The organism is Marinobacter caseinilyticus, from assembly GCF_011074955.1.
Taxonomy (GTDB): Bacteria; Pseudomonadota; Gammaproteobacteria; order Pseudomonadales; family Oleiphilaceae; genus Marinobacter; species Marinobacter caseinilyticus.
Genome location: NZ_WUQJ01000018.1, coordinates 1 through 115,343 on the forward strand (window position 1 = coordinate 1; position 115,343 = coordinate 115,343).

Here is a 115,343-nt window from a genome sequence, read left to right on the forward strand (position 1 = left end):
TTTGCGTTTTGTCAGATAGTGGAACGATCACTGAGGAATCCTCGTTATTAAACATTCCTGCGATCACTTTGCGTAATGCTCATGAGCGTCCTGAAGGTATGGATGAGGGGACCTTGATTATGAGCGGCCTGAAGAAAGAGTCAGTTTTGTCGTCTGTTAAGGTGGTTACCAGCCAGTATGACCCTGAGCGGCGTGTTATTTCCGTTGTGCCAGATTATTTAGGGGGAAAGGTGTCGTTACAGGTGGTTCGAATTGTGCTCAGTTACACAGATTACGTAAACCGTACCGTCTGGAGAAAAGAGTGACGGGCATAAAGGTTCTGGTCACCGGGGCGAGCGGATTTGTCGGGCAGGCAATTCTTTGTCGTCTCTTTACGGATAAGAAATACGGAGTCAAAGGCGCATACCGGTCGATGCCCGGTGGAGAAATACCGTGGGCGGTGTGCCAGGCTCCGGAGTTGGGTAGTTTGGGTAGTTTGGGGAGCTGGGGTGAGGCTTTGGCAGGCAGCGACTTGGTTATCCACGCGGCTGCAAAAGTTCACGTCATGTCCGACAAGGCACTTGATCCGTTGGCCGAGTACCGAGAGGTTAATGTCGAGGGGACGTTGAGCTTGGCAACACAGGCGGCAAATCTCGGGGTAAAGCGATTTATCTTTATTAGCTCAATTAAAGTAAATGGTGAGACAACAAATCCCGGTCAACCGTTTACAGCGGACGATACGCCCGCGCCCCTGGACCCTTACGGTATTTCGAAACTCGAAGCTGAAGAGAGGCTGATGGCTCTGTCGAAGAGCACGGGCATGCAAGTTGTCATAATTCGGCCTGTCCTGGTGTATGGGAAACGAGTAAAGGGCAATTTTGCCAGCCTGACTCGCATGGTAGCGAAAGGACTTCCGCTTCCTTTTGGGGCCATTCACAATAAGCGCTCGTTGGTTGCGCTGGATAATCTGGTGGATCTGATTGTTACCTGCATGGATCATCCTTCAGCGGCTAACCGGGTATTTTTGGCAGCGGACGGTGAGAGCCTGTCGACGTCGGATTTGTTGCGGCGCGTTGCCGCTGCCATGGGCAAGCCTTCACGACTGTTACCGGTGCCGGCTGGGCTACTGCAGTTAGGGGCAGCAATACTGGGTAAGAAATCCATGGCGCAGCGGTTATTGGGGTCTTTAGAGGTGGATATTGCCAAAAGCCGAGAGGTGTTGGGCTGGGTGCCTCCGGTACCAGTGGACGAGGGGCTGAGACGCTGTTTTGAAATCGATCGGGATGATTAATGTGATTCGTTTGTTAGATGTGGTGTTTGCATTGATCGGGCTGATCGCCGGGTTTCCGGTACTGGTAGTTCTTTATTTGCTGGGACTATTTGATACCGGCTCCCCACTGTTTATGCAAGAGCGTGTTGGGCGGGGAAAAAAGCCGTTTACTCTGGTGAAGTTTCGCACTATGAAAGTCAATACAGCTTCAGTAGCCAGTCACTTAGCGAATACAGCATCCATCACCAAATTTGGCCACTTCCTGCGCCGCACCAAACTCGACGAACTTCCGCAGTTATGGAATGTATTAAAAGGTGAAATGAGCCTGGTGGGCCCTAGGCCCTGTCTTTTTAACCAACAAGAGTTAATTTCAGAGCGGGAAAAGCGACAGGTACTAAAGGCCCGACCGGGTATTACCGGGTTGGCGCAGGTAAATAATATTGATATGTCTACCCCGGGCTTGCTGGCTGAAACCGATCAGAAAATGTTGAAAAACCTCTCTGTAGGCGCTTATTTCAAGTACATTTTTATGACCGTTGCTGGCAAAGGTTCGGGAGACAGAGTGCCTGGGCGCGATTAAGTGGTATTTCGGCAATATAAGCGAGGTTTTTGCCTAGACTTTTCGGGTACGAAATTATTGCCGGTTACCGCCGAAGCCATTCTCAAAGTGCTGCACTTTACCGCTGAAATCGACTGTCATTGAAACAAACCTTAACGAAACCTAATGTGTTATTTGAGCGTCTCTACATTAGTCTGAAAATAATTTATACATTACTGAAGTGTGCGTCAGTGTTCGCTCTCTAGCGTGAAAGGATATCATGTTCCAAAAATTTCTCGGGTTTCCAAGAATTTATAAGCGTCTGATTTCTCTGGCTTCAGACAGTTTTTTCCTGTTTTTTGCATTTTGGGCAGCGTTTGCGCTTCGCCTGGAGCAGCAGTTTTGGGTGCCCAGTTATCAGCAACTGTTGGTGTCGGCGCTAACGGTTGTTTTTACGCTCGCCATTTTTATGCGACTGGGGTTGTATAGGGCGGTTATTCGATTTTTAAGCGATAAAGCCTTCCTCACAATCATTTATGGCGTTGCCGCTTCCAGTGCCATATTCATCGTGCTCGGTTATCTTTTGCAGGTGCCGGTACCCCGGTCAGTACCTATCATCTACGCGGCATTGGCGTTTATCTTCGTGGGTGGTACCCGGTTGAGTGTTCGCATGCTGGTGAATCATCCTCGCCATCGTGCGAAAGAGGCTGTGGCCATCATCGGTGCGGGTCCAACGGGTCGGCAACTCGCGACCGCCCTGAACCAGGGCACGGAATACGATCCGGTGATGTTCGTCACTTTTGACAGGAGCAATCACAAGTCTCTGATTAATGGTGTGTCGGTCTTCAGCATTGAGCACATAGAAAAGAATGCGCTGAAGTTTCGTGTGCGTCGGCTGTTGCTGGCCCTGGAACCAGATTCTAGAGTCGATCGCCGTGATCTGTTAAAGCGGCTCGAGCCGCTGTCCATTCCGGTGCAAACTGTGCCATCGATTTCTGAGCTGGTCGCGGGTCAGGCGCGCATTAATGATATTCGTGACCTGGAACTGGAGGACTTGTTGGGCCGGGATCCGGTGCGACCAGATAACGCCATGGTGGCGGCCAGTCTTCACGGCAAGGTGGTGATGGTCTCCGGCGCGGGTGGCTCTATTGGTTCCGAGCTATGTCGGCAGATAATTCGGCATCATCCCAAGGCCCTGGTGCTGTTCGAGCAGTCGGAGTTCTCACTCTACGCCATCGAGCGTGAGCTGATTTCGATCAATCGGGCCGAGGGGTTGGCTGTTGAACTGCACCCCTTGTTGGGCAGTGTTACCCATCGCCGCCGTTGTGAGACGGTTATCCGTTCGTTTGGCGTTCAAATGGTATATCACGCGGCGGCCTACAAGCATGTGCCGCTGGTAGAGCAGAACATTATCGAGGGCGTGCAAAATAACGTGTTTGGTACCTGGCACATGGCGGAGGCGGCCATTGCGGCGGGCGTGGAGCGGTTTGTGCTGATATCCACCGATAAAGCGGTACGTCCTACCAATGTGATGGGCGCCAGTAAACGCTTGGCCGAACTGGTGCTGCAAGGGCTCGCCCAGCGCCAGGATGGGACACGGTTCTCCATGGTGCGGTTTGGTAATGTGCTGGGCTCGTCCGGCTCCGTGGTGCCGCTGTTCCGCGATCAGATTCGGGATGGCGGACCTATTACGGTGACGCACCCGGACATCATCCGCTACTTCATGACCATACCGGAGGCCAGCCAGCTGGTTCTGCAGGCTGGCAGCATGGGTGAGGGTGGTGATGTGTTTGTACTGAACATGGGGGAGCCAGTTAAAATTGCGGAGCTGGCTCGCAAGATGATTCACCTAATGGGCCTGACAGAAAAAAACGATGAACGGCCCGGTGGTGATATTGAACTGATTTTCTCAGGGCTACGTCCGGGTGAAAAGTTGTATGAAGAGCTTTTGATTGGAGACAATCCACAGGGTACCGCACACCCACGAATCATGATGGCACGAGAGGTGTCCATGGTTTGGCCGGAAATCGAGTTGCTGTTGGAAAAACTGATGCTCGCCAGCCATAACTTTGATTGCCTTGAAGTCGTTGATCTGTTGCGCAATGCGCCTACAGGTTACACGCCCAGCAGTGACATGGCCGATTTGGTGTGGAATCGCAGCGCAGAGGAAAGCTGGCAACTGGTGAAGGATGGCACTGAGAAGGCGAAAATCCGTCGCTTGAATTCTTAGAACTGATGAGTCTTTTCAGGCATTCATTGTCAGTGGAACACCTCGCTTCGCGTATTCAATTAGTTATCATGGTGTTTAGTTCTTTACATTAATCCTTCCTATTTTCGTCCTGGAAACTGCGTGTTCAGTGTGGCCAGATGGGAATATATGTTTCCTAATGTGATATAAGTGCATGATAAATTATTATTTTTTAATAGCATTGTCAGGGAATAAAATATGAAAAAAATCGCCATTATCGGCCTTGGTTATGTCGGCTTGCCTTTAGCGGCGGCTTTTGGTGAGAAACGCGAAGTTATCGGCTTCGATATCAGTACAAAGCGTATCAACGAACTGAAGCAAGGCCGGGATCTAACGCGGGAAGTCTCGGGTGAAGAGTTGGCAATGTCCAAGGGGCTTTCGTTTGCCGATTCGCTTGAGGGTATTCGCGACTGCCAGATTTTTATCGTCACCGTTCCCACGCCGATTGATGAGTTTAAAACTCCGGATCTGACGCCGTTGGTCAAAGCCAGTGAAAGTATCGGGACGGTTTTGAAGGCCGGTGATATCGTGATTTATGAGTCCACTGTTTACCCGGGCGCGACGGAAGAGGTGTGTGTGCCGATTCTGGAGAAAGTATCGGGTTTGACGTTCAATCGGGATTTTTATGCCGGGTATAGTCCCGAGCGTATTAACCCGGGCGATAAAGAACACCGGGTTATCAATATCAAGAAGGTGACTTCCGGCTCCACACCGGCCATCGCTGACGAAGTGGACGCACTGTATGCGGATATCATCATAGCGGGGACACACAAGGCGAGTTCCATTAAAGTCGCTGAGGCTGCCAAAGTCATTGAGAATACTCAGCGGGACGTCAATATTGCGTTGATGAATGAGCTGTCGATGATCTTTACGCGTTTAGGCATTGATACCCACGAAGTACTGGCCGCGGCCGGTACAAAATGGAACTTCCTGCCTTTCAAGCCGGGGTTGGTAGGCGGCCACTGTATTGGCGTCGACCCTTATTACCTGACCCATAAAGCACAGGCCGTGGGCTACCATCCGGAGATGATACTGGCGGGCCGACGGGTGAATGACAATATGGGGGCCTATTCCGCCTCTGAGTTGATTAAGGCAATGATTAAGTCGGGACAGACCATTGCAGGTGCCCGGGTTCTGGTCATGGGCCTGACGTTCAAAGAAAATTGTCCTGATTTGCGCAACACGCGGGTTGTCGACGTGATTCGGGAGTTGGCAGAATTCGGGTGTCGTGTGGACGTTGCCGATTGTTGGGCCAGTAATGAAGAAGCGATGCACGAATATGGTTTGACGCTTTTGGATGATCCCGCAAAAGGTGAGTTTGATGCGTTGGTTCTGGCTGTGCCGCACCGGGAATACGTTGAGATGATGCCTGAGGACTTCCGTAGCTTACTTAAACAAAAAGGAGTGTTTTTCGATTTAAAAGGTGTCTTGCCAAAAGGTTCTTCGGATTTGAGGCTTTAAATAAAGTTAATGTCTGATGGGTTGTAAAAGCGGAGCAAAAGGCTCCGTTTTTTATTATGTACGACTTTACCCTATATATACTTTCACATTAATTGATATAAAATTCAGGTTGGTATATTATTCAATCCGGCCAATTGTAGGGCTGAGCTTGACTTTCCAAAAGCCAAGCTAAATATTTTCTGATTGCTACTTTCATTGTTTTAAAAACTCGAATTGATTAAGGGCAAGGTACATGGCAAAGATCAACGATTACTATCAGAAAAAACAGCTTATGGAAAAGCTCACCGAAGAATTGCGTCAACTTGAGCAGGATAATGCACTGAAGCACGAACTGGCTTTTGAAGAGAAAGTGCGCAGTTTGATGAAGGAATACGACAAGTCGCCGAAGGATGTGCTGCAAATTCTTGGCGCAATCGATCCTTCCGTTGCCGGAGCAAAGGTAGAGGGCGCGGGTAGCCGTCCCAAGCGCCCGATGAAGACGTATAAGAACCCGAACACGGGTGAAGTCGTCAAAACCCGTGGTGGAAACCACAAGACGCTGAATGAGTGGCGCAAGCAGTACGGCAAAGAGACGGTGCAGAGCTGGCAGCAAGACTGATCAGTTCAGCTGGTCAGATGAGTAGTGCCGTGGCCGGTTGAGAAACACCGCCCCGGCCCATCAGAGAATACGCAGTGTAGGAGCGGTTCCGGCCGCGATTTTTCGGAAACCATCAGGGTCCGGGGTCGCGGCTGGAACCGCTCCTATTTTTGTTTGGGGCGCCTGGTTTTGAACTGGCCAGAATTCCCGAACAGTGGGTGCCCGAATAGCGAATAGCTCGAATAGACCGTTGCCAGAACAGTCAGGTGGGCTTGGAACTCGTTGCCCTGACTGATGCCGGGTTTTGTGGGCGTGGCTTTAACCGAGAAACAGATTACCGCCGGGGCCTGGAGTCGCGGCGTAAGCCACGCCTGCAACTGCGCCTGACCCTGGAGGGGGTTGGGCGTCTGTTTATACGGCAATAGCGTGGAATCAACGTCTGACGAAAGAATTCTCAGTCGGTTTCAGTTACCATTTCGCAAAAGATCTATCAGGGATAATGTCCTATGCTCGCAGTGATTCTTTCCGGTGGTTCTGGCACTCGCCTTTGGCCGTTGTCCCGTGAAGCGTATCCAAAGCAGTTTTTACCGGTGGTGTCGGAGGAGACTTTGTTGGCCGAGACCATTAACCGGGGGCTTGCCTTGGCGGACAATGCTCGGGTGATGGCGATCACCAATGAGGACCACCGGTTTGTGGTGGCGGCACATTTGCACACGCAGGCCGCGGAGCGTACGGCGGGCATCATTCTTGAGCCGGTGGGGCGCAACACTGCGCCGGCGATTGCGTTGGCGGCGTTAGCGGCGGCGGAGGAAACACCGTCAGAGCTGCTATTGGTTATGCCTTCTGATCATGTATTGAAGGATCTGGCGGCGTTCCGAAAGGCGGTCGCGCTGGGCGCACAGGTGGCCGAGGCGGGCAAGCTGGTGACCTTCGGGATTATCCCGGACTCACCGCATACCGGTTACGGGTACATCCGTGCCGGCCAGGACCACGAGGGGTACTCCGATGTCGCCGCGTTTGTGGAAAAGCCGGATCAGGCGACCGCGGAATCCTATCTGAATGAGGGCGGGTATTTCTGGAACAGTGGCATGTTTTTGTTCCGGGCCGACCGGTACCTTGAAGAGCTGCAAAAACACCAGCCCGAAATGCTGAAGGCGTGCCAGCAGGCGTACAGCGAAAAGCAGGCTGACCTGGATTTCGTTCGGGTCGGGCGCGAAGCGTTCCAGGCGTGCCCGGATGACTCCATCGACTATGCGGTGATGGAGAAGACTCAGGATGCGGTGGTTGTGCCGCTGGATGCAGGCTGGAGCGACGTGGGCTCGTGGTCGGCGTTGTGGGAAATACAGCCCCACGATGAGCACGACAATGTGTGTCGTGGTGATGTGATTACTGAAGACGTTACCGGCTCCTATATTCACTCTGAGGGCCGTTTAATCGCGGCCTTGGGTGTCAGCGATCACGTGATCGTCGAAACCGACGATGTCGTGTTGGTGGCCGATCGCGCCCGGGTTCAGGATGTGAAAAAACTGGTGGCCCAGGTGAAGGCGCAAAATCGTCAGGAGCATCGTTTTCACAAGAAGGTCCATCGTCCCTGGGGCACTTACGAAGGCATTGCCATGGGGGCCCGCTTTCAGGTCAAGCGCATTACCGTCAACCCCGGTGCCACCCTGTCACTGCAGAAACACCACCACCGTGCCGAGCACTGGGTTGTGGTCAAGGGTACCGCCACCGTGATTCGCGGTGAGGAGCAGATACTGCTGACGGAAGATCAGTCCACGTACATTCCACTTGGCATCAAACACCGACTGGCCAACCCCGGGGTGATACCGCTGGAGCTGATTGAAGTTCAGACTGGCAGTTACCTGGGCGAAGATGACATTGTCCGGTTTGAGGACACTTATAACCGGGTCTGACCGATAACCGGGTCTGACCGGAGGATTCGAGAAAATCCAAATGGGCCACCAGGACGGTGGTCCAAATGCTAAAACACCGACAGGGAGATGTCATGGACGACTGGCAGGAATGCCTCAGCCCGCTTTGCCAAACCGCGCTGCAACACGCACGAAACAATGTCCTGGACCGGGGTGGTCTTGCCATCACCGTTGAGGACTATCTGCTGGCCCTGATGGACAGCGTTCCTTCCATTACTGCGTTCCTGCGACGGCGCGGCATCGATATGGATGAGCTCACACGCACCATCCAGTGTGAGCAGCCGATCGTGACCGCAATCAGTGGCGACGGCATGCTGTCGTCCCAGCTCCAGTATTGGCTCGCCACCGCTCATGAAGCGTCAGAGACTGCGTGGCTTGATTGGCCACGGCTCTTGAGCGCCCTGGTGCGCCAGTCGGAGCGCTTGTCCGGCAAGGCGTATGTCGCCGTGTTGGAGCAGGTAGAGCACTGGCCATCGGATGAGACCATGGGGCGAGACCGGGGTGCTTCCCGCTCGGTCGACACCCAGCCCTCGATCATTTCGGATCCTGCGTGGCTGCAATTGGCTGAGGACGTGTCGGTCCTGGTGTCAGCCCAACCCAAGGCCGTCGTGTGGTTGCAGGGGCCGTCCGGCAGCGGCAAAACCACGTGGCTGAAAGCGTTGGGCGCTTCACTGAACCGCCGCTATTTAATGCTGGACCTGCGGCGGGAAACGGAAATCATGGCTTCCGTTGAATCCGTGATGCCGCACGCTGAGAATGGCCGCTGCGACCCTCCGCTGTTGGTGCTCGACAATGTCTCACCAGCGGACCTGGGAGTATTGCTGTTGGATGGTGCGAGCGTGGCCGCTCACTTGGTGCCCGGCCACGAGGGACCAATTCTGATGCTAAGCGCGGCGGTGGAGCCAGAGGCTGTGGTCAATCTTGAGTGCCGGCTGGGTCGCAGGCTGCTTCCAATCGGTATGCCGTTGGTAAGCTCTTCGCAAATGCTGGCGATCGTCACGGCCCACCAACCGGTGATTGAGCGTCAATGGGGCGTTGAAATCAATGGGGGTGTTCTGGGCTACGTGAGCTCCCATGCCTGTTTAAGGGGCATGACACCCGGGGTGGCTATTGAGTGGGTGTCGCGGGCAGCGGCGAGGATGGCGTTGTGGGCACAGCAGGGGCCGACGGAACTTCGTCGCCTCACGGGGGAGCAACAAACGCTCCGCAGGCAACTACTGGTCGCCATTGCCCGTCACCAGCCGGTTGCCGAGTTGGAGCGGGCAATCGACGCACTGTCTGCTGAGCTGGATGCTCAGCAGGATTCCTGGAGTAAGGCGCTGCAAAGCAAGGTCGCCCGCCAGGTGACCCTGGCCCAGGTCAAGGCGGAGCTTGAACACTGGCCCGATGGTCAGGGAATTCCGGCGTCAGAGCCGGCTAAACCCTATCGGGAATGCGCCCTGGGTGACGCAGGCCAGGATTGGCCTCTTGGGCCGTGATCCTCCCTATGTTGTTTGGTGTTGGGTGTTTGGTGTTGGGTGTTGGGTGTTGGGTGCTGGGTGCGGGGTGTTAGGTGTTAGGTGTTAGGTGCTTGGCCATTACCGGATGGCCGGCACATCGGGCGCATAATGTCCGATGTGCTTGCGACCGTGGCTTGGCGCAGTCACTATGAGCGCTGCCGACTTTGACGGGAGGAGATGTGGGTGCGCGATTTGGAAATCTATATACGTGATATCAAGCCGGGACAAGTTTCTGGCTGGCTTAAAAATCACTTGAGTGCATTGACGCTGGCGGACGCGACTGCCATCGACAAAGCCATCATTGGCGTGGGCCAATATCATGACGCCAACGTTCGGATCAGTGTATACCCTGAGGCATTCGGTAAGCGCTATGCCTGTCTGATTATCGAGGGTGAGGAGTTGCCTTGGGTGTCCGATCTTGATTTTGCCCGCAGTGGCTGGCGAGCATTGGACACCGAAATCAGGTGCAGTCCGGGAGACTGGAAAGAAGGTGAACCGGTGGCAGACGAAAAGTGGTGGCGGCTGGATGATCGCGGCGAGCAATTGGTTGTGTGGAACTGAGGCGGTTAAAGCGTGGTTTGAAAAAAAACAGGGGTTAGCGCTTAGGCAGGGCAAGCGAGGTTTAGCGCCTGCCGATTGCAGGCGCTAAACACGGGCGAAGCTTAGTCGCTCAGGATAGACACGTTGTCTGCCTGGAGCCCTTTATCCGCCTCAACAACCGTGAAGCGTACCAGCTGTCCCTGACGCAGGACCCGACGACCACGGCCACGAATGGCGCGGAAGTGAACAAAGACCTCGTCTCCACTGTCACGGACAATGAAACCAAAACCTTTCTTGACGTTAAACCACTTGACGGTGCCTTCCTCATCGCCTTCCGGGCCTGAGTCGTCCATGCCGTCATCGTCATCATCATCGTAATGATCGTTTGAATAATTGTTCGCCTGATTGTTTGTATGACGACGCGGTTCGCTGCGGCGGTTCGGTTGACGTTGAGCAAATGCCACCGTGAAAAAGCCTGCCAGGCCAAACAAAACAAATGCGATGATGTACGCAGAGATGCCCTGCGCGCTGCCCAGAACAAATGGTGCATTGCTGGCCAATTCACTGGAGCCAGACTGGGATAAAATCTGAAAGACTTCCGGGGTGAAGGTCAGTAGAGCAAAAGCAAGTATAAATGGTGATGGAATGGCGATCAGGATGGCTAAAAAGATCGCTTTAGCTGGATTACGCATTGACGGGATACTCTCCATTATTCAACAAATAACAATAAAAACTGCGCATCAGGTAAACTTGGTTAATCAAATATGACCTTCAGGATGCGCAGTCGATGAAAACCGTCGTCAAGACCCCATAGGCATCTGGTCCGACGGTGCAAAAGCGGCATCATATCAGATAACCATTAACACTGACTAAGGAACCGACGTGCAATGTCGCCATTGGTGAGTATTTAACCGCCTATTGGTGCCAAAGTAGGACACAAATAATGCATATGGCTTGTCTTCAGGCTGGAGTCCATACAACATTCCTGTTGTTAAGTGGCCTTAGCACAATGCTCGATTTCGCCAAACGGTAGATAGACAACGATGACGAACCAAACCATTGAAGCACGGCTTGACGAACTGGAAACGCGATTGGCATTCCAGGACGACATGATCAGTGCCCTGAACGAGCAAGTGGCACAGCAGGAACTGGACATCCGCAAATTATGGGAAGCGAAGCAGCATTTGAAAAAGCAGTTGTCCGAAGTGTCCCCATCGAACATCAGAAGTGACGCCGACGAAGCGCCCCCGCCGCACTATTGAGACGTAAAAAGTCTTAAAGTCGGACTAAGTCCTGCTAAGCCATGGGATGAGTACGAGGCAAGAAGCAGGCGGCGCCCCCGTCATCCGCTTTGACGTGAGCAAACCGTACCGTTTCAAAATACGGGGACGGCTTTCGCCACGATTTGCCTGTTAGCACGGTTTCAGGCGATCCGACGTCAGAATCCGGCCGGCGGTTTGAATCCTGCCAGTCCATTGTCTTCCAGTAATTGGGCGAATCTCAACGTGGTGAGATCTGTCCCGGGGGCACCGATTACCTGAATACTGTATGGCAAACCCGCTGGTGTCCGACCGACGGGGACCGAGGTTGCCGGCAGACCAAGCAGTGTCGCCAGGGCAATCCAGCAGAACTGATCCAGGTAGGCGCGTGGGCTGCCATTTACCTGTATACGGCGTTTGAAGGGGGGATGGCTGTGATCGTGAGGGATGGCCGCGGTTGGCGTTATGGGTGTCAGTAAGACATCAAACTCCTCAAACAGGCTCTCAATGCTGACGCGCATTTTTTCGCGGGTTTCCTGCCAGCTTAACCATTCGTGGATGGGTTGATTCACGCCGCGACCATAGTCGCCCAGTCCTGCGGTCACCGGGCCGAAGTATTTTAAGAGTGGTTCCAGTCGGGCGACCCAGCGCATCTGGCGTCGTTGTTTTGGCGTCAGCGATGTGCTGAGCAGGCTGCCGAGCAAATTGAAATAGACCGGCATGATGTGACTCAGGTCCAGCAATTCGTGACGTGCCTTGGCAACCAGGGCGCCTTGTTGCTCAAGGGCGGCGGTAAGGTTTTGATAACCGTCGCTGAGTGTCTGGTCAATAGGGCACAGGGGGTCCTGCAGCCAGTGAGCCACCCGCGCCTGGTCGAGCCGTTCCAGCCTGGCCGGTTCCATATCAAGGCGCCACAGGCGACCGTCCGGTTTGCGTGGCCCCGCGATAACCTTAAGCAACAGTTCCAGGTCTTTGGCGTTGCGGGCAATGGGGCCGCCTTCCGCCAGGTCTGGTTGTGTTTCGGTGCCGGGCGGGCCCGGGATATGACCACGGAAGGACACTAACCGGCGGCTGGGTTTGTGACCAAAAACACCACAAAAGTGCGCGGGCGTACGAATGGAGCCGGCCAAATCACTGCCAACTTCCAGAGCGGTGAAGCCGGATGCGAGCGCCGCTGCCGCCCCGCCTGACGAGCCCCCCGGAGTATGACCCGGATGATAGGGGTTGTTGGTGACGCCAAATAACTTGTTGTAACTCTGAATGTCGGTGGCGTAAATCGGCACGTTGGTCTTGCCGAACACGATGGCGCCCGCGTCCGCCATGCGCTGGACAACGTCGGCGTGGCGCCGGGGAACATAATCTTTCAATGCCGGTGCACCGGCGGTGCACTTCATGCCGGCTACCTCCCAGGTGTCCTTTACGGTCAGGGGCAGGCCATGCAATGGGCCCAGGATGTCGCCGGCTTGCCGGCGCTCGTCGGCCTGACCTGCCTGCGCCAGGGCGGCATCGGGTGTCAGCGTGACAACGGCATTGATCGCCTTGTTGTGGGCGTTAATCCGATCGAGGAATGCGTGTGTCAGCTCAACGCTGGAGAGGGTGCCGGCGTGTAACTCGTCTACCAGCTGGTGCGCGGGTCGATAATAAAGTGGAAGCATGGTGTTGCCTCTGTGCGGGTCCGGAATCACAAATCAAAGAATGATCGGCATTTAAGCGAACCCCTCTGACAATGTAAAGCGGATGCTTTAATGGGTGCAAAAGCTAAAGCTCTTGCCGCCAGTGCTTGACCCTGACCTGTTTTTTTATTGCTTCGATTATTTCATCCAGAAGCTTGACCAGTTCCTTGTTTTCTACTTCCGTGCCGTCTTCGAGGGGTGTGGGAAGGAAGACGTTCACGATGTCTTCAATGAACGCGTGGTTCCGCGTGGAGGCCAGATCGTCCAGAATCTGGTGAATGACGGTAGCCACGATATCTCCGACTGCTTCTTCCAGCGTCTCCTGAATGGTGGGACCGACGACGGGTAAGAATCGTAGCCGTGACAGCTCGACATTCTGCTGCAGTGCATTGTCAACGCGCCCTTCAAGGTAAATGCGCAGGGCTCCCCGATTCGGGACATAGCCTTCTTCCGCCGCCTGGGCAACGCGCGCCGATATCCAGTCGGAAATCATCTCGCGCCTTGGAAACAGTATGTCGTTTTGAATCCGGTCAAACAGCGGCGAGCCTTGATTAATCTCGTTCTGGGCACCCGATAGCACTTTGATGACGATACGGTCGGACAACTCTTCCATGAAGGCTTCATAGTAAAAGTTGAAGAACTGGTAGACCCGCGTATTGGTGAGGTCGATGATCTTGTATTGCTGCAACCGGTAGATAATTGAAAATACCCGAAGGATACGCAAAAACCGCAGGGAGCCGACGGGAATGCAACCAATCAGGTCGTACCAGTGTATGAAGGGATAGAAGTACCAGCGAGCGTAGAGTTTTGTTTTCAGAGCATACGCCCAGCGTACGAAAAATTCGGTCAGGAAAACCGCAACGAAAATCAGATCGTAAAAAATGAAATTGCGATGAATGGGTTGGTAAAACTGTTGAACCGACGGCGTATAGGCTGCCAGCAAGTCCTGAACGCCTTCAAAGCTGTAAAGCGAATCGAAAATGATAAACGCGATATTGATGATCAACAGCCCGAGCATCACGAAATCGACAATGAACCAGATGAGCTGGTGACTGGATTTGAGGTTCTGTCGGTTAATCGTAAACATCTAGCGTCTCGTCCGGTTGACTCGTTGATCGACTGCGCGACGTACTGCGCGACGTGGAGGCCTGTGGTGTTACGCCCTCAGTGGCTCAATAGGTTAATGAATTAACCGGGTCAGACACCAGCGAGGATTTCGGCTAAGCCGTATACGTTTCAACGCACTAGACTAGCTTATTTAAACGCTGGCGACGACTTGCCCAACGACGGAGGCAATGCCGGCCAGTGATTTCATCCGGGGTATTACCGGGTTCAGGGCATCTGGCTTGGCTGGGCGACCACCGTGGTATTCGGGTACCTCTTCCGGGGCAGGCATTGATCATGCTGCCATGAAGGACGAAAACCAATGCCATAAATCACTGTTTCGTTGGGCGAAGGTGTCAGCGGGAGGGGGCAGTTTGCCATGGATTAACTTGACCCCGGACGGGTAAACTCACAGGGTGTGACGGTGCCGGATTACTGGCCGTGGCTTTATCAATCTTGGAGATCGCGAGTGTCAGAATCAGGGTTGGCCCCATCCTCTGCCTGCGTTGACGGCGAGTATTCCAGGGCAGAAGAATGGATAAATCAGGTAACCCATGGGCTGGCGGCGGTCTTTAGCATCGTCGGTATGGTGGCACTGGTGGCATTGGCGGCGCCCAGTCAGGACATCTGGAAGATAACCGGCCTGAGCATCTACGGGGCGAGTTTGACGCTGCTGTTCATGGCCTCCACTTTTTATCATTCCGCACGTCGGCCGGGCGTTCGGCGGCTGTTCAAGATGCTCGACCATTGTGCAATTTTTGTATTGATTGCAGGCACCTATACACCATTTTTGCTCGTCAACATGCGCGGACCAACGGGCTGGATTCTGTTTGGTGTTGTTTGGGGGTTGGCTTTGGCCGGGATTACCTTAAAGCTGGTGTTCGGACACCGATTCCAAATAGTCCAGATGGTGATCTACCTGTCCATGGGCTGGTTGATCGTATTTGCTTTCGGCGACTTGCTCGACAGCGTTAATACGCTGGGCGTCGGGTTGGTGGTTGCTGGCGGTATAACCTATACACTGGGTATTGTGTTTTATCTGGTGGAGAGAATTCCTTTCAATCACGCCATCTGGCATGTCTTCGTGATGGGTGGCAGTGCTTGTCACTTTTTCGCTATTTATCACGGAGTCCTGAACGGTCACTTATCCTGATGGCAATCTGGTTCTTCTCAACCGCTCGCGTGCGCCGCTGGTTATGCGGTGCGCTGTGGCTCCTGCTCCTGCTTCCGCTAGCGGGCTGGGGTCAGGTGAGCGTGCGTGTGCAGGGGGACTATCCCGCCCTGCAACAAAACGCTGAAGCGTTTATTGGCACCGTGGAAGGCCGCAGTGCCGATAGCCTTCGGCGTTATGCCAGTACGGCAACCGACCAGATCAAACAGGCACTGAGGGCCCTGGGCTACTATCGTCCACAGATTCAGTGGCGTGTGATAGCAGAGGACATGCCGCGTCTTGAACTGACGGTTGAGCCGGGCGAGCCGGTGCGCATTGAGTCCCGGGTGATCGAGATACGTGGCCCCGCCGCCGACGACGCCGAATTCGGCACCGTGCCATACCAGCGATTGGCGGTGGGGGAGGTTCTCAATCATGGGGACTACAACAGCGTGCGGCAAACCATCAGTAATCGGGCGCTGCGCCTGGGGTATTTTGATGGCGAGTTTACCGCCCGTCGTCTGGAAGTCGATCCCGACGCGGGCACGGCAAACATTGAGCTGATTTACCAAAGTGGCGAGCGTTTTCGTCTGGGTGACGTCAGCTTCCGGGAAGGTCATGGCTTTGAGGACGAATTATTGCACCGGTTTGTCACTTTTGAGCCAGGCAGTCTGTACCACGCAGACAAACTCGCCCGGCTGAATGGCGACCTGTCCAACAGTGGCTATTTTTCGCAGGTGTTTATCGACGCGGGGCCGGATGACGCCCGTGGCAACACCATTCCCGTGGAGGTGCGGCTGACCCGCCGTGACCCACGCTCGGTGGCCGCGGGCATCGGGTTTTCCACCGATGTCGGGCCTCGCTTTCGGGGCACCTGGACAGAGCATTGGGTCAACCCCATGGGGCATCGTCGCGGCGCAGAAACGGAATTGTCAGCGCCGCGGCAGAGCCTCAGCGCCTGGTATGAATTGCCCCTGGACCCACCGATGTCCGACTCCATTCGTTTCACCGCTGGCTACCAGCATGAAGACATTGAGGACGTGGAATCTGAGCGATTAACGTTGGGCCAGCAGTGGCAGCACGCATTGGATAATGGTTGGCAACGGCTGCTCTCACTGCGATGGGAGGCTGAGCGTTATCAACTCGGCCAACAGGACTCCGAAACCAGTCGCCTGCTGTTACCGGGCATTGGGTATTCCAAGTTGAGTGCGGATTCACCCCTGGACCCCACTCGCGGCTATCGGCTGCAGCTTGATGTCTCCGGGGCTCACCGATCTGCCTTGTCCGATGCCGACATTCTGCATGTCGTCGGTCTTGCGCGGGGCCTGATTACCTTGGGTGACGACCACCGTTTTCTGGGCCGTGTTCAGGTCGGCGGTATTGCCACCAACCAGTTTTCCGATGTGCCGCCATCGCTGCGGTTTTTTGCTGGCGGTGACCAAAGTGTGCGCGGCTACGGTTACGAAACCCTGTCACCGGAAGACGACAACGGCGACACGGTGGGTGGCCGTTACCTTCTGGCCGCGGGGATCGAATATCAGTATTCGTTGTCACAGACATGGCGGCTAGCGGCCTTTGTGGACGAGGGCAATGCGGTGAATGATCTGTTTGACCCACTGGCAACGGGCGTGGGGGTTGGCGTGCGCTGGGTGAGCCCCGTTGGCCCGCTGCGCCTGGACATTGCCAAGGGGCTGGACCCCGAATTCGGCGGTGGCTGGCGGCTGCATTTTTCCATGGGGCCTGAATTGTGAGCCGGTCACGCAAACTCCGTCGCTGGTTGTTGGCCGGGCTGGCGCTGGTGATTCTGGTGCCGGTGTTACTGGTTGTGGCTGTGGTACTGACGCTGAGAACGGACGCCGGAACGGCCTGGGTGATCGATCAGGTGCCTGGGCTGGAAGTTGAGAACGGTCAGGGTACCTTGCTCGGCATCTGGCAGGCGGAGACGCTCAAATGGAATGGCTACGGCGTGGGCGTCGAGGTGGCATCGCCTTATCTGGACTGGTCGCCAGTGTGTCTCTTCCAGGCCACCTTTTGTCTTGAATCTTTGCAGACCGACCGACTTGATGTGGTTGTGCAGCCGGGCACGGAGGCCAAAGAGCCCTCTCCGGTGTCCTTGCCGGCGTTGACGTTGCCGCTGGACCTGGATATTGCCAACGTTCGTTTGGGCCCCTTTACGCTGAATAAAACCCCGGTCTGGGACACCGTCACGCTTGAGGCGCAGGGTGCGGGCACCGACCTGAACATTCAGTCGCTGTACTTCAAACGTGAAGCGATCACGGTGTCGGCCTCGGGCTACATTACGACACGTGGAGACTGGCCACTGGCGCTGGATGTCAGTGCCCAATTACCACCACCGTCGGGCGATGCCCTGCAGGTGGACCTTGAGCTGTCCGGGAGTGTCAACGACCTGCGAGTCCATGGCCGGACCGAGGGCTACCTGAACGCTGAGGTCGACGGGCAGGCGTCACCGCTCGATCCGGCGTTGCCTGCACGCCTGAATCTCAAGAGCGATCAGTTTCAGGCCCTGGACACACTGCCCGCCACACTGACGCTCAACCATTGGACCCTGGGCCTGAAGGGCAGCCTGGCTGGCGGATTTAATGTTGATACCCAGGCCCAGCTCCCGGGCGCTCGAGGTCCAATTGAATTGGCTCTGACGGGTATCGTCACCACCCAGCAGGCAAAAGACCTCAGATTAACGTTGGCGGCCCCGTATCAGCAGACCGAGGGGCCCAGTGAAGTGGCGTTGTCGGGGGTGGTCGACTGGTCCCAGGCGTTGGACGCGGAGCTTGATTTTCGATTGCGCCGGTTCCCCTGGTATGACTTGCTGCCGGGCACAGAGCCGTTGCCGGTGACACTGACGCGGCTGCGGGGCAAAGCGCACTACAATGATGGTCGTTATGAGGCCAGCCTGGAGGCAGGGCTCCAGGGGCCATTGGGTGACACCGCGTTGGGCGCCGAGGTGAAAGGCGATCTGGCGCAAGTGAACATCAGCAATCTGCGTGTCGAGACGGGCGCCGGGGGCATCAAGGGAGACGCCAGGCTGGCGTTTGCCGGGCCGCTGTCCTGGGACGCTCAACTGGTGCTCGATCAGCTCAATCCAGGCTATTGGATGCCTGCGTTGGAGGCCAGTTTAACCGGGTCCGTCACCAGCGCGGGCACGTTGACGGATGAGGCCACCCCGGAGGCGTCGGCGACAGTAGACCTGGCTGGCAGTTGGCAGTCTAACGAGACTCGGGTCATTGCGGATGTGGCGGTCGCCCCCGGTCACTGGCGGGTGCATAACCTTGAACTGATGGTTGGCGATAATACCGTCCAGGGGTCGGGCCAGTGGGCGGACACACTGACCGCCATGCTCACGCTGGATTTGCCGGACCTAAGTGCTTTTCTGCCTGGGCTAGAGGGGCAATTAAAAGGCACCGTCGATGCCTCGGGGCAACTGGAGACGCCGACGGCACGGGTTGAACTCAGCGGGTCTGATGTCAGGTGGCAAAAAACCGTCCAGGTGGCATCGTTGTCGATGGCCGGAACCCTGGGTGAGGAACGTAATGTCGATGCCAGCGTCAAGGCGTCCGGTATCGAGGCAGGCGGACAAACCGTGTCCCAACTGACCCTCGGGATCGGAGGTACGATGGCGAACCATACGCTGACGGTGGCCGCCACCCACACCGACGGTTCGACCAGTTTGCGTTTTGCCGGGGGCTGGGACTCGGGGTGGCGTGGCGTGTTGGCGGCGGCCCGTTTGAACCTCCCGAAACAGGATCAGTCGTGGGTTTTAAAAGCGCCCGCGGAACTTCGATACCAGCCGTCCGGTGAGCTTTTTCTGGGTCAGCACTGCTTTGAGTGGCAGTCGAGCTCCCTGTGCGCGGATGACCAGGTGTTGTTGCCTCGCCCCGACCTTCACTACCGGGTGAATAATATTCCGACCTCCGTCCTGGCGCCTTACCTGCCGGAAAGCGTTCGTTGGCAGGCCAGGATCAATGGTAGCTTCGAGCTTGTTATGTCGGAAGCTGGGCCGAGTGGGCGTATTGAGCTGGATGCAGGGCCCGGTGAGGTGCAGTTCAAGGCCCGGGAAAGTTGGCAGTCATTGCCTTATGACACGCTACGCTTGAATGTCGGATTGACGCCGGATGAGGCAGAGCTGGCGTTGGCGCTGGCCGGGCCCGGCTTGGGCAACTTTTCCGTAGAGATGACAATCGATCCCGACACGGCTGATCGACCGGTGGACGGCCGGTTTGAACTTGACGGCCTGGACGTTGCCCTGGCGAGTCTGTTTGTCGACCTGGAACAAATCGCGGGTGAAGTGAGCGGTCAGGGCACCTTTAACGGGCCACTGATGTCGCCTGAGGTGTTTGGTGAGATCGCGCTGAGTGGAGGGCTTGTTCGGGATCCGTCACTACCGCTGCCACTGGAGGACATTGTTCTGAGTCTCGAGCTAAAAGGACGCGAGGCGGATATCCTTGGGCATTGGCGGAGTAACGAGCGCAGCAAGGGCTCACTCGATGGCCGCCTGGCGTGGTCGGGTTCGCCGTCGGTTGACCTGAACATCAAAGGCGACCGGCTGCCTTTCAGCTACGAGCCTTACGCCAGGTTGGAACTCAAGCCTGATATTGCTGTGTCGTTCAAGTCGGGATCACTGAGGATCGCAGGCCAGGTGGATATTCCACGCGGCGAGATTGAGGTTCGGTCGTTACCGGAACAGGCGGTGTCGGTGTCGGATGACGAGGTTATTGTTGGCCAGGAAGCCGAGGAGTCCGGTCTGGAGTCTCTGGTCATGGATGTCACGGTTAACGTGGGTAAAGACCGGGTCAGCTTCGAGGGGTTCGGGGTAACCGGCGATCTTGCCGGTTCCTTGCGTATTGGCGATGGCCTCGATACCCGGGGAGCTCTGCAACTGAATGAAGGTAATTATGAGGTCTATGGTCAGAAGCTTGACCTGAGACGTGCCAGGCTGGTGTTCGTGGGGCCGATTTCTGAGCCTTATCTGGATATTGAAGCGATTAGAAAGGTCAACGGTGTGACGGCCGGGATTCGGCTGAGTGGACCGGTGTCAGAGCCGGCCTCGGAAGTGTTCTCTGAGCCCTCACTGCCCCAGAGTGAGGCATTGGCGTATCTGGTTTTTGGTCGACCACTTCGAAACAGCGGCGAGCAGGGTCAGTTAGGTCAGGCGGCACTGGCCATAGGGCTGGCACAAACGAGCGATTTGACACGTGGGCTTGGGGAGCAGGTTGGGATCAAGAATTTCGCGCTGGAAGCCGAGGGGTCGGGAGACAGCTCGTCCGTTGTGGCCAGCGGCTACCTGACAAAAGATTTGAGTGTGCGTTATGGCGTGGGCGTATTTGAGCCCATTACCAAGGTTGCGCTGCGTTACGATCTGGGTCAGTACTTTTATCTGGAGGCCGCCAGTGGCCTGGCAGCCTCACTGGATCTGTTCTATACCCGGGACTTCTAAATCGCCGCTCCGTCCATTGAGGGCGCTATGCGCTGAGGATCCCGTGATTCTGGGACGGCCAGCGGTCCCGGGGATTTACTCCAGTTCAAAAGTTGCGCTGACACTGACTTGCAGTTCTCGGGGTCCGATCTCCGACACTGCGCCCCCGCCATTTCGCGCCTCGGCCATCATCATCGGTATGGGACGCCCACCACCATTCACATTGAGCGTTTTGACCTCACCACACTGTTGGGCCAGCTCTTGAGCGATGAATTGGCATTGCGCTTTGGCATCGGCAATCGCGGCCGCAAGCGCTTGGCGCTTGAGGTCGGCCTCATCGGAATGGAAAAACTGCTGGCCTCCCAGATGGTATTCCATGCCCAGGTTTTGGGCGGCGGCCAACAAAGGGTTGAGCAGGGACAATTCGGTCACAACGAAACTAACGGATTGGGACGCGACCGCTCGTTGCTGGGGCTCCTCGCTGCGATCGCTCGCCGGCAGCGTGCGGGTATAAAGCGCCAGGCGAGCATCACTGTAGTCGTCAAGCTGCGCCCGGTAGTCCGCAATGGCTTGGTTCCAGGCCACCATTTTGTCGTTCACCTGGCGGCTGGCGCGCTCCGCACTGGTGTCTTCCGACGTTGCGGTGAACTGCAGTCGGGCTCGGTCTGGCGTATACTGAACCGATCCTTCACCGGTCAGACTGACTTCACCGGCGTGTGACAGGCTTGCGACCGAGAGAATCGCGGCGCCAAGACTGGCTCGAACAGTTCCGATCAGAGTGCGGGGCATATGGAGGCTCCATGCTATTACACGATCAACAGGTGAGATTGACGGCCAGGGAGCGGACGATACTTCAGCGTCTGACCGGGTCTGATCCTTACTATGTGACAACCCGGGCCGAACTTAAAGCCTGGGTGGAGCAATACATGGCGGCGATGCCTGACGAGCCTCGCGAAATCAAATTGCTCAAAGCGGTGCTACGGCGTCACTTGCCAGTCTAGGGCCTCGACTGTTTCTTGGTTAGCTTACGGCAGACACTGGTTTTTTCCGGGCATTCGCTGCCTCGACCAGGCAGCCAAACAGTCGCCGATGCAGCGGGTGGTACAGCAGATACTCCGGATGCCACTGAACCCCCATCAACCATTGCCCTTCGGTGTTTTCGATGGCTTGCACAAACTGGTCATTATCCACCGCCACGACTCGCAGATGCCTTCCCAGTTGTTTAATGGCCTGACTGTGAATGCGGTTGGCGCCAATATTTGTGCACATCATAATGCCGCCGAGACGACTGTTTTGAACCACCCTCACGGTTTGCAGCGGCAGTAACAGAGGTCGGTGACGAGTATTGACGCGCAGCGGCGTGACATTCTGACACAGCGAACCGCCCCGATAGATATTGATCACCTGGGCCCCCCGGCAAATGCCCAGAACAGGCAGCGCCAGGCGCTCGGCTTGCGCAAGCAGATCCCAGTCCGTGGCGTCCCGGAGGGGGTCATAGGTCGCCTTGACCTCGGGTTGCTGGCTATACCGCTCGGGATGTACGTGGGTACCGCCGGAGAACACCAGCCCATCCAATTGCGACACATCCACTTTGTCGCCAGGGCGGATATACAGGGTGCGGGCACCCTGGAGCCTCAGCCCCAGGCTGATCAAACGATGGCTCAAACGTCGTTTTGAAGGTCCGCTTATGCCGATAGTCAGATCAGGCAAGACGCTGTCAGACATAGCCCTTGGCCTCAAGCCAGCGGTGACAGCGCTCCGTCCAACTGCTGGTCAGATTGTCGAAGCTTAACTTGCGGCTGTCTCGGAACAACCTGGTCAGCTCATCCAAGTCCGCGGCATGGGTGACCACCTGTTCAAGCACAACCCAGTCATTCCAGACGGTCGAGAAATGCCATTTGGGGTTGTCGATGTCGCAGTCGGGTAATCGGTAATGAAGTGTGGGGCGTGATTTGATGCGGCTGTCCTGTACGTATTTACGAAGCAGCTCGTCGTTCATGTGCGAGAACAGTGGCAGCAAGTCAAGCGCCCGATTTCGGGTGGGATTAGTGTGCAGGTAGTCTTCCATCAACGTTTGTTCATCGGGCTCGTAGCCGTCCGCCAGGAGCGTATCGAGGTAACGGCTGCTCCATGGCTCGATGTAGTTGGTGAACTTGCGGCTGATATCGAGCTGGTGCCGGGATTTCAGCCAATCGTAAAGTGCCGCGAAGGCCCGGAAGTACGCCACCAGCGTGGCCGGTTTGAGGTTCGGCAATTCCGGATTCAACTGCAGGCCAAAGGCGTACACAAGTGCCTCACGGCTGCCCAGTGCGCCGGCCTCGCGAAGCTCGTCACACAGTGATTCAATGGCTTCAAGTTCGGTGAACGGCAGCGGCGGGCTGACAATCTCCAGAGGCACGATTTTTTCCGCTGCCGCGTCGATAATGTCCATGGCGTGGCCGCCCAGCTCCCGAATGGATTCCGGCAGGTTTGAGTCCGTCAGGTCGAGGTCCTTGATGGGGTCTGAATCCAGTTCGATGGTGAAATCGCCCAAATCGGTGTGGATGCTGCTGACGTAGCGAGAGGATTCCTTCGCTTGCCCCGAGAGTAACCGTGCCGCCAGACCGACCAGGTGCTCATAGCTGAGGCCCGAGATTTCAATTTCGACGCCGACGCGTCTCTCCTTGTGTTCGTGCGTCCGAAGTATGTCGGGCATACGACACGTTCCGCTGGAAGCCATCTTTATCTCCTTAAAAAGTAGTCCATTACACTAACATAGCGGGTACAGCCAGCGTCAGCGCTCGGCAATCAGGCGAGCAAACCGTTCAAGCAAGGCGCGGGCGTCTGGCGTGTTTTCAATGCTCTCCAGCAGGTGGGTTGTCGACACGCCTTCATTCTCCAGCGCGGGCGCCAGCTGTCGAATATAGGCGCTCATTACGTCACTGCTGAATTCAGGATGAAACTGGACGCCCCAGGCGTGGGGGCCAACCCGGAAAGCCTGATTGGGTTCGTGTTCCGAATAGGCCAGCCTTGTGGCGCCTTCTGGCAGCGACAGCACTGACTGACGGTGGGTCAGGTGAGCGGCAAAACGAGTGGGAAGGCCCTGGAACAAGGTGTCAGCCTGTGCCGCATCGGTTGTGCGGACCTGGAGGGTGCCGATCTCCCGGCCTGCCGGGTGATAATCCACGAGACCGCCCAGGGCATGTGCCAGCAACTGATGTCCGTAACAGACACCGAGGATCGGGATCTCCAAAGCCAGCGCTGCCTTGATCCAGTTGGCGGTTAATTCGCTCCAGCCTTCACGATCGCTGACCATGGCGGGTGAGCCCGTCAGGACGATGCCGTCACCATGGTGTGGCAAGGCCTCACCGAGGACCGGATTTACCACTGTGAGCGTTACTGACGGGTGAGACAGCGCCGCGATAAACCAGTCCTCAAAATCACCATGATCGGTTTTAATGCCTGGATAGGTTTGCCCGGTCTTAACAATAATCAAATGTTTCATTTTGGCTCCCGCTGAACGGCAAAGAGTGACTCTGCCCGGTAATCATTTGACGCTTGAGCAGCGATTTGCTGGGCGACAGTGGGTCCGATTTGATCAGGATAATACCGCAATAATGCCCCCTCGGATCCGAGAAAGTCGGTGGAGGCGCGCTGTCAAAAACGGCTGAAGTTAATATTAGTATTATAAAACAACAGGGTAGGGCAAAAGATATACGTATTAACTGGTTGTGGGGTCGGCGGCTTTACACTGGATAAAATACTGTATATATTGTCGTTACTGTATATAAAAACAGGGTTAAATTCGATGAAGCTTACGGCACGACAAACTCAGGTATTGGGCATTATCAAGCGTTCTATTGATGAGACCGGTTACCCTCCAACGCGCGCTGAAATTGCGACGGAACTGGGTTTTCGTTCGGCCAATGCCGCCGAAGAACACCTTCGGGCCCTGGCACGAAAAGGCGCGATTGAGATGGTCCCGGGTGCCAGTCGCGGGATACGGCTTCCTGAGACCGAAGCCGATCTTGGGCTGCCGGTGATCGGCCAGGTGGCCGCCGGTAGCCCGATTCTGGCCCAGGAACATATTGAAGATCACTGTACCCTGAAACCGGAATTTTTCTCCCCATCGGCGGACTACCTGCTGCGGGTGCGCGGCATGAGTATGAAAGACGTCGGCATTCTGGACGGGGATTTGCTGGCCGTACATCGCACTCAAGATGTCCAGAATGGCCAGATAGTGGTCGCAAGAGTAGGCGATGAGGTAACCGTAAAGCGGTTCCGTCGTGACGGCCTTAAGGTGTTGTTGATTGCCGAAAACGAAGAGTTTGCACCTATTGAAGTCGATTTAACGGAACAAGACCTGTTTATCGAAGGTTTGGGCGTGGGTGTTATTCGCCGCTCTGACATGCATTGATCAAACGATTAAGACCACCAAAGCATTTTGACGGGCCGTTCAGCGGCGAGCGAGGGTAATCATGGAACAACTCAATTTTCACCAGAACCTGGCCTATACGCCTGCTGTTTCTGAAATGGGTGTTCAGTCGTCCGGGGCGCGCGTGCTTGGCGCCATGTCCGTGGGCTCCAAACCCCAACCCAAGGCCAAGGCCTGGTCTGTTCCACAACCTGAGCCCAATGCCGCGCCTGTCAGCAGCAATGTGACTGAAATCATCTTGCCGCCAGGGCAGGTGGAAAATTTCCAGCTGTTACTGCCCATGCTGACCCAGTTGAATCAGGAGCGCCGTTGGTTGGCGTGGATTGATCCGCCACAGGCGCTGGTCAGCAAATGGCAAACCATGCACGGCATCATCGCCGGAGAGATTCTGGTGTTGCGGTCATCCACCGAGTATTCGGCTCAGGAATTGGCTGAGCGGGCGCTCAGTGCGGGCACATGCCATGCCGTGGTGCTCTGGACCAATAAGCTTGGCCGTGGTTCCCTTGAATCCCTGCAGCGCGCATCGGCTCAGGGTCGCAGTCACGGTGTGGTCCTGAGGCAACGGTAACGCGGTCACTTGGCTAAGTGCGTATCCAGAGACTGAGTTGTCGAGGGTTTGCGGGGGTCAAGAGGCTGGGTTGTTGCCTCTCTCACCGGAATTCTGACAGGCGTTCAGTGGAGTGTGTAAGAGCGCTGGGCGTTGCCGCGTTCGGACTCGTCCTCTTCCCAATCGATGTCATGTCCTGCATTGCCTGCAGCTTCAATTCCCGCCGCAATCATCGCCTTTGCGACCGACAACTCTCGATCTTCCATCATCTCTTTGGCTTCTGTCGAAAATGAAATACGCACCAACGGCGCTGCATCGTCATCAATGCGCCTGAGGGCGTAGTCACCGTCGGTCAGTTGCACAATTTCAAAAAAAGATGCCGACATTTGATAAACCTTTAGTCTGTTGAGCCATTTGACTCAGCTATGAATGGTTGGTCGATACGTAAAAAGGGCATCACCACTCGTCGTGCCGTTCGACCAATGCGCTCACAAACTGCTTCGCAGAGGCCAGGGTGTCCCGTAAAGCTGACACTGAGCGATCTGGTCCCGCTGAGACATTAACTGCAATGATATTGTCTTCGGATATGGTCTTCTGTTTCCCGAGTGGCATGGCCTGAGCCCGCTCAAGCTGGTCGAGATGGTTCCACCAGCTCTGCGGCTGTTGTGCCAGCGTCAGCAACATTGTTGATTCTGGCGCTTCTTTGCCAATCAGCTCCACGATATCGTCCAATGAATACTTATCCGCTGGAGAACACTGATACATCACGGCGATGGTGGACAACAGATGCGTTCTGGCACGCAGTGCAAGTTCAATCGCGCCTTGCAGAGTCGCTTCACTGGTGCCGCGGTCAGAGGCTTTTTCATGAGCCCTGAGCAGTGTTTCCGCCAGATACAATTTTTGAGATGCCAGCGTGGGCCACTCGGAATTCATGGTGCGTCCTGTTGCAAAACAAGCGTTATTCTACCAGATTGGCGCGAAAAATTCGCCGGAAATTGACGGGTATTGGCTTACTTAATTGTTCCTCAAAACAAGCACCTAACAAGAAACTACAAAAATAAAGTTGAGTGTTTTCAATAATTCAGTCAGATAGGCACCCCGTAAATTGACATTCACACGCATCCGGCGGTCGATTTATCGATCGTTTTTTAGCTCGTTGTAAGTGGGTAAAGGTGCTTTCAGGAGGAAGTTTCATGCGCGTTTGCGTTATAGCCGCTCTGGCTGTCCTGCCTTTCGTATTGAATACACATGCGTTGGCTAAAGTCAGTGAGTCCGAAGCGACGAGACTGAGTAAAGATTTGACTCCGGTTGGCGCGACACGCGCAGGCAATGCAGCGGGCACCATTCCGGAATGGAGTGGTGGCCTCGACACACCACCGAAAGGCTGGAAGTCCGGTGAAATTGAAATCAATCCGTTTCCCGCAGATGAGTCGTTATTCGTCATCAATGGCGACAACGTTGGGCTCTACCGCGATAAATTGACAGAGGGTCATTTGGCACTGATTGAACAATACGGGCCGGATTATGTCATGCCGGTTTACCAGACGCGGCGGACCGCCGCTTACCCGGAGCAGGTTTACCAAAAATCACGGGATAACGCGACCAGAGCCGAATTGCTCGAAAATGGCAACGGTGTGACCAACACCACGATGACCAGCCCCTTTCCAATTCCCCAGAACGGTCTCGAGGCTGTTTGGAACCACATTCTCCGTTACCGGGGTGAGCAGGTTTCCTTTCGTTCGGCCTACGCCACTCCGGCGCGTGATGGCTCGTTTAATCCGGTGCTGACCGAATACAACTACTATCTCGGCTACAGTGAGCCGGGCGCCGAGCTCAAGGATATTGATAACAAGATTTTTTACCTGAAGTCACGAATCATGTCGCCGCCGAGCCTGGCGGGTACGGTTACCTTGGTTCATGAAACCCTGGATCAAGTGCGCTCGCCACGGCTCGCCTGGCGTTATGAGTCAGGTTCCCGGCGCCTGCGTCGATCGCCCAATCTGGCCTATGAGACGGACCTGCCGAACAGCTCCTCATTGCGCTCAGTCGACCAGAAAGATATGTACAACGGTGCGCCCAATCAGTACGACTGGAACTTGAAAGGCAAACGTGAGATTTACGTGCCTTACAATTCATACAAGCTGCACCAGCCCGAGGCTTCTGCCGACGATATCGTGCGCCCCCGTCACATTAACCCGGCTCTGGCGCGTTATGAATTGCACCGTGTCTGGGTGGTTGAGGCAACACTGAGAACCGGTTTGCGACACATCTACCGCAAGCGGGTATTTTACATTGATGAGGACAGCTGGCAGATTCTGGTCACCGAAGAGTATGACGGCAAGGGCAACCTGTGGCGGGTGTCTGAAGCCCACAATATTTCTTACTACAGCGTGCCCGTATTCTGGACCACGATCGAAACAACCTATGACCTGAAAGCCGAGCGTTACTACATTGATGGGCTGGATGACGGCCAGGGACCCTACGATTTCTCGCCCGGTTTCCGGTCCAGCGAGTTCACCGCCTCGGCCGCCCGTCGGGAAGCCGGGCGCTGAGTAGCTGACACAGTCAAGCCCCCGCACCGATGTTCGGGCCTGGGGTCTTTGTCGTTTGAGGCATTAGCCATACGGCACGCCAGGTCTATACTTACTGGTAATCTCACGTCCAAACGGGTTCGCTGCTATGACCGATGCGCTTGAGCAACTTGATACGCTGATTGACGATCTTCGTCATGCCATTGTTACCGAAAACTGGGAGACTCTCGCCAGGCTGGATGGCCGGGTTCAAGCCTGCATTGAACCCGTGATGGCAGAGTTTGAGGCCGGTGAGCGAAGTCCATCCGTCGTTCAGGAGCGCTTGCAGCAACTTCAGACGTTGTGCGATGACGCGGAAGCGGGCGCGCGGAAAACCAAAGCGACCATACTTCAGACCTTGAAAGAGGTCACCAGCAACCGCAAGGCGGCACAAACGTATCAGGATGTGTCAGTTCGCCGTCCTAAATAAAGGGTGTCTGGTACTTTGTCACTAAACTGCGTCATAAAATTGACTCTTGCCTCGTAACCGTCTTAAATACCGCTCATAAGAAATTCATGAACTTTGAGTAACAACAACGCAATGTTGTAAGCCTGACTCAGGCGCTCACGGTTGGTGCTGCATCACCCAGACAAAGAGATTCAACCGAATGTCGAACCACAACAGTGTGCTCGTGTTAAGCCGGGATGCGACGCGCAGCCGGGACCTTGAGACGATTCTGGAGTTCATTGGCGAGGACGGGGTTTACGCCAGTAACGGTGCCCGGGAACTGATAACACAGGGTGATGCTGGCGCGCTGGCGTCGTTGTCGGTGGCGATCATTGATGGTGCTGATGACGATGTGAATGACCAGGTAGCGTCGGTGTGTGCCGCTGAAAAAGGGTTGCCGATACTGATGCTGGGCGACCCCGCGTTGAAAGGTTTGCGGGAAGACCAAATATCCCGTGTCATTGCGCGCCTGGACTGGCCGCTGAACTACACCAAATTTATCGATTCGCTGTATCGGGCCCAGGTCTACCGGAGTCAGTTCGCTTTGTCTCACGAGCGTGGACAACAGCGTGGTGTTCAGCTGTTTCGAAGCCTGGTGGGCACGAGTCGCAGCGTGCAACAGGTCCGTCAATTAATGGAACAGGTTGCGGATAAGGACGTCAGTGTTTTGATTACCGGCGAATCCGGTACCGGTAAGGAAGTGGTCGCTCGTAACCTTCATTACCATTCCGCCCGCAGGGACAAGCCGTTTGTCCCGGTTAACTGTGGTGCGATCCCGGCGGAGCTGCTTGAGAGTGAGCTATTTGGGCATGAGAAGGGCGCGTTCACTGGGGCGATTACGGCCCGGGTCGGGCGTTTTGAGTTGGCCGAAGGCGGCACCCTTTTCCTGGATGAAATTGGCGACATGCCGCTGAGCATGCAGGTCAAGATACTTCGGGTGCTGCAGGAGAAAACCTACGAGCGTGTGGGCAGCAACCGGACTCAGAATGCCGATGTGCGAATCATTGCCGCGACCCATAAACATCTCGAAGATATGATCACCACTGGTGACTTCCGGGAAGATCTTTATTACCGGCTCAATGTGTTTCCCATAGAAATGCCGGCCCTGCGTGAACGTATTGAAGACATTCCACTGCTGATCAATGAGCTGATCGCCCGCATGGAAAAGGAAAAGCGTGGCTCCATTCGGCTGAATTCAGCTTGCATTATGAGTCTGTGTCGTCACGATTGGCCGGGTAACGTGCGGGAGTTGGCGAACCTGGTCGAACGTCTGGCGATCATGCATCCCTATGGGGTGATTGGGGTTCAGGAGTTACCAAAAAAATTCCGCTACGTGGATGATCTTGATGAAAACCGGACGGTGGAAGATTTCGGTATGCCGTCCAGCGTGCCCGGGTTGATTGGTCTGGATGCGCCGGCGCTGTTGCCAGTCAATGGCATCGATCTCAAGGACTATCTGGGCAATCTTGAGAAGCAGCTGATTCAGCAGGCGCTGGATGAGGCGGGCGGCGTGGTTGCCCGAGCAGCTGAAAAGCTTCGGATCCGTCGCACAACCCTGGTAGAAAAGGTGCGCAAGTATGGGCTTCGGGAAAGCGAGTCCGAAGACGCCTGATGACCGAGTGGCGGTTGTCAGGGAACCGTCAAATCGTCTGTCTGTCTCTATCATCCCCCTCAATTTACCGGCAGAAAATCGTCGCGTTCCGTATTTCTTATGTCTCTAGCTATTGATTTTAAAAGATAAAAAAATCCTGGCATAGCTTTAGCTTATGCAACCCTGAGATACATCTGAAGGTGGCGGTACAGCGCCGCGACACGGATCAGGGGGCAGTATGAATCAGTTACAGTTCGTTGTGGGATCAGCGTTACGTGGCGCCGAGCGGCCGCTGGATGCCAATGCGGCGGCCGACGTGAACGATAAGGTAACGGCCTTGTTTCCGCAGCAGGAGAGTGGTGAGACTGTGGATACCGCTCTGGAACTGTTCAACCAGATGTCTCGCCAGATTACTGACTCTTATCGCACGTTAGAGTCGCGGGTGAATCAACTGTCCGGAGAATTGACGGAAGAGTCGCGTCAACGTCAGCACGAACTGGAAGAAAAGGAGCGGCTGGCAGACCGGTTGTCAACCTTGCTGGCGGTCATGCCGGCTGGTGTTGTGGTGCTGGACAGCCAGGGTGCTGTCAGCCAGTGCAACCCGGCTGCTGTCAGCCTGCTGGGGGAGCCGTTGGACGGGGAGCGCTGGGTCGATGTGATTCGCCGCTGCTTTGCGCCGCGTCGCGATGATGGCCACGAAGTGTCCCTGAAAGATGGTCGCCGGGTCAGCATTGAAATCCGGTCCATGGATAATGAGCCTGGGCAACTGATCCTGCTGACCGATCTCACCGAAACCCGCCGTCTTCAGGCTCAGCTTTCCCATGCCCAACGCTTGTCGGCGATGGGCAAAATGGTGGCTTCGCTGGCCCATCAAATCCGCACCCCGCTGTCTGCGGCCATGCTTTACGGTGGCCACCTTTGCCAGCCAGAGCTTGAATCCGAACTGCGCCAGCGTTGTGCGACAAAATTGATGTCCCGGCTGACCCATCTGGAGCAGCAAGTCCGTGACATGCTGATCTTTGCGCGCGGTGAAACCCGACTGGCCGAAGAACTGTCCTCGGAAGCGTTGGTCAAGGGCCTGAAAGCGGCGACCGACGGTCTTGGCCTTCAGCAAAATGTCACCCTCTCACTGACCGGACCCGCTGAACAGGTCCATCTGATGTGCAATCGGGATGCGCTGGTCGGAGCGTGTATGAATCTGGTCAATAACGCAGTTGAAGCCGGGGCCGGTGTGGTCGACCTTGCCGTCAGTGTGACCGGCCAGTATCTGGATATTACCGTCAGTGATAATGGGCCAGGAATTGAGCCAGATCAGATGGACCAGATGATGGAAGCGTTCTACACCACCAAGTCCCATGGCACTGGTTTAGGGCTTGCGGTGGTGCAAGCCGTCGCTAAAGCCCACAACGGTGAGTTCACTATGGTGTCGCCACCATCCGGTGGGATCCAGGCACTTATCCGGTTGCCACTCTCTCGTGGTCACCAACTTCACCCAGACACCAGCAGTCGATAAACGGAGACATTCTCATGGCCAGGGCCCAGATTCTCATCGTGGAAGATGATCGTGACCTGCGAGAAGCACTCGTCACGACACTCGAATTGGCAAAATTCAAAGTTCGGGAAGCAGATTGCGCAGAACAGGCGATGGAGCGGCTGGCAGAAGAATCCGTCGACATGGTCGTCAGCGACGTCAATATGCCCGGGATGTCGGGCCATGAGTTGCTGACGGAAGTGCAGCGGCACTACCCGGGGTTACCGATGATGCTGATTACCGCCTATGGGCAGATCAGCCAGGCAGTGTCGGCGATGCAATCGGGCGCTATTGATTACCTGGTCAAGCCGTTTGAGCCCCAGGTGTTGGTTGAGGCCGTCAGCAAGGTGCTGGGTGGCGCCCGTCAGACCCGCAGTGACGAGCCGGTGGCGGAAGACCCCATCAGCAAACGACTCTTCCAATTGGCGCGAAAAGTCGCGACCAGCGACTCGACGGTGATGATTTCGGGCGAAAGCGGAACCGGTAAAGAAGTGCTTGCGAGATACATCCACCAGCAGTCGCCTCGCGCCGACCAACCGTTTGTCGCCATCAATTGCGCGGCCATTCCGGAAAACATGCTTGAAGCCATTCTCTTTGGCCATGAAAAAGGCGCTTTTACCGGTGCTCACGCCTCCTCACCGGGTAAGTTCGAGCAGGCCAATGGCGGAACACTGCTGCTCGATGAGATCTCTGAAATGGATCTGAGCCTGCAGTCGAAACTGCTTCGGGTGCTGCAGGAGCGGGAAGTCGAACGGGTCGGGGGACGGAAAACCATTACCCTGGATGTCCGGGTATTGGCCACCACCAACCGTGATCTGGCGGACTACGTTCGTGAAGGGAAATTCCGCGAAGACCTGTACTATCGGTTGAGTGTGTTCCCGATGCAGTGGCGCCCACTGCGGGAGCGCCCCCTGGATATTTTGCCGTTGGCGAAAGCCTTGTTGCGCCAGCACTGCCACAAGATGAAACTCACCGGTATCGCTTTCGGCCCCGATGCCCGCGAGGCGCTGATGAGTCATGGCTGGCCCGGCAATGTCCGGGAGGTGGACAATGCGCTGCAGCGCGCGCTGGTGCTTCACCAGGGCAACGTGATTCACGCGGCTGACCTGTGCCTGGAGTCCGGCTTGTCGGGCCTGGCGCCCGACGCTGGCGGATTTCGTCAGGTCTCGCCGATGCAGGATATTGCGGACGATGGCGAGTTGGCGTTCGTGGAGCCGTCGGACGAGGACGACGACAACGACCCCTCGTCCCTGGGCAGTGACCTTCGCCAGCGCGAATTCAAAATCATCATCAACACTCTCAAAAACGAGCGGGGCCGGCGTAACAAAGCGGCTGAAAAATTAGGCATTAGCCCGCGGACGCTGCGCTACAAACTGGCTCAGATGCGCGAATTTGGCATCGATCCGGACGCTGAGCTGGCCATGGCGTAACAGCGCCAGCCGGCGTTGGGCGCGCCCTGTCAGTGCCTGGTCCACTTTGATGAACGGTACCCTCGGGTGCCGTTTTTTCGTTTGGCCTGGCGACCTTGACTGGGTCGCGCGTCAATACTCCGGCGTCAGGGCGGTTGCTCGATTAACTTTATTTCATAACATGCTGTATATAAAGAAATAAATATTATTGGCTGGCAATTTGCAGTGTTTGTTCCAGACGATAACGAATGACGGTAATTGTGTCCGGCCAGGTCCGGATGTGCCAAAGGGGGAGTGAGCCATGGTCGAACGTGCCGACATTAACAGTGTGCTGTCCGATATTCGTTCTTTGCGCTCGCAGATGATGCAGAGTCAGCGGGTAGAGCAGGACAATTCGATCCGTGGGCGGGTCGATGGCCCAACCAAAACCAACGAGCCCAATGAAATACCCGGATTCAGCGATATGCTGAAGCAGGCGGTAGGCCAGGTTAATGAAAATCAGCAAACAGCCGGACGCATGGCAACCGCCTACGAGATGGGTGATCCCAACATGGACATCACCCGCGTTATGGTGGCCTCGCAAAAGGCATCCGTGTCCTTTGAAGCGCTGACACAGGTCCGTAACCGGGTCGTCAAAGCGTACGAAGATATTATGAATATGCCGGTTTGATAGCGGAGCAAAACCATGGCCAGTGTACCAGCGCAAACCAATTCAAATGCCATGCCCACAGCGGGTGATGCTGGCGGTCTGGAAAACAACAGCGACTTGATGTTCGGGTTCAACCGGCTGACTCTATTGCGTCAAATCGGACTGATGGTTGGTTTGGCGGCCAGTGTGGCACTGGGGGTTGCCGTGGTGCTCTGGGCTCAGGAGCCAAACTATCAGCCTGTTGTCGGCGACCTGTCGAGCTACAATCCGCAAGAAGTGACGGCCATTCTCGACCAGAGTGGCATCGAGTATCGCATGGATCCGCGTAGCGGTGCCTTGATGGTGCCATCGGAAAGCGTTTACGACGCGCGCCTGAAGCTGGCGGCGCAGGGCGTGACGGACGATCAGACCATTGGCTTTGAACTGCTGGATCAGGATCGCGGGCTGGGAACGTCACAGTTCATGGAAACCATCAGCTACCGCCGTGGTCTGGAAGGTGAGTTGTCCCGAACCATCAGCAGTATGCGGAATGTGAAGGGCGCCCGGGTCCATCTGGCGATACCTCAGCGCTCGGTATTTGTCCGCGATGCCAGAACGCCAACGGCCTCGGTATTTCTGGAAGTGTATGCAGGCCGACGGCTTGAACAGGAGCAGATCTCAGCGATTACCAATCTGGTGGCCGGCAGTATTCCTGAAATGCAAAAGGGTAATGTCACAATTGTCGACCAGACCGGTAATTTATTAACCGGGCAGGAACAAAACACTGACCGCCAACAAATGAACGATCAGTACGACTACAATTCGCGGGTAGAGCAGCGTCTGAATCAGCGAATTGCATCCATCATTGACCCTATTATCGGTGGCGGCCGGTTTCGGGCCGAAGTGACAGCCGACCTGGATTTCTCATCGGTTGAACAGGCCGAAGAGCTGTTCAACCCAGAGCAGCAAGCCATTCGCAGTGAGCGGGAAATGACCGAAAAGCGGGTGTCCGGCACTCAGGGGGGTGTGCCAGGTGCGCTCTCAAACCAACCGCCGGCCCAGCCCGTAGCGCCTGAGCAGGTGCAGGGCGGAGGCGACGATGAGGCTGCACCAGCGGCGTCGCCGGTCGACGTACGCAGCGAATCCACGCGCAATTATGAAATGGACCGGACGGTGAGCTATATCCGCCAGGAGCAGGGCCGGATTCAACGCCTGACCGTGGCCGTTGCGGTAGACGATAAAAAAGTGGTGGATCCGGGCACTGGCAACGTCAGTTATGAACCCTGGACCGAGCAGGAGTTGCAGAGAATCACTATGCTGATTCGCGATGCGGTGGGCTATTCGGCCTCACGTGGGGACAGTGTGACGGTCATGAATACCGCCTTCGCGACCCCGGAAACCATCGACTTTGTTGCGCCCGCGTTCTGGGAGCAAGCCTGGTTCTGGGATCTGATGAAGCAAGTCCTGGCTGGCCTGGTCATCCTTGTACTGGTGCTGGGGCTATTGCGGCCGACCCTGAAAAGTCTCTCTGGTGGCGGCCGTAAGGGTCGTGACGACGAATTGGGCGGCAGCGAATACGATGGTCTGGATGGTCTCGGCAGTGACGAGGCGATCAGAAAGGCAATGACCGGTAACGATGATCTGCTTTTGCCCGGCGCAACAGACAGCTATGATAAGCACCTGAATGCACTGAAAGGCCTGATCGCCGAGGACCCTGCCAGGGTCGCACAGGTGATGCGCCAGTGGGTTAATGTCGATGAGTGATCAAAACGCACCACAACTGGCGGACGCTCCCAAAAAAGTCCAGCGCAAGATTCCGCGGGTGGAACAGGCGGCGATCCTGCTGATGTCGCTGGGTGAATCCGATGCAGCCCAGGTTCTCAAGCATATGGGGCCCAAGGAAGTGCAGCGGGTGGGTGTCGCCATGGCCCAGATGAAAGACGTCAGCAAAGGCGATGTGACCTTCGTGGTCGACCAGTTTGTCGAGGCCGTCGGCGGACAAACAGGCCTTGGGGTCGGTAATGACGATTACATCCGCGCGATGCTTACCCAGGCCCTGGGCGACGACAAAGCCAACAGTTTAATCGACCGGATCCTGATCGGTGGCAATACCACTGGATTGGATACTCTCAAATGGATGGAGCCCCGAGCGGTCGGGGATATCATTCGCTACGAGCACCCCCAGATCCAGGCCATTGTTATTTCTTACCTGGACCCCGATCAGGCCGCTGAAATTCTCGGCACGCTGGACCCGAAAGTACGTCTTGACGTGATGATGCGAGTGGCCTCGCTGGAGAGCATCCAGCCGCAAGCGCTGCAGGAACTCAATGACATTCTTGAGAAGCAGTTTTCCGGTGGCTCGTCTGCCCAAACCAGTCGCATTGGGGGCATCAAGCGGGCCGCCGACATCATGAACTTCATGGACCGCAGCATTGAGGGCAATCTGATGGATTCCATCAAGGACATGGACCCGGATCTGGCCACGACGATTGAAGACCTCATGTTCGTGTTTGATAACCTGAAAGACATTGATGACCGTGGCATTCAGGCCTTGTTGCGCGAGGTGTCGTCCGATGTGTTGGTCATTGCTTTGAAAGGTTCCGACGAGGGCGTCAAGGAAAAGATATTCAAGAATATGTCGAAGCGTGCGGGCGAGTTGCTTGAGGATGACCTGGAGGCCAAAGGTCCGGTTCGGGTCAGCGAAGTGGAAGCCGCTCAGAAAGATATCATCACCATTGCCCGCCGAATGGCGGAAGCGGGTGAGATCACCCTTGGTGGCGCCGGCGAAGAAATGATGTGATGAAAGACCGCAGCCGCCTCGACCGAATCCCTTCAGAAGATCTTACGGCTTACGAGAAGTGGGAAATGCCGCTGCTGGACGGCCAGGGCAATGAAGTGGCCCGTGAGGAAGAGCGCAACGTCAAGCCTTTAACCGCTCGCGATATTGAGGAAATTCGACAAGCCGCCTGGGACGACGGCCACGCAGAAGGTCGGGAGGAAGGTCTCAGGCGTGGTCACGAAGAAGGCCGTGCGGAAGGCCATAAAGAAGGTTTTGATGCAGGCCAGGCAGAGGGGCAGGGCACTGGTCGCGAGGAAGCAATCGAATCGACTAAAACCGACGTCGGTCAAAAACTGGAGCGGCTTGAGGACATCCTCGGCCAGTTGCTGGACCCCATCCAACGTCACGAAGACGAGCTCGAGACCGCACTGTTTAATCTGGCAACGGTGCTGGCCCGTGCGGTCATTTTCCGGGAACTGTCCCTGGACTCCTCTCATATTCGGCATGTCGTTCGCCAGGCCATGGCAAGCCTGCCGTCAACGCGGGAGAACGTTAAAATCCGGGTCAATCCGGCGGATCTGGAATGGGTTCGCGAGGTGGCTGAACGCTATGAATCGGACGCCGCTGTGCTGGAAGACGAGTCGATCCTGCCGGGTGGTTGTAAAGTCGAAACCCGCCACAGCCTGGTGGACTTTACAGTCGAAAAGCGCTTCCAGAAAGCCGTGCAAGGTATGCTGGACCAGCAGCTTTCGAGCGATGAACCGGGTGACAGCGCCGAGCTGGATGCCATGATGGGGGATCTGACCGATTTCCATCGCGACGTGCTGTCCGAACCCGCTGAACCCGCTGAACCCGCTAAACCCGCTGAACCCGCTGAACCCGCCAAATCCAGTGCATCCGTAGACGTGGAATACCCGGAATCTGAGGCGATTGAGAGCTCTGAGCAACCTGAACATTCTGAGGCGTCCGAAGCGTCCAGGGATTCCGGCGCTGTGCCAGAGGCAGGGCGTGATGAGGAGGGCAGTGATGAGTCGCCCCCTGGCTGATCGCTTGCAACGGCTTGGCGAATTTTTGCCGCCTCAGATCGAACCGGAATTGTCCGGCCGTCTGACGCGAATGGTCGGTCTTACACTTGAGTGTGTCGGTTGCCCTATGGTGGTGGGCGATCGTTGCCTGATTCAGGGGCAGGGGCTGGCTAACGTCGAAGCGGAAGTGGTCGGTTTTGAGGACGACCGTGTCTATCTGATGCCACTTACCGCGATTGAGGGCCTGCGCCCGGGCGCGCGGGTTGTTCCCCTGTCCATCGCCAGTCGGGTCCCGGTGGGTCCGGAGTTACTGGGACGGGTTGTCAATGGCACAGGTACCCCGCTGGACAACCTCGGCCCGTTGCGGGCGGAATCTCAAGTGGCGCTGGCGGGCGACATCATTAATCCCCTGCATAGGGCGCCGGTACGTCAGTCGATGGATGTCGGCATTCGCGCCATCAATGCGTTGATGACCGTGGGACAGGGGCAGCGTCTGGGGCTGTTTGCCGGCAGCGGTGTTGGCAAAAGCATGCTGTTGGGAATGATGACCCGATTCACCGACGCCGATGTCACCGTTGTTGGCCTGATCGGCGAGCGAGGCCGCGAGGTCAAAGAATTTATCGAGGACATACTGGGTGAGGAGGGGCTCGCCCGGTCGGTGGTGGTCGCTTCGCCGGCTGACGATTCACCGCTCATGCGTTTGCGTGCGGCCATGCTGACGACCCGAATTGCCGAGTATTTTCGTGATCAGGGCAAGCGGGTGTTGTTGCTGATGGATTCACTGACCCGCTATGCCCAGGCACAGCGGGAGATCGCATTGGCGGTCGGTGAACCGCCTGCGACGAAAGGTTATCCACCGTCAGTGTTTGCCAAGCTGCCCCAGTTGGTGGAGCGCACGGGCAATGGAAAGCCGGGTGGCGGTTCCATAACCGCGTTTTATACCGTCCTGACCGAAGGTGACGACCAGCAGGATCCCATCGCCGATGCCGCGCGTGCCATTCTGGATGGTCACATTGTGCTTTCACGTCGGTTGGCCGAGGAAGGGCATTATCCTGCCATCGATGTAGAAGCATCCGTAAGTCGAGTGATGCCTCAGGTCACGGAAAAGGGGCATTTCGCCAAGGCTCAACGTTTCAAACAGGTCTACGCCCGGTATCAGCAGGCTCGGGATTTGATCAGCGTCGGTGCTTATGTGAAAGGTTCTGACCCGGAGACCGACTACGCCATTGAGCACATTGACGAGATGCGTGCGTTTTTGCGCCAGGACCTGTCCGAAAGCTCGCCCCTGGCAGGCAGCATAGAGCAGTTGGGGCTGGCCGTGCCAGATCGCAAGCAGGTTGCTGGCAGGAAGGCTGAATAATGCTGCGCTCCAAACGTCTGGAAGTGGTGCTGGCGCTTGAGCAACGCCGGGAAAACGAAGCCCTGGACGTGATGGCTCAGGCCCGGCAATACGCCCAGCAACAGCAGCAACGTCTCGAAGAACTGCACCGCTATCAGGCCGATTACCGAGACCAGATGCGCAAAAGTCAGCAAGGTGTGGTGTCGGTGAGTCGCTTGCAGGGGTGGCAGGCATTCATTGCGCAACTCGATCAGGTTATTCAGCAACAGGAGCGCCAGGTCAGTCATGCCCTTGAAGTTCTGGACAAACGGCGACAGGATTGGCAGCAGGCCTATGAGCGCCGACGTGGCATGGCACGACATATTGACGCCTGCCGCCAACAGGAACGCCGGGATTGGGACATCCGCGAGCAAAAACAGCTGGATGAAGCGTCTGGTCGTGCCCACGCTCGCCGCCGCCTGACTTGAGAGCGGGTTACCAGGGTCCACGGATTACCAAAAAGCGGGTGCAAATTGCGCGTGCTCAACTATTCTCTAAGATAGTTATTGTCTGAATCGTATAACCCGCCTTGCAGTCGTCTGCTTACAAGATTAATGGAGGATGCCGGATGGCTATCCAGACGCGACGAAGTGAAGACGGTCGCACGTTGACCATAAAAATTGAGGGGCGCTTTGATTTCAGCACCCATCAGGTTTTTCGTGATGCCTACGAACATGGAGATCAGGAGGTTATCCACTATGTCATCGACATGTGCGAAACCACCTACCTGGATAGCTCTGCACTCGGCATGCTGCTGCTGTTGAGGGATTATGCCGGTGGCGATACCGCCCGTATCAGCATTGAGAACTGCAATAATGATGTAAGGCGAATATTGACCATTTCCAATTTCGAGCAATTGTTTGCTATCCAATAGCTTGGGGGCTTCTGAACAACGCCTGGATCGCCTCTGGCTCTCAAAGCGATTCGCCACCAGGGCGCGACTTTGCCGGCCTGTCCGGACTCTGCAAAAAGCCGCAAAGCGGCGTATGAATGGTTCTGAAAACCCCGAAGGGCGCACCCTGACGGGTGCTTCTGCGGTGTTGCGACTCTTGCCACGGACGGCGCCCATTGCAGGTAAGCCGCGCCGTGCCTCTACAGCTTGCAGAAGCACGTCAGGCGTTATGCAGAGACTTCCCTGGGGGTTAAAAACAGAGCGGGGGATTTGTTTTGGATGAGCCTCTCCCAGAAAAAGGCCCGCTACGCGTCCTGATTGCGGACGACAGCGACAGTGATCGTCTGATTCTGCAAGCCATGGTAAAGCGGCTGGGACATGACGTGGTCGCCGCTGAAGATGGCTTTGCCGCCGTTGAACAGTACCGTGTATTTCATCCCCATATTGTGCTTCTGGACGTGATGATGCCACGCATGGACGGCATGGAGGCCGCCCATGAGATCAAGGCGCTGGCGGGTGAGGTATTGGTTCCGGTCATTTTTTTGACATCGCTCTCCGATGCCGGGGCCTTGGCCCGCTGCCTTGAGTCGGGTGGCGATGATTTCCTGCCCAAGCCCTATAACCGCATCATTATCGAGGCCAAGATCAACGCCTTCAATCGCATGCGATTGATGCACCGCACCCTGAGTCACCAACGAGATTTGATCCATGCCCGCAACTGGCAATTGTTGCAGGAGCAAGAGGTGGCCAAGCGGGTGTTTGATAACGTTGCCCATACCGGTTGCCTGAATGCGTCCAACATTCAGCACCACGCTTCACCCACGTCGATTTTTAACGGCGATGTCTTGTTTGCCTGCCCCAGACCCTCCGGTGGGATGCACATTCTTATCGGTGACTTTACCGGGCATGGGTTGCCCGCCGCTATTGGCGCGATGCCGGTCGCGGAAATATTTTATGGCATGACCAGTAAGGGGTTTGGCTGCGGTGATGTGCTTCGGGAAATCAATCAGAAATTAAAACGCATACTGCCGACCGGCATGTTTTGCTGCGCGGCGTTTATTGAGGCCGATTTTCACTTGAATTGTCTCCGGGTCTGGAATGGCGGGTTGCCCGATGGGTACCTGATCCGAGGCAATGGAGAGCGTGAGATCCTGACTTCCAACCATTTGCCGCTGGGGGTGTTGTCGCCGGAGCGTTTTGCTGCCGCGGTGGATTATTATCGTACAGAACCCGGTGATACCTTGCTGTTTGCCACCGATGGCATTCTGGAAGCTGAGAACGCCGATGGCGAAATGTTTGGCCAGGACCGGTTGCTGGAAGCGTTGGATTCAGCCGAGGAGCACGGTTCGGCATTTGATGCCGTGATGGCGGGTGTGCGTGCATTCACTGGGGCGCACCTGGTGCAGGATGACCTCACGATTGTGGCGCTGGAGATGGTAGAGGAGGAGGCCCTGGTTGGCCTCGATAATCGGACGCCGCCGTCGGCTTTGCGAGGACCGGCGAGCTGGGATTGCTCCTACAGCATCAGCGATCGGACGCTCGGTCATTTTAATCCACTGCCATTACTGCTGCATATTTGTATGGAAGTGCCGGGTTTAAGGCGTCGCAGTGGCGAGGTCTATACACTGTTGTCAGAACTTTATACCAACGCGCTGGAACACGGCATTCTGGGATTGCCGTCAGACTGGAAGAGCTCACCGGAAGGCTTTGGTCGCTATTACGCAGAAAGGGAACGTCGGTTGGCCTCGCTTCGTGGCCATCGCATCGAGTTTACACTGCATCACAGGACCAGCCGTGACGGCGGAGAGCTGCGCATTGTGTGTGAAGATTCCGGTCCGGGTTTCGACTACAAAGACTTATTGGGGCCAGACGAGGCGCAGGCGCGCTATGCTGGTCGGGGCTTGGGGTTGTTGCGTCAGTTGAGTGTCTCTCTGGACTTCAAGGGCGCGGGCAACCAGGTTGAAGTCCTTTACCAGTGGGATTATTCAGAGCCGCGGTCGCAGGGATGAGCCGGGCGTCACCAAACAGGGCTGGGGAGATGGTCATGAGCGATAAGCCACACCTTGATGAAGAGGCATTGGCTGAATTACAGGATGTCATGGAAGATGATTTTGATGTCTTGATACGCACTTACATTGCCGATTCGGATGAACGAATCCATGCGCTTCGGACAGCGTTGCGTAATTCGGACACCGATGCCTTCGCAAAATCGGCGCACAGCTTTAAAGGCAGTTGCATCAATATCGGCGCTCCGCGCCTGGGTGCACTGTGTTCCGAGGCTGAAATGGCAGGCAACGAGCAACGCCTGGAGCGAGCGGAAATTCTGCTGGACACCATTGAGACCGAATTCAAGACCATTTGTACCATGTTGGAAAACAGTCTGGAGAGCTGACGACGCCGTCGGCCGTCTGACTGATAAACTGATAAATTAGCGTAACCTGCCGACGTTGGGTCCCGTCTGGTTTTGATTTCGCGGGTGGGATTGGCGTGTGCGACTGCAACTGCAATAGCCATTTCAACGACCTGCGTTTGTTTGATTCTGGCACTACTTTTGCTGAGTTAAGGGTATTGATCCATTCGAGCCTGAAAGCGGCAAGAGGTTGCCATGCCATCACCGTTATTACCGTCAAGCCCCTCGCCTGAGATTCAAGGCGCTGCGGCAGAACCATCGTCAAAACCCTCGCGGGTAGACAGTGGACGCCGAGAATTTGAGTCTGTGTCACGACAGGAGCAGGACCGACTTGAGCGTCGCCGTAACGACAGTGGGGCGGCCGGTGCGCAGGACCGTCAGCCGGTTGAGCCTGACCAGAAAGATCAGGCGATGGCCAGCGGCAGTCAGCCGTTGCCGCCTGCGGAGCAAATACCCGAACAAGTGCTGGAGCAGCAGCGCGCCGCAGACGCCGGAGACACAGCCCTGTTGGTAGGGGCCGACAATGAAGTCGCCAGCGACACGGTGATGCCATCCGAAATCGCCTTTACCTTTGCTGATCTACAGGCGCTGGTGAATAACCCGGAAGAGCCTCTGCCGATAGGCGGTCAACGCTTGAACCCCATGATAACCCCGGCACAAGCGCCAACAGCCTTGCCGGCCGCCTCAGCGGCTGCACAGCCGCTGTTCTCGATTCCCGGACAAACCCCTGTCGCTGGCGCACTCAGGAGTGTGGTGGCCGGGGCAGCGGCCATGACGCCAGGCAAGGGATCGTCATCGCTGGAATCGGGCAGTCGTTTAACCGAGGGTCTGTTAACGACACTGACGGCTGACAGCAAGAGTGCCGATAGCAGTTTAGCCGCCGTCGCCAGTCGTTTTCAGGGCGCATTAGAGGTGGCCAGCCAAGCCTTGAACACTACGCCGGGACCAAAAGGCCTTGAGGGTTCAGTTCCGCTGCAAAGTTATGCCACCAGCATTGATCTTCCTGTCGGTCATGCCGAGTGGGGCGATAAGTTAATGGGTAAGCTGGCCTGGCTGGCAACTCAAAAAATGTCGGTGGCTGAAATACACGTGACTCCACCTGACATGGGGCCACTGGAGGTGCGCGTCCAGGTTCAGCATGATCAGGCGGCTATTACGGTTCATGCCTCCAATTCGGCCGTTCGTGACCAGTTGGAGATGCACAGCCATCGACTCCGGGACATGCTCAGCGAGCAGGGTCTTGGATTGGAGCGTTTCGATGTATCGGACTCCTCTTCGCGATCGGGTGGCGATCGAGACGAAGCTCCGGCGGATGGCTCGGATATTGCCGGAGCCCTGGCGGATGGCGAGGACGTTCCTGGTAGTACCTCGGGGAACATGGATCTGAGTTGGAGCGGCGAACTGGACGTATATGCCTGAATGTTGCCAAGGCTATTCACATCAACCACACCCTGAATTCCTGACCCCGAAATCGTTTACTTAATGCCATGCCGGACCGTGATACGTGAGTCGATCAGCGGTCCCGGCTTGACCCTGATCCAATCGGCAGGGCTTTATAAATCGCGCTTTCTGCGGTTCCCGCTTTGCCCGCACCCCTGGCTGACGCTAAACTGTTGAGTTGAATCAAGGTTCCGTTCAATCTGGCCCGACCTTTGCATCAACCCCTGTGATCAACGACACTGTTGACGAATTAATGACAGAAGCGATTTATGGCTGACAATGACGCACCGGCTGCGGCCCCGAAAAAAAGTAAACTCAAGCTCATTCTGCTGCTGACAACCGTGGTTGTGCTGGCGATAGGGCTGTCTATTGCAGGCACACTCTGGTTCCTGAACGGAGCGGACGATGACGTCGAGATGCCAGTGGAAGCTGCAGAGGTGGTTTTCGAGCCGAGTCAATATTACGTCATTGATAAACCGTTGGTTGCGACCCTGAAGAGCGAGGGCCGGCAGCGCTATGTTCAGGTCCATATTGCGTTGGAAGCGACCGATTCGGTTGCGCTGGATGCCGCCAACAAACATCTGCCATTACTGCGCAGCCGTTTATTAAGTGTGCTTGGGTCAAAGTCATTTCAGGAGATCCAGACCGTTGCCGGTCGGGACCAATTGATTGGCGATCTTTTGACAACGGTGAATCAGGTATTGGAGCGGGAAGGGGAACCGCCGGTGCAGAGCATTCTGTTTCGGAACTATGTATTGCAGTAGTGGTGGTTGGACACAGGGGCCTGCTTAAAGCAACCCCGGCCAAACGTATCCCCGATATCGGGCTGACGCTGACGAGCAGGAAAACGTATGCAGGATTTACTGTCACAGGATGAAATCGATGCCCTTCTTCACGGTGTGGATGATGGCGATATCGACACCTATGACGACGTTGATGACACCGGAATAAAAGAATACGACCTGGCCAGTCAGGACCGGATTGTCCGTGGCCGAATGCCGACGCTTGAGATGATCAACGAGCGCTTTGCCCGTTATACTCGTATCAGCCTGTTCAACCTGCTGCGACGCAATGCCGACGTATCCACCGGCGGCGTGCAGATCATGAAGTTTGGCGAATATATCCACACCCTGTACGTACCCACAAGCCTGAATCTGGTCAAGGTCAGACCGCTTCGGGGCACCGGCCTGTTTATCCTGGACGCCAAGCTGGTTTTTAAACTGGTGGATAATTTCTTTGGAGGTGAGGGGCGTCACGCCAAAATCGAAGGCCGTGAATTTACCCCGACAGAAACCCGTATCGTTCAAATGGTGTTGAATCAGGTTTTTCACGATATGGCCGAAGCCTGGCAGGCCGTATTAAAAGTTGATTTCGAATACCTCAGCTCCGAGGTCAATCCGGCCATGGCGAACATCGTCAGCCCCAGCGAAGTGGTGGTCATCAGTACCTTCCACATTGAGCTGGACGGCGGTGGGGGCGAACTCCATATGGCGCTGCCATACTCCATGATTGAGCCAATCCGGGACATACTGGACGCCGGCGTACAGAGTGATATCGACGACGTGGATGAGCGCTGGGTGAACGCCCTGCAGGAAGACATCAAAGACGTCAGTGTGCCGATCAACTCGACCCTCTGTCGACGTCGGGTATCCCTGAGAGAGGTCGCCAAGTTTAAAGAGGGCGACATTATTCCAGTGAACTTGCCGGACCTGTTGACCATCACCGCCAATGGCATCCCGGTATACGACGGTACCTTGGGTACCCGGGATGGCAAGCTCGCAATCAAAATTTCCGGCCGGTCGAAGCAGCCGGTCGCTCGAAAACAACTGAAAGTAAGGTAGGGCGCAATGGCTGACGACGACAAGAAAGGCAATCGGGAGCTGAGTGAAGACGAAAAGCTTGCTGCGGAGTGGGAAGCTGCAATGGGGGAGTCCGGGGGTGCTGACGATAGCGATGAGTCGTCGGATGGCACTGGTGGCCGTGATGACGAGTGGGCCGCCGCCATGGACGAAGCCGGTGAAGGCGATAAGAAAAACAGCAAACAGACCAAGGTCCAGACAGCGCCCATGGAAGAGTTTGATGACGTGATCGCTGACTCGAAAGGCAGCAGCTCGTCGCCTGATCTGGATGTGATTCTGGATATACCGGTTACGATTTCCATGGAAGTCGGCAACACTCAAATACCCATCCGAAATCTGCTGCAGCTCAACCAGGGTTCTGTGATTGAGCTGGATCGCCTCGCCGGCGAGCCACTGGATGTTCTGGTCAATGGCACGTTGATCGCCCATGGCGAGGTGGTCATGGTCAATGAAAAATTCGGTATTCGCCTGACGGACGTTATCAGCCCGGGCGAGCGCATCAAACGGTTGTCAAAGTAGCCATGGCGGTTATCGTTACCCCATCCCGGCAAGGTCGACATTATCGGGCAGCGATCACAGCGAGCCTGCTGTTGTTGTCTGCCAGGGCAGCCGGGGACACACCCGCTGATTTGAGTCCCAGTGAAACTGCGACCGCAGCAACCAGCACCGGTCCCGACACCCTGATGTCGATGGCGACTCTGGGGATCGGTTTGTTGGTGGTGCTGGGCTTGATCTTCGCCTGTGCCTGGCTGGTCCGGCGCATGAATGGCCTGAGTGGTATGAACTCCGGCGCCATGAAAGTGGTGTCGGTGATGGCTTTGGGTACCCGTGAACGGATCGCGTTGGTGGATGTGGGGGGCACACAGATTTTACTCGGTATTACTCCGTCCACCATTCGTACCCTGCATGTGTTTGATGAGCCGGTGGTAAAGCCGGGCGACGCCGGCAACAGTGACTTTGCGCGCCGCTTACAGGGCATGATCGGGCGTCAGTGGAAACCGGAGAAGGCCGCGGCTAAACCACCCGGTGATGCGTCATGATCCGGTGGATGGCCCGCTACAGCGGCGTGCTGGTGGTGTTGGCTGTGTTTTTTGCGCCGGCGGCGCTGGCGGACATACCCGGCATCCCGGCGCTTAAAGTAACCCCGGGCGACGGTGAGGGCGCTCAGGAATACACCGTCACCCTGCAGATCCTGGCGTTGATGACCGCGCTGACCTTCCTGCCTGCGATGCTGATGATGATGACATCGTTCACCCGCATCATTGTCGTGTTTGCAATCTTGCGGCAAGCCTTGGGTCTGCAGTCGACCCCGTCCAACCAGATCATTCTGGGGCTGACGTTGTTTCTCACCATATTTATCATGAAACCGGTATTTGAAGAGTCCAACCGGCTGGCGTTGCAGCCCTATCTGCAAGAAGAAGTGTCCTCCATGGAAGCGGTTGAACTGGCCACCCGGCCTTTTCGAACGTTTATGCTGGCCCAGACCCGGGAGGACGATCTGGCGTTGTTCATGCGCATTGCCGACGAGCAGTATGATACGCCCGAGGCGGTATCGTTCTGGATTCTGATGCCGGCGTTTGTGACCAGTGAGCTCAAGACGGCGTTCCAGATAGGCTTCATACTGTTCATACCGTTTTTGATCATCGATATGGTGGTTGCAAGCGTGTTGATGGCAATGGGTATGATGATGCTGTCACCGATCATTATCTCGTTGCCATTCAAGATAATGCTGTTTGTGCTGGTGGATGGTTGGGCGCTGGTCATTGGCACGTTGGCAGCCAGCTATGGCATATAGCGACCCGAACGAGGGAGGGGTGGCGACATGACGCCGGAGACCGTAATCGACATTATGCGCGAAGCCTTGTGGCTGATTGTGTTGTTGGCGGCCGTGATCATTGGGCCGGGTCTGGTGGTTGGCCTGATTGTCAGTACCTTTCAGGCGGCGACCCAAATCAACGAGCAGACTCTGAGTTTCCTGCCCCGGTTATTGGTGACCCTGATTGCCATCATTGTGGGAGGCCCCTGGATGCTCACTCAATTGATAGACCACGCCACAAACCTGTTTTCCCGAATTCCCTTCCTCATTGGTTGACCCACATGCCTTTTGAGCTCGGTGCGGACATGATCGGCCAATGGGTCGGCCAGCATTTGTGGCCGCTGTTTCGCATCGCCAGTTTCATGATGGTGATTCCCTTTATTGGCACTCAGCTGGTACCGGCCCGGATCCGGCTTGGCCTGGCGTTGCTGATCACGCTTCTGGTCGTGCCGTTGCTGGGAGACGTACCACGCGTTGAGGCCCTCAATGCCGAAGCCGTGGTGATCACATTGCAGCAAATACTCATTGGCATTGGGTTGGGTTTCACTTTGACTGCGCTGTTCCAGCTTTTTGTGGTGGCCGGCCAGATGATCGCGAGCCAGATGGGGCTCGGTTTCGCCAACATGGCGGACCCTGCAAACGGGGTGACCGTTCCGGTGTTGTCGCAGTTTTATTCCATTACCGTGACCCTGCTTTACCTAGCCATGAATGGCCATCTGGTCGCCTTTGAGGTGTTTCTGGAGAGTTTTCGGACCCTGCCGATTGGCGTGAATGGCCTGGGCTCAGAGGGGCTGTGGGCACTGACTCACCACGTTAGCTGGATCTTCGTCTCGGCCATGCTGCTGGCGTTGCCAGCGGTGACTGCCGTCTTAATCGTCAATATTTCGTTCGGTGTCATGACCCGTGCGGCCCCGCAAATGAACATATTCGCGCTCGGTTTCCCCATTGGCCTGATGTTCGGCCTGTTTTCGATCTGGGTGCTGCAGGCGAATTTCCTGCCGCACTTCCAGCAATACGCTGAAGAAACCTTTGCTTTTATGCGTCAACTGCAGGGCCAACCGTAATGGCTGAAGATGACGACAACAGTCAGGAGAAAACCGAAGAGGCCACCCCCCGACGACTTGAAAAATCCCGGGAAGAGGGCCAGACCGCGCGCTCGAAGGAGCTGGCTACGATGTCGGTGTTGCTGGCCGGTGCGGGTGGGTTGTTGATGTTCGGGGCCAGTTTGGGTGAGGCCCTGGCAGACATCATGCGGGAGAACTTTACGCTCGACCGGGCGACGCTTTTTGACACCCGGACCATGAGCCTGCACCTGCTGGATTCGGCCGTGGAAGCGGCGTCGGCGCTGTCGCCAATCATGCTGGTCTTGTTTGTCGCCGCCTTTATCGGTCCCATTGGCATCGGTGGCCTGCTGTTCAGCGGTAAAGCAATCGCACCGAAACTGAATCGCATGGACCCACTGAAGGGCCTGAAGCGCATGTTTTCCATGCGGTCCCTGATGGAGTTGGTGAAGGCCGTCGCCAAGGTGGCGCTGGTGATGATTATCGCCCTGCTGATTCTCGATATTCGTACCGAGGACCTGCTGAATATCTCCGAGGAACCGGCGATTCCGGCGATGGCCCACGTACTTTGGACCCTGGGTTGGAGCTTCTTTCTATTGGCTTGCGCCACCATAGTGATTGCGATTATTGATGTTCCATTCCAGATCTTCGACCATCAGAAAAAACTGCGCATGACCAAGCAGGAGGTCAAAGACGAGTTCAAGGATTCGGAAGGCAAGCCGGAAGTGAAAGGCCGTATTCGCCAGCTGCAACGGGAGATGGCCCAGCGCAGAATGATGCAGGACGTACCCGGTGCCGACGTGGTGATCACCAACCCCAGTCACTACGCGGTGGCCCTCAAGTATAACCAGGCCTCGATGGCGGCGCCGATTGTCGTCGCCAAAGGCGTGGACGAAACCGCGTTCAAGATCATGGAGATTGCCCGCGAACACAAAGTGGATATCCTGCGCACACCGCCGCTTACCCGGGCGGTCTATCACAACACCGATATCGGCGGGGAGATACCTGACGGCCTCTATATGGCCATCGCCCAGGTTCTGGCCTATCTGTTTCAACTCCGGCAGTTTCGGCGTGGGGGCGGACCCAAACCCGGAATGCCGGAACTCCCGATCCCGAGCGATTTGCGCCGGGATATCTAACGCTGTCTCAAACGCGATCGGCTGGTGGAAGGCCTGTTGGGCCACTTGCAGCCAGAATTCGGATCAACGGTGTTTCCCGGCTTTGCGGAATGGCCAGTCTGCCGTAAAAATGTTCCGGATTGTGCGCGGTCACCTGTTGGAATCCTTGCCGGAGAAGGTGCGTTTCAGCAGCTTCCCCGGATTCGAAGTGAAAGCTCACCTGACTGCTCGTCATTCTCCCAAGTACCCGTGCGCATGCGTTTAAGCTCGCGCGCAGCAGCGGCTGTGGCGGTATCAGGTAAGTTTCTGAGAGATAAAGCGAGCCTGCCCGCTCGGCCATGACGGCGCCCAGTCGGCGCCAGAAACGTTCAATTACCGGTAAGGGAAAGTAGCTGGTCAGGCCTTCGGTAATGATGATCACCGGCCGAGCGGGCTCAAATACCCTGGCCACGACTGCTTCCAGCGTCTGGTCACCGGATTCTGCCAGAATATCGATCGGCGTGACTTGATGATGGGGCCCCAGGTGCCCGGTCGCCATCAGGCGTGATGCCTTGCGGGCTGCCATGTCGGGTAAGTCAGCTTCTACCATGTGCAGCTGCGGGTGCCGTTGCCGTAATCGCAAGCCTCGCGGCGATAGGCCGCAGCCAATTTCAAGCACTTGGGTGATGCCTTCGGCCGCGATTGCCTGATCCGCAAGATGATCAATGATCCGGTGCCGTTGCAGCAGGAAGGTCCGGATGTTGCCGCCGGTAATCCGCTGGCTGGCGGCCTCAAGGGGCGTCATCAGCGCATAGAGTAAGCGCCCCTGCGTGGTCGCCAGGCTCTCATCGGCAAGGCCATGGCGGCACCAGACCGCGCCCGTATAGAGCGCGGTGAAGCTGATGCCGGAGCTGTCAGAACGACTCTTCAAGAGTCGCTTCTCCCCAGGCGGCCTGGCTGCCTGGCAGCGCAAGATTGAGCGCGATGGCGACCAGTCCGCACAGGGCAATGCCTTCCACCTGGCCAACGGCCATGCCTCCAATTCCGAACACCAGTGTCACGCCCGCGATAATCAGGTTGCGGCGTTCCGAAAAATCAACTTGATGACGGATCAGGGTGTTAAGTCCCACCACTGCAATGGAGCCGAATAACAGGCACAGAATGCCACCGATGACGGGCACCGGAATGGTCTGGAGGGCAGCACCGAATTTGCCGACAAACGCCAGCACCACAGCGATGGCTGCAGCCCAGATCATGATCTTTGGATTGAAGTTGCGTGTCAGCATGACGGCGCCGGTCACCTCGGAGTAGGTGGTGTTGGGTGGGCCGCCGAACATTGCTGCGGTGGTGGTGGCGATGCCGTCACCCAGCAAGGTGCGGTGGAGGCCGGGTTTCTGGATGTAGTTTTTGCCGGTGACATTACCAATCGCCAGAACGTCCCCAATGTGTTCGATGGCAGGGGCGATCGCAACCGGGATCATGAATACAATGGCCGACCAGCTGAAGGCCGGTGCCACAAAGTTGGGGACGGCGAACCAGGCGGCCTCGGTGATGGCTGTGGTATCCAGAATGCCGGCGAATGCGGACAGGACATAACCAACCGCCACGCCAAACATGATCGGCACCAGTCGAAAGATTCCCCGCGCCCACACGGCGGCCAGGATAGTGACGGCGAGAGAAATCATCGCAATGATGATGGCGGTGTTGTAAGGCACCAGTTCAGCACTGCCATCGCCGGCCCGGCCAGAGGCCATATTGACCGCAACCGGTGCCAGGCTCAGACCGATCACCATGATGACCGGGCCAATAACAACTGGGGGGAGCAGCCGGTTAATAAAACCGGTGCCCTTGAGTCTCACTGCGCCACTCAGAACCATATAGAGCACGCCCGCTGCGGCCAGGCCGCCCAGGGTCTCTTCCAGGCCGAACTTTGCCTTGGCGGCGATGACCGGTGCAATGAAGGCAAAAGAGGAGGCCAGGAATACCGGCACCTGGCCGCCGGTCACAAGTTGGAAGAGCAGTGTGCCCAGCCCCGCTGTGAATAACGCGACGTTAGGGTCAAGGCCCGTGATCAGGGGCATTAATACCAGTGCGCCGAAGGCCACCAGCAACATCTGGGAGCCTGCCAGAGCCTGGCGCCATACGGGCTCCTGCGAGTTATCCTGCATGCTTAATTATCCTTTTGCTTGGTACCGAATATTTTGTCGCCTGCATCCCCGAGTCCCGGCAGGATGTAGCCCTTTTCATTCAGGCGATCGTCAATGGAAGCGGTGTAGATCGAGACATCCGGGTGTGCTTCCAGAACTTTATTGACACCCTCCGGCGCCGCCACCAGGACCAGTGCACGAATTTCCGTGCTGCCGGCCTTCTTGAGCACATCGATGGTTGAAATCAGTGAGCCACCGGTTGCCAGCATGGGGTCAATGATCATTGCAAAACGCTGATCCAGTTCCCCGACCAGTTTTTCCAGATAGGTGCTGGCTTCCAGGGTTTCTTCATTGCGGACCTGGCCGACAACACTGACACGGGCGCCTGGGATCAGGCTCAGCACGCCATCCAGCATGCCAAGGCCGGCTCTGAGGATCGGTACGATGGTGACTTTCTTACCGCTGATGCGCTCGACCGTGACCGGTCCGGCCCAACCTTCGATGGTCTCGGTCTGCATCAGGAAGTCTTGGGTCGCTTCGTAGGTCAACAGGGCCGCGATTTCCTGAGCCAGCTCCCGAAAGTTCTTGGTGCTGATCTCAGCACGGCGCATCAGGCCGAGTTTGTGGCGAATCAGTGGATGTTTTACCTCGAGAATTGGCATGGCTCACCTTTGATGTAGCTGGGACAAACGGGCGTAAATGTGCGCAAGGATACCGCATCTCCAGTGGCACGTCAGTCACATATAACCTGAATACCCCGTCACGGACCAAGCGGTGGTGCGTAAGCTTGGTATGTTTTTTGCGGTGCAGCAGGGAGTCGGCGCAATTGCGTCAAAAAACCGACCAGTAACGGGCAACGAACGGGCCCGCGCGGAGAACATCGAACCATGGATCGCGCTTTAGTTTTCAATAACGTCAAATCTCTGACCAGTGGCAATCTGGGTATTCCACTGATGCTGATGGCGTTATTGGGAATGATGATATTGCCGATGCCGTCCTTCCTGCTCGACGTGTTGTTCACCTTCAATATCACCCTCTCTATTGTCATTTTGCTGGTCTGTGTGTACGCCTTGCGGCCGATGGAGTTCGCGGCCTTCCCGACGGTGTTGCTGGTGGCGACGCTGTTGCGGTTGGCCTTGAACGTCGCCTCGACCCGCATCGTGTTGCTGAATGGCCACGAAGGCGGCGACGCCGCCGGTAAGGTCATTGAGTCGTTCGGCGAAGTGTTGATCGGGGGTAACTACGCCGTCGGTCTGGTGGTGTTTGCGATTTTGATGATTATCAATTTTCTGGTGGTGACCAAGGGTGCGGGGCGAGTGTCGGAAGTGAGCGCACGGTTCACCCTGGACGCCATGCCCGGCAAACAAATGGCGATTGACGCCGATTTGAACGCCGGTCTGATCAATCAGGACGAGGCCAAGTTCCGGCGGATGGAAATCGCCCAGGAGGCGGATTTCTACGGCTCAATGGACGGCGCCAGTAAATTTGTCAAAGGCGATGCGGTTGCCGGCCTGTTGATTCTTGCAATTAACATCTTCGGCGGCGTGGCAATCGGGATGTTACAGCACGACCTGATCTTTGCCGAGGCGATGCGCAATTACGCCCTGTTGACCATTGGTGACGGCCTGGTTGCTCAGATTCCGTCCCTGCTGTTATCGACTTCGGCCGCCATTATGGTGACCCGGGTTACTTCCAGTCAGGACATGGGCGGCCAGATTCTCGAGCAGATGTTTACGGCGCCACGGGCATTGGGCATTGCCGCCACGATTCTTTTGATCCTGGGGTTGATTCCCGGCATGCCCCACGTAGCGTTTCTGGGGTTGGGCACAATTTCTGCCGGTCTGGCTTACTGGATATGGAAGAAACAACAGCAGACGGAAGAAGACGATGCCGTTTTTCCGGCTCGCGGTGGCGCTGGTGCCAGGCCCGTTGGGCCGGGGGCGGAACCCCGGACTGCCGGCGAGACCGGGCAGGCGCTGCCGGCACCAGTCGAATCCCGTGAGCTGGGTTGGGACGACGTCTCCACGATTGATATTGTCGGATTGGAAGTGGGTTACCGCCTGATTCCGCTGGTGGACAAGTCCCAGGGTGGGCAATTGCTGACCCGGATCAAGGGCGTTCGCAAGAAGCTGTCCCAGGACCTCGGGTTTCTGATGCCCTCGGTGCACATCCGCGACAACCTGGACCTGATGCCGAATGTCTATCGCATCACCTTAATGGGCGTGACGATCGCGGAGGCGGAAATACACCCGGATCGTGAACTGGCGATTGATCCCGGACAAGTGTTTGGAAAAATAGAGGGCATAGAAGGCAAAGACCCGGCGTTTGGGCTGGATGCCAGCTGGATTGAGCCAGACAAGAAAGATCAGGCCCAGACATTGGGCTACACCGTAGTCGATGCCAGCACCGTGGTCGCCACCCACCTGAATCAAGTGTTGCAAAAGCACGCCCATGAACTGCTGGGGCACGAGGAAGTCCAGAAGTGGCTGGACCAGCTTGAAAAATTGTCGCCCAAGCTGACCGAGGAACTGGTCCCCGCTACCCTCTCGATCAGCATCCTGTTGAAGGTATTGCAAAGCCTGCTGCGTGAAGAGGTGCCCATTCGGGATATGCGCTCCATCGCGGAAGCCATCGTCAATGTGCACCCCAAGAGCCAGGACCCAAAATTGTTGACCACCGCCGCCCGACAGGCGCTGCGCCGAATGATCATTCAAAGCATCTGTGGCAACGAGGCCGAAATCCCGGTGATTACCCTGGATCCGGAGTTGGAACAGTTATTGCTGAAGTCTATGCAACAGAGTCAACAATCTGGCGGTCAGGATGACATCGGGCTGGTTTTGGAACCGAGCATGGTTGAAAAATTACAGCGCTCACTGCAAGACACGGTGCAGCGCCAGGAGATGTTGGGCAAGCCGGCTATTTTGCTGGTATCCGCGCCTCTCAGGCCGGTACTGGCTAAGTTCGCAAGCTACGGCATCGAGCGCCTACACGTGCTCTCGTACCAGGAAGTGCCGGAAAACAAACAAATTACAATCGTGGCGTCCGTTGGCCAATAAACGGAGACACTTTGCAGGGTTGGTAGCTGAAACCAGTTGCCGGGAGGATGAGTCAGCATGAAAGTAAAACGGTTTTTTGCGTCGTCAATGGCAGAAGCCCTCAAGCGTGTGCGCGAGGACATGGGCGCTGATGCGGTGATTCTTTCCAATCGTCGGGTCGACGGCGGTGTCGAAATCGTGACCGCCCTGGATTATGACGAGAATCTGGCGCGCCAACGTCTGGGCAACGCCGCAGCGCAGGCCACCAACGGTTCGCGACTGGCGGAGTTGCAGGCGGATCAGCATCGACGCCTGGAAGACGAACTGGGCCGCTCCCGGAACCGTATCCGCGACGTGCGCGAACAGCGCGCGGCCGAAGGCCGTCAGGCACAGCCAGCGGCGATCACGGCTCAGCCCGCGCCGATGTCAGCAGAGCATGCTTTCGACGGCGGCTCACAGGCCGCGTTGGCGGAAATGAGGGCTGAAATCAGCTCACTCCGGGATCTGTTCAATACTCGCAGTCCGGAAGTCAATACGCCGAAACCGGAGCTCCCCGGTGCCTCACAGCAGCGCCTTGTTGAGCGGTTGGAGGAGTTTGGCTTGAGCCGAACCCTGGCCACGGCACTGTCCAGGAATAATGGCAAGGGCCGGTTGGACGAGGGCTGGAAGAAGGCGCTGAAGACGCTGGCGTCAGGCATCAAGACCAATCGGACGGAATGGCCGGATGAGGGGGGTGTCTTTGCATTGGTCGGGCCCACCGGTTCTGGCAAAACCACCACCATCGGGAAAATGGCAGCGCGCCATGTCTTGCGCCACGGTGCCGATTCTTTGGCACTGGTTACCACAGACCGCTACCGCGTCGCTGCACATGAACAACTCTTTGTGTTCGGGCGAATACTGAATGTACCGGTGCGGGTGGTGGATGAAAGCCATTCGCTGGACGCCATTCTCGGAGAGCTGACGGATCGGCATCTGGTGTTGATCGATACCGCCGGGCTGACCCAGTCCGATAAAGGTTATCAGGAGCAACTGATTGAATTGGCTGAGAGTCGCCATCGTATTCAGTCGCATCTGGTGGTGTCAGCCACGAGTCAGCCACGAATCATGAAATCCATGTGGCATTGCTATAAGATGGCAAAACTTGCGGGTTGTCTGATCACCAAAGTTGACGAAGCGTTGACTCTGGGGGAGGCCCTGGGCTTTGTCGTGGAGACCGGGTTGCCGTTAGCCTACTATACCGATGGCCAAAAAGTGCCCCAGGATCTTCACAGCGCCGAATCGATTCCATTGGTGCGCCTGGCTGTTGAAAAGCTTAAAGTGGTACAGAGAGAGTTGGCCCTGGCCGAAGGCGCGTAACGAAAGCGGGCGCGTTAGGGTGTCAGGGGCTGGAGTTCCGGTTTAACGTGTCAAGAGACAAGAGCCAGTATGAGCAAAGCACATCCGGTACAGGTGATTGCGGTCACCGGTGGAAAAGGCGGTGTCGGCAAGAGTAATGTGTCGGTCAATCTCGCCATTGCACTCGCCCAAATGGGCCGCCGAGTGGTGGTTCTGGACGCCGATCTTGGGCTGGCCAACATTGACGTGCTGTTGGGCATCACCTCCAACCGCAATCTGGCGGACGTGTTGTCGGGTGACTGTGACTTGAAGGATGTACTGGTCGATGGCCCGGCAGGGATAAAAATCGTACCGGCTTCTTCCGGAACGCAGCGCATGACCCAGCTGTCTCCCATGGAGCATGCGGGCCTGATCAATGCCTTCAGTGAACTCGGCGATCAGATTGATGTGCTGATCATCGATACCGCAGCGGGCATTTCCTCTTCCGTGGTGAATTTTCTTCGTGCGGCTCAGGAAATGTTGTTTGTGGTCTGTGACGAGCCCACGTCGATTACCGATGCCTACGCCCTGATCAAACTGATGAATCGGGATTATGGCGTTAACCGCTTCCGGATACTCGCCAATCAGGTCCGTAATGAACAGGAGGGTCGTCACCTCTTCGAAAAGCTGACCCGCGTGACCGAGCGCTTTCTGGACGTTGCACTACAATACGTAGGCATTGTGCCGTACGACGAAGCCGTCAGAAAAGCGGTTCAGCGTCAGCGCGCGGTTCTCGACGCTTACCCCCGCGCGAAAGCCTCACTGGCTATCAAGGCGCTGGCTGAAAAGGTGGATAGCTGGCCATTGCCGACGTCTCCGAGGGGCCACCTGGAATTTTTTGTGGAGCGTCTTGTCGAGGCGTAAGTTAGGCCCAGATGGGCTGTTTAAATCGCAAACCGTGATCGGAATGGCCTCTCAATGTGATCGCTGCTCCGCAAATCCTGTTATCAGTAAGCTGGATACATGACGTTGGCGAAAGGCCTGGGAATCTATAATCAAACTGGCGCGCGGCAAGCCGCAGCGCTTGTCGAAAACCACGCTCCGTTGGTCAAAAAAATTGCCCTCCACATGTTGGCGCGTCTCCCCGCGTCCGTGCAATTGGACGACCTCATGCAGGCCGGACTGATTGGTCTGCTCGAAGCTGCACAAAAATATCAGTCCACCAAAGGCGCCTCCTTCGAGACCTACGCGGGCATTCGTATTCGGGGTGCGATCGTCGACGAAATTCGCAAAGGCGACTGGGTACCACGGTCAGTGCATCGAAACGCCCGTCGGGTGGCCAGGGCCATCAAAGTAGTTGAAGACCGAAAGGGGTGCGAGGCACAGGACTCAGAGGTGGCCGACGAGCTCGAAATGACCCTTGCCGAGTATCACGCCTGTTTGAACGACGCCAGCAGTGGACGTCTTTTTAGTCTGGATGAGCTCAATGAATCGGGCGAGCTGCCGATAGAAGAACCAGAGGCATCGGATAATCCGCTCGAGGGCATTACCTCGGACGCGTTCCGAGCCAGCCTGGCCGGCGCTATCAGCGAGCTGCCGGAGCGGGAGAAATTGGTTCTAAGTCTGTATTACCAGGATGAACTCAATCTGAAGGAAATCGGCGCGGTGATCGGTGTCAGTGAAAGCCGGGTCAGTCAGATCCACAGCCAGGCGGCGCTGAGACTCCGCGCACGCTTGTCGGACTGGTCCCACGACCCGTCCTGAAATCTGTAGATTTTGGTAACAGGCGCTTTACAACGGCGCCAGAGACAAGACAATGAGCGGTGTAGATCTGGCAGCCTGCCAGACTACGAAAAACCACGTCCCTGGGTGACAGGGCCACGAATTGACGGTAATTCCGGGCTTTATTTACGGGAGGTCCCTTTGGACAAAAACATGAAAATCCTGATTGTGGATGATTTCTCCACAATGCGCAGGATCATTAAAAATTTGCTGCGCGATCTTGGTTTTACCAATACTGACGAAGCAGATGATGGCAATACAGCGTTGCCGATGTTGAGAAGCGGCAAGTATGACTTCCTGGTGACGGACTGGAACATGCCCGGTATGTCGGGTATCGACCTTCTCAAAGAAGTCAGAGCGGACGACGCACTAAAGACTTTACCGGTCTTGATGGTAACGGCCGAAGCCAAGCGCGATCAGATCGTAGCTGCGGCTCAGGCAGGTGTGAATGGGTACGTGGTCAAACCGTTTACCGCCGCTGTGCTCAAAGAGAAGATTGAAAAAATCTTTGAACGCATCCAGTAACAATCAGTCGGATACGCTCTCATGAGCAACATCAAAAAAAACCAGACAGAACTGGACTCCGAGATCACTGATAAGCTTCGCGGGCAGGCCACCGCGTTAATGGAGCATGTGGAGGCGGGTAATTACGTTAAGGCCATGGGCGTTATCAATGACCTGAGCGAGGTCCGCGATCAAAGCCTCTATATTGAAGTCGGGCGACTGACCCGCAGTTTGCACGAGGCCATACGTAATTTTCAGATAGACCCCCAGAATGAAGAGCAACAGCAAGCGCTGTCGATGATGACAGATGCTTCTGACCGGCTTGAATACGTCATTCAGATGACCAGCAAGGCGGCCAATCGCACCATGGATCTGGTTGAAGACGCCATGCCGCGTGTCAATGCCATGCGCGACCAAGCCAGGTCCTTGCGTGATGACTGGCAGCGTTTACGTCGCCGAGAGATGGCACCAGCGGAATTCCGCGAGCTTTATACCCGAATTGATAACTACTTCATCACCGTAGCCGATGACGCCGAGGCGATGTATGGCAGCCTGTCGGAGATTCTTCTGGCACAGGATTTTCAGGATCTGACCGGTCAGGTGATTCATAAAGTCACCACGCTGGTTAAGGAAGTCGAAGAGCACCTGCTCAATCTGGTTGTGATGGCGGGTCATGTTGACCAACTGACTGGCACGGTTCACGAGCTGGAAAAACAAGAAGAAACCTCCCCGGAGAAAGGTGAGGGGCCACAGATGCGAGCCGCAGAACGTGCGGACGTTGTATCCGGACAGGACGATGTGGATGACCTGCTGTCCAGTCTCGGATTTTAATTGAGGGTAAGGCATGGCATTTGACGCTGATGAAGAAATTCTGCAGGACTTTCTGGTTGAGGCCGGCGAGATACTCGAGAAATTATCCGAGCAGCTTGTGGATCTTGAGCGCAATCCGGATGACAGTGACCTTCTGAATGCCATCTTCAGAGGCTTTCACACCGTCAAGGGTGGGGCCGGTTTTTTGCAGTTGGATGCACTGGTTAACTGCTGCCATTCGGCCGAAAATGTGTTTGACACGTTGCGGAACCAAAAGCGCAGGGTGGATTCCGAACTCATGGACGTGGTGCTGGAAACACTCGACCACGTCAATGCCATGTTTGATCAGGTTCGCAATCGTGACGAATTGATTCCTGCTCCAGACGAATTGATTCGGGCGCTGGATGGCTTTGCCCGGCCTGCGAGCGAAGACACTGCCGACCCCGACGAGGCGGTGTCGGAGGATTCGGATGACACGCCTTTTCAGGACTCGGAGTCCGACGATCAGGGCGATATCACCGACGAAGAATTTGAGAGGCTCCTTGATGCGCTGCAGGATGGCCGGCAGCAGAATGCTCCGGCGGCGACTGCGGCGATAGGCGAGGGCAGTGCGGCCGCCGATGACTTGGCGGTGGCTTCCTCAGACAACGATGACATCACGGATGATGAGTTTGAAGCCTTGCTGGATAACCTTCATGGTAAAGGTCAGTTTTCCGGCGCGGTTGACGCTGAACCTAAAGCGTCCAAGCCCAAAGCCGCTGACACAGGCTCGCCGGCCTCTGCGGGGAGCAGTGCCTCCGGGAGTGATGAGCTGATCAGTGACGATGAATTTGAAAACTTGCTGGACGAGCTTCACGGCAAAGGCAAAAGTCCGACGGTGGCTGCAACGGGTCGCGATCAAACGCCCGCCGATAAAACACCCAACGATAAAACACCAAAGAAGCCGGCGGCCAAACCCTCAGCGAAGCCGGCAACGACCGGCAATGCGGCCCATTCGCCAAGCGCGGATAATCCGGCGCCAACGCCCGCAGTCCCTGCCCGGGATGGGGCTGCACCTGTGGCTGAGACAACGGTGCGGGTGGACACCAAGCGCCTGGACGACATCATGAACATGGTGGGTGAGCTGGTGTTGGTGCGTAATCGTCTCCAACGTCTGGGTTCCAACAGCGAAGATGAACACATGCAGAAAGCGGTTTCCAATCTGGATGTGGTCACCACCGATTTGCAGGCGGCGGTCATGCAGACCCGCATGCAGCCGATCAAGAAAGTTTTTGGTCGTTTTCCGAGGGTTGTTCGGGATCTGGCCCGGAGCCTGAAGAAAGAAATCAATCTGGTGATGCAGGGTGAAGATACTGACCTGGACAAAAACCTGGTCGAGGCCCTGTCGGATCCCCTGGTCCACCTGGTGCGGAATTCGGTGGACCATGGTATAGAGCCGCCCGATGTCCGGGAAAAAGCTGGCAAGCCTCGAGTGGGGCTGGTCAAGCTGTCCGCCGAGCAGGAAGGGGACCACATCCTGCTGGTGATTGAAGACGACGGTGCCGGCATGGACCCGGACAAGCTTCGTCAGAAGGCCGTCGAAAAAGGTCTTTATGAACAGGATGCGGCCGATCGTCTCAGCAAGAACGACTGCTACAACCTGATTTTTGCGGCCGGATTCTCCACCAAAGACCAGATCTCCGATGTATCCGGCCGCGGTGTCGGCATGGACGTGGTTAAAACGAAGATCGGCCAGTTAAATGGCATGATCAGCGTGGAGTCAGAACTCGGCAAGGGCTCGCGCATTGTGATCAAGGTCCCGCTGACCCTGGCCATCATGCCGACGCTGATGATCATGCTGGGCGACCAGTCTTTTGCGTTGCCGTTGGTGAACGTGGTTGAGATTTTCCACCTTGACCTGAGTAAAAAGAACATCGTCGATGGTCGGGAATGCATCGTTGTCCGGGACAAGGTATTTCCACTGTTTCATATCAAGCGCTGGTTGATCAAAGGCGCGGCTAATGCTCCGCAGCCTAAAAATGGTCACGTTGTGATTGTTGCCATGGGCACCAAGCGCGTGGGCTTTGTGGTGGATCAGTTGATCGGTCAGGAAGAGGTGGTGATCAAACCTCTGGGGCGGGCTCTTCTGGGCACGCCGGGAATGGCCGGCGCGACAATCACGGGTGATGGCCGAATCGCCCTGATTATTGATGTCCCCAGCCTACTTCAGCATTACGGCTGATGCAGCGCCCCGTTAACCCAGTGGAAGGAGGAGTACATGGCGGTTTCTGTCCTGGTCGTTGATGATTCAGGTTTTTTTCGTAAGCGACTGACTGAAATCCTCAGTGCCTCCGGCGACATTCAGGTAGTGGGTGTTGCCACCAATGGCCGTGAAGGCGTCGAGATGGCGCAAAAGCTGCGTCCTGACGTCATCACCATGGATTACGAAATGCCGGTGATGGACGGCATTACTGCCGTCAGGGAAATTCTCAAGCACCAGTTCGTGCCGGTGCTGATGTTTTCATCGCTGACCTACGATGGCGCCCGTGTGACCTTGGACGCCTTGGATGCCGGTGCGGTCGATTTCCTGCCCAAGAATTTTGAAGATATAGCGAAAGACACCAGCCAGCTTCAGCAAATCCTGCGGGATCGGATTTTGAGTGTGGCCCGCAGCGGCCCGGGCACCCGCCCCAACCGCTCAGCACCGCCGCTGTCTGCCAGGCCTCGCGTCGCACCGGCGCCCGTCCGTCCGGCCACCGGCGGGCGTGCCACGTTACAACGCTCAACTCCGGAACCGGAGCAGGCGGTTCGCAGTTCAGGCCGCAAGACGCCACCGCGACATTACGACGTGGTCGGAATCGGCACGTCCACCGGCGGCCCCATCGCACTACAAAAAGTGCTGACAGTGTTACCGAAAAATTTTCCGGCGCCCATTGTGCTGGTGCAGCATATGCCTGCGAGTTTCACGCCGGCGTTTGCGGATCGCCTCAACAAGTTGTGCAACATCGACGTGCGCGAGGCAAAAGAGGGCGACGTGCTCAAGCCTGGCCTGGCATTGCTGGCGCCGGGTGGCAAGCAGATGATGATTGAAAATCGGGGTGGACAAGGCCGGGTCCGTATTTTGCCCGGGGATGAGCGACTGAACTACAAACCTTGTGCCGACGTCACGTTTGGCTCCCTCGCCCGGAGCTTTCCTGGTAAGACATTGGGCGTCATCCTGACGGGGATGGGGGCGGACGGCAAAGAGGGTTGTCGCTTAATGAAAGCGTCCGGCTCGATCGTCTGGTCCCAGGATGAAAAAACTTCCGTTATTTACGGTATGCCCATGGCGGTCGCTAAAGCGGGCTTATCGGATGAGGTGTTACCACTGCAGGACATCGGCAACCGGCTTATGGAAGGCGTTAGCTGATGGACATTCTGAGCTTACTCGGCATCATTCTGGCATTTGTCGCAATTCTGGGCGGCAATTTGCTGGAGGGCGGCGCATTGAGCTCTCTGTTCAACGGTCCGGCGGCGTTGATTGTTGTGGGGGGGACGTTGGCTGCGACCGCGCTTCAGACCTCCTGGCCGGTGCTCCGACGCGCGTTTTCGCAACTCCGTTGGGTGTTCCTGCCACCGTATGTGGGCCTGGAAGACGGTATTGGGAAAGTCATCGACTGGAGTGTCAGGGCGCGCAAACAGGGGCTGCTTGGTCTGGAGGGCCTGGCGGAACGGGAGCCTGAGACCTTTGCTCGCAAGGGCCTGCAGCTCTTGGTAGACGGTGCTGAACCGGAATCGATTCGCAGCATTATGGAGGTCGATCTGGAATCCCGTGAGCAGCGGGACCTGGATGCGGCGCGGGTGTTTGAAGCAATGGGTGGCTATTCGCCCACCATTGGCATTATCGGTGCGGTGATGGGGCTGATCCAGGTGATGACCAACCTGGAAAATCCCAGCACGCTCGGCGCTGGCATTGCGACGGCATTCGTGGCAACCATTTACGGGGTCGCGTTGGCCAACCTGCTGTTTTTCCCCGTTGCCAACAAGCTTCGAGGGCTGGTGAGTGTGCGTGTGCGCTATGAGGACATGATGATTGACGGCATCATTGCCATTGCGGAAGGTGAGAACCCCCGCTCCATAGAGTTACGACTGCGTGGGTTTTTGCACTGATGCCACCTACGTACTGCTTGATCCAACGGTCGCTGCCCGGCAGTAATCGACCCCGTCCCAATGCCCTGGACGGAGGGTAGTCGTGCGACGCCGGCGATCCACTCGGGATGAATTTCATAACAAAGAGCGTTGGCTGATTTCCTACGCTGATTTTATCACCCTCCTGTTCGCTTTTTTCGTCGTGATGTATTCCGTGTCCTCGGTCAATGAAGGCAAATACAAGGTGCTGTCCGAGACCCTGACTGGCGTGTTCAATGCACCCCAGCGAACCGTAAACCCGATTGAAGTGGGTGAGCAGGCGCCGGAGACGCTGCCGTCGCGCGAGCAAGTGATCCCTCTGCCTGTGACCGAGGCTCCACGGAACCCAGAAACGGACGAACAGCAGCGCAGTGAAGCGCTGCGGGCCATGGCAGACCAGTTGGCGTTGGAGTTTGATGAGCTGATCAATCAGGGCGTGGTGACGCTTGAGACCAGCGATCGCTGGATCGAACTGAGCCTCCGCAACAGTCTGTTGTTCGGCAGTGGAGACGCCGAGCCGCATTTTGACGCGTTTGAGTTGCTTGAGTCGATCGCCAGAGTGCTGACGTCTCGCGACAATGCGGTGCGGGTGGAGGGATTTACCGACAACCGGCCAATACAGACATCGGCCTTTCCTTCCAACTGGGAGTTGTCCACCGCCCGCGCCGCGGCCGTTGTGCGTGTGTTGGCTATGGAGGGTGTCGAACCTCAACGCATGGCGGCCATCGGCTACGGCGAATTCCAGCCGGTCGCACGCAACGATACAAACGAAGGGCGCAGTCGTAATCGTCGCGTGGTCCTGCTGATCTCCCGGGACGCCAGTATCCGCGGGGCGATGCGTTAAGCTTCGGCATATTGGCATGGTTTCTGTATTTCTTTTTTTGCACCGTTCAAAATCGGGCAATAAATTGCCGTGCCTTCTTCAAGGAACGCCGCGTTTCGCCGATAAGCAGATTCAGAACAGTTAAATACCCGGGGAGTCAGTGTGCGAATTTGGGCCATAGCCAATCAAAAAGGCGGTGTCGGTAAGACGACCACCGTGGTAGCCCTTGCCGGACTTCTGGCGGGCCGGGGTAAGCGTGTGCTGGTGGTGGATCTGGACCCGCACGGCTCTCTGACCAGCTGGTTTGGCCTGGATCCGGATACTCTGGCCCACAGTGTCTTTGATCTGTTTCAACATCAGGGCAAAGTGCCCGATGGTTTACCGGCGCAGTTGGTTACCGAGACCCATTGTCAGGGTATGTCGCTGCTGCCGGCCAGTACGGCGCTGGCGACACTTGAACGACGGATGATCGGGGTTGAGGGTATGGGGTTGATCATGTCCCGCGCGCTGGCGCAATTATGGGACGATTTCGATTACGTGCTGCTCGATAATACGCCGTCGCTGGGGGTATTGATGGTGAACGCTCTGGCCGCCGCACAACACCTGATTATCCCGGTGCAAACGGAGTTTCTGGCCATCAAGGGTCTGGAGCGCATGTTGCACACACTTGAAATGATTATGCGTTCGCAAAAGAAAAAGCTTGCTTACACCATCGTGCCCACTCTGTTTGACCGTCGCACCCAGGCGTCGGTGAAGAGTTTGAATACCCTGCGTAAAAACCACCCCGACACGCTATGGCGTTTTGCGATTCCGGTGGACACCAAATTCCGGGACGCCAGTCAGGCCGGCTTGGTGCCGTCTGACCTGGATCCAGAAACCCATGGCGTGCGAGCCTACCGTCGCTTACTTGAGGACCTGGTCAGCAGCGCAATGCAGGCGGGAACCAAGTAATGCCCGCTGCCAATCTTTTGACATTGCAGGCCTTGGGCCCGGTAATGATCCAGGGGGCGCCATGACGTCCTCTCGTAAGCTGGACCAAGCGGACCCAGCGACGGCGCTTGCCAGTTATCTGGATGAACTGTTACAAACGGCCACCGACAGCGCTCGGGAAGACGAAGTTGCAGCGCCGGCAGTGGCGTTAACGATACCGGCCAGAACGCCCGTGGTATCAGCACCGGCCGCCAAGGCGGAGCTGGCCCCGGCACCGGTGGTGCCGAAGCCTGCTCCACCACTACCGGTGAGCCGACTGCAAGAAGCGCGCGTTCGCAATACGCCAACTCCGGTTGTCGGTCCAATAGCCGAACAGGAACAGCCACCGGCGGACGCCCCGCCTTCGGTCCGCCCTGACTGGTCTGAAAAACCGTTCGAATGTCTTATCTTCCGCGTGGCGGGCCTGCAGTTGGCTGTACCTTTGGTGTTGTTGGGCGCCATTCACCGCATGGAAGCCAAGGTTAAGCCAATACCCGGGCGACCGCCCTGGTACATGGGCATGTTGCCAGATCGGGATCATAATTTGCGGGTTGTAGACACGGCACAGTGGATTATGGCGGGGCGAGTGCCGGAGGGTGCCCGAGAAGGCTATCAGTTTGTAATCCGGCTGGACGACAGTGAGTGGGCGTTGGCCTGTGACGACGTCGCACAGTCGTTTACCCTCGACCCGAACGAGGTTCGCTGGCGATCAACCCGCAGCAAACGACCTTGGCTGGCGGGTACGGTCATAAAGCACATGTGCGCCTTGATTGACGTTGGTACTATGGCTAACTTGCTGGCGCGGGCTGAGCGCGAGCATCGGCTGGCACTGGAATAACGCGAGAGCAGCACCGCTTGTAGCGGCTGGCCCGAAATCCGGAATGAAATCGGAGCAGGCTGGCACGGTTTATGCCCTGAACTATAGTATGGGGCGCGGATGATGATTTTTTGACAATCAGGTTGTTCCGTTCGGGCAGCCTGTTCAGGAGAACGTGCATTATGGCTTCCCAGAGTGGACAACAGAATCAGGGTCAAGACGATCAGGTATTGCAGTACGTTACATTTCGGTTGGATGAGGAGACTTACGGGATTGGCGTAATGCAAATCCAGGAGGTTCTGCGTTACACCGAAATTGCCCCGGTTCCCGGTGCTCCAGACTACGTATTGGGGATTATCAACCTGCGCGGCAACGTGGTGACAGTGATTGATACCCGCCGTCGGTTTGGGCTGGCCGATGCAGAGGTGACGGATGCCACTCGCATTGTGGTGATGGAATCCTCCAATCAGGTGATGGGTATTCTGGTGGACTCCGTCGCTGAAGTGGTTTACCTGAAGTCCAGTGAGATTGAAACGGCCCCGAACGTGGGGAACGAAGAGAGCGCCAAGTTTATTCAGGGCGTGTGTAACAAAAACGGCGAACTCATCATCCTGGTTGAGTTTGACAAAATGCTGACAGACCACGAATGGGCCGAAATCGCATCTTTCTGATCGGATAAGTCGCCGTTGGAAGGGTAGGGATTGAGGCGAATGTCGATGGTCATACTCCTTAGGAGCACATAGAGATGGGCATGACAATCGATTTGGCTGGCGGCATGACTGCCCTCGTTCCCTGGATTTTGACCTTTGGCGCACTGAGCTTGCTGTTCGTGCAGGCGGTCCTGTCCCGACGCCAGATTGGTTTGCTCCGGCAGCAGCTCAAAGACCGCTGCGATACGCTCGGACGCGAACTGCACGCCACCGGCAGCGGCAGCATGGGCGTGGGACACCGAGTGGTGACCTGTGAACGCCAGTTGCACGAGTTGCGCGGCCTGATGGATGAAATGCGTCAGAACGACCCACTTCGGGTGTCCTATGATGAAGCGTCCCGGCTGGTGGAGTTGGGCGCCGATATTGACGATCTGATGAACACCTGTGGTATTTCACGCCCGGAAGCCGAATTGGTGGCGGCGCTTAAACACCGTCAAGCAGCATAATGCCGCCGATTGCCTGACCGGAGCGAGAGCCTTATACCCCTGCGTCGGCAGGGGTTTTGCCTTGCAGGTTAAAGGCAAACGCCAGAATTTCGGCGATGATCTGATACAGCGTTTCTGGTATTTCCTCGTCCAGGTTCAGGCGCGCTAAAATCGCCGCAAGTTCCGGATTTTCGTAGAGCGGCACACCATGCTCTCTGGCAATACGAATAATCTCTTCCGCAATGTCATCGAGCCCGCTGGCAGCCACCGTGGGGGCCCGATTGCCGTCGTACTTCAGTGCCACTGCGGTTTCCCGTTGGGGGTGTTGTTCTTCCGTCATGCCTTGCTCCCTTAAAACCTCTCGTTGGGCGGCAGCCCCGTGTTGCGGCGTCGCCATCATGCCGGGCCGGCAGGCACCGTCGTTCAGGCTCGGGTATCAATCAGCCGTTGCTCCAGTTTGGTGGTGGCGCCTTGCGGGCTGCCGCGTCGGCAATCGAGGTCCACTACCTCCAGCCCGAGCTCAGTGAGCCGCGCCCTCAACTGGTCGAGTTCTGCTTGCGCCTGTTGAAGCGTCGCCTGTTTTTCCGCCCACACCCGGGCGGATACCTGCAGCTCACGCAGAGACACCTCAAAATAGACCGGACCGGAATCATCCAGGTCCAGCGCCAGTGAAAACCGCCATTCCGCGACCCGGGCCGATTTGCGTTGGTCATCACCTTCCCGCTCGTCAGCGGCATACTGCTCCAACCTGAGTTGGGCCACCCGGGGTTCGTTTTGCGGTGTCACCCAGGGCAGGTCAATCAGCCAGGTGGCCGGTGCCGGGGTGTCTGCAGTAGCTCGGTTGGTTAGCATTTGGCTGTGAAGTTGATTAACCGATATTCGATTGAGCATGCCGGCCAGCAACCTCAAGGTCTGCCCCACATTTAAAGGCTCCGAACGTGAAGCCGCTGGAGGCGGTGGCAGTTGATTGGGAAATTGCAGCGGCGCCTGAACCAATTCATGGCTAGCCAGTGGTGTGAATCGATTAAAATGTTCGGTGGCCAATCCCTGTTGGGCTAGCAGCGTGGTGACAATCCGGGTGAGCGCCAGTTTCAGGTCCGGCAACGCGGCATCCGGTGTGCGGGTCAGCCGGGCTTCCGCAAACAGGCCGCTCTCAGCAATCCAGGTTTTCACCTGTGTCGCCAGCGGGCTGGACGGCGGGCTGCCTTGTGGTCCGGTCCCGGCTTTGGTGGCCGTTGCCGACGCTGGTGAGGTATGGGTCAGGGCCGTGCTCACCGGCAGCCGTGCCACCAACTGCCTGATCGCCTCCTGCGTGCTCGCCGGTAACGTTTGTGGCGTCAGTCGCAACGTTTCACTTTGCCCCGATGATGGCAGCGCCGCCATGAGTTGACTTAAACCGCTGTCCAGGCGTTGCTGCCAGGGCAGCCGCTGTGCCAATGCTTCAGCGATCCGGGTGTCTGGCGTCGGTGCCAGCTTGGCGATCAGCTGCAACTCGTTGCCGGCTCGCATTATTTTCACCCAGTCGCCGGGTTCCAGCTTGGTCTCGCCGATTGCAGCCCGTACCAGCAGGCTTTGACCGCGAAGCTCAAGGATGGCATCACCCGCCACACCGGGCTGGCGATTGAGTATCTCGGCCACTTTGGCGCTTACCACCTGTTGATTTTCCAGTTGCAGACGGTCGAGCAAGACCTGGGCTGATAAAAGCTGAGCCAACCCGGTTGACACCGATCCGGGCGTCTGCCCCGGCACCGGCACGCCAGTCTGCGTCGATTTAGGCGTGTCCTTGGGTACCGGCATGTGGCCGTTAATGGGTACTTTCATGGTTACCAACCGCTCTTGGTTTGTCGGACGGAGTGAATATCCGGAACTCGTCAGTCCACAAAGTAATTTCGCCAAGGTTTCGTTATAATATGGCCCGCCGGAGGCTCATGTCCTCCGAATGGCCCGTCGATACATCGCCGGGATTTTGATTTTCCTGAGCCGGGCCAAACCAAGCCCAGTTTTAACAGCGCTTTGGGGCCCTGATGTCTGAACAAAACGCCTCCGCTCCGTTACTCCAGGCGGTTGACCTTTACTGTGAGCGCGATGACCGAATTCTGTTTCAGGGTCTCGGATGCTCCATAGTGCCCGGGACGCTCACCCGTGTCGAGGGGCCAAATGGCTCTGGGAAAACCACCTTGTTGCGAATTCTGGCCGGACTGCACGGAGGCTTTGAGGGCGAGGTTTTATGGCGCGGAGAATCCAGAGACGCATCGCGTGAGTCGTTCCTGCGAAATTTGCTGTACATCGGTCACCGGCCTGGGGTCAAAGCGCTGTTGACGCCGCTGGAAAACCTGCGCGCGTTGATGTCCGGTCGAAGGGAGTTGGACGATGCCCGCCTCGTTGATGCTCTGGAACGCTCAGGCCTGTCTGGCTTTACAGACATACCTTGCCAGCATTTATCCGCAGGCCAGACACGCCGGGTGGCCCTGGCCCGGCTGGTGTTGTCAGACGAGCCATTGTGGATTCTGGACGAAGCGTTCACCGCCATTGATCATGATGGCGTGGCCGGCCTGGAACAGCTGCTGGCATCGAGAGTGGCGCAGGGTGGCGCAGTGATTGTGACCACCCATCACGCGCTGGCGCTACCCGGCATGAGGCGCATTCGTCTGGGGCAGGAGAGCCATTGTGAATTCTGAATGTCGCCCGGTGCAAGCATGCGTGCCCACCGCAGTCGGTGTTGTTCCGGCCATGTGGGCGGTGTTGCGCCGTGACCTGCGTGTCAGTTTGCGGCAGCGTCAGGACCTGTTGAATCCGTTGCTGTTCTTCGTAATGGTGGTGTCGTTGTTCCCGCTCGGAGTTAGTCCGGAAGTATCCTTTCTTCAACAGGCCGGTGCCGGTATCCTTTGGGTAGCAGCATTGTTGTCCACTTTGCTGTCGCTGGATCATATGTTTCGCCATGATTTTGACGATGGCACGTTGGAGCAACTGGTGCTGCAACCGCAACCCCTGTACCTGCTGGTGCTGGCCAAAACCGTGGCCCATTGGCTGGTCACCGGGCTGCCGTTGGTGCTGGTTGCGCCCATGCTGGGCGTGATGGTGCACCTTGATGGGAACTCTATTGCAATATTATGTCTAACGCTGCTGATCGGAACGCCGGTGCTCAGTTTTATCGGGTCCATCGGTGCGGCGTTAACTCTGGGCTTGAGATCCGGTGGCGTTTTGTTGTCACTGCTGATCATCCCTCTGTACATACCGGTGCTAATTTTTGGCACTGGTACAGTCAACGCGGCCGTCGGGGGCGCACCGGTAGGCGCCTACCTCGCGTTGCTGGGGGCCTTTCTGGTACTGGCCATGACGTTGGCACCTTTTGCGTCGGCGGCCGCTCTGCGGATCAGCCTGTCCAACAGTTGAGTAAGGTATGCGCCTGATGTGGCAATTTTTTCACAAGCTGGGGTCTCCCAAGTGGTTCTATGGCATCGCCGGTCGCTGGCTGCCGTGGCTGTTGATCAGCGGGCTGATTCTATCTTTGGCGGGCATAGTCTGGGGTCTGGGCTTTGCGCCCAAGGATTATTTGCAGGGCAACAGTTACCGCATCATTTTCATCCATGTGCCAACGGCGTTTCTGGCGCAGTCGATCTATATCATGATGGCAACTGCCGCGGTGGTCACGCTGGTATGGCGGATGAAGCTGGCCGATATGTTTGTGCGTTCGGTGGCGCCAGTCGGTGCCGTACTGACTTTTTTGGCGTTGTTTACCGGTGCGGTTTGGGGCAAGCCAACCTGGGGAACCTGGTGGATCTGGGATGCGAGGCTGACCTCGATGCTGATCCTGTTGTTCCTGTATTTCGGAGTGATGGCCCTTGCTGCGGCCATTGCCGACGAAAAATCATCTGCCCGTGCCGTGGCGATCTTGGTATTGGTGGGCGTGATCAATATTCCCATTATTAAGTATTCCGTTGAGTGGTGGAATACCCTGCATCAGCCTGCCACTTTCAAGCTGACGGAAAAGCCCAGTATGCCGGCCGAAATGTGGGTGCCACTGCTGATGGTGGTGTTGGGGCTTTACCTGCTGTTTGGCTGGTTGGCGTTTGTCCGTATGCAAACCGAAATTCTCTACCGTGAGCGCCGCACCCAGTGGGTGAAAGCGTTCGTTCGGCCCTGACAGGGTGATAGCGTGATGGCGTTTGATTCGTTGCATGCATTTTGGGTAATGGAGGGCCACGGGCCCTATGTCTGGACCTGTTATGGCGCCTTCTTTCTGGTGCTTGGTCTGCTGACAATATGGTCTTTTCAACAGCGTCGTCAATTAGAGCGCAGGTTACGTCGGCAATGGCAACTCGAATCCCGGAAAGCGACCAGCCGTTCGGCCAGCGGTCACGAGATGGGCCAATCCGACGCCATCAACCCGTCACAGTTCCACTCACCCTGACATTCTTAAACTGGGCTAAAAATGCATCCGATTCGAAAAAAACGTCTGACCATTGTGCTGTTTCTGTTGGTGGGACTTGGCATTGCCGTCGGCTTGGCGACCTATGCGTTACGGCAGAACATCAGTTTATTCTACGACCCCAGCCAAATTGCTGCGGGTGATGCCCCTCAGGATGTGCGAATTCGTGCAGGTGGCATGGTGGAGGAAAATTCGGTTAAGCGTGACCCGGAGAGTTTGCGAGTGAGGTTCCGAGTGACCGATTTTGAGTCATCGGTGGTGATGGAATACACCGGTATATTGCCGGACCTGTTCGCTGAAGGGCAGGGCGTGGTGGCCACCGGGCGCATGGGGCCTGACGGTGTCTTTGTGGCGGATGAAGTGTTGGCCAAACACGATGAGAACTACATGCCACCGGAGGTCAAAGACTCTCTGGAGAAAGCGGCGGCGCGGGCAGAGAAAAATACCGCACAATCGATCCCCGAGTATTAATTCAGATTCTGTTGGGAGAAACGAATGTTTCCGGAACTTGGACAGTTTTCGCTGATTTTGGCGCTTATGCTGGCTATTCCGCTGGCGGTGGTGCCTCTGGCGGGGTCGCTGACCGGCCGAGACAGCCTGCAGGCGTTCGCCCGGCCCCTGGCGGCGGGCCAGTTTGTCTTTGTCGCCATCGCGTTTGGGTTGTTGACCCATGCGTTTATGGTCGATGACTTTTCTGTTGCCTACGTCGCCAATAACAGCAACAGCCTGCTGCCCTGGTACTTCAAATTCAGTGCGGTATGGGGCAGTCACGAAGGCTCACTGTTGTTGTGGGTTTTGATTCTGGCCGGCTGGACCCTGGCGGTGGCAATCTTCAGTCGGCGTCTGCCATCGGTGATGATTGCCCAGGTGCTCTCGGTTATGGGCATGGTCAGTGTGGGGTTCCTGTTGTTTCTGCTGCTCACCTCAAACCCGTTTGAGCGCATTTTGCCCAACGTGCCGACGGATGGCGCGGACCTGAATCCCCTGTTGCAGGATTTTGGCCTCATCATCCATCCACCCATGCTGTACATGGGCTACGTGGGGTTCTCGGTGGTCTTCGCCTTTGCCATTGCAGCCTTGATCAACGGCCGTCTGGACGCCGCATGGGCGCGTTGGTCCAGGCCATGGACCACCGTTGCCTGGGCTTTCCTGTCCCTGGGGATTGCGCTGGGCAGTTGGTGGGCCTATTACGAGCTCGGCTGGGGCGGCTGGTGGTTCTGGGATCCGGTTGAGAACGCATCGTTACTGCCCTGGCTGGCGGGTACCGCGCTGGTTCATTCGTTGGCGGTGACCGAGAAGCGCGGCGTGTTCAAAAGCTGGACGGTCCTGCTGGCCATATTGACGTTTTCATTGAGCCTGTTGGGCGCATTCCTGGTGCGCTCGGGGGTGCTTACCTCCGTGCATGCCTTCGCCTCCGACCCCACCCGCGGGCAATTTCTGCTGGCCCTGCTGGCCATCACCATCATTTCCAGCCTGACCCTCTACGCGTTTCGGGCGCCGGTCGTGCATTCCCGGATACGTTATGGCTCGGCGTCGCGCGAAGTGTTTTTACTGCTCAACAACGTCCTGCTGATGGCGGCGATGCTGCTGGTCCTGGTGGGCACGCTCTACCCACTGATACTCGACTACCTGGGCATGGGCCGACTATCAATTGGTGAACCTTTTTACAACCTGACGTTTTCTCCTGTGGCCATAGCGCTGGCATTGCTGATGGGGGCCGGTATTTTCTCCCGCTGGAAGAAAACCGATGGCGGCTGGCTGTCCCGTAAGCTGCTGTGGCCACTGGCGATCAGCCTGATTATGGCGGTGTTGGTGCCATTGTGGCTGGGCGAGTTCAAGCCCTGGGCATTTGCCGGTTGCTTTGGTGCTGCGTGGATTGCGGTCGCGACTTTTCAGGATCTTTGGCAGAAATCGAGCTCCAGAAAAGGTCGCTGGCATGGGTTACGGCGTCAGACGCGCAGCTATTACGGCATGGTGCTGGGGCATCTCGGTATTGCCCTGACCATGTCGGGTGCCACCGTGGTATCCAATTACGGCATTGAGCGAGACGTGCGGATGACCCCCGGGGACGTTGCCGAGATTCACGACCTGCAGTTTGAGTTTGTTAAAATTGGCGAACGTCAGGGTGCTAACTTTGTGGCCCAGACTGCGCAGGTCGACATTTCACGCGGTGGCCGGCCAGTGACCACCCTGTATCCTGAGAAACGGCAATATCAGGTGCAGCGTAATATGATGACGGAAGCCGGCATTGATGGCGGTCTGTTCCGCGACCTGTTTGTCGCCCTCGGAGAACGGGTTTCCGACGACGCCTGGGCCATGCGCCTGCAGTACAAGCCGTTGATTCGCTGGGTTTGGTTGGGCGCGATATTCATGGCGGCGGGTGGATTTCTGGCAATTGCGGACCGCCGATACCGGATCAAGGACAAACTGCCGACAACGGAGCCTGCCCGGGTGCCTGAACCGGATGCCCAGGGCGCGCTGGCCAACCGCCGCGCTGATCCGCTCCCGGGGGGTGCATCATGAAGCGCCTGTTCCTGTTCGTTCCGGTCGTGCTGGCGGTCACTTTGGGTATGGTGTTGCTCGCGGGTATCGGCAAGGACCCGACTCATCTCGAGTCGGCCCTCATTGGTAAGCCCGTGCCAGCATTCGAGCTGGCCAAGCTTGAGAGTCCGGATGTCACGTTCAATACGGATGTCTTCAAGGGGCAGGTGTCGTTGCTGAATGTATGGGGCACCTGGTGCCCGTCCTGCCGTGATGAGCATCCTGACCTGATTTGGCTGGCGCAAGACAAGGGCGTGCCGATTATCGGCCTCAACTACAAGGACAACCGGGATCAGGCGCTGCAGTGGCTCCGCCGTTTGGGTGACCCTTACCAGGTCAATCTGTTTGACCCTCAGGGCCGGCTGGGGTTTGACCTTGGCGTCTATGGTGCACCCGAAACCTACATAATTGATAAAAATGGCATTGTCCGTTATCGCCACGTCGGGGTGGTCAACAAGGCCGTGTGGCGTGAAAAGCTCGAACCCATTGTCCGCAGTTATCAAAAGGAAGGGTAAATTGATGAAGCGTTTGCTCATCCTGGTGTTGTTAACAGTGTGCTCAACTGCGGTCTTGGCGGTAACCGATGACCTCTACCCCCTGGCGTCGGAATCGGACCGGGAACGCTTTCACAGCCTGACCAAAGAGTTGCGGTGTCCCAAGTGCCAGAACCAGAACATCTCCGATTCCAATTCTCCCATTGCCCGGGATATGAAAGACGAAGTCCATCGCATGGTGCGGGAAGGTGCCTCCAATGAAGAGATCTTTGAGGCATTGGTGTCACGTTTTGGCGAATTTGTGCGTTACAAGCCGCAATTTGATAAACGAACCGCTTTGCTGTGGGCCACGCCTCTGATCGTGATATTGCTTGGGGGGCTGCTGGTTATGGGCGTGGTTGTGCGTTCAAGACGCAACTCTGAAACCAGTTCCGGATTGACCGAGGCACAAAGAGAAAAAGCCAAGCGCATTCTGGGCGACCATCCCCAGGACCGCACCGGCGACTCGTCTGCAAAAGACCCGCACTGATCATATTGTTTCGATTCACTAACGATTGGACCACCGTATTATGACGACTACATTCTGGTCTGCCGCCGTTGCGTTAATTGGGTTGGCGTTGGCCTTCGTGTTGTTTCCGCTGTTTTTTAATCGCCCTCGTCATCGGGCGGAAGCGGATCTTCGCAATCAGAACCTGTTGGCTTATCGTGGCCGTATGGCAGAACTTGAGGCGGAGTACGACGCTGGCAATCTGGATCCCGAGAATTACCAGCAACTCAAGGACGAGCTGGCCGGCAGTCTGTTGGACGATGTCTCGGACGCCGATGCGGTGGTGGCTGGGGACTCCCCGGATGAGCGGCGTCGCACCAGCGCCCGCGTGGTGGCGTTGGCCGGCCTGATCCTGATCCCAGTGGTGTCGGTGACCTTGTATCAGCAGTGGGGTGCGATGGACGATGTCGAGCAATGGCTCGCCATGCAGCAAGTGTCCGAGGCCGGCGAAGGCCGTAAAGCTCAGGTGGCTCAGTTGACCGACCAACTTCGGGCGCGCCTCACCACCAATCCGGATAACCCGGAAGGTTGGGCCATGCTGGGCCGTACCTACATGAATATGGAGCGCTACCCGGATGCCGCCTGGGCGTTCACCCAGCTTGCCCAGCAGGTCGCCGAAGCGCCGACACAGCAGGCAACGGCGTTGGGCTTAGCGGCGCAGGCGCGGTTTTTCGAGAGCCAGGGCGCGATGACGGATGTCGTCACACAAGCCATCGTCGCCGCCCGTGCAATTAACCCCGACGAAGTGAATTCCCTGGGGTTGCTGGGCATTCACGCCTTTGAACAGAAACAATTCGAGGACGCGATCGATTATTGGGAGCGCATTGCCGAGGTCGCCCCAAATCACCCGCAGTTGCCGTCCATTCGGCAAGGGATTGAGCAGGCTTATCAGCGTCTTGGGCGGGAAGCACCGGCGTCCGCACCGATGGTCGCAGCCGGGGTCTCGGATCTGGGGGTTACAGTGCGTGTAACACTGGATGACTCATTGGTCGATCAGGTCCCTGCGGAGACCACCCTGTTTGTATTCGCCCGCCGTCCTGGCGCCAAATCGGTTCCGCTTGCTGTCGTGCGCAGGACCGCCGCAGACCTGCCATTGCAACTGCGTCTGAGCGATGAGTTTTCGATGGCACCGAGCGCGAAAATATCGGATGCCGAAGAAGTGGTGATTACCGCGCGGCTGTCACCCAGTGGCAATGCAATACCTCAGCCGGGGGATTGGCAAGGTGCCACCGCGACGCCGGTGGCTGTGACCGATGGCCGTGAGCCGGTGCCGTTGCGGATTGATCAGCAACTGCGATGATTTGAGCCCGCGTTCAGTGTGGCGTGGGGCTCAACTCGGGCGGATACAGCGGTGGCAAGGGGTCTGTCGTCGTGCCAGTGGCGCCGTGAGCTCTCAGCGCTCGAAGCTGTGCGATCAGCGCACTGCCATCCCATGGTTGAGCATTGCCGGCATTGGCGCCAAACAGTCTTGACTGCAAATGGTCCGTCTCAGTCTTGAGCGCCGGGCTACCGGCCCAGCGAACCACATCCGAGGTACTGGCGAACGATTGCCCCGGGTAACAACGGGATGCCCATCGCGGTAACAGATCAAGGGTGTCTGATTGTCCACGACGTGCAGCCACGCACAAAGCATCAAACAACTCCTTTTCGGCGGTATTGACCTGCTCCCCGGGACTGCCGGAGGTGGACGAACGTTTTTTCCGGCGCAGCCACAATGCCAGAGTAAGAAGCCAGCCCAGCGCCAACGCCCCGGCCAGCCAGGGCCAGAAACCTGCTGAGGTGCTTGTGACCTCGGTACTGTCCCTATCGGGAGCGGGTAGCTGCCCGGAGTTTTCCACCGGCGCCGGTTCCGCGCGCTGTGGTGATGTATGAGTCCCGAGGGCAGCCGTGATGGCCAGGGTTCGCTCGGGAATAACCGCCACCCGTTCCTGATCGGTGGCCGTGTCCCACCAGGGCACGCGGACCGCGGGCAGTGTGACAGTACCCGGCTGAATGCCGACCAGGGCGGTGGTTTGGGTCAACTCGCCCACCAGAGTATCGCCATCGATTTTGGTGGCCGCCTCTGGCTTCTCGGGGTAACTGCGCAAGCTGTCAGGCGTTGCCAGTTCAAGCGGTGGCAGTGTGGCGGCGGGCAGGCCAGCGGCAGTGACCGTGACGGTCCGGGTCAGGCTTTGGCCAACCGCAACCTCCGACACGCCAGACATACCCCGTTCAGTCAACGCCAGTTGGCTTGCTGGCAGCCACACATCGCCACTGAACGCGGCGGGGGGTGACTTGACTGGAATCTCGAAAAGTTGGGCGCTGTCTCTCAAGAAGACCAGCTTGCCCTTGCTGTCACGGGCCTGGCCATCAAACCGAATGGGTGGCAATGACAATTCGCCAGTTTGCTGAGGGTAGATCGCATAGCGTCGCTCAACCACCCGGTAGCGCTGACTGTCACGAAAACGATTGTACTCTCGCTGCTTTCCCAGTGATTCGATGACCGCATCGGGGTGCGTCGGCTCGGACAAGTCACCCCGAATCAGGTTGCCGGTGAAAAACAGTTTCACCGTCAAAACCAGTTGCTCCTGGATGTACACACTGTCTTTATCGGCCGCGAGTTCTATGAAGGCGGCCCTGGGTTGGCCGTCCACTGCCGGTGCGTCTCCGGGCCGCACATTAATCGTCATCGGTTTGGATCTGGCGTCGTTAAAGGTAAGGGCAGGGACGGCCAGGGGCCCGGATCGGCGGGGCGCCAATTGATAGGTCCAGGTAATTTCGGCACGGGTTTCCCCATTGACAGTGCGCACATTGTATTTTTGATGTCGCGACAGAATCTCGAAGTCCTGTTCCAGCTTGTCGATGTCCGGAGACGGTAACTCCAGGTTGCCCAGATTGAATAAGCTGTCGAAATTAATCGCCAGCGCCATTTCGCCCACCACGGTGAGGGTCAGGCTCTCGTTCTCAAACAGTGTGGTGCGGTCAGGCTCGACACGGAGCGGTTCGGCAGCCAATGCCGCAGTCAAGGTGAGGAAGAACAGTAAAAGAACGGCTGTAATCCGGCTTACCATGGGGTATCACTCTCGCTGGGTTGGGTATCGCTATCGCGGTATTGTTGCAGGAATTTCCGGCGCAGCAGGCCGCCCGGATCATCCGGAATGCGGCGCAGCCATTGCTCCTGTCCCTGAGACAACGGCTGTTCATCGAGCGCGGCCGGTGCTTCGATCTCAGGCGGTGAACCTTCCTGCTCGCTGCCCCTCTGGGTGGCGTCCCGGGGTTGATTGGATGCCTCTTGCTCTGACGGCTGGCCCTGGCCTTCCTTTGGCTCCTGGGCAGCCTGGGAACGCTGGCTTTGACCGCCATCACTACCGGGATTTTGCTGACCCGGGTTGGACGACTCTCCACCGCCAGAGGGTGGTTGCTCCGGTGGGTTACCGTCAGCGCCCGGCTCCTGTGATTTATTTTGCTGATTTTGTTGCTGGTTTTGCGAATTCTGTTGTTGCTGATTGTCGTCGCCGTCTTGACTCTGCTGTTGCTGTTGGTCCAGCAGCTGTTTAACCAGGTCCCGGTTATAGCGGGCATCCTCATGGTCGGGCTGCTGTCCCAGTACCTGGTCGTAGCGCTCAAGCGCTGCCTGCAGGTCACCGCTTTTGGCCAGCGCATTCGCCTGATTGTACTGCGCTTCCAACGACTGGGCCGCGGCAAATTCTGCCGCGGCGGCCTTGTAATCACCGGCACGGTATTGGGCGCTGCCCCGCCAATCGGGACGGGAGAACCGGTCGATCGCCGCCTTCGGGTCCTGCTCAATCAGTGCTTCGCCCCGTTGATCCGGGCGAGACCATAAATCGTCCCAGCCAAAGGCCATGGCGGGCGACGGCATCAGTGGCAATACCAGCACCATCACTGCGAGCAGGGCGCCCCGGCGCCAACCGAGTAACAGCAGTGGCAGCGCCAGCCAGAGTGCCCAGTAGCCATCATCCTGCCAGCGGCTGACGGACAGGTCGCGATCGCTGTCCTGCCAGTCATCGCGGTCTCTGGCCCGTAAATCAAGTGCCCGCAAATCGCGATTGTCGAAGGTCAGGACATGGCTGCCGCCGCCGGTGCGCTCGGCTACACGGGCAAGGCCGTCCGGATCGGCCTTGGTAATGACCACCTCGCCGTTGTCACGGATAAATCCCTGTTTGGGGAGCGGGATGGGGCCGCCCTCGACGGTACCCACCGCCAGCGTACTCAGGCGGTAGGGACTCTTCTGGAGCAGGTCTCTGATGGTGTACTCCTGTTTAGCCGGCACGTCGTCGCTGATCAGCAGTAAGCGGCCTTGTCCGGGGGCTCCCTGATCCAGCAATGACTTGGCCAGCGCCACCGCGAGATCGGGCCGGTTGCCGGTGGCCGGCATGATAAGCGGGTCCAGAACCCCCAGCAGGCCTTCAATGGTTTTTCGGTCATCGGTCAGTGGCGTTACCACATGAGCATCCCCGGCATAGACCACTAACCCGGTAAAGCTGCCGTCACGCTCCTTGAGCAGGTCCAGGATTTTGCGTTTGGCCAGGGTTAAACGGTCCGGCTCAACATCGGTTGCAAGCATGGACAGAGACAGGTCCAGGATGATCACCAGGCTGTCATTTTGTTGTTGCAAGGGCGTCGGCGCCTGACGCCAGGCAGGGCCGGCCAGTGCGAATGTCAGCGTCGCGATGGCGAGGACCAGGATGATGAGCGGAGATTTAACCGGTTTGTCTGCCGTCCCACCGCCGCTAAGCAGAGGATTCAGCAGCGTGGCCGGCATGATCCTCGCCCAGCCGTTCTGGCCCTTGCGGGCTTGCCGGATCACCAGCGGTAGCAGCGGCAGAGTCAGTAATGCGAGCAACCACAGCGGGCGCAGGAAATGCAGGTCAGCCATGACGGGTCTCCCGCTCATAACCACCCATTACCCGAATAATCTGCAGCGCGAACCCTATCAGCAAGGCCAGGCCTGCGGGCCAGGCATAGAGTTCGGTTACCGGACGATAGCGTTTGCCTTCCAGCTCAATGGGTTCGAGCTGATTGATGCTCTCGTAAATCAATTCGAGTTCCGGCAGGCTGCGGGCGCGAAAATATCGGCCCCCAGTTTGGTCGGCGATGCGCTGAAGCAATCCTTCATCCAGGTCTCGGGACGGGTTGACCCGCCGGGAGCCCAGCAGACCCCGTTGAACCATGGATTCGGCACCAATACCGATGGTATAGATTCTGACGCCCGCGGCTTTGGCAATCTCGGTGGCCTTGTCCGGGCTGACTTCGCCGGCGGTGTTGGCGCCATCGGTGAGCAGGATCACCACCCGTTGATCCTGGGGGCGATCCCGGAGCCGTTTGACGGCCAGACCCATGGCATCGCCAATGGCGGTGGCGCGACCGGCCATGCCTATGCCCGCTTCGTCGAGCAGGGTGCGAATGGTTTTATAGTCAAATGACAACGGCGCCTGAATATAAGGCTGGGTGCCGAAAAGCAGCAGTCCCAAACGATCCCCCTCGCGCTTCTGGATAAAGTCATTCAGCACATGTTTGACCGCGCGCAGCCGGTTGACGCCGCGACCGTTGATGACCATGTCCTGCTCCTCCATGCTGGGCGATATGTCGACCGCCAATAACAGGTCACGGCCGGTGACCGGCACATCCACGGCTTCACCCACGTGTTGCGGGCGTGCCAACGCTGTAACCAGCAGCAGCCAGGCCAGAGCCAGAATCAGGGTCTGCCACCAGGGGACGGTATTGCCGGATCGACTAACGCCCGGTAAATCCTGTAGCCAATGGCCGACGGGGATGACCGGAGCGGCGACCTGAGTGGCGGGCCGTCGTTTCCAGCCCAGTAGCAATGGCAGGACCGCCAACAGCAATAGCCAGGGGTAGGCGAGGTTTAGCATCGTTGTCCCCTCAGCCATTGTTGCGTCAATGATAGTGCCGCCCTGGCATTGAGATCTGGCCGGGGCCGCCAACTGCTCTCAACCAGGGCGGTGTAGAGCGCCCGATCCTCTTTCGACGGGTTGGGCGAGGTTTCGTTCAGAAAGGCTACCCAGTCGGCGCCCGATAAACTCTCGGGGCGGCGTTCGGGGAATCGCGCCCGGGCGGCTCGTTTCAGCAATCGGTTGAGTTGATTAAACCACTGCAGATCAGGCTCCTGGACCCTGGCCAACTGCGACAGCTCTTTGAGCGCGTGGATGAGCCAACGGTTGCGTTGACGTCGTCGATACAACGCCCACAGACACCAGCCGAGGCCTGCCAGAGCAAGCGCTGCCAGTAGCCACCAGCCCGGGGCCGGGGGCCAGAAGCCGCCGGGATCGGGCAAGTGAATATCGCGCAATTCGCTGAGTGGGTCTTTCTCCATGTCGGTTAATCCAGTTATCCAATGCGACCGCGAGGGCCAAGTATCATTCGCAGGCTCTGCGCCGGATCATCCCGTGTGCTGATGACCTGATCCAATACCCCGGCGGTCCGAAAACAGTGGTCAATATGTTGTTCATGGTCAGCCACTTTATCGGCAAATGCTTGCTGGAAGCGGCGATCACTGCCATTGAACCAAACGGGGCCATCGGGCCCTGCGACTGCGAAGCGCCCGCTGTCGGGCAGGGCCTGCTCGAGTGGGTCGACAATGCGAAGCACGCTGACACGGTTGTGACGGTTCAGCGCGCCAAGCAATCCGGAAGTCTCGCCGGTCACATCAAGGAAGTCGCTCAGGACGAAGATTCGGGTGCCCGTGTGTGCCACCCGTCGGGCTTCCTGCAGGGCAATGTCGAGACCGTGGCTCTGTGTCGTTCCGGGCTGAACCGGGCCGCTGGCAGGGTCATGTTGAAAGCGCGCCAGCGCGTCGAGTAATTGCAGCACCGACTTTTTACGTCGGGCGGGTCTGCGTACCAGAATTTCCTGCCCCGAAAACACGATCCCGCCAACCTGATCTCCGGCCCACAGACCGAGCCAGGCGAGGATGCCGGCCAGCTGCGCGCATCGTACCTGTTTGTAAGCCCCCTGGCTGCCAAAGTACAGCGTGGGGCTTAAATCACAGATCAGCAGAATGGGGCGTTCACGCTCTTCTTCATAGAGCTTGGTGTGAGGGCTTTGGCGCCGGGCAGTGACGCGCCAGTCAATACTCCGGATGTCATCCCCGGGCTGGTACAGCCGGACTTCGGCAAACGCCATACCGCGACCCCGCTGGGGAGAGCGTTGCAGACCAGCCTGGCGAGTTTTGACCTGGCGCGCACCGGGCAGCCGAAGGGCTCGGGCATCGGCTTGCAGGCGAATCAGATCCGGCAGGGCAATGTGGATGGCGGTGTTCTGGTCAGTCATGATGCGGGAGCCACCTCAAGCGGTCACCGGAACGCAGTCAATCAGACGCTGGATCACCGCATCCGGGGTCATCCCTTCGGCTTCGGCTTCAAAGGTCAGCAGCAGGCGGTGACGCAACACATCAAAGGCCATGGTGCGGACATCGTCCGGGCTGACAAAGTCACGACCATTGAGCCATGCCAGGGCGCGGGCACAGCGGTCCAGCGCAATGGTGCCCCGAGGACTGGCGCCAAAGGCGGTCCAGCGCCCCAGTTCGGGGTCGAGCTGGCCGGGATTCCGACTCGCCAATACCAGCGCCAGCAAATAATCCTCGACCGGCTCAGCCATATAGATTTCGCCAATGGTGGCACGGGCCTCGAACACCTGGTCGGCGGTGACTTTGACCGCGGCCGCCGGATTACCCTGGCGATAATCGTTGCGCGCCAAGTGGAGGATGTCCCGCTCGGCACTCGCCGAAGGGTAGTCGATGTTGACGTGCATCAGGAACCGGTCGAGTTGCGCTTCCGGCAACGGGTAGGTGCCTTCCTGTTCGATCGGGTTCTGAGTGGCCATCACCATGAACAGTCGATCCAGCGGAAAGGTCCGCATACCGACACTGACCTGTCGTTCGCCCATCGCCTCGAGCAGGGCGGACTGGACTTTGGCGGGTGCCCGGTTGATTTCATCGGCCAGCACCAGGTTGTGAAAAATAGGACCTTTCTGAAATTCGAACAGGCCGGTTTCGGGCCGGTAAATCTCGCTGCCGGTAACGTCCGACGGCAACAGGTCCGGTGTGAACTGGATGCGATGAAAGTCGCCCTCGATATGATCGGCCAGTGCTTTGACGGCGGTTGTCTTGGCAAGACCGGGCGCACCTTCGACCAACAAGTGGCCGTCGGCCAGCAAGGCGATGAGCAAGCGTTCAACCAGTTTTTCTTGCCCAATTATCCGTTTTGCTAACTGAGCTTTTAACTCACCAAACGTATGCTGTAGTGACATTGGTGGATAGGGCTCCTGAATAGTTTGTCGTTATACGTAATTACCGACCCAGTTTTTGTGCCAGGAGCGCAAAAATCAAGGGTTTGACTATGCTTGTGAAACAACACCCGCGTTTAACGTGGCCGATGTAGCAATGAAGATAACTCATAGGGCCTGCGGCGACCGGTAATAAGTCTTAGCCTGCTCATTTATTACGATTATTTCACACAAATTGAGGTCCAATATGAATGCGCTGACAGTGGCCAGCAAAGACCAATTCTTTGAGCAGTTGGCCGAAGCCTTTAGCCAAAAAATTGAGAAAGCAGAAGCCAAAAAAATCAGCGAATTTGCTGTCCAGCATTTCACCCATCTACCGTTGGACGAACTCACCAGCCGCCGTTTTTCCGATGTCTACGGCTCGGTGCTGGCAGCCTGGCAATTTATTCAAAAACGTCAGTTGGACGAAACACCGGTCTCCGTTTTTAATGCGGATCTTGAGAGTGACGGCTGGCAATCCACCCACTCGATGGTGTTTATCCTGCATCCGGATATTCCCTTTTTAATCGATTCAATACGTATCGCAATCAATCATCTGGAAATTGGTACCCACACGATTTACCACTCTATTCTAGCGATTGACCGTGACCGTGCGGGTAAATTGAAAAAGCTCCACCCAGCCAATAAGAAATTGGCCAAAGCCGATTACGAAGCGTTGATTGTGATGGAAATCGACCGTCACAGTGATGCGAAAGACCTTAAGCATCTGGAGAATGTGCTTCAGGAAGTGCTCCACGAAGTTCGGATTGCGGTAGCCGACTTCCCGGTGATGCAGAAAAAAGCCGAAGAAATTGTTAAGGAACTGGACAACACCAAGGCCAAGATCAGTGAGGAGAACCTGGCGGAGGCGCGCGACTTCGTCGGTTGGCTGCTGCAGGATCACTTTACCTTTCTCGGCTACGATGAATACGATTTTGTGACCGGCAAACAGGGCATCATGGTGCGCCGGGTCGCCGACTCGGAGCTCGGAATTTTGAGGGTCAATAATGAGCGGCCGGACAAGGTAAGGCTGGATGAGTTGCCGCAACGAACCCGGCAGGAAATGACGCGCACCGACGATATCTTCATTTTTGCCAAGTCGGCGCAACGGTCTCGCGTTCACCGTCCCGCCTACCCCGATTATATTGCTGTGAAGAAGTTTAATGAAAAGGGTGAGGTCGTGGGTGAACGTCGCTTTCTGGGCCTGTATACGTCCAGGGTGTACCACGAACGGCCAGACCAGATACCGCTGCTGCGCCGAAAGGTCGGAGGCGTGATGGAGCGCTCCGGTTTTCTGGAAGACGATTATGCCGGTAAGGCGCTGGATCAGATTCTGGCGGTTTACCCCCGCGATGAGCTGTTCCAGATTGAGCCGGAAGAGCTGTATCGGACCGCGCTGGATATTCTTTACATCCAGGAGCGCCGTAAGATCCGACTGTTCATGCGTGAAGACGTTTACGGTCAGTTTGTTACCTGCCTGGCGTTCTTCCCAAGAGACATTTACAACACCGAGTTGCGGTTAAAAACCGAGCGTGTACTGGCCGACAAGCTGGCGGCAGAAGACATTGAATTTGTTACGCATTTTTCCGAATCGGTGCTGGCGCGGGTGCAGTTTACGATTCGTGTGCCGCAGGCTGAGAACCGGCTGCTGCCGGTCAAGGAAATTCAGGAGCAGGTGATTGAGCTGGCTCAGTCCTGGCGTGACGGACTGGAAGAGGCATTGCACGAAAGCTATGGGGAAGAGAGTGGGAACGAGATTCTCCGGCTCTATGAAATCGCTTTCCCTGCGAGCTACAAGGAGTTCTTCTCACCCAGGCGTGCGGCGATCGACCTCGAACACATCATGGAGGTGGTGCGCACGCAGCGACTGGCCATGAGCTTTTATCGTGCGCTGGAAGAGCATGAGAACACCTTGCACTTCAAGCTGTTTCACCCCAACGAGCAATTGCCATTATCCGATGTAATGCCCATTTTCGATAACCTCGGATTCCGGGTAATTGGCGAGCATCCGTTTGAAGTCAGTGACCGTGCTGGCAAGACAGTGTGGATTCACGATTTCTCACTGCAGGCCTACAGCGGCGACATTGTTGATATCCATCGGATCAAGCCGATCTTTGAAGAGCTGTTCCGCCGGGTTTGGTACGGGGAAGCTGAAAACGACAGCTTCAATCGCCTGGTGTTGGCGTCTTACCTGAGCTGGCGCCAGATCGCCATGTTGCGGACCTATGCGCGCTACATGCGTCAGATCCGTATTTCCAACAGCCAGACCTTCATTTCCAATACGCTGGTCAATCACGTCTCACTGGCTCGGGTGCTGTTGGACTTTTTTGAAGTGCGCTTTAATCCGGATCGCTACCGCAGTGCCGGCAAATCCCGGGCGGCGCAGCAAAAACTGGAACTCGAGTTCAATGCCAGCCTGGATAGTGTGGATAACCTCAGTGAAGATCGCGTTCTTCGTCTGTTTCTGGAATTGATCCAGGCTACGCTGAGAACCAATTATTACCAGCCCGACAAGGACGGCAACGCCAAGTCATACATCAGTTTGAAATACGATCCGGCGCTGATTCCGGACATGCCGTTGCCAAAGCCGATGTTTGAGATCTTCGTTTATTCGCCACGAATTGAGGGCGTGCATTTGCGGGGCGGGCGGGTTGCCCGCGGTGGGCTGAGGTGGTCCGACCGGTTTGAGGATTACCGCACGGAAATACTGGGCCTGGTGAAAGCCCAGCAGGTCAAGAACGCGGTTATCGTCCCGGTCGGCGCCAAGGGCGGATTTGTCGCCAAAAAACTGCCTGAAATGTCCAATCGGGATGCGTTTCAAAAAGAAGGGATTTCAGCCTACAAGACCTTTATCCGAGGCTTGTTGGACATCACCGACAACCTGGTTGATGGCCAGATTGATCCGCCCAAGCATGTGGTACGCCACGACGGAGACGATCACTACCTGGTGGTGGCGGCCGACAAGGGGACCGCAACGTTCTCGGATATTGCCAATAGCCTGTCCGCTGAATATGGCTTTTGGATGGGGGACGCGTTCGCCTCCGGTGGCAGTCATGGCTATGACCACAAGAAAATGGGCATTACCGCCAAAGGCGCCTGGGTGTCGGTTGAACGCCACTTCCGTGAACTCGGCATTAACCCTGCCGTTGATGAATTCACAGTGATTGGTGTCGGTGATATGGCCGGAGATGTCTTTGGTAATGGCCTGCTGCGCTCGGACAAAACCAAGCTGGTTGCGGCCTTCAACCACATGCACATCTTCATTGACCCAAGCCCGGACCCCGCCAGGAGCTTTGCCGAGCGCCAGCGGCTGTTCGATATGCCGCGGTCGGCCTGGTCTGATTACGACACCGCACTGATTTCCTCGGGGGGTGGTGTGTTCAGTCGCAGTGCGAAGTCCATTCCTGTCAGTGCCGAAATGAAGAAGCTGTTAGGCATCAAGTCAGATCGTGTGCCGCCCAATATGTTGATCAGTCATATTCTGAAAGCTCAGGCAGACTTGCTCTGGATTGGCGGGATCGGCACCTATGTAAAAGCAACCTCCGAGTCCCATGCCGACGTTGGCGATAAGGCCAATGATGGTCTGCGGATCGACGGCAAGGATCTTCGTTGTAAGGTTGTGGGGGAAGGCGGCAACTTGGGGATGACCCAGCTCGGCCGTATTCAGTACGCCTTGTTGGGTGGCCGCCTGAACACAGACTTTATTGATAACGCCGGTGGTGTCGATTGTTCAGACCACGAAGTAAACATGAAAATCCTGCTCAATAGCGTGGTTGCGACTGGCGACCTGACGGAAAAGCAGCGCAATGTCCTGCTGGAAAATATGACCGATGATGTTGCCGAACTGGTGCTGCGAAATAACTACCGGCAAACGCAGGCCATCAGTATTGCGAGCGTCCAAGCTGCAGCCCGCCTGGAGGAATACCGACGGCTGATGAGCAGTTTTGAAATTGCCGGCAAGCTCAATCGTCAGTTGGAGTTTCTGCCCGACGAGGAAATGCTGGCAGAACGAAAGCTGAAAAAACAGGGACTCACACGTCCGGAGTTGTCGGTTCTGATCTCCTACGTAAAAGGGGATCTGAAGCAGGTGTTGATTGACAGCAACCTGCCTGACGATCCCAGTTTGTCGGATGAAATACACAAAGTGTTTCCCGATGCGCTGATCAAGAAATTCGAAACGGAACTGAATGGCCACCAATTGCGCCGTGAGATCATTGCCACTCAGGTTGCCAACGATATGGTCAACCATATGGGCATCACCTTCGTGGAGCGGTTAAGCCAGTCAACCGGCGCTTCACCTGCCGCGATTGCCATGGCCTGGATCATTGCCCGCGATGTGTTTCGACTCGATGTCTGGTGGGATAAAATTGAAGCGCTGGATTACAAGGTTCCGGCTCTGCTCCAGATGCGCTTGATGAATGACCTGATGCGATTGATCCGGCGGGCGGTGCGGTGGTTGCTGCGAAATAGGCGCAGTGAATTGAACGTGCAGTCCCACATGGAGCGCTTTGCCGACGGCATTGGCAAGATTACTACCAATCTGCCGGATTACCTGGGCACACAGGCGGAGGCCGAGTGGCAGAAACAATACGATGAGCTGCGCGGGCAATCCATTCCGGATGATCTGGCCGCTGTCGCGTCGGGCACTTCGTACCTCTATTCTGCGCTGGGTATCATTGAGGCTCACGAGGCCACTGGCATGCCACTCAAAACGGTTGCTAATCTTTACTACACCCTGGGTGAGCGGCTGGAACTGAACTGGTTTGCCAACGCCATTGCCAGGTTGGCGCCCAGTTCACACTGGCAGGCACTGGCGCGGGAGAGCTTCCGTGAAGACCTCGACTGGCAGCAGCGGGCCCTCACGGCGGCGGTATTGCGATTGGCGGGTAGCGCTGATGACGTGAATGTCTGCATTGAAACGTGGATGACACAATATGAACCGATGATTTATCGCTGGAAAACGATGCTGGCGGAACTGCGCAATGTGCGTGAGCCGGAGTACGCCATGTTTTCGGTCGCGCTCAGGGAATTGCTGGACCTGGCTCAAAGCACCTACCACAATCCCGTGGTTCTACCGGTTGCTGAGACGGTTTGACTATTGCCATTTGCTTGCAAATGCCGTTCAATTCCAACGAATTGAACGGCATACATCGGTGCCGGGAAGGTGCCCTTCGCGAAACGTTCGCGGGCCACAGTGGATTCGGGGTGAGAAATTATGCGTGTATTAAGTAACCTGCTTGAGAAAAATGCATCCTGGGCGGAGGGCATAAAAAAGCAGGATCCAGACTTTTTTAAACGGTTGTCCAGCCAGCAGTCGCCAGAATATCTTTGGATCGGCTGTGCCGATAGCCGAGTGCCGGCCAACCAGATTGTCGACTTGTTGCCCGGCGAGCTGTTTGTTCATCGCAACGTGGCCAATGTGGTGGTTCATACCGACTTCAACTGTTTGTCAGTGTTACAGTTTGCAGTCGATGTGCTCAAGGTGAAGCACATCATGGTGGTGGGTCACTATGGGTGCGGTGGCGTCAAAGCGGCGGTTACCAACAGTGGCTTTGGTCTGATCAGTAACTGGTTGCGGCATGTTCAGGACGTGCGTGACAAATACGCCGACGTGCTGGAACGTTTTGAGTCCGAGAGTGACAAGGTGGACCGGCTGTGTGAACTGAATGTGGTCGAACAGGTGGGCCATGTCTGCCAAAATGCGATTGTTCAGGAGGCCTGGGCTCGGGGACAGTCACTGTCAGTGCACGGCTGGGTATACGATGTCGCCGATGGACTGCTGCGTGATTTTGGCCTGTGCATCACCAACGAGGCAGAGCGTGTGCCCGTGCAGCAGACCAGCATTGATGAATTGATTGCGCGTCCGGTGCGCTCTGGTCGCAATAAGCGCTGAGGCAGTAGCCCCCGCCGGTAAATTCGAGATCGTATACTCCCCGCCGTCTCTCTCAAAAGAACGGCCGGCTCTCGTGACTCTGGCCTGGATACCCACCAGGCAAGACTCTGTCGATCATTCCCGTTACAGTAACCGGTTTTAAACCGCTACCGGCTCAGATTGATGATGTCTGTACTTCCGAATACCCATGACGTGTTATTGCGCAATGCCCACCTGCTGAAGGGGCGAGTCGCTCTATTGGGGGTTAGTAACGCCGCCTTGCTGCCGGAATGTCCAGGTAATGGTTTGGCGATGACGACACATGCGGGGGTCTGGTCTCAGCTTCAGCAAAACGGTCAGTGGCAATCGGTTTTCGGGTATTCATCGGATGCTCTGATACCGGAGTGTGCTGATACGGCTGTGGTATTCGTTCCCAAAGCGCGAGAGGAACTGACCATGCGGCTTGCGCTGGCGCAGTCGCTGTTAGACCTGAACGGTCAGTTGATTTTGATCGGGGAAAAACGCGAGGGTATTGCGGGCGCGATAAAACAGTTAAGAATGTTGGCACCCAGCGCGATGAAGATCGACAGCGCGCGCCACTGTCAGGTCTGGCATGCCCAGCCGGGCAGGGCCAGCGGGCGGTTCAATGAAGAGGACTGGTTGAGCTGGCACCGGATAGACGTTGCCGGCGTCACTGTGGATGTCGCCGGTTTGCCTGGAATATTTAGTGATGGCCGTCTGGATGAGGGTACCCGGTTGATGCTGGACACGCTCGACCGGTCCAGGCCGAAAGCGCCTGTGCTTGATTTTGCCTGCGGTGCCGGGGTGATCGGTGCCTGGTTATACCGCCGCTGGGGCGTCGATGTTGATGGCCTGGATGTGCAGGCTCAGGCGGTCGTCTGCGCTCGGAAAGCTTATGAGCACGTGGGGTCTGGCGGCACTATCCGGGCGTCGGATGGGTTGGTGGAAGGTAGTCAGCGCTACAGCACCATCATCACCAATCCGCCCTTCCACACCGGCATCAAAACCGACACCTCGATGACGGTCGATTTTCTTCAGCAAGTCGCGCGGCACCTCACGCCCGGTGGAGAACTGCGCTTGGTTGCCAACAATTTTTTGCCTTATCCCCGTCTTATCGAGGCCCATGTCGGGCCCTGCAGAGTGCTGAGCAAAGACAATCGTTTTACGGTCTACAGCGCCAATCGTCACTGAATTGTCCAGAATTTGTCACGTCACCGTCATTCCCGACCGCCAGTTTAGGAAGGGCTCGGTGACGGTTTGACGGAGGCAGGTGATGCACCAATACCGAAGTGTGTTCATATCCGATGTTCATCTCGGGTCGGCTGACTGCCAGGCTGATTATTTGCTGGACTTCCTGGCCCACGTTCAATGCGAAACACTGTACCTGGTGGGGGACATCATCGATTTGATCGCCATGCAACGGCGGATCTATTTTCCGGAATCCCATCAGCAGGTGATCCGGCGTCTACTCGCCATCGCGGCCAACGGTACTCGGGTCGTGTATATTCCGGGCAATCACGATGAGTTTTTAAGGCACTTTTGTGGGCAAACGCTGGCAGGGGTGGAGTTACAGCAAAAGGCTGTCCATACCGCAGCGGACGGCCGTCGATTTGTTGTCTGTCACGGCGATCAATTCGATCAGGTGGTTCGATGCAGCCCGATGCTGCTGCTGGTGGGTGACCGGGCGCATGGATTGCTGTTGTGGATGAACCGTTGGTGGAATGCCTGGCGGAAGTTGCGAAATAAGCCTTACTGGTCATTGGCTGCGTGGGTGAAGCCGCGCATTGGCAAAGCCCGGGCGTTTATCCAGCGCTTTGAAATGGCGGCGCTGACTGTGGCAGAGCGCGGCCACTATGATGGTTTTATTTGTGGCCATATCCATTCGGCGGGGTTCCGGCGTGGTCGAGATGGCCTTTACTGTAATGACGGCGATTGGGTGGAGCACTGCACGGCATTGGTCGAGAATCACGCCGGTCGGCTCGAAATCCTGCACTGGTCGGAGCATCCCCGCGTTTTATACGTTGAGCCCGAAGAAACCAGCACTCAAGAACCTCCGGCGTCTCCCCCGATAGCCCCGTCATTGGTTGAGCAGATCAACACCATGCCGGGATCTCCGGGCCCTGACCGGGAACCAAAAGCAGCCTTGGACTGATGGTCTGGACGAAAAAAAGCCCCTGGGGTGAGGGGCAAAAAAGGTCGCTCTCCAAAAAGGAGGAGCACAACCTGAAAGCAATTGTTTCGACATCAACCGATGCGACTGTTTCTCGCCGTTAATTCACGAACCTGTACCATCGCTTGCCTCAATTGAGCGCCGGCCCGGTTGATGGCGTCCTCGAACTTTGGCTTCACTTGGCTGGAATACGTTTGGCCCGCCCGATCAGTGACATAGGCAGTCATCATGTTCGCGTCCCACCAAAGCTTTTTTCGCAAATCGTAGGTGGCGATATCGACACTCGAAGCCAGCGAGCGGAACGTTGGGTTCTTGGCACGAATGCGTGCGATCACGTCAGACATAGGTCGGGGTTCGCTGACATCGGCACCCAGATCTGTCAGCACCTTCTTAAATTCGACGGTTGCCCGGTCCAATTGGGGACGAAGCTGGGTTTCAATGCGCTGACGTAAGGTTCTAGCGCTGTCTAAGCCACTTTTTAGGGAGTCCTGAATCATGGTGATATCTCACTGAATCAATGAATACATCAGGGCTGACAATGGCTTGGCAACCGCTCTTGAAGTCACAATAGGGTTAATTTCTAGAATAATCAGCCTAGAATGACGACTTTCCTTACAGGCAACTGTGGCGACGACGATGGACGTACTTGAATTACCCGGGCGGATGTTCCGGCTTGGCAGACCCGGCGCGGAGTCGCGGAACCTGCGTGCCTGGGATGCTGCCGATGAGCAGCTCATCGACAAGGCGGAGACGCTGTACCGTACAGGTCAGAACGTGCTGATTCTGGACGATCAGTTTGGAGCCTTGGCCCTGGGCCTGGCACATATGCGTCCAATCGGCGTGTCCGACAGCGCAGTGACACCCCTGTCGGTGGCCAATAATGCCCGAGAGAATGGCTGTGAGGCTGGCGCCGTTCAAAGCTGGCTGAACCCACCGACAGGGACGTATGACCTGGTTGTTATGCGTATCCCACGGCATCTCGCGTATCTCGAGTTTTTGTTGCGTTGGGTCAATGGTGTGATGAATGAGAAAGGGGCTCTGGTGGCTGGCGGCATGATCAAGCACCTGCCCGGTCGCAGCGCCGAGTTGTTCGGGCGGCTAATCGTAACCGACGAGGTATGCCCCGCCCGGAAAAAAGCCCGCATCATTGTGGGTCGTAAGGGAGCGCCTTTACTGGAGGGCTGGGACGGTGCCTGGCAAGGGTACTGTGTGCCTGACAGTGACATGAAGATTGCTTCATTGCCGGCAGTGTTTTCGCGCGACCGGCTGGATATCGGCACCCGGTTATTGATCCCGCAAGTGCGCCGACACGCCACGTCGCTGCCGTCGGGCGCGCGCGTATTGGATCTGGCCTGTGGAAATGGCGTTCTGGGACTGGTGGCCCTGCAGTCAAATGCCGACCTGGCGCTGACGTTTGCCGACGTGTCCAGCCAGGCGGTCGCGAGCGTCAAGCGCAGTGCGACGGCGGCCTTTCCCGGCCGGGCGATTGACCTGTGGCACGCGGACGGCATTTCGACCAACGCCGGCCTGTTCGACTTGATACTCCTGAACCCGCCGTTCCACGAGGGTGGTGTGGTCGGTGACCATATTGCGTTGCGTTTATTTCGTCACGCCAGCCAACACTTAAAGCCCGGTGGTCAATTACTCATGGTGGGAAATCGGCATCTTGGCTACCACCGCAGCCTGCTGCGGACGTTCCAGCAGATTGAACAGCTCAGTGCTGATCCGAAATTTGTGGTGTTTGCTGCGCGTCATCACTGAAGTGGTCGGTCATAGCCCATGCGGGCAAGCGTATCGACGATGGTTTGGGTCTGGCTGTCGATCTCAATGTTCACCCTGTCGCCAGTTTGCAGTTCTGAGAACGTGGTCGCCCGCAGGGTTTCCGGTATCAGGTGCACCGTGAACGTATTGAGCGTCACGTCACCAATGGTGAGGCTGGCGCCGTTAATGGCGATGTAGCCCTTCGGAAATACGTAGCGGGCCCATTCGGGAGGCACTTCAAAATACAGGGTGCAGTTGTTTTCAGGGCGCTCTATAGCGGTCACTTGGGCGGTGGTGTGAATATGGCCGGACAACAGGTGGCCGCCAATCTCATCACCAATTCTGGCGGCGCGTTCAAAGTTGATCAAACTGCCAGACGAGAGATCTCCCAAGGTTGTCAGTCGCAGTGTTTCTTGCATGGCATCGAAGTACAGCTGGTCGCCGTCCTGGCTCGTGACGGTGAGGCAGGTGCCATTGATGGCAACCGAGGCACCGACAGTGACGTGGTTGAGATGTTCCTGTGGAAAGCGAATGCCAAAAGTTGTCAGTCCTGGTTTTTGCTCTACGGAGACAACGTTTGCGATGCCCTGGACAATGCCTGTAAACATGTTGATCCCTTGGTGGTTGGGCCAATGCCCGAACTCTTACGCCCAAGGATAACGATCGGATTGGCAAGAGCCAAGCACCGAGCGAGTTGTTGGCTCAAGAAAATCCGATGATGGGCGATATACTGTGTATGGGTTGTTAATGCTGGACCGGTTGCCGTGGTCCAGCCTTGGGGTTTGCTATGTTGCAGGAACACAATAGATCACTAAAAGAGCCGGTTGAGATGACAGGTGAGCCCGTGCTTCGTCGTGGCCGAGCGGCCGACCCGACTCCTGCCGCCGTCACGCCGGATAAGGTGGTTTCGGTGGCGGCGTCGTCCGTGATCCCTGGCAACGAGTCCGTCACTCAGCCGAATGAGAATCAGGGCGAACTACCCGGCTCCCAGGCCAATGTCGAAAGCCCAAACCAACCAAAGCCCGTTTCTGATGATCCGGTGTTGTCCTCCGATGCAGCTGCAGCGGTTGCGGAGACTCGTCAGCGTCGATTGCGCCGATTGCTGAAGCAATGTGACCGGGTTCTTTTACTGGATTTCAACACCCTGGCAATGCCGACCTGGCCCGATAATTTTTCGCTGGCTATTGCTCGTCGTCGGCGGGATGTGTGGCTGTTCATCTCGGTGCTGGCGGCACTGGTGTTTCTCAGCGGCTTGTCGGGGTTTGTGCCGGCCTGGGTTGGCGGCGGTGGTTTTGGGGTGTTGGTCGTCGTGCTTTTGGCGGGCGTGCCCTTCATACGGCGTCTATACGATTCGCGGCCTTCGTACCTGGACGTCTTGATGCGACGGCAGCGTTTGCTCAAGCAAGCCCGCGCCCACGTCAATCAGTTGGAAGAGGATGTCGGGTTGGTCTGGCAGTGCGCGCAGATGGCGGAGTTCAATTCGGTGTTGAAAGCCCCTCCTTTCAGCGCGCTGATTCGGCTGTCGGAGCAGCGGATACTGGCCCGGTCGCTTACCCGGAGAGAGCATATCCGGCTCTACCTGATCTATTTGCTGGAGGCTGAGAAGGCCTATGACCGGCTCCAGCAGGCTTTTTTTGAAGGCCATCAAGCCGCCATTGATGACGGGTGGGTATCGGTGGCCGCAAGTCCGGAACCCCGCTAGTCGGCCAGTGCCAGCGAACGGCGTTACAGTCGCGAAGGCGATTGTCATTCTGGTCGTTTGTCCATTTCTTGACATACCGCCCGGTCAAACGTATGTTTCAAACAGATGTTTGGTGACGAAACTGGCGGAGTGTATGGCGCAATCTGATACGGTGGATCGCATCCTTGATGCGGCGGAAGAACTATTTGCGGAGCGTGGGTTTTCGGAAACGTCCCTGCGGATGATTACCAGCAAAGCCAGCGTTAATCTCGCCGCTGTAAATTATCACTTCGGTTCGAAAAATGCACTGATCCACTCAGTCTTTGCACGCTTTCTCACGCCTTTTTCCGATACCCTCGAACAGGCGTTCGATGAGCTGGAACAGAACTGCGCCGGTGAGCCGCCCACTCTGGATCAGACTCTGCGGGCGCTTACCGAAAGTGCAGTCCGAATGCCGCAACGCAATGAACGCGGTATATCCATCTTCATGCGTTTGCTGGGTCTTGCCTACACGCAGTCTCAGGGCCATCTGCGCAAATTTCTTGAGCAGCAATACAGCCAGCCTTTCGGCCGGTTTATGAGGTTGCTTAAGGAAGCCACGCCCCAGCTCTCCGCCGTTGACCGCTACTGGCGTATCCAGTTCATGCTGGGGGCCACGGCGTTCACAATGTCCAGCAGTGACGCACTGAGGGATATTCTGCAAAATAAACTGGGTGTTGAAACCTCTGTACAGGACATTGTCGCGCGTCTGGTGCCCTTTCTGGCGGCAGGCATGCAGGCCAGTGACCCAATGCAGGCGCCGGTGGGCAAGCCTTCGGTTGCCTGACCCCGTTGGGTCGGTTACGCTCTTGACCGCGAACTCACGGTAACGAAACGAGAGCAGTCGTCATGGCGCACGGCAAAGACTTCCTTCCGGGAATTGATATCGATCTGTCTGGGCAAGTGCTCAGGCTCTACCTGGCTGCTGATCAGGCCCCCTTCATCTATGCGATTTCCACAGCGTTGAATGGCCCCGGAGAGCGTCAGGATTCCGGCTGCACGCCCCGTGGCCGACATTACGTGAGGGCGATGATCGGGCGGGGTCGACCGTTGGGAACTGTCTATATTGCCCGGCGTCCCACCGGCGAGATCTACAGTCCGGGCCTGGCCCAGGGCCAACCTCAGCGCGACTGGATTTTGACTCGAATTTTATGGCTATGCGGGCGGGAATCGGGGATCAATCGAGGTCCAGGTGTCGATAGTTTCCGACGATTTATCTACATTCATGGGACACCTGAGACAGAACCCATGGGCGTTGCCAGATCCCATGGGTGTGTGCGCATGCGCAACCGGGATGTCGCAGATCTGTTTGATCGGGTCTATCCGGGTCTGGCCGTCACTATCCGATAACCCGTAAAAGCTTACTTGGCTGGCAACCGGCGTTAAGCCTTACCAGCGTCTTGTTTAATCGCCAGCCAATTGGTTCATTGAGAGGATTGTCATGTTAGAAGAAACGCCAGCCTACCTGGACACATGGATTGAGCAATGGAACATCCTCTCGGAAAGTTGGCGCATTGGCATTGCGATATTTGCTCTGGTACTGCTTACCGCGGTGGTGGCGTTTATGGCAAGCCGGATCATCACCAAACTGGAACGAAAGTGCAGCAAATCCGCCAATCTTTGGGACGACGCGTTTCTTCACGCACTGCGTAAGCCCGCCGTTGGGTTTGTCTGGCTGCAAGGTATTTATTGGGCGGCGGAAGTCGCCTACCGATATTCCGACGCCGAGATATTTTCGGCCAACGGCAAGGTACTGGAACTCGGTTTTATTTGGTTGCTGGTCTGGACCGTTCTCCGCCTGGTGAAACAGAGTGAGTTCATTCTGGCCTCGCCGGTCAAGATGCAAACGCCCATGGACTACACCACCGTCACGGCGATCAGCAAGCTTTCGCGCGCGGTGGTCATCATTACGGCCGTGCTGATTGTGATGCAGACACTGGGGTACAGTATTTCCGGTGTCCTCGCTTTCGGTGGTGTTGGTGGTATTGCGATTGGCTTTGCGGCAAAGGACTTGCTGGCGAATTTCTTTGGCGGCTTCATTATTCACCTGGATCGGCCCTTCAAAGTGGGGGACTGGGTTCGGTCGCCCGACCGGAACATTGAGGGAACGGTGGAGGAGATTGGCTGGCGCTTGACGACGATTCGTACCTTCGACAAGCGCCCGTTGTACGTGCCTAACGCCATCTTTACGACCATTGCCGTGGAAAATCCCTCGCGGATGACCAACCGCCGGATATCAGAAACCATCGGTGTCCGGTATGCGGACGTGAGCCAGGTGGCCTCCATTGTGGAGGACATTCGTAGCATGCTGGAACAGCACGAAGATATCGATGCGGAGCAAACGTTGATTGTTAATTTTCTTGCCTTCAACGCATCGTCTCTGGACATCATGGTGTATGCCTTTACTGAAACCACCAATTGGGTGGAGTTTCACAAGGTCAAGCAATCGGTACTGCTCAATATCAGTGAGATCATTGAAGGTTACGGTGCGGAAGTGGCCTTTCCAACGCGGACGCTGCACTTGCCAGATGGAGTCCGGTTGGCTGGAATCAACAGTGACACCAACGATCAGGCTGGCTCACAACGCCCGCCCGGCCATGACAAGCAGAAACCCAGGTCTGATAGCCGCACGGATGAAAGCGACGACAGCGAGGCCTCTGTAACGGATTCTTCCGCGACCGTGCGCTCGAAGTCTGGGCCCGGCTCCGCCAAATCGGCTGGCAGCGACACCGATCTGGGGGACGAAGAGTGATGACTACGGACAACGCCGCGCCTGACCGGACTCTGGTCGGCATCATCGGGGGCACAGGGCTCACCGCCCTGAACGGGCTCGAATCCACCGGCGAGCGGATCGTTGAAACCCCATGGGGCGAGCCCTCAGCGCCCCTGGTTTTTGGCCAGCTGGGAGACCAGCCGGTGGTGTTTCTGGCTCGCCACGGGCACCCTCATCGAATTCCACCCCATCAGGTCAACTACCGCGCCAACCTTTGGGCACTGAACCATGTGGGCGCCAAAGTCATTGTGGGTGTCAATGCGGTGGGGGGCATTCATGGCGACATGGGGCCCGCGCACATTGTCATTCCGGATCAAATTATTGACTACACCTGGGGGCGTGGTCACACCTTTTGGGAGGGAGACCTGGACGCGGTGACGCACATCGATTTCAGTTTTCCCTACACGGAATCGGCGCGCCGGATTCTGATTGAGTCGGCGCAGGCGTTGGCTCTGTCCCATTCTGATTTCGGTGTTTATGGCGCGACTCAGGGGCCAAGGCTGGAGACCGCCGCGGAGGTGGCACGGCTGGAACGGGATGGCTGCGATATCGTCGGTATGACCGGTATGCCCGAGGCGGCGCTCGCCGCTGAGCTCCAGCTGGACTATGTCTGTCTGGGCTTGGTGGTGAACTGGGCCGCCGGAAAATCCGATCACATCATCACGATGGCAGAGATAGAGGCGGCCATCGATCAAGGCATGGCGGGCGTTAAGGCAATGCTCGAGCGCAGTGTCAGTTTCCTGGGGGCGAGTCCTCAGTAGGCTCAATTTTTTTGAAGAACACCAGAAGGCCAATGGTGGGGGAGTCCAGGAAGTGGATTTCTTCGCTGCGCATACGGCGCGTCTCGCGAATCCAGGTAACCAGTTCGGTTGGCAATTTGGATGTTTGCAGTGCGGATGACTCTGCTTGCATATCACCGCCGGTGAGCACGATGTCACTGCTGTTGTCTTGAACCGGTGACGTCGAAGCAGCGCCATCGCGGACGTTGGTATTACCCATTGGGTCGAGGGGCGCCGCAGGGTCGGGGTCTGCCCGGCGCCAATGATTGAGCTCGGCGTTCACGTGCAGAAAGCGCAACCGCTCGATGGTAATGCGACCTTCAATTTCCCGTTGCTCAGCGCCTTCAAGCCAATCCCCCAGCTCAACGCGCAAAGGCGCTCCTTTATAATCTGGTGGGAATGACTGATACCAGCCGGCACTCATTAACACATTGAAGCGACCGCTGCGTTCGAGCCGCTCGATGGCGCTGTTCAGGTACAGCTCATTGCGTGGTACCAGCTCAAGATCACTTTGGCGCACATTGTCCGGACCCAGCACCCACAGCTTCTTTTCAGCGGGCTCCGTTTGTTGGTCAGTCTGTTCCGGGTGTCGGCTGGCCATTTTCTCGGCGGAAGTGCTCGCTCCCGCTTTGCGTTTCAGCAGGACGATTTCCGCACGGTAGGCGTTGTCATTATCTTGAAGCGCGTCGGCACCAGCGACAGTTGCACTGGTATCCTGGGCAAATGCCTGTGTTGACGTCAGTAGCATGATGGACAAGGTGCTGGCCGATAGGCCGGTAAGCAGGGAGCCAAAGAATCGCAAAGGTGTTCTCCACAGTTATACCGCCCCGGATACGCTGTCTCTAACGGTGGCGATGTTTTCATGAATACGTGTCAGGCGTGTGCGAGCAACCGCTCGTTCAAGGCGATAACTGCCCCAGCATAGTCGCCACGCCGTCGAGTTTACCATCGGTGGATGTATCCTTCAGCCGGAACCTGAAGCTATTGGCTCCTTCCAGTCGGAATTGGTCCGGTGATTGTTGCACTTTCTTAACCAGAATCAGCGGGTCAACCGGTGTTGAAGTGCCGAACTCCAGGCGTGCCCATTCCTTGCCAGCGTCCACTTTGGTGATGCCAAGCGTTTCTGCGCGCAGCCTGAGTTCGGCCTGACGCATCAGATTTTTTGCCGGAATGGGCAGCAAACCGAAGCGGTCAATCATCTCAACCTGAAGTTCTTTTAATTCGTCTTTGGTACCGACACTCGCAATTCGTTTATACAACATCAAGCGGTTATGAACGTCCGGCAGGTAGTCGTCTGGAATCAGTGCCGGGATTCGAAGGTTCATTTCAGTGCCGTGGCTTAGAGGCAATTCGGCATTAGGGGTGCGGCCCTCCCGGATGGCGGTAACGGCTTCGTCCAGCAGTTGCATGTAGAGACTAAACCCGATGCCTTCGATCTGGCCGCTCTGTTCCTCACCAAGCAGTTCTCCGGCGCCCCGTATTTCGAGGTCATGGGTGGCCAACATAAATCCGGCGCCCAGATCCTGAGCCTCGGCGATAGCTTCGAGGCGTTTGCGGGCGTCGCTACTCAACGTCTTTGGTGGTGGCGTTAACAGGTAGGCGTAGGCCTGGTGGTGAGAACGGCCAACCCGCCCACGAAGCTGATGCAGCTGGGCCAGCCCAAATTTATCCGCTCGTTCGATGACAATGGTGTTAGCGCTGGGAATGTCGATGCCAGTCTCGATAATGGTGGTGCAAATCAAGACATTGAAGCGCTTATGGTAGAAGTCAGACATGATCTGCTCCAGTTCTCGCTCACGCATCTGCCCATGCGCCACACCAATGCGGGCTTCGGGAATCAGTGCCCGCAGATCGTCGGCGGTTTTCTCGATGGTGCTCACTTCGTTGTGCAGGAAGTACACCTGACCGCCACGCAATATCTCCCGCAGAATCGCTTCTTTGACCATGGCCTCTTCGCGCTGGCGCACGAAGGTTTTGACCGACAGGCGGCGAGCGGGCGGGGTCGCAATGATGGATAGATCGCGCAGGTGCCCCATCGCCATATTAAGGGTTCTGGGAATCGGGGTCGCGGTCAGGGTCAGTAGGTCGACTTCCGCCCGCAAGGCTTTGAACCGTTCTTTTTGCTGCACGCCGAAGCGGTGTTCTTCATCGATAATTACCAGGCCGAGATTTTTGAATCTGACATCGCCCTGAATCAGTTTGTGGGTGCCAATGACAATGTCGGCCTTGCCCTCCCTGATGCGCTCCATGGCCGTGCTGGTCTGGCTGGCACTGCGGAAACGGCTGAGCAGTTCCACTGTGACCGGGGTCTCCGAAAACCGGTCCCGGAATGACTCGTAGTGTTGTTGCGCCAACAAGGTGGTAGGAACCAGCACCGCGACCTGTTTGCCTGAATAGGTGGCAATGAAAGCGGCCCGCATGGCGACTTCGGTTTTACCAAAGCCCACGTCGCCACACACCAGTCGGTCCATCGGACGTTCGCCGGTCATGTCGGCGATCACCGCGTCGATGGCAGCCTCCTGGTCTGGCGTCTCCTCGAAAGGAAAGCCGGCGGAGAAAGCCCGGTAAGACTCTTCCGGGTTGTCGAACTGGAAGCCCTGCCGGGCTTCCCTGCGGGCATACACATCGAGCAATTCCGCGGCGGTATCACGGATTTTCTCCAGCGCTTTTTGCTTGGATTGGCTCCAGCGGTCGGTGCCGAGCTTGTGCAGCGGCGCGTGTTCGGTATCGCTGCCGGTATAGCGTGAAATCAGGTGTAGGCTGGAGACGGGCACATACAGTTTCGAGCTGCCGGCGTATTCCAGCATCAGAAACTCGGCCGCTTCGCCCTCGATGGTAATGGATTCAAGACCCCGGTAACGGCCGACCCCATGATCAATGTGAACCACAGGTGCACCGAGCCGCAGTTCGGACAAATCGCGATAACCCGAATCGTTCAGTTCGGTCGGCTTTTCCCGTCGCCTACGTTGCAGCACCCGCTCGCCAAACAGAGCCGTCTCAGTAATCAGCGCCAGTTGCTGGTCGAGCAGCAGCAGGCCGTCTTCCATCGGCGCCACGGTGATGCCCAGCCTGCATTGGGGATCTGCAATGAATCCATGCCAGCCGTCGACGGTTTCGGGCTTCAGGCGGTTCTCGGTCAGACTGTCGATCAATGCTTCGCGACGGCCAGAGGATTCGGCACAGATCAGTACCCGGCCGTCAAAGTGGGCGACAAAGTCCCTCAGCCGCTGCGCTGGATCCTTGGCGCGCCCATCCATGGCTACGTTGGGCAGCGGGGCGGCGGCGCACATAGTTTGCCGGGCGCCGCTCTGATCGTCTGGCTCGTGGCGTGGGGTTACCCGCGGGAAGTGCTTGATCAGGCCGAACAGCTCTTCTTTTAACAGGAATAATTGTGCGGGCGCCAGGATGGGGCGGAACCGGTCATGGCGCCGCTCCTCATAGCGGGAATTGGCATCGGTTTGAAACTGGTCAATGGCCTGCTCCAGTTCCGGTTCGGTGAAGACCTGGGTGTCCTCGGGCAAGTAATCGAATAACGTCGCTGTGTGATCAAAAAACAGCGGTAGGTAGTATTCAATGCCAGGTGGGGTAATGGCCTGAGTGACATCCTGGTAAATTGGGGCGTTCTTATCGGCGTGGGGAAAGTGTTCAAACCACCGGTTCCGGAATCCGGACCGTGCTTCTTTGTGCCAGGGAAACTCATTGGCGGGCAGCAGTTCAATGCGTTCAATTCGATCGATTGAACGTTGGGTTTCCGGGTCAAAGGTGCGCAGTGTCTCTATTTCGTTGTCGAACAGATCAATCCGATAAGGCTGGGAGGCACCCATCGGGAAAATGTCCAGGATCGCTCCACGGACAGCGTACTCGCCATGCTCATAGACATTATCTGCGTGACGATAACCGGCTGCTTCCAGGTCCAGTCGCCAACGGTCAATCTCCAGGGTTTGACCCACTTCCAATAACAGCGTATTACCTTGAAGGTAGGCGACCGGCGGCAGGCGATGGATCAGCGTCCGGGCCGGCACAACAAGCACACCATGGCTGGTGCGCGGCAGTCGATGCAAGGTCCGTATGCGCCGGGAAGTGATATCCTGGTGGGGCGAGAACAAGTCGTAGGGCAGGGTTTCCCAGTCCGGCAACGACAGCACTTCCAGGCCGTCTTCGGTGATCGCGGGCTGATCCTCGTCAAAGGAGAGCCCCAGATAGAACCGCATCGCCTGTTCGAGCCGAATTGCCTCGTCGGTGCTGCGTGTCACCACCAATGTCAGGCCGTGATGTTGTCGCGCGCTCTCGCAGATTGCGAGGGCCTCGCTGCTGCCGTAAAGGTTGCTCCAGATACGATGGTCTGCGGTCTTAGTGGGAAACGCAGGTGCCAGCATCGTCTGCTGACCTACCGGCTTGAGCGCGTTTGGGCGAGTGCCTTGTGACATGGGTGGCGTGCTGCTCCTGAGGTGAACATCCGGGGTTTGGTCCGGAGAAGAATCAAAGGTCGCCTATTCTAGCGGTCCGGCGTGGCGCTGTCATGGCACGTCTTCGGCGAGCAGGTTTAGGCTGTCATTTGCGATTACAGCTTTTAAATTGGATAATATGCGCCCAATTTTTTGAGTGCTAACTGTAGAGGTTTAAGCGTGAGTCAAGACCAGATGAATGAGCACCTGTCCGATTGGACGAATCGGGAATCTACCGCAGAGGCTATGATCCCCTTGATCGGTCGCCTTTACCGCAAGAACAACATTGTTACGTCCATTTACGGACGCGCGGTGATCAACCAGTCGGTCATCGGTATCCTGCGTTCGCATCGTTTTGTTCGCCAAGTGGAAGAAAGCGAGCTTTCTGTTCATGACACGCTGCCCATCCTGGAAGCGATGGATCGGCTGGAACTCGGGCGCGCCCATGTTGATATTGGCAAGTTAGCGGTCAAGTACGTCAATGGAGGCCGGAAAGGATCAGTCGAAGACTTCCTGCGGGCGGAAATCGGCGAAATCGTTGGCAAATACAGCGATCAGTCAATTGAGGATGCCGAAAACGACACCAAAGACATCGTGCTCTATGGCTTTGGGCGCATCGGTCGCTTGCTGGCTCGTATCCTGATCGAAAAAGCCGGCGGTGGTAACAACCTGCGGTTGCGGGCGATTGTGGTCCGCAAAGGTGGCGCTGAAAACGACCTTGAAAAGCGGGCCAGTCTCCTGCGTCGTGATTCGGTGCACGGCGCCTTCAATGGCACCATCACGATTGATGAGGAAGACTCCGCGCTGATCGTCAACGGTAACTACATCAAAGTCATATACTCGGATGGTCCCGATACCCTGGATTACACCCAGTACGGCATCAATAACGCGATCGTGATCGATAACACCGGTATCTGGCGTGATGAAGCCGGTCTTGGCCGTCACCTTCAGTCCAAGGGTGTGAGTCGCGTGATGCTGACGGCCCCGGGCAAAGGCGACATCAAGAACATCGTACACGGCATTAATAACGATTGGATTACAGAAGATGACCGTATCCTGTCAGCGGCATCCTGTACCACCAACGCCATTACCCCGGTACTGAAAGCCATTTGTGACGAATACGGCATTGAGGACGGTCACGTGGAAACCGTGCACTCATACACCAACGACCAGAACCTGATCGATAATTACCACAAAGGCAGTCGCCGCGGTCGCAGTGCACCCCTGAACATGGTGATCACTGAAACAGGCGCCGCGAAAGCCGTTGCCAAGGCGTTGCCAGAGCTGAAGGGCAAGTTGACCGGTAACGCGATCCGGGTGCCGACACCGAATGTGTCCATGGCAATCCTGAACCTCAATTTGAAAAAAGAAGTCACGGTTGAGGGGGTTAATGAATACCTGCGCGAGATGGCCCTGCATTCGTCCCTGCAGAAGCAGATCGATTTTGTTAATTCACCGGAAGTGGTTTCGACCGACTTCGTGGGTTCGCGTCACGCCGGTATTGTCGATGCTCAGGCAACCATTGCGGGTGGCCACAGGCTGATCCTCTATGTATGGTATGACAATGAGGCGGGTTACAGTGCCCAGGTTATCCGTGTGGTGAATCAGATGGCAGGGGTCGACTATCCGGTGTTTCCATCGCGGGCACGTTAGATCACCGCTAATCGTGCCTTGAATTGTCGGTGCGAATGACTGTCAAACGAACCCCTGGTGGTCTATTACCCCGGGGGTTCGTTTTTTAGGGCGGGATAAAGCGTCGAATTCGTTACGTTTAGGCACAAAGTCTCAGTGGTTCTGGTGGAAATGGCCGCCCTGAGTCTCTATAATTGGCGCGATTTTGGGTATGTCTGTCACCCAGTTCTCATCTTTTCCTTTTGGCGCAGTTTTGATCACTTTAACGATCTGTTTGCTGCCAAGTTGCTTTGAAATCAGCATCGAATTGCCAAGTTGAAGACCTGAGTCACTGGAGCAGACGTTACAAATCCACAGAAAAGTTTCTGATGACTGGGCGAGGCTAATGATCAAAATCAAAAAAGGCCTGGATCTTCCCATCAGCGGCGCTCCTGAGCAGACCATTAGCGATGGCAAAACCGTCCGCCACGTGGCATTGATCGGTTTTGACTACACCGGCATGAAGCCGACGATGGCTGTGAAAGAAGGGGATCGCGTCAAACGCGGTACGCTGCTGTTTACGGACAAGAAGACCGAAGGTGTTCGTTATACTTCACCCGCCGCTGGTGTGGTGAAAGAAATCAATCGTGGAGAGCGTCGCGTCTTCCAATCGATTGTGATTGAGGTCGACGGCGATGAAGCCGAGACGTTTGCTCATTACAGTGCCAGCGATATTGCTGAGCTAGAGCGCCAGCAGGTCGTTGATAATCTGATTGAATCGGGCCTTTGGACGACCTTTAAAACCCGTCCATACAGCAAGGTCCCCGAGATCGATTCGGCGCCGCACTCCATCTTTGTCTCTGTGATGGATACCAATCCCCTGGCGGCGGACCCAACCGTCATTATCGGGGAGAACGGCGCGGCCTTTGAGCAAGGCCTTAGCATTCTGACCAAGCTCACCACGGGTAAAGTCTTTGTGACTGGCAAGCCGGGTTCGAACGTGCCGGTTCCGAAATCGGACATGGTCGAAGTCCACCAGTTCGATGGCGTGCACCCTGCGGGCAATGTGGGAACCCACATTCACCACCTTGACCCCATTGCGGGCCACAAAGTGGTTTGGAGCATTGGCTACCAAGACGTCATTGATATTGCCAAATTGTTTGAAACCGGCCAATTGCCGGTTGAACGCGTTATTGCCGTGGGTGGCCCCAAGGCGCTGAAGCCACGCTTGGTTCGGACCCGCATCGGTGCGTGTTTGCCCGAGTTGCTGGAGGGCGAAATCGCCAGTGATTGCGATGTTCGCATTGTTTCGGGTTCCGTTTTTGGCGGTCGCCGAGCGGATGGCCCGTGTGCTTATCTGGGACGTTTCGCCAATCAGGTTTCACTGCTCGAAGAGGGCTTCAAGCGCGAATTCATGGGTTGGCTGTCGCCAGGTCCGCGTCGGTTCTCGGTGTTGAATATTTATCTGTCGAAGTTGATGAAAGGTCGGTTGTTTGATTTCACCACCTCCACCAATGGCAGTGAGCGGGCTATGGTGCCGGTAGGTGCGTACGAGCAGATCATGCCCCTGGATATTCTCCCCACTCAGTTACTGCGTTCGTTGATTGTTGGGGATACCGAGACGGCCCAGAAGCTAGGTGCGTTGGAGCTGGACGAGGAAGATCTCGCGCTGTGCACCTTCGTGTGTCCGGGTAAATATGAATACGGCCCGATTCTCCGTGAGAATCTGACCCGTATCGAGATCGAGGGCTAAACGAATGGCTATCAGACAGTATCTCGATGGTATCGAGCATCACTTTGAGAAAGGTGGCAAGTATGAGCGCTGGTATGCGCTGTACGAAGCCGTCGATACGATTTTCTACACGCCTGGCAAGGTGACGTCGACCACGTCGCATGTCCGCGACGGCATTGACCTCAAGCGGATTATGATCACGGTGTGGTTGTGTACATTCCCGGCCATTTTCTTTGGTATGTGGAACATTGGTTTTCAGGCCAATGACTATCTGGCAACCAATCCCGGCGCCTTGATGGGTGATGGTGCCTTGCGCACCGCCTTTATCAGCGCGCTCGCGGGGAACGACCCGGGCAGTATTTGGGACAACATGATCTACGGCGCGGCCTATTTTGTGCCGGTCTATTTCGTGACCTTCGTCGTGGGTGGTTTCTGGGAGGTCCTGTTCGCGACTGTTCGTCGCCATGAGATCAACGAAGGGTTCTTTGTCACGTCCATTCTGTTTGCCTTGATCTGTCCGCCGACGATCCCTCTGTGGCAGGTCGCATTGGGCATCAGCTTCGGTATCGTGATTGGTAAGGAGGTGTTCGGTGGTACCGGCAAGAACTTCCTGAACCCGGCGCTGACTGGTCGTGCATTCCTGTACTTCGCCTACCCGGCACAGATTTCCGGTGACGCGGTCTGGACCGCTGTCGACGGTTTCACTGGCGCTACCGCACTGAGTTGGGCGGCGAGCGGCGGCGTGGAAGCTCTGCAGCAGCAGATCGGCTGGATGTCGGCATTCCTGGGCTCCATCCAGGGTTCCATGGGCGAGACATCAACACTGGCGGTATTGGCCGGCGGCGTTATCCTGTTGATCATGAAAATCGCTTCCTACCGAATTGTCGGCGGCGTATTAATCGGCATGATCGCCATGAGCCTGTTGCTCAATGTGGTCGGATCTGAGACGAACCCCATGTTCTCTGTGCCGGCATACTGGCACTTGGTGGTGGGCGGTTTTGCGTTCGGCATGATGTTCATGGCAACCGACCCTGTTTCGGCCGCCATGACGAACACGGGCCGCTGGTGCTTCGGCATTCTGGTCGGTGTGATGACGGTCCTCATTCGCGTGATCAACCCGGCGTTCCCGGAAGGCATTATGTTGGCCATTCTGTTCGCAAACCTTTTTGCACCGCTGATGGACCACTATGTGGTTCAGGCCAATATCAAACGGAGGCTTGCCCGTGGCTAAACAGAAAGAAACTGTCTCCAGGACGGTCATGGTGGCACTGGCACTGTGCATTGTTTGCTCGGTGGTGGTATCCGCCGCGGCAGTGATGTTGCGCCCCGCACAAGTGACCAATCAGAACCTGGACATCAAATCCAATATTCTGTCCGCTGCGGGTATGTTGAAGCCCGGCATGAGTGCAGATGAGATCGAAACTGAATTTGGTCGCTTTGAAGTACGTCTTGTTGATCTGGATTCGGGGGAGTACGTTGAACCGCAGGTGGTTGGCGTAAAAGATCCGATGAAATACGACCAGTATAAGGCTGCCTCGAACCCGCAATTGTCGAAAAACATTCCGGCCTCGGAAGACAAGGCAGGGATCAAGCGCCGCCCCAATGTCGTCAAGATATTTGTCCTGCGCGACGGGGAAAAACTTCAGCGGGTCGTGTTGCCGGTTCATGGTTACGGGCTTTGGTCAACGCTGTACGGGTTTATGTCGCTTGAAGGGGACGCAAACACCATTGAAGGTATCGGCTTTTACGCGCATGCAGAAACGCCAGGGCTGGGCGGCGAAGTGGACAACCCTCGCTGGAAATCGTTGTGGACTGGCAAGGAGCTTTACGACGAGGACAACAAAACCGAGCCTAAAATCGTGCTGGTAAAAGGTGGCGTAGACGCCAATACCCGCGATAAAGAACACAAGGTCGATGCGTTGTCCGGTGCCACACTGACCAGTCGAGGCGTTCAGCAACTGGTAAATTACTGGATGGGCGATCGTGGTTTCGCGCCTTACCTGGAAAAACTTCGTCAAGGGGAGGTTTGACATGGCCGATGCTTCAGCCAAGCAGGTTCTCTTTGAACCAATAATAAACAACAACCCGATCGCTTTGCAGATCCTGGGGATATGTTCAGCGCTTGCGGTGACCACCAGCATGAGTGTGACGCTGGTTATGGCGGCATCGGTTATTGCCGTGACCGCATTCTCTAACCTTGCGGTATCGCTGGTACGGACCCAGATCCCGAACAGCATCCGGATCATTGTGCAGATGACGATCATCGCCTCGCTGGTTATCGTTGTCGATCAGCTCCTGAAGGCCTATGCCTACGAGATCAGCAAGCAACTGTCGGTCTTTGTCGGTCTGATCATCACCAACTGTATCGTCATGGGCCGTGCCGAGGGCTTTGCGATGAAGAACGGCCCGTGGCTGAGCTTTCTCGACGGCATCGGTAATGGCCTTGGCTATTCAGTATTACTGCTGGTGGTGGCGTTTTTCCGCGAATTGCTGGGCTCAGGCTCGCTGATGGGCTTCACCCTGATGCCGGTGGTCAATGAGGGTGGCTGGTATGTGCCGAACGGCTTGTTGTTGCTGCCACCGAGTGCCTTTTTCATTATTGGTCTGATCATCTGGGGACTGCGTGCCTGGAAGCCGGAACAAGTGGAAGCGGCTGATTACAAGATGTCTCGTCACAAGACCAAGGAGGCCTTTTGATGGAACACTATATTAGTTTAATCCTGAAAGCCGTGTTCGTTGAGAACATGGCGCTGGCCTTCTTTCTCGGGATGTGTACCTTTCTGGCCATCTCGAAAAAAATCGAAGCGGCCTCGGGTCTGGGTATTGCAGTGGTTGTGGTACTGACCATTACTGTTCCTGTTAACAATCTGATATACAACAACATTCTTCGCGAGGGCGCACTTGATTGGGCGGGGCTTGCTGAAGTTGATCTGAGCTTTCTCGGATTGTTGACGTATATCGGTGTAATCGCGGCACTTGTTCAGATCATGGAAATGGTTCTGGATAAGTTCATCCCTGCGCTCTACGCAGCGCTGGGCGTGTTTCTTCCGCTGATTACCGTTAACTGTGCCATTCTGGGCGCGTCGTTGTTTATGGTCGAGCGTGACTACACGTTCGGTGAGAGCTTGGTATACGGCTTCGGTGCGGGTGTCGGCTGGGCGCTGGCTATCCTGGCGCTTGCCGGTATCCGAGAGAAGCTCAAGTACAGCGACGTACCCGAAGGTTTGCGAGGCCTGGGTATAACGTTTATCACGGTGGGTCTGATGTCACTTGGCTTTATGTCATTTTCCGGCATCTCTCTGTAACCCAATCCGGTGATTCGATCTAACGAAAAGGCGAGACCATGAATACTGAAATTATTCTCGGCGTGGTCATGTTCACTGTTATCGTGCTGTCGCTGGTTGCGATCATTCTTGCGGCACGCTCGAAGCTGGTTAGTACTGGTGACGTGACTATTGAAATCAATGACGATCCCGAGCACACGCTGACAACGGAAGCGGGTGGCAAATTGTTAGGTACGCTGGCCGGCAATGGTATTTTCCTGTCGTCTGCCTGTGGCGGGGGCGGTACCTGCGCCCAGTGTAAGTGTAAAGTCTTTGAAGGGGGTGGCGCCATGCTGCCAACCGAAAAGACCCACTTTACCAACCGGGAAGAAAAAGAAGGCTGGCGTTTGTCCTGCCAAGTGCCTGTTAAGCAGGACATGAAGGTAGAAGTACCGGAAGAATTCTTCGGTGTTAAGAAGTGGGAGTGCGAGGTCGTTTCCAACCACAACGTCGCAACGTTCATCAAAGAGCTGATTCTGAAACTGCCGGAAGGTGAGGAAGTCGATTTCCGTGCCGGTGGTTATGTCCAGCTGGAATGCCCGCCTTACGAAATCAATTTCAAGGATTTTGTGATCGAGGAAGAGTTCCACGAGGATTGGGACAAGCACGACATCTGGCGTTATAAGGGTGTGAACAAAGAAGAGACCATCCGAGCCTACTCGATGGCCAACTACCCTGAAGAAAAGGGTGTGCTGAAGTTCAATATCCGGATTGCCACTCCGCCTCCGGGCACGGATCACCAGCCCGGCGTTATGTCGACGTACGTGTTCAGCATGAAGCCTGGCGATAAAGTCACCGTGATGGGGCCGTTCGGCGAATTCTTCGCCAAGAAAACCGAAGCCGAAATGGTGTTCATTGGTGGCGGTGCCGGTATGGCGCCCATGCGTTCTCACATTTTTGATCAGCTCAAACGCCTGAACTCGAAGCGTAAAATCAGCTTCTGGTACGGTGCCCGAAGCGTTCGTGAAATGTTCTACGTGGAAGATTTTGACCAGCTGGCGGAAGAAAATGACAATTTTGAATGGCACGTTGCGCTTTCGGATGCCTTGCCCGCTGACAACTGGAAGGGGCCGACCGGATTCATTCACAACGTGCTGTATGAAAGCTACCTGAAAGATCATCCGGCACCAGAGGATTGCGAGTTCTATATGTGCGGGCCACCAATCATGAACGCATCCTGTATCAAGATGCTGAAAGATCTGGGCGTGGAAGATGAAAACATCATGCTGGATGACTTTGGGGGTTAAGTCCGACTTATGACATCCTGTGTGATTCGGCCCGCCTTGGTCGTGACGGTACTGGTGATCGTCACAGCCCTGGCGGGCTGTTCGTTTGAGCCCGAAGAAAAAATCTGGGAAATTTCCGGGCCGGTCTTTGGCACGCAATATCACATTGATGTGGTACTGACCGACGATCCCGACCAGTTGGAAACATTGTCCAGCGGCATATCCGACATTCTTGATAGCATCGACGCCTCCATGTCGACCTGGCGTCCCGATTCGGAGCTGTCGCGCTTTAACAACGCTGATGATCAGTCCCAATGGTTTCCAGTGTCGGAACCCTTCTATGAAGTGCTTGCTGCCGCCCAGGAAATTTCGGAGTTCAGCCAGGGTGCGTTTGATATTACGGTCGGGCCCGTGGTTAATCTTTGGGGCTTTGGGCCGGAAGCCAGGCCAAACCAGGTACCGGAACCGTCGCTGCTGGAAAACCGTCTGCAAAGCATTGGGTACGAAAAGCTTGAGTTGAGATCTGACCCTGACAGTGTCAGGGCGCTGTCCCGGCAGTACCTTGATTTATCAGCGATTGCCAAAGGGTACGCCGTCGATGCTGTGGCCGCGTACCTTTCGGAAATAGGCGTTGAAGCGTACCTTGTAGAAATCGGTGGTGAGGTCCGCGTTCATGGCCGTAAGCCCAATGGCGAGGCCTGGCGCCTTGCCATCGAGTCACCGGTCGATCAGAAGCGGCAAATTAGCCGGGTGGTGGCGCTAGAAAGCCGCGCGATGGCGACGTCGGGAGACTATCGTAACTATTACGAATCGGCAGGAAAGCGTTATTCGCATACAATAAATCCCGAAACCGGCCGGCCAATCGAGCATAATCTGGCGTCGGTGACGGTCATCGCCGACACGACCATGCGAGCGGATGCCTTGGCGACCGCGTTTAACGTCATGGGTTATGAACGCGCAAACGCATTGGCAGTGCGAGAAAATATCGCGGTTTATTTTATTATTCGTGGAGAGCAGGAGTTTGAAGTTCACTACACACCTGCTTTCTCATCGTATTTGACGAAATAAGGAGGGGATATGGGTACCTTTCTAATGGTTTTTCTGATTGTGGGTTTTTTATTGGTTGCCATGTCCATTGGTGTGATTCTGGGCCGCAAACCGATCAGCGGGACCTGCGGTGGTATCGGGGCATTGGGATTGGACCAGGCCTGTGATATTTGCGGTGGCAACACCAAAAAGTGTGAAGAAGAAAATGAACGGTTGGCAAATCAACGCGACGATCTGTCGTACGACGCAACCAAGTAATAGCGTCAGGGTTAAGGCCCGAACGTGAGATCTCGCGGTCGGAGAGACCTACTGACCAATCTTAGACACCTAAGCATACGACGTAGATAAGGAGTCACTGCGCTAATGGCAGAACATCATTACGACGTTGTCGTTATTGGAGCCGGTCCTTCGGGGGAAGGTGCGGCCATGAATGCGACGAAAAGCGGTAAACGAGTCGCGATCATCGAAGACAAACAAACGGTCGGTGGCAACTGCACACATTGGGGCACGATTCCTTCAAAGGCTCTGCGTCATTCGGTCAAACAGATCATCACCTTCAATACCAACGTGATGTTCCGGGACATTGGTGAGCCTCGCTGGTTCTCATTTCCGCGGGTGTTGCAGAATGCTCAGAAAGTGATTGGCAAGCAGGTCAAGCTGAGAACGCAGTTTTATGCGCGCAACCGGGTCGACCTGCACAATGGTCGCGCCCACTTTCTGGATGGTAACCGGATTGAAGTTCGTGGTAGCAAGAGCGTTGAGATTCTCAACACCAAAAGCGTCGTCATTGCGACCGGTTCCAGGCCCTACCTGCCTAAAGATGTCAATTTTCGCCATCGCAGAATATACAACAGCGATACCATATTGAATTTGTCTCACACCCCCCGAACGTTGATTATCTATGGTGCGGGTGTCATCGGTTCCGAATATGCGTCAATTTTTGCAGGCCTGGGTGTCAAAGTCGATCTGATTAACCCGGGTAGTCGGCTGCTGTCCTTTCTGGACGACGAAATTTCCGACGCGCTAAGTTACCACCTGCGCAATAACGGAGTGCTGGTCCGTCACAATGAGGAGTACGCTTCCGTTGATGGTGACGATCAAGGCGTCGTGCTGTCATTGAAGTCGGGCAAGAAAATCCGGGCGGACGCGTTCCTTTGGTGTAACGGCCGGACCGGCAATACGGACAGTCTCGGGTTGGAGAATATCGGGCTTGAGCCCAATGGCCGCGGCCAGTTGGCAGTGGACGATCACTACCGCACCGCCGTCTCGCATGTGTATGCGGCAGGCGATGTTATTGGTTGGCCGAGTCTTGCCAGCGCGGCTTACGACCAGGGGCGTTCTGCGTCGTCTGATATCGTTCGGGATGATCATTTCCGTTATGTGGCCGATGTGCCAACTGGTATTTACACCATTCCGGAGATCAGCTCGGTGGGCAAGACTGAACGCGAGTTGACCGAAGCCAAGGTGCCCTACGAGGTCGGTCAGGCATTCTTTAAAGATCTGGCCCGGGCGCAGATCACCGGAGAAGCGGTCGGTATGCTGAAGATTCTCTTTCACCGGGAATCTCGGGAAATTCTGGGCATCCATTGTTTTGGTGATCAGGCAGCGGAGATTGTGCACATTGGCCAAGCGATCATGAATCAGGCGGGGGAGGCTAACTCTCTGAACTATTTCATCAATACGACGTTCAATTACCCCACCATGGCAGAAGCCTACCGCGTTGCGGCGTTGAACGGATTGAATCGTATTTTTTAACGGAGTTTAGCTGACAAAAAACCAGCCCGTACCGGGCTGGTTTTTTTGTTTAAGAGGCCGGTACGGCCTGATCGCCACGTTCTTTCCCTAGACGGCCGGGTAACCGGAGGTTGGTGTCAGCCCGGTTATCAAAGAAAATGCGAGAACTGGTGGGGTAATCGGTAATGATGCTGTCGACACCCTTGGTTTCCAGATCAAGCATGTCCTGTATGCGATTGACCGTCCAGGTCGAGACATGCAAGTTTCTCAGGTGGGCGTTTTTGACCAGGGCCGTGGAGCAGATTCGCCAGTTAAGGCACAAGTATTCGCACTTGAGACGGGCGGCCAGATTGGCGGAATTCGGAAAGCGTTTATCCGCCACCAGCCCGGTTTTGGTATTCCTGTCACGTCGTTTAATTTCCTGCAAAAACCGGGTATCGGAAGATGTGACCACAACCCGATCATGAAGCTGATTGCGCTGTATCAGTTCGGTCAGGCGGTTGCATAGGATGTTAAGGCGGTGTCGGTTGTCGCTCTTCACCTCCAGTTGCAAGTGGAGGTAATCCGGGCAAGCTTCCATGACGTCCTTGAGCGTTGGAACGCCTGTGGCGCGGGGCCAAGGTGTGGTATTTTTGCGCGCATCCAGAATGGTGAGGTCTTCCGAGGTGGTCTCAGCAACCTTGCCAACTTTGCCGGTGGTGCGCTCCAGCGTGAGATCGTGGATGACCACGGGAACGCCGTCCTTGGAGAGCACCAGGTCCAGTTCAAAATGACGGATACCCTGCCCATAAGCGTGACGAAAACCGGCCAGAGTGTTTTCCGGAGCCTCGCCTTTGGCTCCGCGGTGACCATAAATAATCATTATTGATTCGTTCCTTGTCGGCCGCTGTACAGGGCCTGACGCTTTTTCCAGGTGTTGTGACACAGCTCAATGTCTTGCAGAAAGGCTGACAATTCATCCATGTGCAGCGCCTGAGGCCCGTCCACCAATGCTTTTTCAGGTTTTGGGTGAAAATCGGCCAATACCATATTGGCACCGGCAATGACGCCTTGTGCGGTTGCGTGCATGACATCCAGCATGCCGTCCGGTGCACGGTCGCGACTGCCCACCGAGTGCGAGGGATCAATGCAGACAGGCATGCGGGTTAAACGTTTAACCGTCGGCACATGGGCAAAGTCCACCATGTTCCGGTGCGGCAGTCCGGCCTCGGTTTTCATGCCCCGGAGGCAAAAAATGACATTGGCGTTGCCTTCGCTGGCCAGATATTCCGCTGCGTTCAGCGATTCATTCAAAGTGATGCCGAAACCCCGCTTGAGCAGGACAGGGTAAGTGTTTTGTCGACCGATGGCCTTCAGCAATTCGAAATTCTGAGTATTGCGAGTGCCCACTTGCAGCATGACACCGGTTGGTCGCCCGAGTTTTTCCAGACAGGTATCAATTTCTTCGATGTGACTCTCATGGGTAATCTCCATAGCAATCACTTTCTGATCGTATTTGCCCGCAGTTTCAAACACCCAGGGCAAGCAACCCTTGCCGTGGCCTTGAAACGAATAGGGGTTGGTGCGGGGCTTGTAGGCTCCCATGCGAGTGCAGACCTGGCCATGTTGTTGCAGGGCACTCATCATCGCTTCGACGTGCTCCGGAATATCGACTGCGCACAACCCTGCAAACACATTCAGGTTGTCCTGCCCGAAATTGACACCGTTATAGGTAAAGCCGCTCTGGCGTTGATCATCGCGGTGACGGCCCAGGATCCGGTAATCGTCGGATATACGAATCACCCGTTCGACTGCGGGC

At 56.5% G+C, this 115,343-nt stretch carries 108 protein-coding genes (1 of these 108 running past the window's edge); 82 read left to right on the forward strand and 26 right to left on the reverse strand.

Features of this window, described 5'->3' with window-relative positions; all coding sequences use genetic code 11:
• The 9 genes from GRX64_RS06755 to GRX64_RS06795 all read left to right on the forward strand — a co-directional run.
• On the forward strand, nt 1-305 hold a 305-nt coding region (locus tag GRX64_RS06755; RefSeq protein ID WP_207308748.1), incomplete at its 5' end, for a UDP-N-acetylglucosamine 2-epimerase.
• A 5-nt stretch (nt 306-310) separates the two neighbouring features.
• Nucleotides 311-1,270, forward strand: a complete 960-nt coding sequence (locus GRX64_RS06760) for a UDP-glucose 4-epimerase family protein (protein WP_166265988.1) — start codon at nt 311-313, stop codon at nt 1,268-1,270.
• Nucleotide 1,271: 1 nt separating this feature from the next.
• Complete coding sequence (locus GRX64_RS06765) at nt 1,272-1,829, forward strand: sugar transferase (protein ID WP_166265058.1); 558 nt, start codon at nt 1,272-1,274, stop codon at nt 1,827-1,829.
• 238 nt (nt 1,830-2,067) lie between these two features.
• Nucleotides 2,068-4,017 (forward strand): polysaccharide biosynthesis protein, encoded by a 1,950-nt coding sequence (locus tag GRX64_RS06770; protein WP_166265061.1) that lies wholly within the window; start codon nt 2,068-2,070, stop codon nt 4,015-4,017.
• A 216-nt stretch (nt 4,018-4,233) separates the two neighbouring features.
• Nucleotides 4,234-5,496: a Vi polysaccharide biosynthesis UDP-N-acetylglucosamine C-6 dehydrogenase TviB gene (gene tviB / locus GRX64_RS06775; protein ID WP_166265064.1), complete on the forward strand. Its 1,263-nt coding sequence runs from the start codon at nt 4,234-4,236 to the stop codon at nt 5,494-5,496.
• A gap of 232 nt (nt 5,497-5,728) precedes the next feature.
• Nucleotides 5,729-6,094, forward strand: coding sequence for a histone-like nucleoid-structuring protein, MvaT/MvaU family (locus tag GRX64_RS06780; protein WP_166265067.1), 366 nt, complete (start codon nt 5,729-5,731; stop codon nt 6,092-6,094).
• Nucleotides 6,095-6,579: 485 nt separating this feature from the next.
• Complete coding sequence (locus GRX64_RS06785; protein ID WP_166265070.1) at nt 6,580-7,986, forward strand: mannose-1-phosphate guanylyltransferase/mannose-6-phosphate isomerase; 1,407 nt, start codon at nt 6,580-6,582, stop codon at nt 7,984-7,986.
• A gap of 65 nt (nt 7,987-8,051) precedes the next feature.
• Nucleotides 8,052-9,482, forward strand: coding sequence for a P-loop NTPase family protein (locus tag GRX64_RS06790; RefSeq protein ID WP_166265073.1), 1,431 nt, complete (start codon nt 8,052-8,054; stop codon nt 9,480-9,482).
• 204 nt (nt 9,483-9,686) lie between these two features.
• Nucleotides 9,687-10,064, forward strand: a complete 378-nt coding sequence (locus GRX64_RS06795) for a hypothetical protein (RefSeq protein ID WP_166265076.1) — start codon at nt 9,687-9,689, stop codon at nt 10,062-10,064.
• A 101-nt stretch (nt 10,065-10,165) separates the two neighbouring features.
• Here GRX64_RS06795 and GRX64_RS19700 read toward each other — a convergent pair whose 3' ends face one another.
• Nucleotides 10,166-10,735 (reverse strand): cold-shock protein, encoded by a 570-nt coding sequence (locus tag GRX64_RS19700; protein WP_166265079.1) that lies wholly within the window; start codon nt 10,733-10,735, stop codon nt 10,166-10,168.
• A gap of 351 nt (nt 10,736-11,086) precedes the next feature.
• On the opposite strand from GRX64_RS19700, the gene GRX64_RS06805 reads away from it, so the two are divergent.
• Entirely contained in the window at nt 11,087-11,305 is a 219-nt protein-coding gene (locus GRX64_RS06805; protein WP_166265082.1) for a SlyX family protein, read from the forward strand.
• A 176-nt stretch (nt 11,306-11,481) separates the two neighbouring features.
• Here the strand turns inward: GRX64_RS06805 and GRX64_RS06810 are convergent, their stop codons facing one another.
• Both GRX64_RS06810 and GRX64_RS06815 read right to left on the reverse strand, forming a co-directional pair.
• Nucleotides 11,482-12,957, reverse strand: coding sequence for an amidase (locus GRX64_RS06810; protein WP_166265085.1), 1,476 nt, complete (start codon nt 12,955-12,957; stop codon nt 11,482-11,484).
• A gap of 103 nt (nt 12,958-13,060) precedes the next feature.
• Nucleotides 13,061-14,062 carry an ion transporter gene (locus GRX64_RS06815; RefSeq protein WP_166265088.1) on the reverse strand — a complete coding sequence of 334 codons (1,002 nt, stop codon included), beginning with the start codon at nt 14,060-14,062 and terminating at the stop codon, nt 13,061-13,063.
• 441 nt (nt 14,063-14,503) lie between these two features.
• Between GRX64_RS06815 and trhA the strand changes: the two genes are divergently transcribed.
• Genes trhA through GRX64_RS06830 form a run of 3 tightly spaced genes read left to right on the forward strand, consistent with a single transcriptional unit; the run spans nt 14,504 to nt 20,681 of the window.
• On the forward strand, nt 14,504-15,232 hold the full coding sequence (gene trhA, locus GRX64_RS06820) for a PAQR family membrane homeostasis protein TrhA (protein WP_235937550.1): 729 nt from the start codon (nt 14,504-14,506) through the stop codon (nt 15,230-15,232).
• Nucleotides 15,232-16,980, forward strand: a complete 1,749-nt coding sequence (locus GRX64_RS06825; RefSeq protein ID WP_207308750.1) for an autotransporter assembly complex protein TamA — start codon at nt 15,232-15,234, stop codon at nt 16,978-16,980. Before trhA ends, GRX64_RS06825 begins: the two co-directional genes overlap by 1 nt.
• Complete coding sequence (locus tag GRX64_RS06830; protein ID WP_235937551.1) at nt 16,977-20,681, forward strand: translocation/assembly module TamB domain-containing protein; 3,705 nt, start codon at nt 16,977-16,979, stop codon at nt 20,679-20,681. The genes GRX64_RS06825 and GRX64_RS06830 overlap by 4 nt, the downstream gene beginning before the upstream one ends.
• A 75-nt stretch (nt 20,682-20,756) precedes the next feature.
• Here GRX64_RS06830 and GRX64_RS06835 read toward each other — a convergent pair whose 3' ends face one another.
• Nucleotides 20,757-21,449, reverse strand: a complete 693-nt coding sequence (locus GRX64_RS06835; RefSeq protein WP_166265091.1) for an SIMPL domain-containing protein — start codon at nt 21,447-21,449, stop codon at nt 20,757-20,759.
• Between the two features lie 11 nt (nt 21,450-21,460).
• Here GRX64_RS06835 and GRX64_RS06840 point away from each other — a divergent pair, with 11 nt between their 5' ends.
• Nucleotides 21,461-21,661 (forward strand): hypothetical protein, encoded by a 201-nt coding sequence (locus GRX64_RS06840; RefSeq protein ID WP_166265094.1) that lies wholly within the window; start codon nt 21,461-21,463, stop codon nt 21,659-21,661.
• A 19-nt stretch (nt 21,662-21,680) separates the two neighbouring features.
• Here GRX64_RS06840 and GRX64_RS06845 read toward each other — a convergent pair whose 3' ends face one another.
• The 3 genes from GRX64_RS06845 to GRX64_RS06855 are packed head-to-tail and all read right to left on the reverse strand — an operon-like array spanning nt 21,681 to nt 24,144.
• Nucleotides 21,681-22,385: a gamma-glutamyl-gamma-aminobutyrate hydrolase family protein gene (locus tag GRX64_RS06845; RefSeq protein WP_166265097.1), complete on the reverse strand. Its 705-nt coding sequence runs from the start codon at nt 22,383-22,385 to the stop codon at nt 21,681-21,683.
• The gene (locus GRX64_RS06850) at nt 22,378-23,379 is read right to left on the reverse strand and encodes an amidoligase family protein (RefSeq protein WP_235937552.1); all 1,002 of its coding nucleotides are present in this window, start codon (nt 23,377-23,379) and stop codon (nt 22,378-22,380) included. The genes GRX64_RS06845 and GRX64_RS06850 overlap by 8 nt, the downstream gene beginning before the upstream one ends.
• 54 nt (nt 23,380-23,433) lie before the next feature.
• Nucleotides 23,434-24,144, reverse strand: a complete 711-nt coding sequence (locus GRX64_RS06855) for a glutamine amidotransferase (RefSeq protein WP_166265100.1) — start codon at nt 24,142-24,144, stop codon at nt 23,434-23,436.
• Nucleotides 24,145-24,447: 303 nt separating this feature from the next.
• On the opposite strand from GRX64_RS06855, the gene lexA reads away from it, so the two are divergent.
• Nucleotides 24,448-25,056: a transcriptional repressor LexA gene (gene lexA / locus GRX64_RS06860; RefSeq protein ID WP_166265103.1), complete on the forward strand. Its 609-nt coding sequence runs from the start codon at nt 24,448-24,450 to the stop codon at nt 25,054-25,056.
• Between the two features lie 154 nt (nt 25,057-25,210).
• Complete coding sequence (locus GRX64_RS06865) at nt 25,211-25,642, forward strand: cell division inhibitor SulA (protein ID WP_427901650.1); 432 nt, start codon at nt 25,211-25,213, stop codon at nt 25,640-25,642.
• A gap of 104 nt (nt 25,643-25,746) precedes the next feature.
• On the opposite strand, the gene GRX64_RS06870 is transcribed toward GRX64_RS06865, so the two are convergent.
• Both GRX64_RS06870 and GRX64_RS06875 read right to left on the reverse strand, forming a co-directional pair.
• Complete coding sequence (locus tag GRX64_RS06870) at nt 25,747-26,007, reverse strand: hypothetical protein (protein WP_166265109.1); 261 nt, start codon at nt 26,005-26,007, stop codon at nt 25,747-25,749.
• A 70-nt stretch (nt 26,008-26,077) separates the two neighbouring features.
• Nucleotides 26,078-26,554, reverse strand: coding sequence for a DUF6586 family protein (locus GRX64_RS06875; protein WP_166265112.1), 477 nt, complete (start codon nt 26,552-26,554; stop codon nt 26,078-26,080).
• Between the two features lie 260 nt (nt 26,555-26,814).
• Here GRX64_RS06875 and GRX64_RS06880 point away from each other — a divergent pair, with 260 nt between their 5' ends.
• From GRX64_RS06880 to flhB, 23 genes are all read left to right on the forward strand, one after another.
• On the forward strand, nt 26,815-28,173 hold the full coding sequence (locus GRX64_RS06880; RefSeq protein WP_166265115.1) for a DUF1329 domain-containing protein: 1,359 nt from the start codon (nt 26,815-26,817) through the stop codon (nt 28,171-28,173).
• Nucleotides 28,174-28,300: 127 nt separating this feature from the next.
• Entirely contained in the window at nt 28,301-28,621 is a 321-nt protein-coding gene (locus tag GRX64_RS06885) for an SOS cell division inhibitor (protein ID WP_166265118.1), read from the forward strand.
• A 178-nt stretch (nt 28,622-28,799) separates the two neighbouring features.
• Complete coding sequence (locus tag GRX64_RS06890; RefSeq protein ID WP_166265121.1) at nt 28,800-30,251, forward strand: sigma-54 dependent transcriptional regulator; 1,452 nt, start codon at nt 28,800-28,802, stop codon at nt 30,249-30,251.
• Between the two features lie 217 nt (nt 30,252-30,468).
• Complete coding sequence (locus GRX64_RS06895; protein WP_166265124.1) at nt 30,469-31,743, forward strand: sensor histidine kinase; 1,275 nt, start codon at nt 30,469-30,471, stop codon at nt 31,741-31,743.
• Nucleotides 31,744-31,757: 14 nt separating this feature from the next.
• Nucleotides 31,758-33,191, forward strand: a complete 1,434-nt coding sequence (locus tag GRX64_RS06900) for a sigma-54-dependent transcriptional regulator (RefSeq protein ID WP_166265127.1) — start codon at nt 31,758-31,760, stop codon at nt 33,189-33,191.
• 280 nt (nt 33,192-33,471) lie between these two features.
• Nucleotides 33,472-33,840, forward strand: a complete 369-nt coding sequence (gene fliE / locus GRX64_RS06905) for a flagellar hook-basal body complex protein FliE (protein WP_166265130.1) — start codon at nt 33,472-33,474, stop codon at nt 33,838-33,840.
• A gap of 15 nt (nt 33,841-33,855) precedes the next feature.
• A complete protein-coding gene (gene fliF, locus GRX64_RS06910) occupies nt 33,856-35,562 on the forward strand; it encodes a flagellar basal-body MS-ring/collar protein FliF (RefSeq protein WP_166265133.1) in 1,707 nt (568 codons plus the stop codon).
• A complete protein-coding gene (gene fliG / locus GRX64_RS06915; protein ID WP_166265136.1) occupies nt 35,555-36,598 on the forward strand; it encodes a flagellar motor switch protein FliG in 1,044 nt (347 codons plus the stop codon). Before fliF ends, fliG begins: the two co-directional genes overlap by 8 nt.
• Nucleotides 36,598-37,623: a flagellar assembly protein FliH gene (locus tag GRX64_RS06920; protein WP_166265139.1), complete on the forward strand. Its 1,026-nt coding sequence runs from the start codon at nt 36,598-36,600 to the stop codon at nt 37,621-37,623. Before fliG ends, GRX64_RS06920 begins: the two co-directional genes overlap by 1 nt.
• Nucleotides 37,604-38,962 carry a flagellar protein export ATPase FliI gene (fliI, locus tag GRX64_RS06925; protein WP_166265142.1) on the forward strand — a complete coding sequence of 453 codons (1,359 nt, stop codon included), beginning with the start codon at nt 37,604-37,606 and terminating at the stop codon, nt 38,960-38,962. The genes GRX64_RS06920 and fliI overlap by 20 nt, the downstream gene beginning before the upstream one ends.
• The gene (gene fliJ, locus GRX64_RS06930; RefSeq protein ID WP_166265145.1) at nt 38,962-39,408 is read left to right on the forward strand and encodes a flagellar export protein FliJ; all 447 of its coding nucleotides are present in this window, start codon (nt 38,962-38,964) and stop codon (nt 39,406-39,408) included. Before fliI ends, fliJ begins: the two co-directional genes overlap by 1 nt.
• Before the next feature lie 140 nt (nt 39,409-39,548).
• Entirely contained in the window at nt 39,549-39,854 is a 306-nt protein-coding gene (locus tag GRX64_RS06935; protein ID WP_166265148.1) for an STAS domain-containing protein, read from the forward strand.
• A 293-nt stretch (nt 39,855-40,147) separates the two neighbouring features.
• Nucleotides 40,148-41,881 carry an ATP-binding SpoIIE family protein phosphatase gene (locus tag GRX64_RS06940; RefSeq protein WP_166265151.1) on the forward strand — a complete coding sequence of 578 codons (1,734 nt, stop codon included), beginning with the start codon at nt 40,148-40,150 and terminating at the stop codon, nt 41,879-41,881.
• A 35-nt stretch (nt 41,882-41,916) separates the two neighbouring features.
• Nucleotides 41,917-42,264, forward strand: coding sequence for an Hpt domain-containing protein (locus tag GRX64_RS06945; protein ID WP_166265154.1), 348 nt, complete (start codon nt 41,917-41,919; stop codon nt 42,262-42,264).
• Nucleotides 42,265-42,477: 213 nt separating this feature from the next.
• Nucleotides 42,478-43,701, forward strand: coding sequence for a flagellar hook-length control protein FliK (locus GRX64_RS06950; RefSeq protein ID WP_166265157.1), 1,224 nt, complete (start codon nt 42,478-42,480; stop codon nt 43,699-43,701).
• Between the two features lie 290 nt (nt 43,702-43,991).
• Nucleotides 43,992-44,486 (forward strand): flagellar basal body-associated FliL family protein, encoded by a 495-nt coding sequence (locus GRX64_RS06955; protein WP_166265160.1) that lies wholly within the window; start codon nt 43,992-43,994, stop codon nt 44,484-44,486.
• 87 nt (nt 44,487-44,573) lie between these two features.
• A complete protein-coding gene (gene fliM, locus GRX64_RS06960) occupies nt 44,574-45,563 on the forward strand; it encodes a flagellar motor switch protein FliM (RefSeq protein WP_166265163.1) in 990 nt (329 codons plus the stop codon).
• Nucleotides 45,564-45,569: 6 nt separating this feature from the next.
• Nucleotides 45,570-46,100 carry a flagellar motor switch protein FliN gene (gene fliN, locus GRX64_RS06965; RefSeq protein WP_166265166.1) on the forward strand — a complete coding sequence of 177 codons (531 nt, stop codon included), beginning with the start codon at nt 45,570-45,572 and terminating at the stop codon, nt 46,098-46,100.
• Between the two features lie 2 nt (nt 46,101-46,102).
• Entirely contained in the window at nt 46,103-46,621 is a 519-nt protein-coding gene (gene fliO / locus GRX64_RS06970; RefSeq protein WP_166265169.1) for a flagellar biosynthetic protein FliO, read from the forward strand.
• Nucleotides 46,618-47,376: a flagellar type III secretion system pore protein FliP gene (gene fliP / locus GRX64_RS06975; protein ID WP_166265172.1), complete on the forward strand. Its 759-nt coding sequence runs from the start codon at nt 46,618-46,620 to the stop codon at nt 47,374-47,376. Before fliO ends, fliP begins: the two co-directional genes overlap by 4 nt.
• A 27-nt stretch (nt 47,377-47,403) precedes the next feature.
• The gene (fliQ, locus tag GRX64_RS06980; protein ID WP_166265175.1) at nt 47,404-47,673 is read left to right on the forward strand and encodes a flagellar biosynthesis protein FliQ; all 270 of its coding nucleotides are present in this window, start codon (nt 47,404-47,406) and stop codon (nt 47,671-47,673) included.
• Nucleotides 47,674-47,678: 5 nt separating this feature from the next.
• Nucleotides 47,679-48,461: a flagellar biosynthetic protein FliR gene (gene fliR, locus GRX64_RS06985; protein WP_166265178.1), complete on the forward strand. Its 783-nt coding sequence runs from the start codon at nt 47,679-47,681 to the stop codon at nt 48,459-48,461.
• A complete protein-coding gene (flhB, locus tag GRX64_RS06990) occupies nt 48,461-49,597 on the forward strand; it encodes a flagellar biosynthesis protein FlhB (protein WP_166265181.1) in 1,137 nt (378 codons plus the stop codon). The genes fliR and flhB overlap by 1 nt, the downstream gene beginning before the upstream one ends.
• Nucleotides 49,598-49,604: 7 nt before the next feature.
• On the opposite strand, the gene GRX64_RS06995 is transcribed toward flhB, so the two are convergent.
• Genes GRX64_RS06995 through upp form a run of 3 tightly spaced genes read right to left on the reverse strand, consistent with a single transcriptional unit; the run spans nt 49,605 to nt 52,364 of the window.
• A complete protein-coding gene (locus tag GRX64_RS06995; protein WP_166265184.1) occupies nt 49,605-50,486 on the reverse strand; it encodes a class I SAM-dependent methyltransferase in 882 nt (293 codons plus the stop codon).
• Complete coding sequence (locus GRX64_RS07000; RefSeq protein ID WP_166265187.1) at nt 50,470-51,723, reverse strand: uracil-xanthine permease family protein; 1,254 nt, start codon at nt 51,721-51,723, stop codon at nt 50,470-50,472. Before GRX64_RS07000 ends, GRX64_RS06995 begins: the two co-directional genes overlap by 17 nt.
• Before the next feature lie 2 nt (nt 51,724-51,725).
• Complete coding sequence (gene upp / locus GRX64_RS07005) at nt 51,726-52,364, reverse strand: uracil phosphoribosyltransferase (RefSeq protein WP_166265190.1); 639 nt, start codon at nt 52,362-52,364, stop codon at nt 51,726-51,728.
• Nucleotides 52,365-52,589: 225 nt separating this feature from the next.
• Here upp and flhA point away from each other — a divergent pair, with 225 nt between their 5' ends.
• The 14 genes from flhA (at nt 52,590) to GRX64_RS07075 (ending at nt 67,058) form a co-directional block, all read left to right on the forward strand.
• Nucleotides 52,590-54,758: a flagellar biosynthesis protein FlhA gene (flhA, locus tag GRX64_RS07010; RefSeq protein ID WP_166265193.1), complete on the forward strand. Its 2,169-nt coding sequence runs from the start codon at nt 52,590-52,592 to the stop codon at nt 54,756-54,758.
• 57 nt (nt 54,759-54,815) lie between these two features.
• On the forward strand, nt 54,816-56,093 hold the full coding sequence (flhF, locus tag GRX64_RS07015; protein ID WP_166265196.1) for a flagellar biosynthesis GTPase FlhF: 1,278 nt from the start codon (nt 54,816-54,818) through the stop codon (nt 56,091-56,093).
• 69 nt (nt 56,094-56,162) lie between these two features.
• Complete coding sequence (locus GRX64_RS07020) at nt 56,163-56,975, forward strand: MinD/ParA family protein (protein ID WP_166265199.1); 813 nt, start codon at nt 56,163-56,165, stop codon at nt 56,973-56,975.
• 99 nt (nt 56,976-57,074) lie between these two features.
• Nucleotides 57,075-57,815 carry an RNA polymerase sigma factor FliA gene (locus tag GRX64_RS07025; RefSeq protein ID WP_166265202.1) on the forward strand — a complete coding sequence of 247 codons (741 nt, stop codon included), beginning with the start codon at nt 57,075-57,077 and terminating at the stop codon, nt 57,813-57,815.
• Between the two features lie 159 nt (nt 57,816-57,974).
• Nucleotides 57,975-58,358, forward strand: coding sequence for a chemotaxis response regulator CheY (gene cheY, locus GRX64_RS07030; protein WP_166265205.1), 384 nt, complete (start codon nt 57,975-57,977; stop codon nt 58,356-58,358).
• Between the two features lie 21 nt (nt 58,359-58,379).
• A complete protein-coding gene (locus GRX64_RS07035; RefSeq protein WP_166265208.1) occupies nt 58,380-59,168 on the forward strand; it encodes a protein phosphatase CheZ in 789 nt (262 codons plus the stop codon).
• A gap of 13 nt (nt 59,169-59,181) precedes the next feature.
• Nucleotides 59,182-61,368, forward strand: coding sequence for a chemotaxis protein CheA (locus GRX64_RS07040; protein WP_166265211.1), 2,187 nt, complete (start codon nt 59,182-59,184; stop codon nt 61,366-61,368).
• Between the two features lie 36 nt (nt 61,369-61,404).
• On the forward strand, nt 61,405-62,535 hold the full coding sequence (locus GRX64_RS07045) for a protein-glutamate methylesterase/protein-glutamine glutaminase (protein ID WP_166265214.1): 1,131 nt from the start codon (nt 61,405-61,407) through the stop codon (nt 62,533-62,535).
• Nucleotides 62,535-63,275 carry a flagellar motor protein gene (locus GRX64_RS07050; protein WP_166265217.1) on the forward strand — a complete coding sequence of 247 codons (741 nt, stop codon included), beginning with the start codon at nt 62,535-62,537 and terminating at the stop codon, nt 63,273-63,275. Before GRX64_RS07045 ends, GRX64_RS07050 begins: the two co-directional genes overlap by 1 nt.
• Nucleotides 63,276-63,357: 82 nt before the next feature.
• Complete coding sequence (motD, locus tag GRX64_RS07055; protein WP_166265220.1) at nt 63,358-64,137, forward strand: flagellar motor protein MotD; 780 nt, start codon at nt 63,358-63,360, stop codon at nt 64,135-64,137.
• A gap of 141 nt (nt 64,138-64,278) precedes the next feature.
• Nucleotides 64,279-65,067: a ParA family protein gene (locus tag GRX64_RS07060; RefSeq protein ID WP_166265223.1), complete on the forward strand. Its 789-nt coding sequence runs from the start codon at nt 64,279-64,281 to the stop codon at nt 65,065-65,067.
• A 61-nt stretch (nt 65,068-65,128) separates the two neighbouring features.
• The gene (locus tag GRX64_RS07065) at nt 65,129-65,923 is read left to right on the forward strand and encodes a CheW domain-containing protein (protein WP_166265226.1); all 795 of its coding nucleotides are present in this window, start codon (nt 65,129-65,131) and stop codon (nt 65,921-65,923) included.
• Nucleotides 65,924-66,084: 161 nt separating this feature from the next.
• Nucleotides 66,085-66,573, forward strand: a complete 489-nt coding sequence (locus GRX64_RS07070) for a chemotaxis protein CheW (protein WP_166265229.1) — start codon at nt 66,085-66,087, stop codon at nt 66,571-66,573.
• A gap of 80 nt (nt 66,574-66,653) precedes the next feature.
• Nucleotides 66,654-67,058, forward strand: a complete 405-nt coding sequence (locus tag GRX64_RS07075) for a DUF2802 domain-containing protein (protein WP_235937553.1) — start codon at nt 66,654-66,656, stop codon at nt 67,056-67,058.
• 31 nt (nt 67,059-67,089) lie between these two features.
• On the opposite strand, the gene GRX64_RS07080 is transcribed toward GRX64_RS07075, so the two are convergent.
• Together GRX64_RS07080 and fliK are read right to left on the reverse strand one after the other, a co-directional pair.
• Nucleotides 67,090-67,377 (reverse strand): EscU/YscU/HrcU family type III secretion system export apparatus switch protein, encoded by a 288-nt coding sequence (locus GRX64_RS07080; RefSeq protein ID WP_166265232.1) that lies wholly within the window; start codon nt 67,375-67,377, stop codon nt 67,090-67,092.
• 83 nt (nt 67,378-67,460) lie between these two features.
• Nucleotides 67,461-68,858, reverse strand: a complete 1,398-nt coding sequence (gene fliK, locus GRX64_RS07085) for a flagellar hook-length control protein FliK (RefSeq protein WP_235937554.1) — start codon at nt 68,856-68,858, stop codon at nt 67,461-67,463.
• Between the two features lie 203 nt (nt 68,859-69,061).
• On the opposite strand from fliK, the gene ccmA reads away from it, so the two are divergent.
• Genes ccmA through ccmI form a run of 9 tightly spaced genes read left to right on the forward strand, consistent with a single transcriptional unit; the run spans nt 69,062 to nt 76,348 of the window.
• Entirely contained in the window at nt 69,062-69,715 is a 654-nt protein-coding gene (gene ccmA / locus GRX64_RS07090) for a cytochrome c biogenesis heme-transporting ATPase CcmA (protein WP_166265235.1), read from the forward strand.
• Nucleotides 69,716-69,767: 52 nt separating this feature from the next.
• Nucleotides 69,768-70,430, forward strand: coding sequence for a heme exporter protein CcmB (gene ccmB / locus GRX64_RS07095; RefSeq protein ID WP_166266010.1), 663 nt, complete (start codon nt 69,768-69,770; stop codon nt 70,428-70,430).
• A gap of 16 nt (nt 70,431-70,446) precedes the next feature.
• Nucleotides 70,447-71,181 (forward strand): heme ABC transporter permease, encoded by a 735-nt coding sequence (locus tag GRX64_RS07100; protein ID WP_166265238.1) that lies wholly within the window; start codon nt 70,447-70,449, stop codon nt 71,179-71,181.
• A 15-nt stretch (nt 71,182-71,196) separates the two neighbouring features.
• Nucleotides 71,197-71,448, forward strand: coding sequence for a heme exporter protein CcmD (ccmD, locus tag GRX64_RS07105; protein WP_166265241.1), 252 nt, complete (start codon nt 71,197-71,199; stop codon nt 71,446-71,448).
• Nucleotides 71,449-71,469: 21 nt separating this feature from the next.
• A complete protein-coding gene (gene ccmE, locus GRX64_RS07110; RefSeq protein ID WP_166265244.1) occupies nt 71,470-71,937 on the forward strand; it encodes a cytochrome c maturation protein CcmE in 468 nt (155 codons plus the stop codon).
• Between the two features lie 24 nt (nt 71,938-71,961).
• The gene (locus GRX64_RS07115; RefSeq protein ID WP_166265247.1) at nt 71,962-73,989 is read left to right on the forward strand and encodes a heme lyase CcmF/NrfE family subunit; all 2,028 of its coding nucleotides are present in this window, start codon (nt 71,962-71,964) and stop codon (nt 73,987-73,989) included.
• A complete protein-coding gene (locus GRX64_RS07120; protein ID WP_166265250.1) occupies nt 73,986-74,522 on the forward strand; it encodes a DsbE family thiol:disulfide interchange protein in 537 nt (178 codons plus the stop codon). Before GRX64_RS07115 ends, GRX64_RS07120 begins: the two co-directional genes overlap by 4 nt.
• A gap of 4 nt (nt 74,523-74,526) precedes the next feature.
• Nucleotides 74,527-75,030 (forward strand): cytochrome c-type biogenesis protein, encoded by a 504-nt coding sequence (locus GRX64_RS07125; protein WP_166265252.1) that lies wholly within the window; start codon nt 74,527-74,529, stop codon nt 75,028-75,030.
• A 40-nt stretch (nt 75,031-75,070) separates the two neighbouring features.
• Nucleotides 75,071-76,348 (forward strand): c-type cytochrome biogenesis protein CcmI, encoded by a 1,278-nt coding sequence (gene ccmI, locus GRX64_RS07130; RefSeq protein WP_166265255.1) that lies wholly within the window; start codon nt 75,071-75,073, stop codon nt 76,346-76,348.
• 13 nt (nt 76,349-76,361) lie between these two features.
• On the opposite strand, the gene GRX64_RS07135 is transcribed toward ccmI, so the two are convergent.
• Genes GRX64_RS07135 through GRX64_RS07160 form a run of 6 tightly spaced genes read right to left on the reverse strand, consistent with a single transcriptional unit; the run spans nt 76,362 to nt 83,316 of the window.
• Nucleotides 76,362-78,098: a BatD family protein gene (locus tag GRX64_RS07135; protein ID WP_166265258.1), complete on the reverse strand. Its 1,737-nt coding sequence runs from the start codon at nt 78,096-78,098 to the stop codon at nt 76,362-76,364.
• Nucleotides 78,092-79,924, reverse strand: a complete 1,833-nt coding sequence (locus GRX64_RS07140; RefSeq protein WP_166265261.1) for a VWA domain-containing protein — start codon at nt 79,922-79,924, stop codon at nt 78,092-78,094. Before GRX64_RS07140 ends, GRX64_RS07135 begins: the two co-directional genes overlap by 7 nt.
• Nucleotides 79,917-80,921 carry a vWA domain-containing protein gene (locus tag GRX64_RS07145; RefSeq protein ID WP_166265264.1) on the reverse strand — a complete coding sequence of 335 codons (1,005 nt, stop codon included), beginning with the start codon at nt 80,919-80,921 and terminating at the stop codon, nt 79,917-79,919. Before GRX64_RS07145 ends, GRX64_RS07140 begins: the two co-directional genes overlap by 8 nt.
• Complete coding sequence (locus tag GRX64_RS07150; RefSeq protein WP_166265267.1) at nt 80,915-81,382, reverse strand: DUF4381 domain-containing protein; 468 nt, start codon at nt 81,380-81,382, stop codon at nt 80,915-80,917. The genes GRX64_RS07145 and GRX64_RS07150 overlap by 7 nt, the downstream gene beginning before the upstream one ends.
• Nucleotides 81,383-81,396: 14 nt before the next feature.
• Entirely contained in the window at nt 81,397-82,338 is a 942-nt protein-coding gene (locus GRX64_RS07155) for a DUF58 domain-containing protein (protein ID WP_166265270.1), read from the reverse strand.
• 15 nt (nt 82,339-82,353) lie between these two features.
• Nucleotides 82,354-83,316 (reverse strand): AAA family ATPase, encoded by a 963-nt coding sequence (locus GRX64_RS07160; RefSeq protein WP_166265273.1) that lies wholly within the window; start codon nt 83,314-83,316, stop codon nt 82,354-82,356.
• Between the two features lie 223 nt (nt 83,317-83,539).
• On the opposite strand from GRX64_RS07160, the gene GRX64_RS07165 reads away from it, so the two are divergent.
• The 4 genes from GRX64_RS07165 (at nt 83,540) to GRX64_RS07180 (ending at nt 91,376) form a co-directional block, all read left to right on the forward strand.
• The gene (locus GRX64_RS07165) at nt 83,540-88,426 is read left to right on the forward strand and encodes an NAD-glutamate dehydrogenase (RefSeq protein ID WP_166265276.1); all 4,887 of its coding nucleotides are present in this window, start codon (nt 83,540-83,542) and stop codon (nt 88,424-88,426) included.
• Nucleotides 88,427-88,546: 120 nt separating this feature from the next.
• Nucleotides 88,547-89,224, forward strand: coding sequence for a carbonate dehydratase (gene can, locus GRX64_RS07170; protein WP_166265279.1), 678 nt, complete (start codon nt 88,547-88,549; stop codon nt 89,222-89,224).
• 162 nt (nt 89,225-89,386) lie between these two features.
• Entirely contained in the window at nt 89,387-90,415 is a 1,029-nt protein-coding gene (locus tag GRX64_RS07175; RefSeq protein WP_235937555.1) for a methyltransferase, read from the forward strand.
• 82 nt (nt 90,416-90,497) lie between these two features.
• Entirely contained in the window at nt 90,498-91,376 is an 879-nt protein-coding gene (locus tag GRX64_RS07180; protein ID WP_166265282.1) for a UDP-2,3-diacylglucosamine diphosphatase, read from the forward strand.
• A 92-nt stretch (nt 91,377-91,468) separates the two neighbouring features.
• Here the strand turns inward: GRX64_RS07180 and GRX64_RS07185 are convergent, their stop codons facing one another.
• Entirely contained in the window at nt 91,469-91,891 is a 423-nt protein-coding gene (locus GRX64_RS07185; protein ID WP_166265285.1) for a hypothetical protein, read from the reverse strand.
• Between the two features lie 139 nt (nt 91,892-92,030).
• Here GRX64_RS07185 and GRX64_RS07190 point away from each other — a divergent pair, with 139 nt between their 5' ends.
• The gene (locus GRX64_RS07190; RefSeq protein ID WP_166265288.1) at nt 92,031-93,155 is read left to right on the forward strand and encodes a class I SAM-dependent methyltransferase; all 1,125 of its coding nucleotides are present in this window, start codon (nt 92,031-92,033) and stop codon (nt 93,153-93,155) included.
• Here GRX64_RS07190 and GRX64_RS07195 read toward each other — a convergent pair.
• Nucleotides 93,149-93,763, reverse strand: a complete 615-nt coding sequence (locus GRX64_RS07195) for a riboflavin synthase subunit alpha (RefSeq protein ID WP_166265291.1) — start codon at nt 93,761-93,763, stop codon at nt 93,149-93,151. The two genes, GRX64_RS07190 and GRX64_RS07195, sit on opposite strands and share 7 nt — an antisense overlap.
• A 221-nt stretch (nt 93,764-93,984) precedes the next feature.
• Here GRX64_RS07195 and GRX64_RS07200 point away from each other — a divergent pair, with 221 nt between their 5' ends.
• The 5 genes from GRX64_RS07200 (at nt 93,985) to GRX64_RS07220 (ending at nt 98,409) form a co-directional block, all read left to right on the forward strand.
• Entirely contained in the window at nt 93,985-94,857 is an 873-nt protein-coding gene (locus GRX64_RS07200) for a hypothetical protein (protein ID WP_235937556.1), read from the forward strand.
• Nucleotides 94,858-94,990: 133 nt separating this feature from the next.
• Complete coding sequence (locus GRX64_RS07205; RefSeq protein WP_166265297.1) at nt 94,991-95,662, forward strand: TetR/AcrR family transcriptional regulator; 672 nt, start codon at nt 94,991-94,993, stop codon at nt 95,660-95,662.
• Nucleotides 95,663-95,724: 62 nt separating this feature from the next.
• A complete protein-coding gene (locus tag GRX64_RS07210) occupies nt 95,725-96,225 on the forward strand; it encodes a L,D-transpeptidase (protein WP_166265300.1) in 501 nt (166 codons plus the stop codon).
• 91 nt (nt 96,226-96,316) lie between these two features.
• On the forward strand, nt 96,317-97,627 hold the full coding sequence (locus GRX64_RS07215; protein WP_166265303.1) for a mechanosensitive ion channel family protein: 1,311 nt from the start codon (nt 96,317-96,319) through the stop codon (nt 97,625-97,627).
• On the forward strand, nt 97,627-98,409 hold the full coding sequence (locus tag GRX64_RS07220) for an S-methyl-5'-thioinosine phosphorylase (protein WP_166265306.1): 783 nt from the start codon (nt 97,627-97,629) through the stop codon (nt 98,407-98,409). The genes GRX64_RS07215 and GRX64_RS07220 overlap by 1 nt, the downstream gene beginning before the upstream one ends.
• Here the strand turns inward: GRX64_RS07220 and GRX64_RS07225 are convergent.
• Together GRX64_RS07225 and mfd are read right to left on the reverse strand one after the other, a co-directional pair.
• On the reverse strand, nt 98,381-99,229 hold the full coding sequence (locus GRX64_RS07225) for a CsiV family protein (protein ID WP_166265309.1): 849 nt from the start codon (nt 99,227-99,229) through the stop codon (nt 98,381-98,383). The two genes, GRX64_RS07220 and GRX64_RS07225, sit on opposite strands and share 29 nt — an antisense overlap.
• A gap of 97 nt (nt 99,230-99,326) precedes the next feature.
• On the reverse strand, nt 99,327-102,854 hold the full coding sequence (gene mfd, locus GRX64_RS07230; RefSeq protein ID WP_166265312.1) for a transcription-repair coupling factor: 3,528 nt from the start codon (nt 102,852-102,854) through the stop codon (nt 99,327-99,329).
• 213 nt (nt 102,855-103,067) lie between these two features.
• Here mfd and GRX64_RS07235 point away from each other — a divergent pair, with 213 nt between their 5' ends.
• The 10 genes from GRX64_RS07235 to sthA all read left to right on the forward strand — a co-directional run bounded on the left by GRX64_RS07235 (nt 103,068) and on the right by sthA (nt 113,566).
• Nucleotides 103,068-104,525 carry a glyceraldehyde-3-phosphate dehydrogenase gene (locus GRX64_RS07235; RefSeq protein ID WP_235937574.1) on the forward strand — a complete coding sequence of 486 codons (1,458 nt, stop codon included), beginning with the start codon at nt 103,068-103,070 and terminating at the stop codon, nt 104,523-104,525.
• Between the two features lie 364 nt (nt 104,526-104,889).
• Nucleotides 104,890-106,236 (forward strand): Na(+)-translocating NADH-quinone reductase subunit A, encoded by a 1,347-nt coding sequence (locus GRX64_RS07240; protein WP_166265318.1) that lies wholly within the window; start codon nt 104,890-104,892, stop codon nt 106,234-106,236.
• Nucleotides 106,237-106,240: 4 nt separating this feature from the next.
• A complete protein-coding gene (locus GRX64_RS07245) occupies nt 106,241-107,446 on the forward strand; it encodes an NADH:ubiquinone reductase (Na(+)-transporting) subunit B (protein WP_166265321.1) in 1,206 nt (401 codons plus the stop codon).
• The gene (locus tag GRX64_RS07250; protein ID WP_166265324.1) at nt 107,439-108,245 is read left to right on the forward strand and encodes a Na(+)-translocating NADH-quinone reductase subunit C; all 807 of its coding nucleotides are present in this window, start codon (nt 107,439-107,441) and stop codon (nt 108,243-108,245) included. The genes GRX64_RS07245 and GRX64_RS07250 overlap by 8 nt, the downstream gene beginning before the upstream one ends.
• A gap of 1 nt (nt 108,246) precedes the next feature.
• Complete coding sequence (locus GRX64_RS07255; protein ID WP_166265327.1) at nt 108,247-108,912, forward strand: NADH:ubiquinone reductase (Na(+)-transporting) subunit D; 666 nt, start codon at nt 108,247-108,249, stop codon at nt 108,910-108,912.
• On the forward strand, nt 108,912-109,520 hold the full coding sequence (nqrE, locus tag GRX64_RS07260; RefSeq protein WP_166265330.1) for an NADH:ubiquinone reductase (Na(+)-transporting) subunit E: 609 nt from the start codon (nt 108,912-108,914) through the stop codon (nt 109,518-109,520). The genes GRX64_RS07255 and nqrE overlap by 1 nt, the downstream gene beginning before the upstream one ends.
• A 38-nt stretch (nt 109,521-109,558) precedes the next feature.
• Entirely contained in the window at nt 109,559-110,785 is a 1,227-nt protein-coding gene (nqrF, locus tag GRX64_RS07265; protein ID WP_166265333.1) for an NADH:ubiquinone reductase (Na(+)-transporting) subunit F, read from the forward strand.
• A gap of 21 nt (nt 110,786-110,806) precedes the next feature.
• Nucleotides 110,807-111,832, forward strand: a complete 1,026-nt coding sequence (locus GRX64_RS07270; protein WP_345790068.1) for an FAD:protein FMN transferase — start codon at nt 110,807-110,809, stop codon at nt 111,830-111,832.
• 9 nt (nt 111,833-111,841) lie between these two features.
• On the forward strand, nt 111,842-112,069 hold the full coding sequence (nqrM, locus tag GRX64_RS07275) for a (Na+)-NQR maturation NqrM (RefSeq protein ID WP_166265339.1): 228 nt from the start codon (nt 111,842-111,844) through the stop codon (nt 112,067-112,069).
• 105 nt (nt 112,070-112,174) lie between these two features.
• A complete protein-coding gene (gene sthA, locus GRX64_RS07280; RefSeq protein WP_166265342.1) occupies nt 112,175-113,566 on the forward strand; it encodes a Si-specific NAD(P)(+) transhydrogenase in 1,392 nt (463 codons plus the stop codon).
• 49 nt (nt 113,567-113,615) lie between these two features.
• On the opposite strand, the gene GRX64_RS07285 is transcribed toward sthA, so the two are convergent.
• Together GRX64_RS07285 and GRX64_RS07290 are read right to left on the reverse strand one after the other, a co-directional pair.
• A complete protein-coding gene (locus GRX64_RS07285) occupies nt 113,616-114,407 on the reverse strand; it encodes a glycerophosphodiester phosphodiesterase (RefSeq protein WP_166265345.1) in 792 nt (263 codons plus the stop codon).
• On the reverse strand, nt 114,407-115,343 hold the 3' portion of the coding sequence (locus tag GRX64_RS07290) for a 3-deoxy-7-phosphoheptulonate synthase (RefSeq protein WP_166265348.1). It continues 188 nt past the right edge of the window; 937 of the gene's 1,125 nt are visible here — the last part of the coding sequence; its start codon lies off the right edge, out of view; the stop codon is at nt 114,407-114,409. Before GRX64_RS07290 ends, GRX64_RS07285 begins: the two co-directional genes overlap by 1 nt.

Bases quoted from the DNA above. Each gene is read 5' to 3' on its own strand.
- GRX64_RS06770 (WP_166265061.1), top strand. From the start codon at position 2,068: ATGTTCCAAAAATTTCTCGGGTTTCCAAGAATTTATAAGCGTCTGATT.
- tviB (WP_166265064.1), top strand. From the start codon at position 4,234: ATGAAAAAAATCGCCATTATCGGCCTTGGTTATGTCGGCTTGCCTTTA.
- GRX64_RS06780 (WP_166265067.1), top strand. From the start codon at position 5,729: ATGGCAAAGATCAACGATTACTATCAGAAAAAACAGCTTATGGAAAAG.
- GRX64_RS06785 (WP_166265070.1), top strand. From the start codon at position 6,580: ATGCTCGCAGTGATTCTTTCCGGTGGTTCTGGCACTCGCCTTTGGCCG.
- GRX64_RS06790 (WP_166265073.1), top strand. From the start codon at position 8,052: ATGCTAAAACACCGACAGGGAGATGTCATGGACGACTGGCAGGAATGC.
- GRX64_RS19700 (WP_166265079.1), bottom strand. From the start codon at position 10,735: ATGCGTAATCCAGCTAAAGCGATCTTTTTAGCCATCCTGATCGCCATT.
- GRX64_RS06805 (WP_166265082.1), top strand. From the start codon at position 11,087: ATGACGAACCAAACCATTGAAGCACGGCTTGACGAACTGGAAACGCGA.
- GRX64_RS06810 (WP_166265085.1), bottom strand. From the start codon at position 12,957: ATGCTTCCACTTTATTATCGACCCGCGCACCAGCTGGTAGACGAGTTA.
- GRX64_RS06815 (WP_166265088.1), bottom strand. From the start codon at position 14,062: ATGTTTACGATTAACCGACAGAACCTCAAATCCAGTCACCAGCTCATC.
- GRX64_RS06825 (WP_207308750.1), top strand. From the start codon at position 15,232: ATGGCAATCTGGTTCTTCTCAACCGCTCGCGTGCGCCGCTGGTTATGC.
- GRX64_RS06835 (WP_166265091.1), bottom strand. From the start codon at position 21,449: ATGCCCCGCACTCTGATCGGAACTGTTCGAGCCAGTCTTGGCGCCGCG.
- GRX64_RS06840 (WP_166265094.1), top strand. From the start codon at position 21,461: ATGCTATTACACGATCAACAGGTGAGATTGACGGCCAGGGAGCGGACG.
- GRX64_RS06845 (WP_166265097.1), bottom strand. From the start codon at position 22,385: ATGTCTGACAGCGTCTTGCCTGATCTGACTATCGGCATAAGCGGACCT.
- GRX64_RS06850 (WP_235937552.1), bottom strand. From the start codon at position 23,379: ATGGCTTCCAGCGGAACGTGTCGTATGCCCGACATACTTCGGACGCAC.
- GRX64_RS06855 (WP_166265100.1), bottom strand. From the start codon at position 24,144: ATGAAACATTTGATTATTGTTAAGACCGGGCAAACCTATCCAGGCATT.
- lexA (WP_166265103.1), top strand. From the start codon at position 24,448: ATGAAGCTTACGGCACGACAAACTCAGGTATTGGGCATTATCAAGCGT.
- GRX64_RS06865 (WP_427901650.1), top strand. From the start codon at position 25,211: ATGTCCGTGGGCTCCAAACCCCAACCCAAGGCCAAGGCCTGGTCTGTT.
- GRX64_RS06870 (WP_166265109.1), bottom strand. From the start codon at position 26,007: ATGTCGGCATCTTTTTTTGAAATTGTGCAACTGACCGACGGTGACTAC.
- GRX64_RS06875 (WP_166265112.1), bottom strand. From the start codon at position 26,554: ATGAATTCCGAGTGGCCCACGCTGGCATCTCAAAAATTGTATCTGGCG.
- GRX64_RS06880 (WP_166265115.1), top strand. From the start codon at position 26,815: ATGCGCGTTTGCGTTATAGCCGCTCTGGCTGTCCTGCCTTTCGTATTG.
- GRX64_RS06885 (WP_166265118.1), top strand. From the start codon at position 28,301: ATGACCGATGCGCTTGAGCAACTTGATACGCTGATTGACGATCTTCGT.
- GRX64_RS06890 (WP_166265121.1), top strand. From the start codon at position 28,800: ATGTCGAACCACAACAGTGTGCTCGTGTTAAGCCGGGATGCGACGCGC.
- GRX64_RS06895 (WP_166265124.1), top strand. From the start codon at position 30,469: ATGAATCAGTTACAGTTCGTTGTGGGATCAGCGTTACGTGGCGCCGAG.
- GRX64_RS06900 (WP_166265127.1), top strand. From the start codon at position 31,758: ATGGCCAGGGCCCAGATTCTCATCGTGGAAGATGATCGTGACCTGCGA.
- fliE (WP_166265130.1), top strand. From the start codon at position 33,472: ATGGTCGAACGTGCCGACATTAACAGTGTGCTGTCCGATATTCGTTCT.
- fliF (WP_166265133.1), top strand. From the start codon at position 33,856: ATGGCCAGTGTACCAGCGCAAACCAATTCAAATGCCATGCCCACAGCG.
- fliG (WP_166265136.1), top strand. From the start codon at position 35,555: ATGAGTGATCAAAACGCACCACAACTGGCGGACGCTCCCAAAAAAGTC.
- GRX64_RS06920 (WP_166265139.1), top strand. From the start codon at position 36,598: ATGAAAGACCGCAGCCGCCTCGACCGAATCCCTTCAGAAGATCTTACG.
- fliI (WP_166265142.1), top strand. From the start codon at position 37,604: ATGAGTCGCCCCCTGGCTGATCGCTTGCAACGGCTTGGCGAATTTTTG.
- fliJ (WP_166265145.1), top strand. From the start codon at position 38,962: ATGCTGCGCTCCAAACGTCTGGAAGTGGTGCTGGCGCTTGAGCAACGC.
- GRX64_RS06935 (WP_166265148.1), top strand. From the start codon at position 39,549: ATGGCTATCCAGACGCGACGAAGTGAAGACGGTCGCACGTTGACCATA.
- GRX64_RS06945 (WP_166265154.1), top strand. From the start codon at position 41,917: ATGAGCGATAAGCCACACCTTGATGAAGAGGCATTGGCTGAATTACAG.
- GRX64_RS06950 (WP_166265157.1), top strand. From the start codon at position 42,478: ATGCCATCACCGTTATTACCGTCAAGCCCCTCGCCTGAGATTCAAGGC.
- GRX64_RS06955 (WP_166265160.1), top strand. From the start codon at position 43,992: ATGGCTGACAATGACGCACCGGCTGCGGCCCCGAAAAAAAGTAAACTC.
- fliM (WP_166265163.1), top strand. From the start codon at position 44,574: ATGCAGGATTTACTGTCACAGGATGAAATCGATGCCCTTCTTCACGGT.
- fliN (WP_166265166.1), top strand. From the start codon at position 45,570: ATGGCTGACGACGACAAGAAAGGCAATCGGGAGCTGAGTGAAGACGAA.
- fliO (WP_166265169.1), top strand. From the start codon at position 46,103: ATGGCGGTTATCGTTACCCCATCCCGGCAAGGTCGACATTATCGGGCA.
- fliP (WP_166265172.1), top strand. From the start codon at position 46,618: ATGATCCGGTGGATGGCCCGCTACAGCGGCGTGCTGGTGGTGTTGGCT.
- fliQ (WP_166265175.1), top strand. From the start codon at position 47,404: ATGACGCCGGAGACCGTAATCGACATTATGCGCGAAGCCTTGTGGCTG.
- fliR (WP_166265178.1), top strand. From the start codon at position 47,679: ATGCCTTTTGAGCTCGGTGCGGACATGATCGGCCAATGGGTCGGCCAG.
- flhB (WP_166265181.1), top strand. From the start codon at position 48,461: ATGGCTGAAGATGACGACAACAGTCAGGAGAAAACCGAAGAGGCCACC.
- GRX64_RS07000 (WP_166265187.1), bottom strand. From the start codon at position 51,723: ATGCAGGATAACTCGCAGGAGCCCGTATGGCGCCAGGCTCTGGCAGGC.
- upp (WP_166265190.1), bottom strand. From the start codon at position 52,364: ATGCCAATTCTCGAGGTAAAACATCCACTGATTCGCCACAAACTCGGC.
- flhA (WP_166265193.1), top strand. From the start codon at position 52,590: ATGGATCGCGCTTTAGTTTTCAATAACGTCAAATCTCTGACCAGTGGC.
- flhF (WP_166265196.1), top strand. From the start codon at position 54,816: ATGAAAGTAAAACGGTTTTTTGCGTCGTCAATGGCAGAAGCCCTCAAG.
- GRX64_RS07020 (WP_166265199.1), top strand. From the start codon at position 56,163: ATGAGCAAAGCACATCCGGTACAGGTGATTGCGGTCACCGGTGGAAAA.
- GRX64_RS07025 (WP_166265202.1), top strand. From the start codon at position 57,075: ATGACGTTGGCGAAAGGCCTGGGAATCTATAATCAAACTGGCGCGCGG.
- GRX64_RS07035 (WP_166265208.1), top strand. From the start codon at position 58,380: ATGAGCAACATCAAAAAAAACCAGACAGAACTGGACTCCGAGATCACT.
- GRX64_RS07040 (WP_166265211.1), top strand. From the start codon at position 59,182: ATGGCATTTGACGCTGATGAAGAAATTCTGCAGGACTTTCTGGTTGAG.
- GRX64_RS07045 (WP_166265214.1), top strand. From the start codon at position 61,405: ATGGCGGTTTCTGTCCTGGTCGTTGATGATTCAGGTTTTTTTCGTAAG.
- GRX64_RS07050 (WP_166265217.1), top strand. From the start codon at position 62,535: ATGGACATTCTGAGCTTACTCGGCATCATTCTGGCATTTGTCGCAATT.
- GRX64_RS07065 (WP_166265226.1), top strand. From the start codon at position 65,129: ATGACGTCCTCTCGTAAGCTGGACCAAGCGGACCCAGCGACGGCGCTT.
- GRX64_RS07070 (WP_166265229.1), top strand. From the start codon at position 66,085: ATGGCTTCCCAGAGTGGACAACAGAATCAGGGTCAAGACGATCAGGTA.
- GRX64_RS07075 (WP_235937553.1), top strand. From the start codon at position 66,654: ATGACAATCGATTTGGCTGGCGGCATGACTGCCCTCGTTCCCTGGATT.
- GRX64_RS07080 (WP_166265232.1), bottom strand. From the start codon at position 67,377: ATGACGGAAGAACAACACCCCCAACGGGAAACCGCAGTGGCACTGAAG.
- fliK (WP_235937554.1), bottom strand. From the start codon at position 68,858: ATGAAAGTACCCATTAACGGCCACATGCCGGTACCCAAGGACACGCCT.
- ccmA (WP_166265235.1), top strand. From the start codon at position 69,062: ATGTCTGAACAAAACGCCTCCGCTCCGTTACTCCAGGCGGTTGACCTT.
- ccmB (WP_166266010.1), top strand. From the start codon at position 69,768: ATGTGGGCGGTGTTGCGCCGTGACCTGCGTGTCAGTTTGCGGCAGCGT.
- GRX64_RS07100 (WP_166265238.1), top strand. From the start codon at position 70,447: ATGTGGCAATTTTTTCACAAGCTGGGGTCTCCCAAGTGGTTCTATGGC.
- ccmD (WP_166265241.1), top strand. From the start codon at position 71,197: ATGGCGTTTGATTCGTTGCATGCATTTTGGGTAATGGAGGGCCACGGG.
- ccmE (WP_166265244.1), top strand. From the start codon at position 71,470: ATGCATCCGATTCGAAAAAAACGTCTGACCATTGTGCTGTTTCTGTTG.
- GRX64_RS07115 (WP_166265247.1), top strand. From the start codon at position 71,962: ATGTTTCCGGAACTTGGACAGTTTTCGCTGATTTTGGCGCTTATGCTG.
- GRX64_RS07120 (WP_166265250.1), top strand. From the start codon at position 73,986: ATGAAGCGCCTGTTCCTGTTCGTTCCGGTCGTGCTGGCGGTCACTTTG.
- GRX64_RS07125 (WP_166265252.1), top strand. From the start codon at position 74,527: ATGAAGCGTTTGCTCATCCTGGTGTTGTTAACAGTGTGCTCAACTGCG.
- ccmI (WP_166265255.1), top strand. From the start codon at position 75,071: ATGACGACTACATTCTGGTCTGCCGCCGTTGCGTTAATTGGGTTGGCG.
- GRX64_RS07135 (WP_166265258.1), bottom strand. From the start codon at position 78,098: ATGGTAAGCCGGATTACAGCCGTTCTTTTACTGTTCTTCCTCACCTTG.
- GRX64_RS07140 (WP_166265261.1), bottom strand. From the start codon at position 79,924: ATGGCTGACCTGCATTTCCTGCGCCCGCTGTGGTTGCTCGCATTACTG.
- GRX64_RS07145 (WP_166265264.1), bottom strand. From the start codon at position 80,921: ATGCTAAACCTCGCCTACCCCTGGCTATTGCTGTTGGCGGTCCTGCCA.
- GRX64_RS07150 (WP_166265267.1), bottom strand. From the start codon at position 81,382: ATGGAGAAAGACCCACTCAGCGAATTGCGCGATATTCACTTGCCCGAT.
- GRX64_RS07155 (WP_166265270.1), bottom strand. From the start codon at position 82,338: ATGACTGACCAGAACACCGCCATCCACATTGCCCTGCCGGATCTGATT.
- GRX64_RS07160 (WP_166265273.1), bottom strand. From the start codon at position 83,316: ATGTCACTACAGCATACGTTTGGTGAGTTAAAAGCTCAGTTAGCAAAA.
- GRX64_RS07165 (WP_166265276.1), top strand. From the start codon at position 83,540: ATGAATGCGCTGACAGTGGCCAGCAAAGACCAATTCTTTGAGCAGTTG.
- can (WP_166265279.1), top strand. From the start codon at position 88,547: ATGCGTGTATTAAGTAACCTGCTTGAGAAAAATGCATCCTGGGCGGAG.
- GRX64_RS07175 (WP_235937555.1), top strand. From the start codon at position 89,387: ATGATGTCTGTACTTCCGAATACCCATGACGTGTTATTGCGCAATGCC.
- GRX64_RS07180 (WP_166265282.1), top strand. From the start codon at position 90,498: ATGCACCAATACCGAAGTGTGTTCATATCCGATGTTCATCTCGGGTCG.
- GRX64_RS07185 (WP_166265285.1), bottom strand. From the start codon at position 91,891: ATGATTCAGGACTCCCTAAAAAGTGGCTTAGACAGCGCTAGAACCTTA.
- GRX64_RS07190 (WP_166265288.1), top strand. From the start codon at position 92,031: ATGGACGTACTTGAATTACCCGGGCGGATGTTCCGGCTTGGCAGACCC.
- GRX64_RS07195 (WP_166265291.1), bottom strand. From the start codon at position 93,763: ATGTTTACAGGCATTGTCCAGGGCATCGCAAACGTTGTCTCCGTAGAG.
- GRX64_RS07200 (WP_235937556.1), top strand. From the start codon at position 93,985: ATGACAGGTGAGCCCGTGCTTCGTCGTGGCCGAGCGGCCGACCCGACT.
- GRX64_RS07205 (WP_166265297.1), top strand. From the start codon at position 94,991: ATGGCGCAATCTGATACGGTGGATCGCATCCTTGATGCGGCGGAAGAA.
- GRX64_RS07210 (WP_166265300.1), top strand. From the start codon at position 95,725: ATGGCGCACGGCAAAGACTTCCTTCCGGGAATTGATATCGATCTGTCT.
- GRX64_RS07215 (WP_166265303.1), top strand. From the start codon at position 96,317: ATGTTAGAAGAAACGCCAGCCTACCTGGACACATGGATTGAGCAATGG.
- GRX64_RS07220 (WP_166265306.1), top strand. From the start codon at position 97,627: ATGACTACGGACAACGCCGCGCCTGACCGGACTCTGGTCGGCATCATC.
- mfd (WP_166265312.1), bottom strand. From the start codon at position 102,854: ATGTCACAAGGCACTCGCCCAAACGCGCTCAAGCCGGTAGGTCAGCAG.
- GRX64_RS07235 (WP_235937574.1), top strand. From the start codon at position 103,068: ATGAATGAGCACCTGTCCGATTGGACGAATCGGGAATCTACCGCAGAG.
- GRX64_RS07240 (WP_166265318.1), top strand. From the start codon at position 104,890: ATGATCAAAATCAAAAAAGGCCTGGATCTTCCCATCAGCGGCGCTCCT.
- GRX64_RS07245 (WP_166265321.1), top strand. From the start codon at position 106,241: ATGGCTATCAGACAGTATCTCGATGGTATCGAGCATCACTTTGAGAAA.
- GRX64_RS07255 (WP_166265327.1), top strand. From the start codon at position 108,247: ATGGCCGATGCTTCAGCCAAGCAGGTTCTCTTTGAACCAATAATAAAC.
- nqrE (WP_166265330.1), top strand. From the start codon at position 108,912: ATGGAACACTATATTAGTTTAATCCTGAAAGCCGTGTTCGTTGAGAAC.
- nqrF (WP_166265333.1), top strand. From the start codon at position 109,559: ATGAATACTGAAATTATTCTCGGCGTGGTCATGTTCACTGTTATCGTG.
- nqrM (WP_166265339.1), top strand. From the start codon at position 111,842: ATGGGTACCTTTCTAATGGTTTTTCTGATTGTGGGTTTTTTATTGGTT.
- sthA (WP_166265342.1), top strand. From the start codon at position 112,175: ATGGCAGAACATCATTACGACGTTGTCGTTATTGGAGCCGGTCCTTCG.
- GRX64_RS07285 (WP_166265345.1), bottom strand. From the start codon at position 114,407: ATGATTATTTATGGTCACCGCGGAGCCAAAGGCGAGGCTCCGGAAAAC.